Consider the following 115,343-nt stretch of genomic DNA (forward strand, 5'->3'; position numbering starts at 1 on the left):
GCCTGGAACAAGGCCGGTTCGGTGGCCACGGCCGCCGAGTTCGCGTCCGACGGAAAAAGCGTGACGATCACCCTGAGCGACCGCCACTGGAGCGACGGAAAGCCCGTCACCGCACGGGACGTCGAGTTCTGGTTCAACCTCATCAAGGCGAACAAGGCCCAGTGGGCGGGCTACAACCCCGGCAAGGCGCCCGACAACTGGACGTCCTTCAAGACCGTCGACGCCCGCCACCTCACGATCACCTTCGACCGCGCCTACAACTCCCAGTGGATGCTCGCCAACGAGCTGAGCAGCATCAACCCGCTCCCCCAGCACGCCTGGGACAAGACGGACGCCGCGGCGAAGGTGTCCGACGCCGACCGCACGACCGCGGGCGCCAAGCAGGTGTGGACGTACCTCAACTCGGCGGCGAAGAACATCTCCGGCTACGCCTCGGACCCGCTGTGGAAGACCACCAGCGGCCCCTACGCCGTCAAGTCCTTCTCGACCGCAGGCAAGGTCGTCCTCACCGCGAACAAGAAGTACGACGGCGGCGAGAAGCCGGGCATCCCGACCGTGAACCTGCTGCCCTTCACCACGGCGGACGCCGAGAAGAACGCGCTGCGCTCCGGCAGCGTCGACTACGGCTACATCGAGGCCACCGACCTCGACCAGAAGGACAGCTTCACCGCGCAGGGCTACACCGTGAAGCCGTGGTCGGGCTGGGCCATCACCTACATGCCCTACAACTTCAACAACCCGGCGATGGGCCCGGTGTTCAAGCAGCTGTACGCCCGGCAGGCGGTCCAGCGGTCGATCGACCAGACGAGTCTGGCGAAAGTCGTCCTCAACGGGACGGCGGTGCCCGGGTACGGACCGATCCCACAGGGCCAGGCCTCGGACTTCGTGTCCCCCGTACAGAAGGGCAACCCGTATCCGTTCTCCACGTCGGCCGCCCGAAAGCTGCTGACCGACCACGGCTGGAGCGAGCAGGGCGGGGTGATGACCTGCACGAGTCCGGGCAGCGGCGCGGCACAGTGCGGTACTGGGGTAGCCATGGGAACAAAGTTCCAGATGCGGGTGCTGTCGCAGTCCGGGTCGACCGTCACGGACAACATGATGAGCGCCATCCAGTCGGCGCTCGCGAAGACCGGGATCAAGTTCTCCATCAAGACCGCGCCCGTGAACTCGGTGCTCTCGCAGACCCCGCAGTGCACGTCCGGCCAGTCGATCTGCACGTGGCAGCTGTCGTTCTTCGGTACGGCGGGCAGCTGGTACTTCAACGCCTTCCCGACCGGTGACTCGCTGTTCCAGTCCAAGGGCGGCTCGAACTTCGGCAACTACTCCAACCCTGCGGTGGACAAGCTCATCTCCGCGTCCACGACGTCGAGTTCGAACCAGGCGATCCAGCAGTACAGCGCGGCCCTCGCCAAGGACCTGCCGGTGATCTGGCTGCCGGAGCCCGTCTACCAGGTCTCGGTCGTACGCGACGGCCTCGGTGGTTTCTCCCAGGACTCGCTCGCCAACTTCCATCCCGCGCAGTGGAAGTGGACCAGCTGAGGCATGGACACGCTCGCGTACCTCACCCGGCGGGTCCTCCAGGCCCTGGCCGTGATCCTGATCGTCACGATCGTGGTCTTCTGCCTGCTGCACGCGCTGCCCGGGGGTCCCGCGCGCGGGATCCTCGGCCCGCAGGCGACGGCCGAGCAGATCGCCGCGTTCAACCACGAGCAGGGCCTGGACCGCCCGTTGCCCGTCCAGTACGTCTACTACCTGAACACGCTCGTGCACGGTGACCTCGGCACTTCGTACACGCTCAACGAGGCCGTCTCCGGGCTCATCGAGCAACGGCTCCCGAAAACCCTGGTGTTGACCATGCTGTCGGCGCTCTTCGGGCTGCTGCTGGCGATCCCGCTCGGCATGTGGCAGGCGGTGCGCCGCAACAAGCCGACCGACTACGTCATCACCACGCTGAGCTTCGTCGCGTACTCGACGCCCGTGTACTTCCTGGGCCTGATCCTGGTGCTGCTGTTCACCCAGACCCTGCGCTGGTTCCCCTCTCAGGCACCTCAAGGGGACACCCTGGCCCAGGTGTTCGCGGACCCGGCGGCGCTGGTGCTGCCGGTCGTCACGGGCGCCGCGTCCATGATCGCCGTGTTCAGCCGGTACATGCGGGCGGCGACCCTGGAGAACCTCTCCGAGGACTACGTCCGCACCGCGCGGGCCGGTGGCGCACGGCCGGCGGCGATCCTGTGGCGGCATGTGTTCCGCAACTCCCTCACCCCCGTGGTCGCGATGCTCGGGTACTACGTGCCCGTGCTCTTCGGCGGCGCGCTCGTGGTCGAGCAGCTCTTCAACTACCCGGGAATGGGGCTGCTGTTCTGGTCCGCCGCGCAGTCCTCCGACTATCCGGTGCTGCTGGGCTGCGTCCTTGTCATCTCCGTCGCGACGGTGGTGGGCACGCTGCTCGCGGACGTCGTCCAGCGGATCGTCGATCCCCGAGTGAAAGCGGGCCACGCGTGAGTGCTTCGCGAGAAGGCCGTGTGCGAGCCGCGGGCCGGTGGGGGCGGATCGCGCCCGGCGGCGGAGCCGCGAATCGACACAGCCCCGCGCCCCTTGCGGGCTTCGCCCGCAACAGACTCGCCGTGGCAGGACTCCTGGTCGTCATCCTGTTCCTGTTGTTCTGCTTCGTCGGCCCGTTGCTGTACTCCACCGACCAGACCCACACCGACCTCACCCAGGTCAATCTGGCGCCGGGCGGGGCGCATTGGCTGGGGACGGACGCCGTCGGGCACGACGAGCTCGGGCGGCTCATGTACGGCGGGAAGGTGTCGCTGCTGGTCGGGCTCGCCGCCGGACTGCTGGCCACCGTGATCGGCACCCTGTGGGGCGCGGTGGCGGGGTACGCGGGCGGCTGGGTGGACGCGGTGATGATGCGGGTGGTGGACGCCGGGATCGCGATCCCGGCGCTGTTCATCCTGCTGGTCGTCTCCGCGATCACCACGCCGGGCGTGCCAGGTCTGATCGTGATCCTCGGCCTGGTGTCCTGGCTGGTCCCGTCCCGGCTGGTGCGGGCGGAGACGCTGACGCTCAAGAACCGCGACTACGTGCTGACGCTGCGCGCGACGGGCGGCACCCACGGCCGGGCGATCCTGCGGCACATCCTGCCGAACTCGGTGTCGACCATCGTCGTCGCGGCCACCTTCCAGGTCGCCGACGCGATCCTGCTGGTCGCGTACGTGTCGTATCTGGGCCTCGGCGTCCAGCCGCCGTCGACCGACTGGGGCGGCATGCTGTCGGCCGGTCTGACGGCGGCGTACTCCGGGCGCTGGTGGCTGATCGTGCCGCCCGGCCTCGCGATCATCCTCGTCGTGTGCGCGTTCAACGCGATCGGCGACGGGCTGCGCGACGCCTTCGACGTGAGGGGACGGGGATGAACAACTCCAGGACGGAGATCCTGCGGATCGAGGACCTCGGGGTCACGTTCGCGACGGACACCGGCGACGTGCCCGCCGTACGCGGTGTGTCGCTTCACGTCCGGCCCGGTGAGACGTTGGCGCTGGTCGGCGAGTCCGGGTCCGGCAAGTCGACGGTGGCGCTGGCCGCGATGGGGCTGCTGCCGGGCAACGCGCGGGCGTCCGGGCGGGTGACCGTCGACGGTACGGAGATCGCCGGCGCCGGTGAGGCGGAGCTGGCCCGGCTGCGCGGCCGTACCGCGTCGATGGTCTTCCAGGAGCCGGCCACCGCGCTGGATCCACTGACCCGGATCGGCCGGCAGACAGCGGAGGTCGTCCGCAATCACCGGCCCGTGTCGCGGGCGGAGGCCGCCCGTGCGGCGGTGGAGCTCCTGCGCCGGGTCGGCATTCCCGATCCGGAGCGGCGGGCGTCGGCGTTCCCGTTCCAGCTGTCGGGCGGTCAGCGGCAGCGGGTCGTCATCGCCATGGCGATCGCCAACTCGCCCGGTCTGCTGGTCGCGGACGAGCCGACCACCGCGCTCGACGTCACCGTGCAGGCCGAGATCCTCGATCTGCTCAGGGGGTTGGCGGCCGACTCCGACACCGGCGTGCTGCTGGTCACGCACAACATGGGCGTGGTCGCCGACTTCGCCGACCGGGTGGCCGTGATGCTGCGGGGCGAGGTGGTGGAGACCGGTTCGGTGGAGGAGGTGCTGTTGCGGCCCACGCACGAGTACACCCAGCGGCTGCTGGCCGCGGTGCCGCGGCTGCGGGTGAGCGATGCGGGCACGCATCCGGCGGACTCCGCCGAACAGGACCCACCGGTGACTCCGGTGCCTCCGGTGCCTCCGGTGCCTCCGGTGACTCCGGTGACTCCGGTGACTCCGGTGCCTCTGGTGACTCCGGTGGTCGAACTCCGGGATGTGACCGTGGACTTCGGCCGGGGCCGCGGTGCCGTGCGGGCTCTCGACGGGGTGTCGCTGGCGGTCCGGCCCGGCGAGACCGTGGGTCTGGTGGGCGAGTCCGGTTCGGGCAAGTCGACGGTGGCGCGGGTGGCGCTCGGGCTGGTCGCGCCGGCCGCCGGTTCGGTGTCGCTGTTCGGCGGCGACCTGGGGCGGGCCCGGGGACGGGCGCGCCGGGCCCTGCTGGCCGGTGTGGGTGTGGTGCTCCAGGACCCGGTGGCCTCGCTGGACGCGCGGATGAGCGTGGCGGAGTGTGTGGCCGAGCCGTTGCGGACACACCGGCGGGGCATGCCGGCGGCCGAGCGGCGGGAGCGGGTCGCGGAGGCGCTCGAACTCGTCCGGCTGTCACGGGAGTTGGCGGGTCGAGGACCGCGTGAGCTGTCGGGTGGTCAGCGGCAGCGGGTGAGTCTCGCGCGGGCGCTGGTGCTGCGGCCGCGGCTGCTGGTCGCGGACGAGCCGACGAGCGCGCTCGACGTGAGTGTGCAGCGGACGGTCCTGGAGGTAATCGCCGAGTTGCAGCGCGAGCTCGGGTTCGCCTGTCTGTTCGTGTCGCACGACCTGGCCGTGGTGCAGGAGTTCGCCCGGCGGGTCGTCGTCATGCGGGCGGGCCGGGTGGAGGAGGAGGGGCCGACCCTGTCCACCCTGTCGCGTCCGGAGACCGAGTACACGCGTCGGCTCATCGCCGCCGTGCCGGTGCCGGATCCGGTCGTCCAACGAGCTCGGCGGGCGGCGGGACGGACGGGGGCCACCGCGTGACGCACACGATCGCCGGAGTGGACATCGGCGGTACGACGACCCAGGTGGCGCTGTGCGGGGAGGACCTGGGTGTCCTCGACCGGGTGGAGGTACCGACCCCGGCGGCGGTGGGCGGGGCGGCGATGGTCGGGGCCGCCCTGGACGCCGTACGGCTGCTGCTCGGCCGGACGGGCGCGCGGCTGCTCGGGGTCGGGGTGGGCGCGGCCGGGGTGGTGGACGCCCGGGCCGGCCGGATCCTCGTGGCCAGCGACTCCTTCCGGGGCTGGGCGGGGTTCGAGGTGACGGCGGCGGTCGAGGAGGCGTTGGGCGTGCCCGCGTTCCTGGACAACGACGTCAACGCGTTCCTGCGCGGCGAGACGGCGGCCGGCGCGGTCGCGGGCGAGCCGGATGTGCTCGGGATGACGCTGGGCACGGGCGTGGGCGGGGCGCTGTGGCTGGACGGCGCGCTGTACGAAGGACCGCACGGCGCGGCGGGCGAGATCGGGCATGTGCCGGGCTTCGGGGACCTGCCGTGCACCTGCGGCGGCCGGGGGCATCTGGAGACGCTGGCGTCGGGACGGTCGATCGCCGCGCGCTACGGCGAGCGCACCGGGCGGACGCGCGGCGCGCGGGAGGTGGCCGAGGCGGCGGGCCGGGGCGATCCGGACGCGCTCGCCGTGTACGAGACGGCGGGTGCCGCCGTGGCCCGGGCCATGCTGGTCACGGCGGGTCTGCTGGATGTCACCACCTTCGTGGTCGGCGGGGGCGTCAGCCGGTCCTGGGCGCTCGTCGAGCCGTCGATCGGGCGGGCCCTGGCCGCGGAACCCCCGGTCAGCGGGCGCCCGGTGCGAGTCCTGCCCGCGCTGCTGGACGGGGACGCGGTGGCGGTCGGGGCGGCGGCGCGGGCGCGGGCCGAACTCGGGGCCGAACTCGGGACCGGGCTCGGGGGCCCAACTCGGGGCCGTGCGCGGCGGAGTATCGGAAATCCGCCAAGGCCGCCCGAGTGATTGACGCGTTCTCCGCACTCTCCTACCTTCTGGTCGGTTCACCGAACCCCATTCGATATATCGACCAGAAGCCTGCCCCCAGAAGGCCCGCACCCCCTGGAGAGTCGATGCCCCACTCCTCGGCCCACCCCTCCCGCAGACACGTCCTCGGCCTGGCCGCGACCGTCCCGCTCGCCGCGACCGGTGCCCTCACCCTCGGCGCGGGCACCGCTCACGCCGCCGACTCGGCGTACGTCATGGCGTACTTCACCGAGTCCACGACCATGCTGGAGGCCAACTACGGTCTGCACCTGGCCGTCAGCACCGACGGCCTGCGCTGGACGCCCCTGAACCAGAACAACCCGGTGGTCACCCCGACCGGCGGTGCCGGGGGTCTGCGCGACCCCTTCATCCTGCGCAAGCAGGACGGCACCTTCGTGGTGCTGGCGACGGACCTGAGCGGCACCGACTGGTCCCGCACCAGCGTGAACATCCATGTCTGGGACTCCGCCGACCTGCGCACCTTCACGGGCTACCGGCTGCTGAAGCTGCACGACATGACGAACACCCACAGCTGGGCACCGGAGGCCTTCTGGGACGCCGGGCGCGGCCAGTACGGCATCATCTACTCCTCGGTGAACAGCAGCGGCCACAACGTGATCATGGTCAGCTACACCACCGACTTCCGCACCACCCAGAGCCCCCAGGTCTTCTTCGACCCCGGCTACGACATCATCGACGGCAACCTCGCGGTGGGCGTGAACGGCGTCAACTACCTGTACTACAAGAAGGACCAGACCCTCGTCGGCGCACGCTCGACGTCCCTCGCCCCGGGCAGCTTCACACCGTTCAGCACACCCGTCGCGCACGGCGGCACCGAGGCTCCCACTGTGGTCAAGTCCCTGACGTCGGGCACCTATTACCTCTGGGGTGACACCTACACACCCAACGGCGTCTTCTACGTCTGGCAGAGCGGCAACCTCGCGGCCGGCACCTGGACCGCCCTCGACCAGCGTCTGTACACGCAGCCGCTGAACTCCAAGCACTGCGGCATCCAGCCGATCACCTCCGCCCAGTACGACAACCTCGTCGCGAAGTGGGGCGCCCCGGCCTGGAACCGCCTCAAGTCCTACAACTTCCCGGACCGTTACGTCCGGCACAGCAACTACGTGGGCCGGATCGACGCGTACCCCTTCGACCCGTACACCGACTCCCAGTGGAAGCTCGTCCCGGGCCTCGCCGACTCGTCCGGGGTGTCCTTCCAGTCGGTCAGCCTGCCGACCCGCTATCTGCGGCACTACAACTACCAGTTGCGGCTGGACGTGAACGACGGCACGTCGACCTTCGCCGGTGACGCGACCTTCTACCGGACCGCGGGGCTGGCCGACAGCTCCTGGTCGTCCTTCCGCTCGTACAACAACCCGACCCGCTACATCAGGCACGCGAACTACGTCCTGCGGATCGACCCGATCTCGACGAGTACGGAGCAGCAGGACGCCACGTTCCACGTCGGATACTGAGCGGCTCGGTATCGAGAGCGGCGCGGGTACGAAATCGGCGCGGGTGCCCCGTACCGCGGGGCCCCGCGCCGATCCGTCAGCCGTCAGCCGTCAGCCGTCAGCCGTCAGCCGTCAATCATGTCCGAGCAGCGGACGTCAGTTCAGGCCGACCGACTTCAGCCACGCCTGGGCGACGTCGAGCGGGTCCTTGTTCTCCAGCTGCACCTGGGAGTCCATGTCCAGCAGCGACTTCGTGTCCAGCTTGGCCGAGACCTCGTTGAGGGCGGCCACGCCCTCCTGGGAGAGCCCGGACTTGTAGACCAGCGGGGTCACGTTGGCGAAACCGAAGAGGTTCTTCGGGTCCTGCAGGACGATGAACTTCTCCTTGACGATGGTCGGGTCCGTGGTGAAGATGTCCGCGGCCTGCACGGTGTTCTTGGTGAGCGCCGCCTGGGTCAGCGGACCGCCCGCGTCCAGCGCCTTGAAGGACTTGAACTTCAGGCCGTACACGGACTCCAGGCCCACCAGACCCTGCTGCCGGGTCTGGAACTCCGGCGAACCGCCGATGGCCAGTTGCGGCGCGATGTCCTTGAGGTCCGCGAGCGTGGACTGCGAGGTCAGGCTGTGCTTCTTCGCGGTGTCCGCGTTGATGCTGACGGAGTCCTTGTCCTCCGCGGGCGCCGAGTCCAGCAGCGTCAGCTTCGAGTCGAGCTTGGCCTTCGCGGTGGCGTTCACGGCCGCGGCCGTCTTCTGCTCCGCCTTCGCGTCCAGGTAGGCGAGCAGCGAGCCGTTGTACTCCGGCAGGACCGTGATGGAGCCGTTCTTCAGCAGGCCGTAAGTGGTCTCCCGGCTGCCGATGTTCGGCTTGTAGGAGACCTTGACACCCTTGGCCTTGAGTGCCTCGCCGTAGATGTCGGCGATCAGGATGCTCTCGGCGAAGTTGTTGGAACCGACGACGACCGTGTCACCCTCCGCCTTCTCGGCCAACGGGTCGGAGGTGTCGTCCGAGGAGGAGCATCCCGCCAGCAGGGCGGTGGTGGCGGCGAGCGCGAGGGCGGCCACGCCCGGACGACTCCGGAGGGACCTGCTGTGTGCGGCGGTAAAAGTCACGATTTCCGTTCCGGACTCTGGGGGTTGCTCGGAAGCTCTTGCGCTGATCCAATCCAGCCGGTTATTGGTCAGTCAAGAGCAGTCTTATTACCAATTGGCTTCATTGCCCGTCTGGTACTGGTGACAGCTTGACCACAACCATCACCGAACCCGCCGACCTGTGGATGAGTCGTGATGGATTCTTGACGTAGGGGCACGCGATCCGGCCCCCGAAGAGGCTGTAGTCTCGCCGAAGTTGGCGCCGGTCACAGTGGCGTGCGGGGGCCGCATCGGTGTTGTCCTGTCACACCGAACCGTGTCGATCAGAATCGGTCACGTGTCAGTTCTTCGCACGCCGTAAGACACGCACGAAGGAGGGCCTGGTGTCCACGAGCGAGGTGGGCTCGGCTGCCCAGCCGACAACGCCGTCGGTCCCGGGTGACACGTCCGGTGTACGAGGTGCCCGGCGGCTACGGGGTTTCGCCGACCGCTGGCCGTTCCGTCGCAAGCTCAACGTCCTGGTCGGTGTCCCGCTGGCCGTGGTCGCCGCACTCCTCTTCTATCTCATCGCCGAACAGCTGAGCCAGGCCCAGGACGCGGACACCGCGGCTCAGCTGGTGCGGGACAGTTCCGAGGTCGCGGAGCTGGTGGACCAGGTGGAGACCGAGCACCAGCAGGCCATCCTGCTGTCCGTGCGGAACGAGGCCGCGTCCACGGGTACCCACCCCTCCGCCGCCGACTACCGCAAGGCGCAGGCCGCGGTCGACGCCCAGGTCAAGAAGGTGCGCGACACCTTCGGTGACCGGCTGCCGGACACCGAGGCGCAGGCCCTGCGGGAGATCAACGGCCTCAGCAGTCTGCGTGACACCATCGAGCAGGGCTATCTGCCCGCCGACAACATCGACCCGGCCTACACCAACGCCTCCAAAAACCTGATCGACGGTCTCGGCCTGGACCACAACGCGGCTCTCGCCGGTACCTTCACCGGCAACCTGCTGGACTCCCTGCTGCGCGCCGACGCCGCCCACAGCGCCTTCGAGACGGCCGTGTTCTCCGCGCGCACCGGTGACAGCAACGCCCTGATCGAGTTCATCGGCGCGGTCGGCTTCGAGAACGAGTACACCCACCAGGCCGACCGCTTCGCCCGGTTCTCGAGCGAGGCCCAGGCGGACGAGCTGGGCGGGATCGAGCACAACAGCTCACAGGCGACCATCGGCCGGCACTACGCCGAGCTGCAGATCGACCCCGGCAACCTGCAGGCGGGGACGCCCACGGAGATCCGCGAGGCCTTCACCGAGGCCCTCGGCTCCTACCCCGACTACCGTCTGCAGTCCGACAGCCGCCTGAAGATCACCGCGTCTCTCATCGGCCAGATCGCCGACCGGGCCGACAACGCGTCGAGCGAGGCCGCCTGGCGCGCGGGCCTGCTGCTGACCCTCGCGCTGTTCGGCTTCGCCGCGTGGATCGCCTTCGCGGTCCTCGTACGACGCTCCGTGGTGCGCCCCGTGCAGGCGCTCACCGGTGCCGCGCGGCAGGTCGCCGATGTCGCCGGACGCGAGCTGGCGCGGGTGGCGGACGACGACGCCGAGGACGACGCGCCGCCCCGGCTGCGCGAGGTGCCGGTCACCGCGAAGGACGAGATCGGCGATCTCGCCGAGGCCTTCAACCATGTGCAGACCACCGCGTCCGCGCTGCTGGAGCGCCAGGTGCTCAGCCGCCGCAACGTCGCCGAGATGTTCGGCAACGTCGGCCGTCGCGTCAGCAACCTGACCACCCGGCAGCTGGCCCTGATCGACGCGGTGGAGCGCGGCGAGACGGACCCCGCGCTGCTGGAGCGGCTCTACAGCATCGACCACATCGCGGTCCGGCTGCGCCGCAACGCGGACAGCCTGATGCTGCTCGCCGGCATCCGCGAGACGGTCCTGGACTCCGGGCCCCTCGCGCTCACCAACGTCGTGCGGGCCGCCCTCGGTCAGATCGAGGGATTCCAGCGGGTCCATCTGCTCGCCGGGACCGAGGTCATGGTGGAGCCCGACATCATCGGCGACCTCACCCTGATGGTGGCCGAACTGGTGGAGAACGCCGTGTCGTTCTCGCCCGCGGGCAGCCCCGTGGAGGTGACGGTCCGCAACAGCGCCGAGGGCGCGCTGTTGGTGGTCGCCGACCACGGCCTCGGCATGAGTGCGGAGCGGATCGCCGAGGAGAACGCCCGCCTGATCCGCCGCGAACGCCTCGACGTGGTCCCGACGAAGGTGCTCGGCCTGTTCGTGGTGGGCGCGCTGGCCCGCCGCTGGGACGTGGACGTGGCCCTGTCCCGTACCCCGGGAGGAGGCGTCACCGCGGAGGTGACCATCCCGTCGTCCCTTCTGCTGACGATGAGCCCGATGGTGGCGCCGGCTGCCTCCGGCGGCTCGGCGAAGAGCGTGGGGACGGGTTCGGCCGCGGCTCCTGGGCCCACCACCGCCGCGTCGGCTCCCGGTTCGACCTCCGCCGGTCACCCGGGCGTCGCCGACTCCCGGGCCGCCGCCTCCGACGCGCGGCCGATGCCCCGGGCGGGGACGGCAGCCGCCTCCCCCCGAAGAACCGCCCCCACCGACGACGAGCCCGCCCCGCTCCCCCGCCGGGTGCCGCAGCGGGCCACCCCCGCCAACGGCACGGCGGCCTCCCCCACTCCGGAGAGCACGCCGGCCAACGACCCGCACACCGACCCGGTCCCGTCCGGTACACCCGCCACGAGGGCCGTCCCCGCCCCGGACGACACCTCGGCCGCCCCCGACACACCCACCGCCCCCGCCACTTCGGCCGACCCCACCTCCGACGACACCCTCGCGCCCTACATCCCCCGGGCCCGGGACGGTGAGCCGGTGTCGTCCGTATCCGCCGCCCGAGGTGACGGGGCGGAGCCCGGTGACGGCGCCCGCCCGCTGCGCCGACGCGTCCGCGGAGCCACACTTCGTACGACCTTCGGTGCCGACCCCGACCAGCAGGCCACCCGCCGGTCCGCACCCCGCCCCGCCGACGCGGAGGCCGTCCGAGACTCGCTCGACGAGTTCGAGGCGGCCGTGGCGCGCGCCAACCGCGACAGCGAAGACGAGGGCGGCGACGATCGCCGCCCCGCCCGACACCACCTCGACACCGACGACACCGCTACCCCCTCGACCCCCGTGCCCCGCGCCAGCGGCCCCGCACCCAGTCCCTCGCACCAGCACCACCACTCCACGGAAGGAGCGGAGCAGTGAGCACGTCGACAGGTGGCACTCCGACGGGAGGCACCACCCCGGCCGAACTGCAGGCCGCCGCAGCCGATTTCACCTGGCTGTTGAATCGTTTCGCCACCGAGACGGCAGGCGTCGTCGATGCCATCGCCGTCTCCTCCGACGGCCTGCTCATCGCCGTGTCCGAGTTGCGTGAGCACGCCGACTCCGAGCGCCTCGCCGCGATCGTCTCCGGCATCACCAGCCTGGCCGCCGGGGCCTCCGGCAACTACGGTCTGGGCGGCCTCAACAAGGTCATCATCGACCTGGAGGGCGGCCATGTCCTGGTCTCCGCGATCGGCAGCGGCGCCGTCCTCGGCGTGGTCACCGACAAGGAGGCCAAGCTCGGCAACATCGCGTACGAGATGACGCTGTTCGCCAACCGTGCCGGTGCCGCGCTCAGCCCCCAGCTCGTACTCGAACTGAAGAACAGCGTCGGCGCCCCGTCGAAACGCTGACCGGGCGCCGCCCGGCCTAGGAGAAAGACACAGCCCATGTCGGACGGCCGCACTCCCAGAGGTGCCGGCGAGGACGGCACCGCGCCCCCCGGGGCGGCCGGTCCCGTTCCCGCCGTACGGCCGTTCCTGGTCACCGCCGGCCGGGTGGCCCCCAGCGCCAACGGCCGGACGATGCCCGTCGAGACCCAGGTGGTGGCCACCACCGAGGGACTCGACATCCTCGACCAACTCTCCTTCGAACAGCACGACATCATCGCCGCCTGCCGTCGGCCGCAGTCCATCGCGGAGATCGCGGCCAGGCTGCGGCTGCACCTCAACGTGGTCCGCATCCTCGCCGAGGACCTGCGCGCGGCGGGGCAGCTGACGGTGCACGTGCCCGACTCCGGCGTCATCCACGACGCATCCGTCCTGCGAAGGGTTATCGATGGCCTCCGTGCCATCCCCGACTCCCGAGGGGTTCTCCGTGACACCGACTGAACCCGCCACCCGGCCCGCGGCCGCGCAGGCCGCCGTAAGACCACCGCTGCCGGTCAAGATGGTGATCGCGGGCGGTTTCGGCGTGGGCAAGACCACCGCCGTCGGCTCGATCTCCGAGATCGAGCCGCTGACCACCGAGGCCGCGATCACCGAGGTGGCGGCCGGCGTGGACGACCTCAGCCACACCCCGCGCAAGACGACGACCACGGTCGCGATGGACTTCGGCTGCATCACCATCGACCCGACCCTGAAGCTGTACCTGTTCGGCACGCCCGGTCAGGAGCGGTTCGGGTTCATGTGGGACGACATCGTCGAGGGCGCGGTCGGCGGACTCGTCATCGTGGACACCCGCCGCCTCGACGACTGCTACGCGGCCGTCGACTACTTCGAGCACCAGCAGATCCCGTTCGCGGTGGCCGTCAACGCCTTCGACGGGGAGGTCCAGCACACCCTGGACGAGGTCCGCTGGGCGCTCGACGTCAACGACCGTGTCCCGCTGGTGGTGTTCGACGCCCGTGAGCGCGGCTCGGTGCGCGACGCCCTGCTCGTCGTACTGGAACAGGCACTGGCCCGCACCGAGGGCTGACCCGAGCGGTACACGCAGGCGGGCCCGGGCGACGATCACGTCACCCGGGCCCGCCTGCGTGTGGCTGGTGCCGCGGCGGGCAATGTCTGCCCGTGAAGGAGCGGCGTCGTGGGCCCCCGCTCGAGCGCAGCCGAGAGTGGGGGAGCGTGCTCTCGGCGTGCCGGGCGGAAGCCCTCGTGCTGGACGTACTTGGGCATTCGCGCGGTGCGGGGAGAGTGCGTGCCAGGCTTCGCGACGGGGCGAACATTGCCTGCCACGGCACTAACCGCTGCGGCGCACGCCGGGCGACACCGCGAGCCGGTGCACCGCCCAGAACAGTCCGAGCGTCACCAGCGCCATCACGGCGACCAGGGTGGCGCCGCCCACGACCTTCTCGTAGTTGCGCTGGTAGAGACCGTCGACGATGTACCGGCCGAGGCCGCCGAGGGAGACGTACGCGGCGATGGTGGCCGTGGAGACGATCTGGATGGCCGCCGAACGCAGGCCGCTGAGGATCAGCGGGAGCGCCACCGGCAGCTCCACCTGGAACAGGATGCGGGACTCCCGCATGCCCATCCCGCGGGCCGCGTCCACCGGGGACGGGTCGACGGACCGCACCGCCTCGTAGGTGGTGACCAGGATCGGCGGGATGGCGAGGACGACCAGCGGGATCATCACCGGCAGCAGTCCGAGGCCGAGGATGACGAACATCAGCACCAGCAGACCGAAGCTGGGCAGGGCGCGGCCGGCGGTGGCGATGAACGCGAGCGCGTTGCCGCCCCGGCCGGTGTGCCCGGTCAGCAGGCCGACGGGGAGGCCGATCGCGGCGGCGATGGCGAGCGCCAGGAGCGAGTACCCGACGTGCTCGCCGAGCCGGGTGGGGATGCCGTCGTAGCCCTGCCAGCGGGCGCCGTCGCTGAAGAACGCGTTGATGAAGTTCAGTACGTTCACTTGAGCGCGTCCTCCAGAGCGAGCGTGGCCGGTTCGGGCCGGGCCGCGGCCGCCTTCGGTTTCCTGCGGGCGGCACCCGGCATCCAGGGCGTGAGCAGCACCCTCAGCCCCACCAGCAGGGCGTCCAGGACGATCGCCAGGACGGCCGTGGTGACCACGGAGTTCACGGCCAGTTCGGGGCGGTGGTAGAACATCGCGTCGGCGAGCAGGTTGCCGAGCGCGCCCTGGTTGCCGATCAGGGTGCCGACGCTCACCAGCGAGACGCTCGACACGACCGCGATCCGCAGCCCCGCGATGATGGCGGGCACCGCGATCGGCAACTGCACCTGCACGTACCGGCGTACCGGCCCGAAGCCCATGGCGGTCGCGGCGGCCAGCGTCTCCTGCGGCACCGACCGCACACCGTCCACGATCGCCGGGACCAGCACCACCAGGCTGTAGACGCCCAGCGGGATCATCACGGTGAGCTCGGTCTGGCCGGTGTAGTCGATGAGGACGACGAAGAAGGCCAGCGAGGGGACGGCGTACAGCACGGTCGTCACCCACAGCACCGGCGGGTACAGCCAGCGGAACCGTATGCACAGCTGGGCCAGCGGCAACGCCAGCACCAGGCCGAACACCACCGGCAGCAGGGCCTCACGCACATGCAGGCCGATGAGACCGAGCCAACTGTGCTGGAGGTCGCTGGGGATGTCGAAGAAGCCGTTCATCGGGCGACCTTGGTGACCGGGGCGGCCGGGGTGTCCTGGCCGGTCTCGCGGCCCTCGGCGTGGGCACCGCGGATCGCCTCGCCGATGGTCTGCTGGGAGACCACCCCGGCGGCCCGGCCCTCGGCGTCCACGGCGACCGCCCAGCCGGTGGGCGAGAGCACCGCGCAGTCGAGCGCGGCCCGCAGCGACTCGGTCCCGGCCACGAACGGCCGCCCGTGCGACAGGAGTTGCTCCGGCCTGATGTCCCCGGCCCGCAGCCGGCCCGGCTCGCCCCAGCCAAGGGGCTTGCCCGCCAGGTCCGTTACGAGGAGGTAGGGGACGCCCGCGGTGTCGCGCGCGGCGATCTGCTCGGCCGTGGAGTCGATCGCGACGATCGGCGCGGTCAGCAACTCCAGCCCGGCGGACGGGAAGAAGGACAGCCGCCGGATGCCGCGGTCCGCGCCGAGGAAGTCCTCGACGAAGTCGTCCGCGGGGTGGGACAGCAGCTCGGCGGGCGGTGCGAACTGGGCGAGCTTGCCGCCGGTACGCATCACGGCGACCATGGTGCCGAGCTTGACAGCCTCGTCGATGTCATGGGTGACGAAGACGATCGTCTTGCCCAACTCGCCCTGGATACGCAGGAGTTCCTCCTGCAGCCCCTTGCGGACCACCGGGTCGACGGCGGAGAACGGCTCGTCCATGAGCAGGACCGGCGGATCGGCGGCGAGCGCCCGGGCCACTCCGACGCGCTGCTGCTGTCCGCCCGACAGCTGGTACGGGTACCGCTTGCCGAGCGCGGCGTCGAGCCCCACGCGCTCCATCAGCTCCCGGGCCCGCGACCGCGCCTTCTCCTTGCCCCAGCCGAGCATGCGGGGCACGGTGGCGATGTTGTCGACGATCGTGCGGTGCTGGAAGAGACCGGCGTTCTGGATGACGTACCCCATGGACCGCCGCAGCGTGTTCACGGGCTGCCGCGTGATGTCCTGGCCGTCGAGGAGGATGGTGCCCTCGCTCGGCTCGACCATCCGGTTGATCATGCGCAGGGTGGTCGTCTTCCCGCAGCCGGACGGCCCGACGAGAACGGTGATCGAGCGGTCGGGTATCTCCAACGAGAGCCGGTCGACCGCCACCGTGCCGTCCGGATACCGCTTGGTGACTGAATCTATCCGTATCAAAGCGCCGAATACCCTTCGGGTCTGGCAGAAGTTTCGCACTTTTGGCCAGTGCGGGCCATTGCGGGGAGAGTCTAGACGGCCCGCGTTGCGGACATTCGAACGGCTTCGCGGGGCCGCTCACGGCCGCGGCCCGCGCCGCTTGTCACGCCGTCCCGCTCCGCAGGGTCCGGCGGGCGGTGACGAGAGCCTGCCAGCGTGCGCGGGTGGTGTCCGGCCCGTCGAGCCAGCGCGTCCCGGACGGGCGGTCGGCGGGCAGCGGCCGACCGGCCATGAAGCACACGATGTCGCCGTAGTACGCGTAGGCGTCGCCGCGCACCAGGTCCCGCAGACGGGCGAGGGAGGCGTCCAGCCGGTCCCGGTCGGCCAGCACGGCGTGATGGAAGCCCAGAGCGAGCTCGACGGCCGGCCGGGCCGCGGTGATCCCGGCGACGTCGGCCTCGGCGCGCAGGACGCGCGCGCGGTCCTCGATCCCGGCTGCCGCCCCGCCGGCGTCGCGGACCAGGGCGGCGATGTGGGCGGTGAGCCGGGTGGCCCTCAGGTCGAGGCCGACGAGCAGCTGATGGGCGAGGTCGAGTTCGTCGTGGGCGACGGCGGGGTCGGTGAACGCGAGGGTGAAGGCACGGTGCGCCTGCGCGGTGGCGCGTTCCCCCGCGACCGCGTGCTGCTCGGCCTCGTCGCGGGCGGCCTCGTACGCCGCGGCGGCGCGCGCCATGTCGCCGTGCACCCACCACACGTCGCCGAGGATCCGGTGGTGGCGCCCAGCCCAGCCCAGGGTGTCGGCGGTCCGCAGGGCGGTGGGGAAGTCCCCGGCGAGCCGGGCGAGGTGCGCCAGTCCACGCCGGGCCGCCGGAGCGAGCCGCCCGCCGCCCTCGGCGACCAGGCGCATACCGCGCCGCGAGTCCGCCGAACGGCCGAGGTCGCGCTGGGCCTTGGCCCGGTAGTAGACGGCCATGTCCCGCAACTCGGGCGGCAGCAGACCCGATTCGACGACCGCCCCGAGCCGGGCGACGGTGCGCTCGCGGTGCTCGTGCTGTCGACGGGCGAGTGCGCTGAGGGTCTCCACCAGCGCGTCGGCCGCCGTCCGCAGCGCGGGCGGGCCGGGCTCGGCCGGCGCGGGCGGGTCGGGCTCGGCCGGCGCGGGCGGGTCGAGCGGCTCCCACACGGAGTCGCCGACATAGCTCCAGGCCGCCTCGGCGAGCCAGCCGAGCTCCAGGTCGAAGTCCCGTGCCAGGCGCAGTCCTTGACGCAGACAGGTGACGAGTCGGCTCCGGTGCCGGGCGGACGTGTCGGCCCAGCGTTCACCGATCGCCTCGAAGGCACGTGCCGCGGCGTGCGTCCAGTCCCGCGCGGACCACCGGTCGTCCGCCCGGTCACCGGCCGTACGGAGGGTGGAACGGATCACGCCGTGCAGGTGGTACGGCCATTCGGCGTGCGGGTCCGAGCGGACGAAGGGCCGCTCGACGAGCCGTAGGGCGGCGGACTCGTAGGTCATCCCCGCGGTCCTGGAGGCGAGGGCCACGTCGAAGTTGTCGAGGAGGGAGACGGAACGCAGGACGTGCCGTTCGTCGGGGGTGAGGTCCCTGAGGGTGCGGACGATGAGGGCGGGGAAGTCCAGGTCGAGGTCGGCCGGACGAGGGTGACGGCCGGTGCGTCGGACCGCCAGGAACCGCTGGACGGCCAGGTCCAGATGGAGCGGCAGGCCGTGCGAACGAGCGGTGATGACGGCCCGGACGTCCGGACCGATGACGGGTCGCCCGTCGCGGGTCAGGCGCCGGGCGAGGTAGTCGTCGCAGTCCTCCGCCGAGAAGTCCCCGACGAGGATCTGCCGTTCACCGTGCGGTCCCGGGCCCGCGTTGGCTGCCGGCGGACCGTCGGGAGCGGCCAGTCCGGGCCAGGCAGTCGGCCCTGTCCAGTCGAGCTGGCCGTGCAGGGCCTCGTCGGCCCACTGCAGTCGGCTGCGTCCGGTGATGACGAAGAACGCGTTGGGCATGAGCCATACGACGCGTTGCAGCAGCCGTTCCAGGTCGCGGTGGACACGGTCGCCGACGTCCTCGAACGTGTCCAGCAGGATCACCGGCACGACCGCCTTGGCCGTGGGCACCCGGGCGAGTTCCCAGGCCAGCAGGTGGGTGGAGTACGCGAGTGCGTCCAGATCGGGCTCGGCCTCCAGCAGATCGGCGAGCCGGGCGCATCCCGCGAGCGCGCGCACCGAGGCCCGGCGGTCCCGCAGGGCACGCACGAGCGCTCCGGTGACCTGTCCGACGACCGCTCCGACCGTGCCGGGCAGCAGCAGCGCCTGGGCGATGTCGGCCAGTGCCGACTGCATCTGCTGCGGCACGGCCTTGCCGAAGCGCCGGCCGAGACCGCCGCGGCGCAGGAACTCCTCCAGCGGCTCCCCCGGGTGGACGTGGTCCCAGTAGCGGCGCAGCGCCAGGTCGAAGGCGGGCAGTGGACGGCCGAGTTCGGCGAGAGCCAGTCGGAGGGTGAGGACCACCCGTTCGAAGTCGGTTCCGGCCGAACGGGCCAGGTCGATCCGGACCGGCAGGACCCGCGGGCCGGCCCATCCGGGCGCCCCCCACTGTGCGGGCCGGTGCTCGCTGTGGGCGAGCGCGGCCTCCACCTTCCGGGACAGCGTCGACTTGCCGATTCCGCCGACGCCGTGGAACACGAGCACGTTGTCGCGCGGCGCTTCGAGGTCCTCGACGTCGAAGTCGGGTGCGCGGACGGTGCTCAGATGGTCCAGGAGGGCGCCGGTGACGGCCTCCCACTGCTCCTGACGGTTGGTGAAGTGTTCCTCGACATGGATCCCCCGATCGTTGGAGCCGAACAGCGCCCGCAGATCCCGCCCACCCACGACACCCCCCAGTACCAAGGGCATGTTATCCGCGGGTGGCGATACGGTCCGACCTGAGATCCAGCCATTCACAGGAGCACTCCCAAGATCGAGCCGGCGCTGTGTCACCCGGTGTCCGGCTCATGAGTGCGGGTGCGTTGCCGGGCCCCTAAGCTGACCTCACGGAACGGGGGCACGACATATGCCTCTCCAAGCTCCACTCGTACGTCATCGGACATGGAGAGAAATTTGGTGTGGTTGATTGCCGGAGGCAAGAGCAAGAGTAAGAACGACAACGGCGGGAACGAAAGGACTTCTGCGCGCATCCGTAGCGTGTGGAACACTACCCGCAAGGTAATAAAAATGACCGCCGGACCGCTGGCGCCCGGGCCCGTTCAGGGCCATGCAGGTCCGGCTTTCGAGGTGGCCGTCGTGTCCGAGAAGGAGAACCGACAGCAACCGCCTGCCGCGTCGGGGAAAACCCGTGCCGACGACCGCGCCGGGTACGCGGCGGCGATGGAACGTGTGCGACTTGTGATCGCCTGGTACAACAAGGCCATTCATCATGAGAGGCGTTCGACGTCACCCGATCGGAGTCGACTCGAGACCCTGATCGCCGAGCGGCAGGCCTGTGTGGAGGACCAGAAAGCCCTCGAAACAGCGGACGCCGACGAAGTCGCACAGGTCGCGACGGCCTATGGTGCGCGCTTCCGGCATCTGGCACGAGCGGAGAACGGCTCCTAGGGCCTGTCGTTTGGATCAGGCCGCAGGAAAGCAGCGGTGCCTCCTGGCCGACCTGAGCGGGGTCTGGTGCGTGCAGCTGCAAGGCGGAGGAGGGCGTCGATGCGATGGGGGTCCCCCCGCGCGAGCGAAGCCGAGCGTGGGGGAATCGGCAACCGACGACAACGCGGCAGATGTGCGTGCCAGACCCCGCGTCTGCGGCGTGATCCAAACGACAGGCCCTAGGCCGAGGGAAGCAAGGGCCGGGCCAGTTCCGCGATCTCGTCCAGTTCGGCCCCGTGGCCGGGCAGCATCTCGCGCAGCCGTGCCAGGGTGTCGCGGAACCGCGCGGCCTCCGGGTCCGTGTATGAGCGGCTCCACTCGGCCCGTACCACGTCGAGCGCGCCGAGCCCGGTGAACTCGGGCGTACCGCGGTCGGCCTGATACAGCTCGGTGCCATCGCGACGCCGCACCGTCACCCGGTCGACCACCGCCTCCTGCTCGGCCGTCAGCACCGAGGCCTCGACCGCCGCGAAACAGTCGTCGTGCCCGGAAGCCGAGGTGAACCGGGCCGGCGATGCGCCCGCGCCGATCGCCTCGGCGTAGCGCGTGGCGGTACCCAGTCGGCTGTCCGACGGCCGCACCGCCAGCACGATCAGTTCCACGCGGTATCCCGCCTCCCGGAAGGCGGCGGCACCTTCCCGGAACTGCTTGGCCGAGCCCGGGGCGATCTCGATGACGGCATCGCCCCGTCGCTGTCGTACGAAGTCCTCGGCCCAGGCCTGCCATGCCCCGTAGTAAGGCCGGATCGCGGAGCCGGCGTTGCGGGGGTCGCCCTCCAGCAGCGTCAGGTAGGCGGGATGGAAGCCCTTGTAGTCGTCGCCCACGATGCGTACCGGCCGGCGGCCCGGCAGGAGAGGGGGCCACCGGTACAGGCTCTCGCTCTTGCCTCCGCCGGGCTGTGACATGACGTACACGACCACGGGATCCCCAGTTGACGCGACATCACTCAGGTAAGTCCCTTTGATGTCCTCGAAAATCTCCGCCATCTCCGTTTCGGAAAGACGGACACCTGGTTCTTCGTCTTGTTTCGCCACGGTCGTCGCGTCGCTGACGGCGAGGTTTCGCTGACACGGAGAGGGACCGACGCGACGCACGATCTTCAAGTGGACCTCGATCCTTGCGACTTCAGAAGCCGAAGCGGGTTGAGAAGCCAAGATGACAGTCGCACGGAACACGCCTCTCGCGTCAACCGGGGCTCAACCGCCCCAGAAGAATCTTCCGCCCTTGCCGCCCCGTGCGCAACGCACCTGATCGGGGGGTCCGCATGCTGGTACGGCACGGATCGTTCGCCTGACCGGGGAAAGTGGGCGGCTCTGCCGAAACGTGCCTCCATATGGTCACACCAATAGCTCGATCGAGTGGGTCGCCGGGGGGGCACGGGCAAACATCGCGCGCCCCTTGAATGGAGCGCGCGCCCGTGGTTTCGAGCTGCTTCGGAAATCTGTTCCCACGGGCAGAATTGCGCCCTCGTAGCGGCACGAATCGATTTTCCTGAGACACCCTCAATTGGCATACGGGGCGAATCCGCTGTGGGAAAGCTGTGAGTTCCCTGATTCTCATGCGCCCCTCAGCGAAGCCTCAGCGGCGCCCCAGACAGCCCCCGGATGGTCACTGACAACGCCGCGGCGACACCGCGACACCACCGCCCGGAGCACCTGGAGTACGTGTCATGACGACCCTCGCCCCACCGCCCGCGCCGACCTCCGAGGACGGCGGGGCGCAACGCCATCGCGCGGACCCGACGGCCGGCGGCCCTCTCGCCGTTCGTGCCCGGCGGCTGTTCACCGGCGCGCCCGAGGACCCGCGCTGGGTCCGTCCCGCCCTGTGGGCGGTCCTGGTCCTGGCGACGGTGCTGTACGCCTGGAACCTGACCTCCGTCACCGGCAACAGCTTCTACGACGCGGCCGTCTACAGCGGCACCAAGAGCTGGAAGGCGTTCTTCTTCGGGGCCCTGGACTCCGGCAGCTTCATCACGGTGGACAAACCGCCGTTCGCGCTGTGGGTGATGGGCCTGTCCGCGCGGCTCCTCGGCTACGGCACCTGGCAGTTGGCGCTGCCGATGGTGGCGGTCGGGGTGGGCTCCGTGGGCCTGCTGTACCGGATGGTGAAGCGGGACTTCGGTCCGGTCGCCGGCACGATCGCGGCCCTGGCGCTGACCCTCACCCCGATCACCGTCGCCATCACCCGGGACACCAACCCGGACCCGGTCCTGGTCTTCCTGATGCTGCTGGGCGCGGCCGCGCTGATGAAGGCCGTGCGCACCGGCCGGGCGATGCCGCTGGTGTGGTCGGGCGTCGCGATCGGCTTCGCGTTCAACACGAAGATGATGCAGGCGTACGTCGTCCTGCCCGCGTTCTTCCTCGTCTACCTGTGGGCCGCCCGCGCCTCCCTGGGCCGCCGGATCCGCAACCTCCTCGTGGCCACCGTGGCGCTGGTGGTCAGCAGCGCGTGGTGGATGGTGGTCGTCGACCTGATTCCGGCCTCCTCGCGCCCCTACATCGGCGGTTCGACCGACAACACGGTCTGGGACCTGGTCATCGGCTACAACGGCTTCGGCCGGATCTTCGGCGCCAGTGCGTCGGCGGGCTCACAGGGCAACGGGGCGAGCTTCGGCGGCGAGGCGGGCCTGTACCGGATGTTCAACGAGATCATGGGCGGCCAGATCTCCTGGCTGATCCCGTTCGCGCTGGTCGCCCTCGTCGGCGGGCTGGTGCTGCGCGGGCGCGCTCCCCATACGGACACCAGGCGGGCGGCCCTGCTGCTCTGGGGCGGCTGGTTCGTCCTGCACTACCTGACCTTCGCCCTCGCCGAGGGGACCTTCCACCCGTACTACGTCACCGCCATGGCCCCCGGTATCGCGGCCCTGGCCGGGATCGGCGCCGTGATGCTCCACCGGGCGTTCCGTGCGGGCTCGGCGGTGAAGTGGGGCTGGGTGTTGCCTTCGGCGGTCGCGGGCTCCACGGTGTGGTCGGTCGTCCTGCTCCAGCGGGTCTCCGGCTCCGGCACGGTGTACACGGTCGCACAGGTCGTCGCCGGGGTCGCCGGCGCGGCCGCGGTGATCGGGCTGCTGGTCGGGCGGTTCACCAGGCGGCAGCGGCTGATGGGGGTCGCCGCGCTGGCGGCGGTCGTCGCGCTGCTGGCGGGGCCCGCCGCGTACGCGGTCTCGGCGGCGAACTCCACGCCCAACGGCACGAATCCCACGGCGGGGCCGAACACCGGGGGCGGCATGGGCGGCGGCGGTGGCACGGGCGGCGGACAGCGGCCCGGCGGGACGTCCGGCGGGCCGGGCACCGGCAGCGAGAACGGGAGCGGGAGCGCCAGTGCGAGCGGGAGTGCGAGCGGCAGCGCGCCGAGCGGTTCCGGGGAGGGGCAGTCGGCGGGTCAGGCGCAGTCCGACTCCGCCCGGACCGACGGCGGGGGCGGCATGGGCGGCGGGACCCAGGTCTCGTCCGCGATGATCACGTATCTGAAGAAGCACCAGGACGGCGCCACCTGGCTGGTGGCCGTGGCCAACGACCAGACCGCGTCCTCGGTCATCCTGGAGTCCGGTGAGCCGGTGATCTCCATGGGCGGCTGGTCCGGCACCGACGACGCGATGACCCTGGCCAAGCTGAAGAGCCTGGTGGGGGCGGGCACGCTGCACTACATCGTGATCAGCGACAGCGGGCAGGGCTCCTCGAACGCCTCGAACTCCGAGATCTCGACCTGGGTCAAGAAGCACGGCACGGCGGTGTCCGACTACAGCGGTCTGTACCGGCTGGACACCTCCGACGCCGGCTGACACAGCCGTACACCGACAGGGCGGGCTGCCGGTCGCAGCCCGCCCGTCGGCGTGGCCGCCGTCCGAGGGCGGGGCGGCCGCAGGTCACGCCGCCGTGGGTCGCTCCGCCGCCGTCGGGAAGCCCGGTGTCCGCAGCACCGCGCGTTCCGCGGTCACCGCGAACACCTCGCAGCCGGGGAGCCCGGCCGCCCACTCGACGCCCTCGGCGCCCATCGCGAAGGCCGCCGTGGCGACCGAGTCCGCCTGAGTGAGCGTCGGGGCGAGGACCGTCAGGCTGAGCAGCCCGGTGGCCGGACGGCCGGTGCGGCCGTCGATGATGTGGTCGCCCCGCTCGTAGCGGGCGGAGGTGGCGACCGCGCCGTCGGTGAGCTCCAGGACGGTGCACAGCCGGTCGGCGTGCTCGGGGTGCCGTACGCCGACCCGCCAGGGTCCGCCGGCGGCGACCACGTCACCGCCGGCGTTGAGGCAGAAGCGCCGCGCGCCGGCCGCCCTGAGCAGCTCCGCCGCCCGCTGCACCGACCAGCCCTTGACCACCGCGCAGGGGTCGAGGCCGCGGCCGGGCAGCCGTACGTCGAAGGCGCCGCCGGTGGCGACACGGTAGTGCTCGCACAGGTCGAGGATCTCGGTGAGGTCGGCGCCGGGGGCCGACAGCTCGCCCCGGTCCAGCCGGGACACCTCGCTGTCGGGCTTGAACGGACTGAACCGGACGTCGACCTCGTTCAGCCACGCGAAGACCGCGTCCGCCGCCGACTCGGGGACGCCCTCGTCGTCGATCCGCAGCGAGACCGGGAAGCCCATGACGTGTTCGACGCGGTGCACGGTCAGGCGCCCTTCGCGTCGATCGCGGCTTGGAGGGACTCCTTGTAGCCCTCGGTGGTGATCGTCGCCCCGGACACCGTGTCGATGTCCGCGCTCTGCACCTCCAGCGTCTGCGCGATCAGCTTCGGCACGGCCGCCGTGGTCTGCGGGTGGTTCGGCTGCTGAAGCATGCGCACCGAGCCGATCCGGTCGCCCGCGAAGGTCACCTCGACCTGGACGGGACCCTTCTCCGTGTTCACCGTCGTACCGGAGACGACCTCGTTCGAGGAGGCCGCCGAGGCTGAGGCGGAGGCGGAGGGCGAGGCGGACGCGGCGGTCGCGTTCTTGTCGATCGCGGCTTGGAGGGACTCCTTGTAGCCCTCGGTGGTGATCGTCGCCCCGGACACCGTGTCGATGTCCGCGCTCTGCACCTCCAGCGTCTGCGCGATCAGCTTCGGCACGGCCGCCGTGGTCTGCGGGTGGTTCGGCTGCTGGAGCATCTTCACGGCGGTGATCTTCTCGCCGTCGAAGGTCACCTGGACCTCGACGGGCCCCTTCTCCGTGTTCACCGTCGTGCCCGTGACGACCTGGGAGGAGGAGCCGCCGGAGGAGGACGCGGACGGGGCCGGTGCGGCGACCTCGGTGGTGGACGAGGGGGCGGTCGAGGGTTCGTAGCGCCAGACCGGGATCAGGCCGGCGACGCTCAGGACCAGGATGGGTATCGCTCGTTTCACGGTCTCTTCCTCATCCCGCCAGGCTGAAGCGTTCGAAGTGGATCTGCGGCTTGGGCACGTCCAGCTCGCGCAGGCTGCCCAGCACCGCGTTCATCATGGGCGGCGGTCCGCACAGGAAGACGTCCCGGTCGGCGATGTCCGGCACCAGTCGCGCCAGCTCGTCCGGCGCCAGCCGGTCGGGGACCGGCGGCCCGGTCACCAGGTGGAGTTCCGCTCCCTTGGCGAGCGCGAGGTCGCGCAACTCGTCGTAGAGGACCGCGTCCCGGTCGGTGGCGACCCGGTAGATGACCACCGCGTGGCCCTCCAGCTCCTCCAGGAGGGCCCGGATGGGGGTGACGCCGACGCCGCCGGCGATGAGCACAGCCTCCGGCCGGGTGCGGTGCAGCGCGGTGAAGGCACCGTAGGGGCCCTCGGCGAAGACGCGGGTGCCGACCTTGACGTGCCGCAGGGCGGCGCTGCCGTCGCCCGCCGCCTTGGCGGTCAGCCGCAGGGTGCGGCCGTCCGGGGCGGCCGACAGGGAGAACGGGTTGGCCTGCCACCAGCGGTCGCGGGTCATGAAGCGCCACAGGAAGAACTGGCCGGCGCGGGCGGGCATCCGGTCGAGGTCGCGGCCGCTCATGTAGATCGAGACGACGTTGTCGGCCTCCGGGACGACGGCCGTGACCCGCAGCTGGTGGCGCCAGTTCCGCCACAGCGGCAGGACCAGCCGGCCCAGGGCCACCGAGCCGAGGGCGACGCCCCACACGCCGTACCAGTACGCGGTGGCGGCGTCCGACGCGGTGAAGGTCGTCCCGACCGCGACCTGGTGAGTGAAGGCGAGCACCACGGCGACGTACGTGTAGAGGTGGATGAAGTGCCACGTCTCGTAGGCCAGCCGGCGTCGGGCGTAACGGGCCGAGACGGCGCCCACGACGAGGATGATGGAGAACGCGACGACCGCGCGCAGCACGCCCTCGACGGTCTCGGCGAGGTCGACGATCTGCTCGACGGGGTCCATGGAGGACGACTCGGCGTAGCCGAAGGTGATGAAGACGGCGTGCGCGAGCAGCGTCCACAGGAGGCCGAAGCCGGTCCAGCGGTGCCAGGAGGTCAGCCGGTCCATGCCGATGCGGCGGTCGAGCCAGGGCAGCCGGGCCACCAGCAGCAGTTGGAAGGCCATCAGGAGAGCGCCGTACAGACCGGCCAGCCGGCCCAGCACGATGAGGGTGTTCGAGGCGAAGCCCGCCTGGGTGAAGAAGAAGGTCACCACGGCCAGGTTCGCGGCCAGGACGGCGTACAGGCCCGTGCGGGCCACCACCCTCGGGCGTATCGCCGTGGGGGGCGCGGGGGGTGATTGGACGGTCGTCACGGACAGAGCTCCTTGATCCGGGTCCGGGATACCGAGCTTCTCCGGCGGGAGCTGTCGAAATGCTGTCGTACAACTTTCAAGAGGTTATCGATGTGGCCACGGCGGGGGGCCAGCTCTGGCTTCGCCCGCCGAGTGAAGCACTATGAGCAGGTGGAAAAAGTACGACTCCTCGTCGTGGACGACGACCCGCCGATCGCCGATCTCGTCGCGACGGTCGCCCGCTACGAGGGCTGGGACGCGGTCACCGCGAACTCGGGTGAGGAAGCGCTGAACCGCGCCGCCGAGTTCCGTCCCGACATCGTGGTGCTCGACCTGATGCTGCCGGACATCGACGGCTTCGGCGTGCTGGACCGGCTGCGCCGCTCCGGCACCATGGTGCCAGTGGTGTTCCTCACCGCGCGCGATGCCGTCGCCGATCGGGTGGCGGGGCTGACCCGGGGCGGGGACGACTACCTGGTCAAGCCGTTCGCGGTGGAGGAGCTGATGGCCCGGCTGCGGACCGTGCTGCGGCGCAGCGCCGGGCCCGGGTTCCAGCGGTCCGTCCTCCAGGTGGCGGACCTGACGATGGACGAGGACACCCGCGAGGTGCGGCGCGGCGAACAGCTGCTCACGCTCACCCCGACGGAGTACGAGGTGCTGCGCTATCTGATGCGCAAGTCACCGACCGTGCTGACCAAGGCGCAGATCCTGGACCACGTGTGGGAGTACGGCTTCGGCGGCCGGTCCAATGTCGTGGAGCTGGTGGTCAGCCGGCTGCGCCGCAAGCTGGACGGGCCCGCCGACGGCCGGGCGCCGCTGATCCACACCGTCCGGGGCTTCGGCTACGTGGTCCGGCAGGCGGCGGAGTGAGGGGCGCTTTCCGGCGCTTCCGCCAGACCTACCGCAGGCTGCGCCTGGGCACCCGGCTGGCGCTGGGCCTGGGCGCGCTGTCCCTGCTGGTGTTCGCCGTCGTGGGCTCGGCGCTGACGATGTACATGCGCGACTACCTGGAGCACCAGCTGGGCTACCAGCTGAAGGTCGTCCAGACCGTGCAGACCAAGGACGCCGAGGCCAACGGGAGGGTGACGCAGAAGCCGTACTGGGGCTGGTTCACCGCGGTGTACGACGTGTCGGGCGACTCGGCCGCGCTGCGCCGGCCCGCCGACATCCCGCACGACATCCGCCCGTTGACCACGCTGGCCGAGAACATGGCGCACTCCGACACCGAGCTGATGCGCACCGTGCGGCTCGACGGGGAGGGCCTCTACCGGCTGCGGGCCTGCGAGGTGGAGCCCGGGGTGGTGCTGGTCAGCGCCGCTCCCATGGATGACATCGAGGACACCGTGGACCGGCTGGTCACCGTGCAGGTGATCGCGTTCGCGCTCGCGGTGCTGGCGCTGGTGGTGTTCGGCCGGAAGATGCTGCGGCGCGGCCTGCAACCGCTCAGCGACATGGCGCACACGGCCCACGGCATCGCCTCGCACGACCTGAGCGAGTCGGCGTCCCGGCTGCCGCTGCGCGCGGACGGCCGGGACGGCGGCCCGGAGGTGCACGAGCTGCGCACGGCGTTCAACACGATGCTGGAGCACATCGACGACTCCCTCGCGGTCCGCGCCGAGGCCGAGCAGCGGCTGCGCCGCTTCGTCGCGGACGCCTCGCACGAGCTGCGTACCCCCCTGATGTCGGTACGGGGCTACGCGGACCTCTTCCAGTACGCCGCCGCCAACGCCCCCGAGGAACGGGACCGGCACCTGGCCCGGCTGCGCGCCGAGGCGGCCCGGATGGGCGTGCTCCTGGACGATCTGCTGCTCCTCGCCCGGCTGGACGCGGCCGAGGTGGAGACACCGCTGCGCCCGGTGGAGGCGGACCTGGTGGAGCTGGTCGACCACGCGGCCGACGCGTTCCGCGCGAGTCACCCGGAGCATCCGCTGACCGTGACGCCCGGCCCCGGGGAACTGACGCTGCGTCTGGACCCGCAGCGCATCCGCCAGGTCCTGGACAACCTGCTGACCAACGCGGCCGTGCACACCCCGGCGGGCACGGAGGTGACCGTGGGGGTGTCCGTCGAGTCCGGCCGGGCGCTGGTGCGGGTCGCGGACGCGGGCCCCGGCATTCCGGCCGCCGACCGCGAGCGGGTCTTCGACCGCTTCTACCGCGTCGACAAGGCCCGCAGCCGCGACCGCGGCGGCAGCGGCCTGGGTCTCGCGGTGGCCAGCTCCCTGGTGCGGGCGCACGGCGGCTCGATCGAGCTGAGCGGCGAGAGCGGCTCGACGGTGTTCACGGTGACGCTGCCGCCGAGCCCGGCGAGTCTTACGAAGCCGTGACGTACCGGGCGCGGCCCCCTCGTCCGGGCCGCCCACACCCCTAGCGTGGCCGCATGCGAGTACTGGTCACCGGCGGTGCCGGGTTCATCGGGTCCCATGTCGTCGAGGCGCTGGCGGCCCACGGGCACGAGCCCGTCCCCTACGACGTCCGCGCCGACCCCGCGTCGGACGTACGGGACCCCTACGCGGTCGGCCGGGCCCTGGCGGGCGTCGACGCGGTGTGCCACCAGGCGGCGATGGTGGGTCTCGGGGCCGGATTCTCGGACGCGGCCGAGTACGTCTCCCGCAACGACCTCGGTACCGCCGTGCTGCTCACCGCTATGGCCGAGGCGGGCGTACGACGTCTCGTGCTGGCCGGGTCGATGGTCGTGTACGGCGAGGGCCGGTACGCCTGCGAACAGCACGGGGTGGTCCGGCCGGGACCACGTGCCGTCGCCGACCTGGACGGGGGACGCTTCGAGCCCGTCTGCCCCCGCTGCGAGGCGGAGCTGGCGCCCGGACTGGTCGCCGAGGACGCCCCGGTGGATCCGCGCAACGTCTACGCGACCACCAAGCTGACCCAGGAGCATCTGGCGGCGTCCTGGGCGCGGGCCACCGGCGGGTCGGTGGTGTCGCTGCGGTATCACAACGTGTACGGGCCGGGCATGCCGCGCGACACCCCCTACGCGGGGGTGGCCTCCTTCTTCCGCTCGGCGCTCGCCCGCGGTGAGGCCCCCCGGGTCTACGAGGACGGCCGTCAGCGCCGGGACTTCGTGCACGTGCGGGACGTGGCCGCTGCCAACGTGGCGGCGCTGGAGGCGAGTTCGCCCGCGGGCGCGCTCACCGCGTACAACACCGGCAGCGGTGAACCGCACACGGTCGGCGAGATGGCCCGGGCGCTGGCGGCCGCGTACGGCGGCCCCGAGCCGGTCGTCACCGGGGAGTACCGGCTGGGCGACGTACGGCACATCACGGCGGACTCGGCGCGGCTGCGGGCGGAGTTGGGGTGGAAGGCGGGGGTGGGGTTCGAGGAGGGGATGCGGGAGTTCGCGCGGGCATCGCTGGGCGGGGAGTGATCTCTCAGGCCCCGCCATACAGGGAGTCTCCCCTCAGGCCGCGCCGTACCGCACAGGCGGGGCCGCCCCTCAGCCCTCGCCATACCGCACAGGCGGGGCCGCCCCTCAGCCCTCGCCATACCGCACAGGCGGGGCCGCCCCTCAGCCCTCGCCATACCGCACAGGCGGGGCCGCCCCTCAGCCCTCGGCGGCCGGCAGCGTCACCTCGAACCGGCATCCACCGGTCACGTTGCGTACGGTGGCCCGCCCCTGGTGGGCCTCCACGATGCCGCGCACGATGGCGAGGCCGAGGCCCGCCCCGGCGGGCGGGGTCCGGGCGTGCGTGCCGCGCCACCCGGTGTCGAAGACCCGCGGCAGGTCCTCTTCGGGAATCCCGCCGCAGCTGTCGGTGACGGACAGGACGACCCCGTCCGGTCCGCGCTCGGCGGCGACCGCGACGGTGCCGTCAGCCGGGGTCCGGCGGATGGCGTTCACCAGCAGGTTGCCCAGCACCCGGCTCATCTCCTTACCGTCCACCTCGACCGGCAGCTGCTCGACCCGGTCGCCGACCAGCCGTACGCCGTGCTCGCGCGCCAGCGGGTCGGCGCCCGCCAGCGCGTCGCCGACGAGGTCGAACACGGAGATGCGGCTCGGGCTCAGCGCCAGCGCGCCCGCGTGGATGCGGGAGAGCTCGAAGAGGTCGCCGACCATGCCGTTGAGGCGCTCCACCTCGGTGCGGATCTGCCTGAGGTAGCGGTCGGGGTCGGCGGCGACGCCGTCCTCCAGCGCCTCGGACATCGCGCGCAGACCGGCGAGGGGGGTGCGCAGGTCGTGCGAGATCCAGGCGACGAGTTCACGCCGGGAGGTCTCCAGGGCGCGTTCGCGTTCCCGGGACTCGGCGAGCCGGGCGCTGGTGTCCTCCAACGCGCGGCCGAGTGCGGCGAGTTCGGCGGTGGCGGGGCCGTCGGGAGAGGTGAAGTCGCCGCCGTCGCCGAAGGAGCGGGCGGCGAGCGCGAAGGCCCGGTTGCGGCCGACGACCCAGCGGCCGAGCAGCAGGGCGGTGGCGAGGGACACCACGGCGGCCATGGCGACGACGGTGGTGACGACCTTCAGGTCGTGCGCGGACAGGAACATCGCCTGCGCGACGGCGAGGGTGCCCGCGAACATCGCGGTGACGGCGACGGCGGCGACCACGGCGAGATGCGTGACGACCGAGCGGCGCCGGATGAGCAGGACGACGCCCGCGCCGAGCACACCGACCGCGGCGGCGCCGAGGAAGGCGAACAGGAGGATGAGGAGGGTGTCACGCATGACTGTCATCCCTCGTGATCGGCGGTGTCGAAGCGGTATCCGACGCCCCACACGGTCTGGATCAGACGGGGCCGGGCCGGGTCGTCCTCGACCTTCCCGCGCAGCCGCCGGACATGGACGGTCACGGTCGACAGGTCGCCGAAGTCCCAGCCCCACACCTCGCGCATCAGGTCCTCGCGGCCGAAGACCCGGCCGGGATGCCGGAGAAGGAAGGCGAGGAGGTCGAACTCCCTTATGGTCAGGGCGAGTTCGGTGCCGTTCTTGGTGGCGCGACGGGCCGCCGGGTCCAGGGTGAGTCCGCCCGCGCGGAGGGTGGCCGAGGGCTCGGCGGGGAGCGTGCGGCGCAGTACGGACTCGACGCGCAGGACGAGTTCACGGGGGCTGAAGGGCTTGGTGACGTAGTCGTCGGCGCCGACCTCCAGGCCGAGGATGCGGTCGTCCTCGTCGCCGCGCGCGGTGAGCATGATGACCGGGACGGGCCCGCGCCCACGCATCCGGCGGCACACCTCCAGGCCGTCCATGCCGGGCAGCATCAGGTCGAGGACGATGAGGTCCGGCCAGTGCGCGGCGGCCCGGGCGAGCGCGTCCGGGCCGTCCCCGGCGCGGTCCACGACGTATCCGGCCCGGTCGAGGTACCCGGTGACGACCTCGGCGACGGTGGGGTCGTCGTCCACGACGAGGACCCGCGCCCCGGCCTGTGTGTTCGGCTGCTGCTGCTCCATGCCGCCAGCCTCGCACCGTATGCGCCGAAGTGCGGTCCGCGGCTCCCGACGTCCGCGTTCCGTAAGGAGCCGGAGTCCGATTTGCCGGTTTCACGCTCGTAGGGTGAGAGCCGTGACGACCTCTTGTGAACCTGTCCCGGACCCGGTGTCCGTGGATGTCGTACTCCCCTGTCTCGACGAGGCCGAGGCGCTGCCCCGGGTGCTGGAACGCATCCCGCCCGGCTGGCGCGCGCTGGTCGTGGACAACGGCTCCACGGACGGTTCCGCCGGCATCGCCCACGCCCTCGGCGCGACCGTCGTACGCGAGGAGCGCCGCGGTTTCGGCGCCGCCTGCCACGCGGGCCTGACCGCCGCCACCGCCGACATCGTCTGCTTCTGCGACTGCGACGCCTCGCTCGACCCGGCCGACCTGGTGCCGTTCGTGCGCGAGATCGTGGCCGGCGAGGCGGACCTCGTTCTCGGCCGGCGCCGCCCGCAGACCCGCGGGGCCTGGCCGCTGCACGCCCGCACCGGCAACCTCGCCCTCTCCCGGCTGCTGCGCCGCCGCACCGGACTGCGGCTGCGTGACCTCGGCCCGCTGCGCGCCGCCCGCCGTGAACCGCTGCTCGCACTCGAACTCACGGACCGGCGCAGCGGTTATCCGCTGCAGATGGTGGTGCGCGCCGCCGACGCGGGCTGGCGGATCGCCGAGCACGACGTGCCGTACCGCCCGCGCGCCGGCGTCTCCAAGGTGACGGGCACCTGGCGCGGCACCTGGCAGGCGGTGCGGGACATGAGCCGAGTGCTGGCCGAACCCGGGGCCGCCGCGGAGAAACCCGGGACCACCGCCGAGAAGGAAGTGCGCGCGTGACCTCCTCGACCACACTCCTCGTCATCGCCAAGGAGCCCCGCCCCGGCCGGGTGAAGACCAGGCTGACGCCGCCCTTCACTCCCGGGGAGGCCGCCGCGCTCGCGGCGGCCTCACTGGCGGACACCCTGGACACGGTGGCTCGAACGCCCGCGCGTCGCCGGATCCTGGTCCTGGAGGGCGAGCCCGGCCCCTGGCTGCCCGCCGGCTTCGAGGTCGTACAGCAGTGCGCGGGCGGCCTCGACGAACGGCTGGCCGCCGCCTTCGCGGGCTGCGACGGCCCCGCCCTCCTCATCGGCATGGACACACCCCAGGTCACCCCGGAGCTGCTCACCGTGGACTTCGCGGACTGCGACGCGTACTTCGGGCCCGCCGAGGACGGCGGCTTCTGGGCACTCGGCCTGGCCGCCCCCGACCCCGCGCTGCTGCGGGGCGTGCCGATGTCGACGCCCTCGACGGGGGCCCTGCAGCGGGCGCGGCTCACCGGACTGCGGGTGCGGGAGCTGCCGCGACTGCGGGACGTGGACACGGCGCACGACGCGGAGGTGGTCGCCCGGACCGCGCCCGGCGGCCGGTTCGCCGCGGCGCTGGCCCGGCTCGGCGCGGCCGGGGCCCGATGAGCACGGTACGGATAGGGCGGCAGCGGACGCCCGTCGCCGACGAGCACCCGCTCGTCGGCGACGGGGAACCCTGGTCGGCGGACCCCTACTCCGACGCCGTGCGCTCCGGTCGCGGCCCCCTCTTCCTGCGCCGCTCCGACGGCTGGCTGCTCCCGCTGGACGTGGAGCGCTGGTGCGCGGACGCCGACGCGGCCGACCTGGAGGTGCTGCGGCGCTGCGAGGGCGCGGTTCTCGACGTGGGCTGCGGGCCCGGGCGGCTGGTCGCGGCCCTGGGCGCGCGGGGGCGTCGGGTGCTCGGCATCGACGTCAGCGAGGCGGCTGTGACAAGGACGGGCGAGCTCGGCGGACCGGCGCTGCGGCGCTCGGTCTTCGAGCCACTGCCCGGCGAGGGCGGCTGGGGCACCGCGCTCCTGATCGACGGCAATGTGGGCATCGGCGGCGAGCCACCGGAACTCCTCGCCCGGATGTCCGAACTCCTGCTCCCCGGCGGCCTGTTGATCGTCGAGACCGTGCCGGAGCTGGACCTCGACGAACGTGTGCTGGTCCATGTCACCGACGCCCGGGGCACGATGGGCCGCCCGTTCCCCTGGGCGCGCCTCGGCACACCGGCCCTGCTGCGGCACGCGGACCGCGAGGGCTGGTGTGCCACGGGTCAGTGGGCGGCCGGCGGGCGCTGCTTCGTCGCCCTGCGCAGCCGCAGGACGAACAGCAGCGCCGAGCCGCCGAACAGCGCGGCCGTCAGCAGCAGCCAGCGGGCCAGGAAGCCGTCCGGGGACAGGCCGGTGGCGGAGGCGTAACGCCCCGCCACCCGCCCGCTGATGAGCGGGAACCAGACCAGCAGGAGCAGGGCGGAGAGGGCGGCCGGTACACGGACGTATCCGATCCGGTCCCTTCTCCTGCCCGCGGCCTTCACCAGGGCCCGGTCGAGCCCGGCGTACAGCGGCACCAGCACCAGGTCGTGGAGGAGGGCCGCGCCCACGAACCACAGCGCGACCCCGAACCAGTCCCCGTCGAGGAGCCGTACGCCCGCATATCCCGCGAGGGCGAACGAGCAGGCGAGCAGCAGGAGTTGAAGGGGGCTGCCGACGGGGATCCCGGGTCGCTTCACAGCTTTTCTCCGAACGTCAGCCGGGCCACCCACTTGGTGTTGAGCACACCGGGCGCCGCGGGCACGATGACCCGCGCCGGATGGCCGTGGTCGGGGGTCAGGTCCTCGCCGTTGACGAACAGGGCGAGCAGCGAGCGCGGGTCGGCGACCTGGTTCGCGCGCAGGGCGGCCCGCCGGAAGGCGCCGTGCCGTTGCAGCGACTCCACGAGGACGTCGGGCGGATCCTCGTACCCGACGAGGGCGGCGAGGTCCCGTAGCCGCACGCCGCGCCACCACTGGTCGGAGGTCGACCAGCCCTCCACGCAGGCGATGGGCAGGGCGGCGCTGTGCAGCGGGAGCCGGGCCAGTTCGGAGCGGCTGAGCCGGACGGTTCCGGTGCGTCCGGTGACGACCAGCCGCCACGCCTCCTCAGCGGTCTGAGCCGCGTCGATCCCGGCGTACGCGGCCGTCTTGTTGATCTGGAAGCCGCCGGGTCCGGTGCCCGGCTCGGCGCCGCCGTGCGGGGCGAGCAGCGCGGTCCGGCGCAACGGCCCGTCGACGTTCTGCCCGGCCGTGGTGGCGAAGAGCAGCAGCGACCCGCCGCCGACCAGCCCGAGGGCGCCGCGCCGGGACACGGTGGGCCGCGCGGGGTCCGGGGAGACCAACTCGCTCGGTGACCGCGACTCGGCTCGCTCTTCCCGCGGTCGGCGCAGATTGCGCAGGGCTGCCGGTGTCCTCAGCACGGCGTGCACGACGAACGCGGAGAAGAACACCCAGGCGCCGTAGAAGTGCAGCGGGTAGAAGGAGCCCGGGAATAGGTAGTCCAGCTGGACGTTGAGCACGCCGGTCACGAACTCGAACAGCGCGCCGCCGACCAGGAGCAGCAGCGAGACGCGTTCCAGGGCGTGCGCGAGGGAGCGCGCGGGCGGCAGCGTGAACAGCTTCGGCACGACCGACCACAGTTTGGCCAGCAGGACCGGGATCAGGGTGACGCCGAGGGTGACGTGGACGCCCTGGTTGAGCCGGTACAGCCAGTGCGGGTCGGTCGGCCACGAGAAGAGATAGAAACCGAGGATCCCCTTGTCCGGGGTCTTGTCGTTCACCGGCGACAGGTCCGGGTTGTAGGCGGCGTACGACAGCAGCCCGGTCAGGAACAGCACGGTGATCCCGACGAGCAGCACGACGCCGAGTACCGAGGTGAACCAGGGACCGCGCAACGGGCTGCGCCAGAACGAGGGCGAGAAGGGAGTGCGTGCCATGCCCCGAACGTAGGCCCGCCACGCCCCCGCGACCGGCTCGCGAACGATGACGAAACTCTGACGTCCGCGCCTGTCAGCCGTCCGGCGCAGGCCCGGCGACCTAGCGTTTGCGCGTGCACCGTGATCTGAGACGTGACCTGTACGCGGCCCTGGCCGCCGCCCTGCTGGTGGCGGCCGCCGCCGTCGTCGGCAACGCGATCCAGCATCGCGACGGCACCCTCCGCGTCGGCCGGCCGCCCCTGCTGGCGACCTGGGACCCGCATCTCGGCCCCGGCACCCCGGCCGCGCTCGCGGCGGCGGCCCTTGTGGTGGCGTACGGCCCCGCCCTGGCCGCCCGGCTGCCCTGGCGGGCGCTGCTGCTCGTCACCTGGGCGGCCGGCCTGGCCTGGACGTGGTCCCTGGCCCTCGTGGACGGCTGGCACCGGGGCGTCGCCGAGCAGTTGACCACCGGGAGCGAGTACCTCCGGGTCGTCGACCGCTTCCACGACATCCCGGCCACGCTGGCGGACTTCACCCGGCACATCCTGATCGACTCCCCCGACAACTGGCCCGCCCACGTGGCCGGACATCCCCCGGCGGCCACCGTCACGTTCGTGCTCCTCGACCGGGTCGGACTGGGCGGCGGGGGCTGGGCCGGCGCCTTCTGCATCACCGTCGGCACGACAGCGGCACTCGCGGTCCTGGTGACCGTGCGGGCCCTCACCGACGAGTCGCTGGCCCGCCGTGCCGCTCCCTTCCTGGTCCTGGCCCCGGCGGCGGTGTGGGTGGGCACGTCCGCCGACGGCTACTTCGCGGCGGTCGCGGCCTGGGCGGTCGCCTTCCTGGCACTGGCGGTGACGGGACACCGACCGGCGTGGACGGGCCTGGCCTCGGGACTGCTGTTCGGGCTGACCCTGTATCTGTCGTACGGCCTGACGCTCTACGCCGTCATCGCGGGCGCCGTGCTGCTGCTGGGCCGCCACCGCGTCCGCCCCCTGCCGTTCCTGCTGCTCGGACTGCTGGTCGTGCCGGTGGTGTTCACCGTCGCCGGGTTCGACTGGTGGGAGGCGTACCGGCTGCTGACGCGCCGCTACCACCAGGGGGCGGGCGGGGTCCGGCCCTACGGCTACTGGGTGTGGGCGAACCTGGCCTGCACGGCGCTCATCGTGGGGCCGGCGACGGTGGCGGGCCTGCGCCGCACGGGAGCGGCGCTCGCTCTCAGGGCCCTTCTGGTGGATCTCCGTGGGAGAAGGAGCGGCGTTCGGTGCGTGCGATCGGCGTGCGGCGTGGAGGGTCATGTGGCGGAGCCACCTGGCCCTTCGCGCCGTGCGGTTGAGGGTCCCCCCACGCCCTTGGGCAGTGGGGGAGGGCGTGCCGGGCGTCGCGACGCCGCGGAGATCCACCAGAAGGGCCCTGAGCGCTTCGGGCTCCCCGACGTCCGCCTCGGCGTGCTCGTGTCGTCCGCGCTGATCGCCCTGCTCGTCGCCGACCTGTCCGGCATGAGCAAGGCGGAGACGGAACGCATCTGGCTGCCGTTCGCGGTGTGGCTGCTGCCGGCGTGCGCGTGGCTGACGGGGGCGCGGGGGTGGCTGGTGGGGCAGGCGGTGCTGGCGCTGCTGCTCAACCATCTGCTGCTGACCGGGTGGTGACGGGGCGGACATCGCCTGCCACGGCACTGGCCGTCCCGCTCGTTCTGGCACCACCCGAGCGGGCCGCGCGGCGAGGTGGCCGGCCGTGCCGTGCGCCGCGCCGTGGGCCGTGCCGTGCGTCGGCGTCCGGTATTCGGCTGACATTGCGCTGACGCCGACCAGGGCCCCGTCGGCGAATTACGCTCCCATCCGCCCGCGCCGGCATCGACACGCACTGTTTACCAAGTCCGGCCGCGCAGTCGGTCGTGTTTCGCGAGCGTGATCAACGGGTGAATTCACCGGGTGCTTTGATGGGCTTGGACCGCTGTGGTCCGAATGGCGGGACCTCTGAAGGAAATTGGCCGGGTTTTCGGCTGTTTGGCCGGACCGGGCCGGGCTGGCCGAAACGGGCCCATGCCCCACCTCGGCGGGGAGGCGTTATTGACCGGCGGGTAACCAAGGGCTAGCTTTCAATCTCCTCTCCACGCGGGTTATTCGCGGCACACCCTGAATAAGGGTGTGCTTTTGCGAACCAATTCGCCGCTCTGTAGGCCGTGCCACCCCCCACCGTGCTGTTTCACCGTTTATTCGGAGAACCATGACGTCTGCCGTGCGCGCCGAAGACTTGATCATAGGAATCACCCCCTTCCGTGAACCGGACGCCAGGCTCGCCGCCGCCGTCAGCCGGGCCGGCGGACTCGGGGTGCTCGACCTCGGAGCGGGTGACCGAAGAGCCAGAGAGGCTCTGGAGCGCCTGCGCCGCTGGGCGCCGGGCCCGTTCGGGATACGGGTCGCGGCCCACTGCCGGATGGATCCCGAGGGCCTCACGGGAGCCGGGGCCACGGACGAGGAGGCGTCGCCCTCGCACCTCCACACCGTCGTCCTCGGCACCGACTCGCCCTGGCGGATCGGCGAAGTCCCTGCGGAATACCGCGTGTTGGCGGAGGTCACCCATCTTGGCGAGGCCCTGGACGCGGTCCGGGCCGGCGCGCGGGGGCTGATCGCCCGCGGCGGCGAGGGCGGTGGCCGGGTCGGTGAGCTGAGCACCTTCGTGCTGTTGCAACAGCTGCTCGCCGAGCCGGGGGTGGACGTGCCGGTGTGGGCCCGCGGCGGCATCGGTCCGCGCACGGCGGCCGCCGCGGTGGCGGGCGGGGCGGCCGGTGTCGTCCTGGACAGCCAGTTGGCGCTGCTGAAGGAGTCGGGGCTGCCGGAGGCGGCGGCCGCGGCGCTGCGTTCCATGGACGGCTCCGAGACCACGCTGGTGGCCGGTCACCGGGTGCTGCGCCGCCGGGGGCCGGACGCACCCCCGGTGACCTCCGACGACCCCGTGCACGTGGCCGGCCTGCTCGGTGCCCAGGATCCCCGCACCCAACTGCTGCCGGTGGGCCAGGACGGCTTCCTCGCCGCCCGCTTCGCCGAGCGGCACGGCGACACGGGCACCGTGGTGCGCGCGCTGACCGCCGCCATCAGGGACGCCGTACGGGACGACGGGCCCGCCGCCGCGCTGCGCCCCGGGTCCCCGATGAGCCGGGCGCTGGGCACCCGGCTCCCCGTCGCCCAGGGGCCGATGACCCGGGTCAGTGACCAGGCGCGGTTCGCCGCCGCCGTCGCCGCCGAGGGCGGACTGCCGTTCGTCGCGCTGGCCCTCGCGTCCGGGGGGCGGACACGTGCGGTGCTGGAGGAGACCCGGGCCGCCGTGCCCGACCGTCCGTGGGGTGTCGGCGTGCTGGGCTTCGCCCCCGAGGAGACCAGGAACGCCCAGCTCGACGCCGTACGGGAGCTGCGGCCCACGCACGCGATCATCGCGGGCGGGCGGCCCTCCCAGGCCGAGACGCTGGAGCGGGCCGGGATCAGCACCTTCCTGCACGTGCCCTCGCCGGGGCTGCTGCGGCAGTTCCTGGAGTCGGGGGTGCGCCGGTTCGTGTTCGAGGGCTCCGAGTGCGGCGGCCATGTCGGACCCCGGGCCAGTTTTCCGCTCTGGGAAGCTCAACTCGCCGTTTTGGACGACTACTTGGACAGCGTGGATCCCAGCGCGGCCGAGTCCGTCGAGGTGTTCTTCGCGGGCGGCGTCCACGACGAGCGGTCGGCGGCGATGGTGGCCGCGCTCGCCGCGCCGCTCACCGCACGGGGTGCGGCCGTCGGTGTGCTGATGGGCACCGCCTATCTGTTCACCGAGGAGGCGGTGTCCCGCGGCGCGGTCCGGCCGCTGTTCCAGCGGCAGGTCGTGAACGCCACCGGCACCGCCCTGCTGGAGACCGCCCCCGGCCACGCCACCCGCTGCGTGCCCAGCCCGTTCAGCGACGACTACCGACACTTCGAGGCCGGTCTGCGTGCGGAGGGTGTCCCCGACCGGCAGATCTGGGAGCGGCTGGAGCGGCTCAATGTCGGCCGGCTGCGGATCGCCAGCAAGGGCGTCCAGCGGGACGCCGAAGGAACGCTGGCCCCGGTCGACGAGGAACGCCAGCTCGCCGAGGGGATGTTCATGGCCGGGGAGGTGGCCGTCCTGCGGTCGGCGACCACCACCGTCGGCGCCCTGCACCGCTCGGTGACGGACGGGGCCGTCGGCTTCTTCACCGACCGCACGCGTGAACTCGTCGGTCTGCGCGAGGACTTGGCGCCCGACACCGCACCCGCGCCGCTCGACGTCGCGGTCGTCGGCATGGCCTGCATGTTCCCCGAGGCTCCCGACCTCGCCACCTTCTGGGCGAACGTCCTCGGTGGGCACGACGCGGTCGGCGAGGTCCCCGTCGACCGTTGGGACCCGGCCGTGCACTGGTCCGAGGACGGGACCGGCTCCACACCGTCGAAGTGGGGCGGCTTCCTGCCGCGCGTTCCCTTCGACCCGCTGCGCTACGGCATCCCGCCGGCCTCCCTCGGCAGCATCGAGCCGGTGCAGCTGCTGGCCCTCGAAGCCGCCCGGCGGGCGCTGGAGGACGCCGGATACGGCGACCGGGGGCGGGAGTTCGACCGCTCGCGCACCTCCGTGGTCTTCGGCGCCGAGGCGGGCAGCGACCTGTCCAACGCCGCCACCCTGAGGGCCGTACTGCCGTCGTACCACGGCAAGGTCCCCGACTCGCTCGCGGAGCAGCTGCCGCGGCTCACCGAGGACTCCTTCCCCGGCATGCTGGCCAACGTAATCTCCGGCCGGATCGCCAACCGTCTCGACCTGGGCGGTGCCAACTACACCGTCGACGCGGCCTGCGCGTCCTCGCTCGCCGCCGTCGACGTGGCCTGCAAGGAACTCGTCGGCGGCACCAGCGACGTGGTCCTGTGCGGCGGCGCCGACCTGCACAACGGCATCAACGACTACGTCCTGTTCTCCTCGGTGCACGCCCTCTCCCCCACCGGCCGCTCCCGGGCCTTCGACAGCTCCGCCGACGGCATCGCGCTGGGCGAGGGTGTCGCCTGTGTCGTCCTCAAGCGGCTCGCGGACGCCGAACGCGACGGTGATCGGATCTACGGCGTCATCAAGGGCGTCGGCAGTTCCAGCGACGGCCGCTCCCTGGGCCTGACCGCGCCCCGGCCCGAGGGGCAGCGGGCCGCACTGTCGCGGGCGTACCGCAACGCGGGTCTGTCGCCGGCCGAGGTCGGTCTGGTCGAGGCGCACGGCACCGGGACCGTCGTCGGCGACCGCACCGAACTGTCCGTTCTCAGCGAGGTGTTCACCGAGTCCGGGGCGGCGGCGGGCGGTTGTGCGCTCGGGTCGGTCAAGTCGCAGATCGGGCACACCAAGTGCGCGGCCGGGCTCGCCGGCCTGATCAAGACCGTGCTGTCCCTGTACACCGGGATCAAGCCGCCCACCCTGCACATGGAGCGGCCCAACTCCGCCTGGCAGGAGGACAGCAGCCCGTTCGTCTTCCACACCCGGGCCCGGCCGTGGGCGGCTCCGGCCGGCGAACGGATCGCGGGACTGAGCGCGTTCGGGTTCGGCGGCACCAACTTCCACGCGGTGCTCCGCGCCCACGGCGGCACCGCACCGCCCGCCCACGCCCTGGACGCCTGGCCCGCCGAGCTGTTCACGTTCCGGGGAGCGGACCTGGCGGCGGCCCGGCGTGCCGTCGAGGACGTGCTCACCGCCGCCGAGTCCGCCGGATCGGACGGCTCCCTGCCCTGGCGCCTGCGCGACCTCGCGCTCGCCGCGTCCCGCCGGTCGGACGCCCGACCGGAGCCGGTGCGGATCGCGGTCGTCGCCACGAGCGTGGCGGGACTGACCCGGCAGCTGCGGCAGGCGCTGGCGGGGGAGCACGATCCCCTCGCCGGGGTCCACCTGGCGACGCACCCTGAGGAGGGCAAGGTGGCCTTCCTCTTCCCCGGCCAGGGCAGTCAGCGGCCCGGAATGCTCGCGGAGGTGTTCGTCGCCTTCCCCGAGCTCCAGCACTATCTGCACCTCGGCCGCGAGCACGCCGCCGCGCTGTACCCGCCGACCGCGTTCGACGAGGCCGCGCGGGAGCGGCAGCGGGCCGGCCTCACGGACACCCGGGTCGCCCAGCCGGCGCTGGGCATCACCTCGCTGGCCGCGCACGCCCTGCTCACCGCGGCAGGCGTACGGCCCGACATGGCGGCCGGACACAGTTACGGCGAGTTGGCGGCCCTGTGCGCGGCGGGCGCAATCGGCCCCCGGACCCTACTGGAGCTGAGCACCGAACGTGCCCTCGCGATCCTCGCGGCCACCGGCGAGGACGACCCCGGAACCATGGCCGCGGTGTCGGCCCGCGGCGCGGACGTCGAGCGGGCCCTGCGTGAGGGCGACGCACCCGGCTCGGTGGTCCTCGCCAACCACAACGCGCCCGAGCAGACCGTGATCTCCGGGCCGACCGAGGCCGTCGACACCGCCGTACGCCTGCTGCGCGCCGCCGGGTTCGGCGCCCAGCGGATCCCCGTGGCCTGCGCGTTCCACAGCCCGCTGGTCGCGGGCGCGGGCGAGCGGTTCGCCGGGGCGCTCAAGGACAGGCCCGTGCGCCCACCGGAGTTCCCGGTGTTCGCCAACCGCACCGCCGCGCCCTACGGCGACGACGCCGACGCGGTCCGCGCGGAACTCGCCGCCCAGATCGGCGCGCCCGTCCGCTTCGTGGCGCAGATCGAGGCGATGTACGAGGCCGGCGCGAGGATCTTCGTCGAGGCGGGCCCGGGGAGCGTGCTGACCCGGCTGGTCGCGAAGATCCTCGGTGACCGCCCGCACCGGACCGTGGCCTGTGACCCGCGCCCGGACAGCGGGCTCGGCGGCTGGCTGGACGCCCTGGCCCAACTGGCCGTCGCGGGGCTGCCGGTCCGTACCGGATGGCTGTTCCAGGGGCGCGACGCCGTCGACGCGGTCCGCACCCCCGCGCCCCGGCGGCCCGGCTGGACGGTCGACGGCCAGCTCGTGCGGACCGCCACCGGCGAACTCCTCCCCGGTGCGCTCGCACCGGCCCGACGCGTTGTGGAGACGACTGTGACCACGAACCAGCCGGGCGGTGCGCCGGCCGACCGGGACGAACTGATCGCCGATTTCCTGCGCACCAGCCGGGAGATGGTGGCCGCGCAGCGGGACGTGTTGCTGACGTACCTCGGCGCGACGCCGGAACAGCAGTGGGCGCCGACCGCACCGGTGGCCGCCGTCCCGCTGGCGTCGGCTCCCGCCATCGCCGTCGAGGCTCCCGCGGCGGTCCCCCCACCGGTGTCAGAACCCTCGGTCGGCGCGGTCACGGAGGCGGACGTCCTCCAGGTCGTCCTGGAGATCATCAGCGAGCGCACCGGCTACCCCGTCGACATGATCGAACCCGATCTCGACCTGGAGGCGGACCTCAGCGTCGACTCCATCAAGCGGGCCGAGATCGCGGGCGAACTGGCGCGTCGGCTGGGCGCCCGCGGCGGGGTGGACATCGCCTCGCTGGGCGACGCGGAGCTGGAGGATCTGGCGAAGGCCCGTACGGCGGCGGCGGTCACCGGCTGGCTGACCGCGCGGCTGGGGGCGCCCGCGACCGCTCCCGAGCAGGTGAGCCGACAGGTGCCCTCGGACATGGCTGCGGCCTCGGACGTGACGCCGGCCCCCCTGGTGACCGGCGAGGCACCGAAGCGCTTCCAGTTGCGGACCGTGCTCCTGCCGCACCAGGACGGTGACGGGGCGACGGACCCGTCCGACGTCCTGACCGGCAGGCGGTTCGTCCTGCTCGGTGACGACGACGGCGCGGCGACGGCCCACGAGGTCACGGCCCGGCTCACCTCGTACGGCGCCGAGGCGGTGACCCGCCCCGCCGACCATCTGCTGACCGAGGCGGACGGCCCGGTGGACGGCGTGCTCTGGCTCGACCCCCTCGCCACCGCCCGGCCGCCGGTGCTGCCCGGGGCGTTCCCGGTCGTCCGGGCGGCCCTGGAGCGCGGCCCACGCCGGCTGCTCGCCGTCCGCCCCGCCGCCGACGGCAGCACGCACCCGCGCTCGGCCGGGCTGCACGGCCTGTTCCGGACGGTCGCCCGCGAGTACCCGGACACGGTGGCCCGGATCGTCGACCTCGATGACACCGCACCCGCCTCCATCGCCGACGCGCTGATCGCCGAACTGACCGTCCCCGACTCCGACTCCGCCCCGGTGGTGCTGCGTACGGCGTCCGGCCGCCATGGCCTCGGGATGACCGAGGCGCCGCTCGGGGCCCTCGCCACCAGCGGTGCAGGACCGGCCGGAGACGGAGCCGCCGAGGCCGAAGCCGTCGGTCTTGACCGGGACTCGGTGGTGCTGCTGGTCGGCGGTGCCCGGGGCATCACCGCGAGGTTCGCTCGCGTGCTGGCGTCGGCATCACGGTGCCGGATCGAACTGCTGGGCAGGACGCCCGCGCCGGCCGGCCCCGAAGATGCGACGACCGCCGCCGCCCGCACGGCGGCCGACCTGCGCGCGGTCCTCGCCGCGCAGGGCGGCCGCACGCCCGCCGAGGTGAACCGCGGCGCCGAACTCCTGCTGGCCCAGCGGGAGATCACCACGACCCTGGCGGAACTCGCCGCACTCGGCAGCCCGGCCCGCTACCGCGCCGTCGACTTCCGCGAACCCGACGGCGCGCTCCAGGCCGTGAAGGAGATCCACGCCGAGCACGGCCGCATCGACGGGGTGGTCTACGCGGCCGGGGTGATCGAGGACCGGCTGATCGGCGAGAAGAGCGCCGAGTCCTTCGAGCGGGTCTACGGCACGAAGACCGAGGGCGCCGAGACGCTGCTGGCCGCGCTGGAGGAACTTCCGGGCGGGCCGTCGTTCGCCGTCCTGTTCGGCAGCGTCTCCGCCGTCCTCGGCAACCGCGGCCAGGTGGACTACGCCGCCGCCAACGACGCCCTGGAGAGCCTCGGCACCGCCTGGAGCGCCCGCACCGGCCGCCGTGCGCTGACCGTGCACTGGGGGCCGTGGGCGCCCGCCGCGGGCGGGATGGTGACCCCCGAGCTCGGCCGCGAGTACGCCCGGCGCGGGATCGCCCTGATCGACCCGGAGGAGGGGACCGCGGCCCTGCTGCGCGAACTCGCCTGGGGCGACGAGTCGGACCGGGCCGTCGTCTACACCGCGTCGGGCTGGTGACATGAGACAGCCCCCGCACGCCACGGCGATCGTGGGGATGGCGGTGCTGTTGCCCGGCGCCGCCGACCTCGACGCCTACTGGCGCAATCTGCTGGACGGCAAGGACGCCATCACCGACGTACCCGAAGGGCGGTGGGACGCGGACTACTACCGGCCACAGTCCGCGGCCGGCCCGGCCACCGCCGCCCAGGTGTACTGCCGGCGCGGCGGGTTCGTGGACGCGCTGGCGGAGGTCGAGGTCACCCGGTTCGGCATCATGCCGACCTCGGTGGCCGGTACCGAGCCCGACCAGCTCATCGCCCTGGAGGTGGCCGCTCGGGCTCTCGCCGACGCGGGCGGCGAGGACCGCCTGCCCGACCGGCACCGCGTCGGAGTCGTCCTCGGCCGGGGCGGCTACCTCACCCCCGGTCTGGTCCGGCTCGACCAGCGCGTCCGTACGGCGGGACAACTCGTCCGCACACTGGGCGAGTTGCTGCCCGACCTCACCCCCGGCCAACTCGACCGCGTACGGACGGCGTTCACCGACCGGCTCGGCCCCGAGAGCCCCGAGTCGGCCATCGGACTGGTGCCGAACCTCGCGGCCTCCCGGATCGCCAACCGCCTCGACCTGCGCGGACCCGCGTACACCGTGGACGCGGCCTGCGCGTCCTCGCTGGTCGCCGTCGACCATGCGGTGTCCGAACTCGCCGCCGGCCGCTGTGACCTGATGCTCGCCGGGGGCGTACACCACTGCCACGACATCACGCTGTGGAGCGTCTTCTCCCAACTGCGCGCGCTCTCCCCGAGCCAGCGCATCCGCCCCTTCCACCGGGGCGCCGACGGCATCCTGATCGGCGAGGGCACCGGGGTGGTCGTCCTGAAGCGGCTCGCCGACGCCGAACGCGACGGCGACCGTGTCTACGCCGTCATCCGGGGCACCGGGGTGGCGAGCGACGGGCGCGCCGCGAGTCTCGTGAACCCCGACTCGGCCGGCCAGACCCACGCCGTACGCCAGGCCTGGCGCGCCGCGGGGCTGGATCCGACCGCGCCCGGTTCGATCGGGCTCCTGGAGGCGCACGGCACCGCGACGCCCGCCGGTGACGCCGCCGAACTGGCAACGCTGGCCGAGGTGTTCGGGCCCGCCGGGTCGGCTCCCGACGGGCCCGCGGTGATCGGCTCCGTGAAGTCGATGATCGGCCACACCATGCCGGCCGCCGGTGTGGCGGGCCTGGTCAAAGCCGCGCTCGCCGTCCACCACGGCATGCTCCTGCCGACCCTCCACTGCGACGACCCGCACCCCGCACTGACGGCCACCCGTTTCCGCCCACTGGGGAAGGCGACGGCGTGGGAGACCTCGGCCGGGCAGCCGGTGCGACGGGCGGCCGTCAACGCGTTCGGGTTCGGCGGTATCAACGCGCATGTGGTGCTGGAGGAGGCTCCGGACTCGCGGCGAGGGGCGGCGGCCTCGGCCTCCGCGCCGACGTCACGGTTGGAGGCGGCGATCTCGGCCTCTGTGCCCGACACGCGGACGCGGACGGCAGGTTCGGCTTCCGCGCCCGACTCAGGACCGGGGCCCGCGGCTTCGACTTCCGCACCCGACACACGACTGCGGCCGGCAGGTTCGGCTCCCGCACCCGACACAGGACCGGGACCCGCGATCTCGGCCTCCGCACCCGACACACGACTGCGGCCGGCAGGTTCGGCTCCCGCACCCGACACAGGACCGGGGCCCGCGGCTTCGACTTCCGCACCCGAGGCGCGGCCGGGACCGCGGACGGGGCCGCGACCGCGGCCGACAAGTCCGGCTTCCGCCCACCCGCGGGCGTCGGTACCGGTCACCGAGCCGGAACTCATGCCGGGATCGATGAGCGTCACCGAGCCGGAACGCATGCCCGGATCGGCAACCGTCACCGAGCCGGAACGCATGCCCGCGTCGGCAACCGTCACCGAGCCGGAACGGGTGTTCGCGTTGGCCGCGGACGGTCCCGAGGCTCTCGCCACGCTGCTGGACGCCGACGACTCCGCCGTCCTGGCCTCGGGCCTCGACACCAACCACCCGCACCCGTCGGCGGGCCGGTCCCGGCTCGGGATCGTCGCCCCGACCGCGAAGCGGCTCGCGCTGGCCCGCCGGGCCGTCGCCAAGGGGCGTGTCTGGCAGGGCCGCGGAGACGTGTGGTTCACACCCCGCCCCCTGACCGGTGCCGGTTCCGGAAGCGGTCCCCCGACCGACCCCGGTTCCGGAAAGCTGGCCTTCGTCTTCCCCGGTCTCGAAGGGGACTTCGCGCCCCGGGTCGACGACGTGGCCACGCACTTCGGTCTGACTCCGGTCGCCTCCGCTGCCGGCGGGCATGTCGGGGACGTGGGCCGGCACGGCTTCGACGTCGTCGCCGTCGGGCGGCTCCTCGACGCCGCGATGCGCCGCATGGGTGTCGTCCCGGACGCGGTCGCCGGGCACAGTGTCGGCGAGTGGACGGCGATGGCGGCGGCCGGGGTGTACGCGGGCGACGAAGTCAGCGCGTTCATGGAGGCGTTCGACCCCGACACGCTGACCGTCCCGGGCCTGGCGTTCGCCGCGATCGGCGCGCCCGCCGCACGGGTGCTGGCCGCGCTCGACGACGGATGGTCCGCGTCCGGGGTCGTGCTCTCCCACGACAACGCGCCGAACCAGTCCATGGTGTGCGGGCCGGACCAGGCCGTGGACGGGCTCGTCCGGTCCTTCCGGGCGGAGGGCGTGCTCAGTCAGGTACTGCCGTTCCGGTCCGGATTCCACACGCCGATGCTGAAGCCCTACCTCGCGCCCATCGAGGAGGCGGCGCGTACGTTCCGGCTGCGGCCCCCGACCGTCCCGCTGTGGTCCGGGACGACCGCGTCGCCGTTCCCGGCGGACGAACGCGCGGTACGTGACCTGTTCGTCCGCCATCTGCTGGAGCCGGTGCGCTTCCGGCAGCTCGTCGAGTCCCTGTACGCCGCCGGCCACCGCGTCTTCGTACAGGTGGGCACCGGCCAACTCGGCTCCCTGATCGGCGACACGCTGAGCGGCCGCGACCACCTGGTCGTGCCCGCCAACTCCCCCCACCGCACCGGCCTCGCCCAACTCCTGCGCGTGGCGACGGCCCTGTGGACGGCGGGCCGCTCGACAGCCCCTGCACTGCCACCGCCGGCCCGTCCCCCAGGCACCCCACCATCCCCACGGTCCCCACGGCCCCCGCGCGGGAGCCTGCCGCCGGTCCGACTCGACCTGGGCGGGGCGCTGGTGTCACTGGAGAACCGCGCGCTCACGGAACTGCGTGCCGAGCTACGGGCCGGGAGCGCGGCGGGGCGCACCCCGCACCCGGCCCCCTCTCCGGCTCCGGCCACGGCTCCGGCCACGGCCGGGAACCCCTCGCCGAGCGTCACCACGTCATTGGAGGCCCTCGCCGCCCGCTCCCCCATGGCCGCCGAACTGTCCGCTCTCCTGCGGGACACCGCCGACACGGCTGCCGCCCTGATCACCGCGGGCGGCCACCGAACCGTCCCTGCCCCCGCGCCCGCCGACCCCCCGCTCCCCGCGCCCGCCGACCTCCCGCTCCCCGCGTCCCCTCCCCGGCCGCTTCCCACCGCTCCCCAACGCCCGGCCCGCACCGGCCTGTTGCCCACCGTTCCCCAGGCCCCCGCCCGCCCGGCCGACCGCCCCCGCCCCACCCCGGCCTCCGCAACACCCCGCACCCCCCGGCGGGAACACCGCACCACCCTCCACGTCTCCCCCGACACCATGCCGTACCTCCTCGACCACTGCTTCTTCCCGCAGCGCCCGGGCTGGCCCGACGTGGCCGACCGGTGGCCGGTGGTCCCGGCGACCACGATCGTGCGGCACATGATGGACGCGGCCGAGCAGACGGCCCCCGGGATGCGCGCGGTCGCCGTCCACCACGCCCGCTTCGACCAGTGGCTGACCGCGACCCCGCCCAGCGACACGGTGGTCACCGTGACCCCCGACGACACCGGCCGCCTCACGGTCACCGTCGGCTCCGGCGCCCGCGGCTCCGTGGAACTCGCCCCGCACTACCCGGCCGCACCCCCGCTCCGCCCGCACACCGGTCCCGAACGCGCCCCCGACCACACCGCGGCCCAGCTCTACGCCGAGCGCTGGATGTTCCACGGCCCGGCGTTCCAGGGCGTCACCGCTCTCACCGCCCTCGGCGACCACCACGTACGCGGCACCATCACCACACCCCCCGCACCCGGCGCCCTGCTGGACAACGTGGGCCAGCTCCTCGGCTACTGGATCATGGCGACCCGTACCGAGCGGACCGTCGTCTTCCCCGTCCAGATGCGGCGGCTGCGGTTCTTCGGACCGCACCCGCTGCCCGGCACCGAGGTGGAGTGCCTGGTCCGGATCTCCTCCCTCACCGACACCGTGCTGGAAGCGGACGTCCAACTGGCCGTCGACGGCACGGTGTGGGCGGAGCTCACCGGCTGGCAGGACCGTCGCTTCGACAACGACCCGAAGACCCGCCCCGTAGAGCGTTTCCCCGAACGCAACACGCTCTCCGAGACCCGACCCGGCGGCTGGTCCCTGCTGCACGAGCGGTGGCCGGACCTCGCCTCGCGCGAGCTGATCATGCGCAACTCGCTGAGCGGCGCGGAACGTTCGCAGTACGCGGAGCACACCCCGCGAGGCCGTCGGCAGTGGCTGCTCGGCCGGATCGCCGCCAAGGACGCGGTACGGCAGTGGCTGTGGGACCACGGCGAGGGCCCGGTGTTCCCGGCGGAGATCCGGGTGCACAACGAGGAGTCGGGCCGCCCCTACGTCACCGGACTGCACGGCCGGACCCTGCCCCCGTTGGATCTCTCGCTGGCCCACCGGGCCGAGGCCGCGGTCGCGATCGTACGACCGCACACGCCGGGCCCCGGCCCCGGCATCGACATCGAAGAGGTCGTCGCGCGGGACACGGCCACTCTCGCCACCGCTCTCGGAGCCGACGAACTCCGCCTCCTGCGCGCCCGGATCGCGCGCTCCGGTGAGTCCGAGGCCCTGTGGTTCACCCGCTTCTGGGCCGCCAAGGAGGCCGTCGCCAAGGCGGAGGGCAGCGGGTTCGGGGGCCGGCCACGGGACTTCCGGGTCCTCGAAGCGACCGAGGACCTGCTGCTGGTCTCGGGCCGTCTGGAACGCGCCTACGCCGTGCACTGCGCACCTGCCGCCAATCCCGCCGCCCTTCCGGACCGCACCTACGTGGTGGCCTGGACGGCGGGCCCCACGCACGAAGAGGAGAGCCACGACCGATGAACGCCCCCCGCCCCACCACGGCCCCGGACGAGGAGGCGGTCCTCTCCGACATCGCGGGCATGCTCGCGCGCCTCCTGGAGGACGAGTACGGCCTCGACGACGTCGAGATCGGCATGACGACGACCTTCAACCGCGACCTGGAACTGGAGAGCATCGACCTGGTGACGTTGGCCGGTCTGCTGGAGGAGCGGTACGGCAAGCGGGTCAACCTCGCCGAGTTCCTGGCGGACATGGATTTCGACGAGATCATCGAGCTCACGGTCGGCCGACTCGTCGAGTATGTCGTGCACAGTCTCAAGGCAACCGCGGCGAAGACCACCGGGGTGAAGGCCACTGAGGCGAAGGCCACTGAGGCGGCGGGCTGACCGATGGCGATGGTCGACACCGGTGAACTCCGGCTGCACGTACAGAGGATGGGGCCGCGCGACGACCGTCCGGCGACCGCCACGGTGGTGCTCGTGCATGGTCTGCTCACCGACAGCCTGGCCAGCTACTACTTCACCGTCGCCCCGTCGTTCGCGGCGGCCGGCCTCGACGTCGTCATGTACGACCTGCGCGGTCACGGCCGCAGCGGGCGCCCGGCGAGCGGCTACACCCTCGACGACAGCGTCGACGACCTGGAGGCCCTGCTGGACCGGCTGGCAGTGACCGGCCCGGTCCATCTGGTCGGCAACTCCTACGGCGGCACGATCGCCTTCGGATACGCGGCCCGTCGTCCGGAGCGGGCGGCCAGTGTCTGCCTGGTCGAGTCGCAACCGGCGACCGCGGCCTGGGCTCGGACCATGGGCGGTGTGCTGCGCCAGGTGCTGCACGAGCTGGCCCACAACGAGACCGAGGCGCTCGCCTGGATCAGCAGCAACCGCAGCCGCAACACCGCTCGCCTGGCGAGGGGCGCGGCCCGCCTGGCCCGCGAGACGACCCTCGCCCAGGACATTCCGGCCAGCAGGGTGCTGACGGAGGACCAGATCCGGGCGGTGCGCTGCCCGGTGCTCGGGCTGTACGGCGGCGACTCGGAACTCGCGCTGCTGGTGCCGTGGCTCCAGGCGCTGCTGCCGGACTGCCGGACCGTGGTGCTGCCGGGTCATGAGCACTCCGTCCTGGTCGAGGCGGCGGCCGCGGTCGGCAGCAACGTCCTGACCCTCATCCAGCAGACGGCGACGGCGACAGCGACAGCCGAGGCCGACAGCGAGACCAAGACCGAGGCCGAGGTGGTTACCGGATGAGCGGATTCCTGTTCGTCGTGCCGCCGTTGGTCGGTCACATCAACCCGGCGGTGGGTGTCGCGGCCGAGCTGGCGGGGCGCGGGCACCGGGTGGCGTGGGCGTGCGCCGATCCGGCACTGGTGCGGCGGCTGGCGGGAGAGGGCGCCGAGGTCTTCCCGTGCGCCGGACCTGTCCTGGGCGCGGACGGCGCGCGGCGCCCCCCTGAGCTGCGCGGGCCTCAGGCGCTGAAGTTCCTCTGGGAGTGGTACTTGGTGCCGCTGGCCGAGGCGATGGCACCGGGCGTACGGACGGCGGTCGAGGAGTTTGGTCCGGACGTGGTGGTCGCCGACCAGCAGGCCTTCGCCGGCGGGCTGGTCGCCGAGTCGACGGGCGTGCGGTGGGCCACGTCGGCGACCACGACGGCTGAACTCGGCGGCGCGCTGGCCGGGTTGCCCGGGATCACCACCTGGATGGATACCTGCCTGGACGGTCTGCGGGCCCGCGTCGGCGGGAGCCCTCCGGTGACCGCCGACCCCCGGTTCTCCCCGCACCTGGTCCTCGCGTTCAGCACTCCGGAGCTGGTCGGTGCCCACGCCATGACGAACGGCCCCGTCCACTGGGTCGGCCCGTCGATCGCCCGCCGCCCCGCCGGGTCCGACTTCCCCTGGGACCGGCTGGACCCCGCGCGTGCCACGGTCCTGGTCACCCTCGGCACCGCCAACACGGATGTCGGCGTGCGCTTCCTCACCGAGTGCCTGACCGCGCTTCGCGCCCGGGCGGACCGCGTGCAGGCAGTCGTCGCCGACCCGGGGGGAATCCTCGCGGAACAGGTGGACGACGACGACAAGGACGTACTGGTTCGCCCCTCGGTCCCCCAACTCCCGCTTCTCGAACGGGCCGACGCGGTCGTCTGCCACGCCGGGCACAACACCGTCTGCGAGGCCCTGTGGCACGGCGTCCCGCTCGTCGTGGCGCCCATCCGCGACGACCAGCCGGTGGTCGCCGCCCAGGTGACCGACGCGGGAGCGGGCATCCGGGTCCGGTTCGGCCGGGTCACCGCGGCCAGGCTGGGAGCGGCGATCGACGCGGTACTCCACGAGCCCGGATACCGGGTCGCGGCCGACCGGATCCGTACGGCGTTCCGCGCGGCCGGCGGCACCGGGGCGGCAGCGACCCACCTGGAACGACTGGCCACCGGCGCGGCCCATAAGGAGTCCCCGTGAGCGACGTGAGCGACGCGCAGCAGCCCGAGTCCGAGCCCGCGCCCGGCACCCGCGACACCTCGGACCCCGTTCCCGCGCCCGCTCCGCCCAGCCGCGCCGACCAGGTCCTTGCCCTGCGGCCCGGGTACGCGGCCGACCTGGCCGAGGGACTGGACCGCTTCTTCGAGCCCCGGCGCACCACCTGCCCCTGGTGCGGCTCGGCGCGTATGGAGACGAGGCTGCGCACCACCGACCTCATTCAGCACAAGCCGGGCCGCTTCGTCCTGGACCGCTGCCAGGACTGCGAGCACATTTTCCAGAACCCCCGACTGAGCGCGGCGGGGCTGGAGTTCTACTACCGGGACTTCTACGACGGCCTGGGCGAGAAGCAGCTCGGCAGCACCTTCTCGGGCCGCACCCGTATGTACGAGGAGCGCGCCGAGTCCCTGCTCCCCTTCGCCCAGGCCCCGAAGAACTGGCTGGACGTCGGTACCGGCCACGGCCACTTCTGCGAGGCGGCCCGCGCGGTCTACGCCGACACCACGTTCGACGGCCTCGACTTCACCGACGGCGCCGAACTCGCCGAGCGCGCGGGCCGTGTGGAGCGCGGCTACCGAGGCAGCTTCCCCGAACTCGCCCCGGACCTCTCGGGCCACTACGACGTCGTCAGCATGTTCCACTACCTGGAGCACAGCACCCGGCCCGACCTCGAACTGCGGGCCGCGCACCGGGCGATCCGTCCCGGCGGTCACCTGCTGATCGAGGTCCCCGACCCCGACAGCCGCTACTCCCGCCTCCTCGGCCGCTGGTGGCTGCCCTGGCTCCAGCCGCAGCACCTGCACTTCGTCCCCGTCCAGAACCTGCGCGCCCGCCTCACGGACCTCGGGTTCACCGTGGTCGCGGAGCAGCACGCCGAACCCCACGACCCGGTCGACCTCCTGGCCGCGGTCTGGCTGGCCCTGGACACGGCGGCCCCCCGCGACGACCTCCCGTGGCTCGCGACCCCGCCGACCACTGTGCGTCGCATCCTGCGCGCGGCCGTCCTGATCGCCGGTATCCCGGTCTTCCTCCTCGGCACGGCCCTGGACCGCCTGGTCGTCAAGCGCCTCTCCCACCGGCTCGGACTCTCCAACGCCTATCGACTGGTCGCCCGCCGGGAGTCAACGGCCCGGGACTAAAGTCCCGGGCTTGCACAACGGGCGCCACTGGCTGTGGCGCTGCGTTTGCGTCCTGTCCCACGCCCGGGTTCGGGAAGTGGTCCTGGGGCGGTTGACTGCACCCCGCGTCGCCACAACTCCCGCGCTCTGGCGCGGATGTTGCGGGAGCCGTTCCGGTCCGCGTGATCAACGAATCCGCAGGACCGGCACGCGAACCAGGCCTGGGAGACCCGGTTCGCTCTGTCGATGTGCCCGCACTCGGCGCAGGCGCGGGTGGTGTACGCCGGATCGACGTGCACCACCGGCACTCCCGCCTTGCGGGCCTTGTACGCGATGAACTGGCCCAGCTGGGCGAACGACCAGCTGGAGTGGGTGGCCCGTTGGGGCTTTCGAAGCCGTACCCGTTCGCGGATGCCCGTCAGGTCCTCCAGGGCAATTCCGCGACCGGTGCGTTCAGCCTCGGCCACCACATGTTTCGCGATCTTGTGGTTGATGTCCCGTGCGCGCCGCGCTTCCTTGCGCCGCCGTTTCTTCAGCCGGCGCCTGGCGGAGGAGGTGTTCTTCTTCTGCAGCTTCGCGCGGAGCGTACGTTCCCGGGTGCGGATGCGGTTGAGTTCACGCCCGGCCATGAGCTCGCCGTCGCTGGTGGTGGCGAGGTTGACGACGCCCAGGTCGATGCCGAGGAAGTCCACCGGATCGGTGTTCAGTGGCGCTTCGGGAACCTCGCAGGTGGCGTTCAGGAACCACATGCCGTCCCGCCACAGCAGGTCGGACTCGCCCCTGCGGTACAGGGCCAGGGTGGCCATCTGCTCCTGCGAGGCGGTGAACGCCACATCCTTGACCCGGCCGGCAGTCGTCCAGATCGAGAACCGCCGCCGGTCGATCTGCCAGGACAGCATCCGGTCGTCATAGGGCTGCGCGCCCAGCGGACGGAAAGCGACCGGCTTGTCCACCGCTCTGCGGTAGCGCTTCGAGCCCGGCCCGCCCAGGTTCCCAGCCCTCAGGTTGGCCTTCAGCGTGGCGTACGCGTCGCAGGTCTTCTTGATGACGTGCTGGGCGGCCTGCGCACCCAGCCCCCAGCGGGCCTTGACCTGACGGTAGGTATGCTCACGCAGCGCGAAGTTGCTCTTCACATCCTTCTCGAACGCCACGCCGCTCACCCAGGTCGCTGCCTCATTGCAGGCGCGCAGAGTCGCCTCCAGCGCCGCCGCCTGCACAGGCGTCGGCAGCAACTTGACCTGCACCACCAGCTTCACGATCAACGAACCTACACACGCGTGCGACTGCCCACCGCACGTTCACCACGCCTCACCCGACCGAGTGAACCTGCCACAGCATGACGCAGCACCGGCTCCGCCGGACACGGCACCCGGCCGCTTCGCGGCCGATCAGGCACAAGTAGTACCGCGACGCTCCGCGCCGCAACCACGAGGATGCGATTCCTCCCAGGGCTGAAGCCCTGGGGTTTCTCCCAAGTACTGTCATGGACCAGTTCCTCTACCGCACGATGCTGGAGAACGCCCCGGACCCCCGTGTGGACGCCGCCTTCTCCCCGGCCTCCCTGTCGTTGCAGCCCGGGGCCTCCGAGACGGTCACCCTCGGCCTGTCCGACAAGCGGTCCACGGTCGCGAAGACCGTCACCTGGAAGCTGGACGTGCCCGACGGCGTCACCGCGTCTCCGGCCGAGGGGACCGCGACCGTCCCGGCAGGGGGCAGCGCCTCGGCCACCGTCACACTGACCGCGGGCACCACGGGCGTGCACTCCGTCGTGCTCTCCGGTGACGGTGTCCTCGACCGCGCGCTGCCGGTCCAGGTCACCGACAACGCCGGCACGTTCAGGGCCCTGACCGCCAACTTCAGCGGCGCGTCGGTCAGTTCGATAGACCTCTCCACGGGGCGGAGCACGGACATCGCCGTCGGGAACAACCCCGGCGAGGTCGTCGTGAGCGCCGACGGACGCACCGCCTACGCGGCCGACCAGGGCTCGAACACGGTCAGCGTGATCGACGTGGCCGAGCACACCGTCACCGCCACGGTCGCGGTCGGCCGCGTCCCCGCCGGTCTCGCCCTCACCCCGGACGGCGGGACCTCTGGGTCGCCAACTACACCGACGGCACGGTCCAGCCCGTGGACACGGTCACCGGGGCCCCGGGCACCAGCGTCGAGGTCGGCAGGTCCGCCTTCGACGTGGGTCTGGACTGGAGCGGCGGCACGGCGTACGTCACCACGGCCGACGGGAACACGCTGGTGCCGGTCGACACCGCGAAGGGCACCACGGGCGCGGCTCTGACGACCGGCGCCTATCCGCTCGCCGTCGCGCTGACCCCTGTACCGGTGGAGTAGACGCGGCGAGGAGCGCCTCAGCTCGCGGTACGTCGGATCCGGCCGGCGTACCGCTTCTCCAGCTCCAGATTGCCCTCGAAGCCGCCGGGCACGTTGGCCGAGACGTACACCGGAGGGTTTTCGCCGGCGGCGAGGAGCTGGGCGGAGGCTTCCGCGACCGCCATCTGGACCAGCATCACGCCGGTGAGGGTGGACAGGGCGGACACCGCGCCGCCGCCCGGGAGTTCGAGGAGGGCGTCGCCGCGCGGGGCCGCGTTGTCGAGGACGACGTCGGCGAGGTCGGCGAGCTTCTTGCCGCTCGGGTGGCCGGCGGGGACCGCCCGGGTGTGGGTGAGGGAGGTGATGGCCAGGATCCGGTGGCCCCGTTCCTTGGCGCGCAGGGCCATCTCGACGATCACGTTGTTGACGCCAGAGTTGGAGATGACGACGAAGAGGTCCTGGGGGTGCGGGGCGGCGAGGTCGTAGAGCCGCGCGGCCACGCCGGCCCGGCGTTCCAGCAGCGGGTCGTCGAGGACGGCGGGGGCGTCGCCGCCGTACAGGACGAGGTCGGCGATGCTCAGCCGGTTCGTGGGCACCAGCCCCCCGGCCCGGCCGGCGAGTTCGAGGACGATCGCCTGGGAATGGCCGGTGCCGAAGGCCTGGATGACGCCGTCCGCGCGGACGGTGTCGGCGATCAGTTCGGCGGCGCGTGCCACGTCCGCGCGGGCGGACTCGGTGATGTGCTGGAGGACGGCCAGGCTCTCGCGCGCGAACCCCTGGGCGCTGACGGACTCGACGGACACGCGACACTCCCCACTACTGATGGATTGAACCACCCTATACATCTCAAGAGGTGAATCAATAAATCACGTGCGGTCCTGGTATTCAATCCGCCCCCTGAACGGTGGCTGATACATTCTTCCCATGCCCCCGACGGACGTCACCACCCTCATCCGCACCGAGCTGCCCCGGCTGGCCGGCTCCCTGCGGAAGGTCGGCGAGCTGATCCTGGAGGATCCGGCCGCCGTCACGCACTGCTCGGCCGCCGAGCTGGGCCGCCGCACCGGCACCTCCCAGGCCACGGTGACCCGGTTCTGCCGCGCGATCGGTCTCGACTCCTATCAGCACCTGCTGATCGAGCTGGCCCAGGAGCGCGGCCGCGGCGAGGTCTCCGACTGGGGCACCGCCGAGATCGGCCCGGACATCTCCCCCGACGACGATCTCGAACGGGTCGTACAGGTCGTGGGCAGCGCCGATCTGCGCGCGGTCCAGCAGACCATCGACCGGATCGACCTCGACGCGATCGAGCGCGCCGCCCAGGCCACGGCCCGCGCCCGCCGGATCGACGTGTACGGCGTCGGCGGCAGCGGCGCGGTGGCGCAGGAGACCGAGACCCGGCTGTTCCGTATCGGCTGCGCGGTCCGCGGCTGGACCGAGGTGCACGCGGCCAGCACCTCCGCCGCCCTGCTCACCCCGGCGGACGTCGCCATCGCCATCTCGCACTCCGGGGCGACCCGCGAGACCATCGAGCCGTTCGAGCTCGCCAACGAGCGCGGCGCCACCACGGTCGCGATCACCGCCGACCCGCGCTCCCCGCTCGCCCGCGCCGCCGATATCCGGCTCATCTCCTCCACCTCGGAGACCAGCTTCCCCACCGGCATCATCGGCGCCCGGCACTCCGTCCTGGTCCTCGTCGACTGCCTCTACGTCCGGGTCGCCCAGCTCTCCTACCAGCGCGCGAGCGCCTCACTCGCGCTGACCGACCACATCGCGGGGCAGCACACGGTGAAGAACCGGCGCACCCGCTGAGCGCGGCCGACAATGTATGGATGAACCACCGGAATCGCGTGAACATGGTTGTTTGAATCATCGTTCCGGTGCCACGATGATGCTCCGCCGAGCATCCTCGTAGGAGCCCCATGCGTGTGTCCTGTGTCGAGTCGACCGAGCTGTTCGTCGGAACCACCGCGCAGCCGCGCCAGGTGGTGACCGTCGAACTGAGCCACACCCCCGGCCGGACCGTCCGGCTCACCGTCGAGGACCCCGGCGTGCACGGCACGCTGGAAGCCACGACGGCCGACGACGGCAGCCTGCGCGCCGAGATACCGGTGCTGACCGACCTGCCCGTCGGCGAGCGCCGCGAGATCACGGTCACCGCCGCCGACGGGGACGAACTCGCCCACCTCACGGGCCAGTTCACCGCGGCGGAGCCCGGCTGGACCATGTTCATGGTCAGCCACTTCCACTACGACCCCGTCTGGTGGAACACCCAGGCCGCCTACACGGAGACCTGGGACGTCGCCGACGACCCCGCGCGCACCGGCCTGCCCGCCCGCACCTTCGACTCGCGCGGCCAGTCCGGGATGAGCCTGGTGCGGGCCCACTGCGACCTGGCGCGGCGCGACCCGGCGTACACCTTCGTGCTCGCCGAGGTCGACTACCTCAAGCCGTACTGGGACGCCTTCCCGGAGGAGCGCGCCTTCCTGCGCGAGCTGATCCGCACCGGGCGGGTCGAGATCATGGGCGGCACCTACAACGAGCCGAACACCAACCTCACCGGCGCCGAGGCCACCGTACGCAACGCGCTGTACGGCGACGGTTTCCAGCGCGGCATCATCGGGGCGTCCCCTGAGACGGCCTGGCAGTTGGACGCGTTCGGGCACGATCCGCAGTTCCCGGGGCTGATGGCGGACGCGGGGGTCACCTCCAGCTCGTGGGCGCGCGGGCCCTTCCACCAGTGGGGTCCGACGCTGTCCGTGTTCGGCGAGGAGCCGAGGGACCCGCGCCGGATGCAGTTCCCGGCCGAGTTCGAGTGGATCTCCCCCTCGGGGCGCGGGCTGCTGACCGCGTACATGGTCAACCACTACGGCGCCGGCTGGGCGATCGACAACGCCCCGACCCTGCCGGAGGCGGAGGCGGCCGCCCTCAAGCTGTTCCGGGGACTCAAGAAGGTCGCGCTCACCCGCAACGTGCTGCTGCCCGTAGGCGGGGACTACGCGCCCCCGTGCCGCTGGGTCATGGGCATCCACCGCGACTGGAACGAGCGGTACGTCTGGCCCCGGTTCGTCAGCGGTATCCCGCGGGACTTCTTCGCCGCCGTCCGCGCGGAACTGGAGGCGGAAGGGCGCAGGGCCTCCCCGCAGACCCGGGACATGAACCCGGTCTACACCGGCAAGGACGTCTCCTACATCGACACCAAGCAGGCCCAGCGGCACGGCGAGACCCTGCTCGCCGACGCGGAGGCCTGGGCGACGCTCGCCTCGCTGGTCACCGGCCACCCCTACCCCGACGCGGCCCTCGACAAGGCGTGGCGGCAGCTGATCTACGGCGCCCACCACGACGCCATCACCGGCTCCGAGTCCGACCAGGTCTACATCGACCTGCTCACCGGCTGGCGGGAGTTGTACGACCTCGCCGAGACCGTGCACGCCGACGCGACCGGGGCCCTCGCCGACCGGGTCGCCCCGGGCAGCGGCCCCGACCTGGTGGTCTTCAACTCCGCGACCTGGCAGCGCCGGGACGTCCTCACGGTCGAGGACCCGGGCCTGGTCCCCCTGGACGACGCCCTGCGGCCACTGCCCGCCGTCCGCGAGGACGACGGCAGGCTCAGGGTCGTCGTACCGGAGGTGCCGGGCATGGGCCTCAGGGCCCTCCCGCTGGCCGAGGGGTCGGTGCCCGAGTGGACGCCCGGCGAGGGGACGACCATCCGCAACGAGTTCTACGAGGTGACGGTCGACCCCGGACGCGGCGGCGGCGTCAGCGGCCTGCGCGCGCTCGCCGAGGAGGGCGGCCGGGAACTGCTGCGCCCCGGCGACATCGGCAACGAACTCGTCGTCCAGGAGGAGTACCCGCGCCACCCGCGCTTCGGTGAGGGCCCCTGGCACCTCACGCCCACCGGCACGACCGCCGCCCGCAGCCGGGACGTGAGCGCAGAGGTCCGTATCGAGCACTCCCCCGCCGGGTCCCGGCTCACCGTCCACGCCGACCTCGGCCTCTTCCGGTACACCCAGCGGCTGACGCTGTGGACGGGCGTCGACCGCCTCGACGTCACCACGACCGTCGACGGCTACGACGGCGCCGACCGGCTGATCCGGGTCCGCTGGCCCTCCGACGTACGCGGCGGACTGCCGGTGCACGAGGTCGCGGACGCCGTCATCGGGCGCGGGTTCGGGTTCGTCGAGGTGGACAGCGAGCGGTTCCCGTGGACGCTGGACAACCCGGCCAACACCTGGTTCGGGCTGGGCTCCACGGCTCGGGTCGCGGTCCACGACGACTCCGGTACGTTCCTCGGTCACCGTTCGATCGGTGTCGCGGAGCTGGTGTACGCGGACTGGGACGCCGCCGGTGAGCTCGGTACTCCGCTCGCGGCGGCCCTGGTGCGCGCGGGTGTCACCGCGACCTCGACCATCGCGGGCGGCCCCCGCTACGGCGACCTGGAGGTCGACTCCAACCTCCCCGACATCCGGATCGCCGTCGGCGGCCCCGACCGCAACCCGGTGGTCGAGGAGGCCCTCGGCTGGGACCCGGCCGCCGGACGCGAACTCGGACGGCAGCTGGCCGAGTTGGGCGTGGCGGCCGTGTGGGTCGCGCCGCGCGCCTCGCTGCGCGAGGAGTGGGTGCCCGGGGCGGACCTGCGTGACCTGGAGCGGCTGCCGCTGCTCGTGGTGGCGGGGGCCCGGCCCGAGGACGACGCCAAGGCGGTCGACGCGCTGATCGCCGACCTGGACGACTTCAGCGTCACGGCCACCGCGGCGGGCGGCGGCGAGGCGCTGCCGCCGGGCGACGCCTGGGACGGGCGCGGCTTCGCCGTCCTCAACCGGGGCACGCCCGGCTGCGTGGTCACCGCGTCCGGCGACCTCTACCTGTCCCTGATGCGGTCCTGCACCGGCTGGCCGTCCGGCATCTGGGTCGACCCGCCGCGCCGCACGGCCCCCGACGGCTCCGCCTTCCAGCTCCAGCGCTGGTCCCACACCTTCGAGTACGCCGTCGTGGCGGGCGAGGGCGACTGGCGGGAGCAGCGACTGCCCGCGCGGGGACACGAGTTCAACCATCCGCTGACCGCCCGGCTGCGGGACGCGGCGGCGACCGCCGTGTTGCCCAGGACCATCTCCCTGCTCACGCTGGAGCCGGCCCGCGAGGTCCTCCTCGACGCCCTCAGACCGGCCGGCTCCCCGCTCGCCCGGGGCAGCGTGGCCCGCGCCGAACCGGGGGGCGGGGTCGTGGTCCGGATGCACGAGGTGAACGGGCGGCCGGTGCGGGCACGGCTGCGGGGGCCGGCGCGCTGGCTGGACGGCGCCCGGGCGGACGTACTGGAGCGGCCCGGGGAGCCGCTGGCGCCGGACGGGGAGGGCGTGCTGGATGTCGCTCTGACCGGCTTCGAGGTGGCGACGGTCATCGGCACGCCCGCGGTGGACACCGAACCGTCCTCGGATCCCGGAGTAGCGGCCCATGAGCCCGCCCAGCCCGTCCACACCCGTTACTGGCTGCACAACTCCGGGCCCGCGCCCCGCGGCAACCTGCCCGTGGCCGTCTACGTCTCCCCGGCCGCGCTGACCGCCTCCGGTCCCGTCACCGCGACCGTCCGGGTCGGCTCGGAGCTGACGGACGCGCCGGCGCGGGGCACGGTGACCTTCGAGGTGCCGCCCGGCTGGTCCGCCGAGCCCGCCGAGCTGCCGTACGCGCTGGGCCCGGGCGGGTTCACCCTCGCCGAGGTCACGGTGACCCCGCCGCCGGACGCCGAGCCGGGCCGGCACTGGCTGGCGGCCCGGTTGTCGTACGGCGGGCAGACGTATGAGGACGTCGTGGCGCTGGACGTGCCTGACGGGCACACCGGACCGACGCTGGTGTCCCGGCTGGGCGTGGAGCGGGTCACGGTGCGCCGGGGCGAGCGCGCCCGGGTGCCGGTGACCGTGCGGAACCCCACCCGGGGGCCGGTGAGCGGGCAGTTGTGGGCGCTGTCGTCGTGGGGCACCTGGGCGGGGGTCGGGCCGGGCTGCCAGGGGTTCACGGTGGACGGCGGGCAGGAACTGGAGTGCGTGATCGAGGTGGACGGGTCGGCGGTGCCGCCGGGGTCGTACTGGCTGCTGGCGAAGGTCGCCTGGCACGGGTCCGTCGCCTACACGGAGGCGGTCACGCTGGAGGTGACGCCATGAGCTCCGCGACCGGGCACGCCGCCGTGGTGGGCGGCGACGCGATCAGCAGGGACCGCGTGGACGCCCTGCTGCGGGCGGTCCCGCCCCGTGACCGCGAGACCCGTCCCGAAGCCCTCGCCCGCTCCGAACGGCAGCGGCGGCGCTGGGCCACCCAGGTCGTGGTCACCGACGAACTCGCCCGCCGCGCCTGCGCGGACCGGGGGCTCACACCCCCGGCGGAGGTGTCGCCGACGCGGGTACTCGCCGTGGCCGAGACCGATGTGGCCGATCTGGGCAGCATCGTCGCGGCGGCGCTCGCCCACTCCCCGGCGGCGCGGGAGCTGCTGGCCGAGCTGGAGGCCGAGCAGCACGTGCCCGAAGCGGCGGTACGGGACTACTACGACCGCAACCTCGACCGCTTCCTCACCGCGGAGGCGCTCAGGCGCGGGGCGGACCCCTTCGACGGGGCGGCCAAGGCGGACTTCCTGCCGTACCAGGAGGTCCGCGAGGGGGTCGTGCGCGAGCTGCGGCGGGCGGCGGGCCGCCGGGCCTTCTTCGACTGGCTGGACCGGGCGCGCGCGGATGTGGTGTACGCGCATGGGCACGAGCACCCGGGCGATCCGTCGCATCCGGACCACGAGCACCGGCACTGATCTCGTACGGAACCGAAAAGCAACACGGAAACCATTGACCTCCGATGAATTCTGGTCCACCTTTTCATCAATCAGAGTCGAAGTTGGTTCATTGAACCAGCACATCATCTGACTCGCCCGGTCGCAGGAGGGCCCACCACATGCGCGCAAGAAGACTGACCCGCACCCTGACCTGTATCGCCGCCCTGTCCCTTGCCGCCGCCGGCTGCGGTCTGTCCGGCAGTTCGGACAGCGGTGACTCCACCGCCGGCGGCTGCAAGGTCGACAAGGGAAACGTCGGGTCGGGGAAGCTCACCGGCGACGTCAAGGGAAAGATCACCTTCCAGACGACCAACCTGAAGAAAGACTTCGCGGACTTCTTCAACGGAGTGATCAAGGCGTTCGAGAAGGCGCACCCGGACGCCTCGGTCAAGTGGATCGACGACCCCGGCGACGCGACCTTCGGCCAGCGCACCGTCGCCGACGCCCAGGCCTGCACCCTGCCGGACGTGATCAACGTCGACTCCCCCACCGCGACCGCCCTCACCAAGGCCGGCTACCTGCTCAACCTGGGCGTCAAGGACCCGGACGCCGCCGCGCCGTTCGTCCCGGCGTTCTGGAAGTCCAGCACCATGAAGGACGCCACGGGCACCTCGGTGCACACCGTGCTGCCCTGGTACACCGGCGGTGTCCTGTTGACGTACAACACCGACCTGCTGAAGAAGGCCGGGGTCGACCCGCAGAAGCCGCCGACGTCCCTGTTCGGGCTGTTCGCCGACTACGAGAAGATCGCCAAGGCGGGCAAGGGCGACTACTACGCGACGATGGCCAACCCGGTGTGGCGGATACCCGCCGACTGGGACCAGATGAACATCAGGACGCTGTCCGCCGACGGCAAGTCCGCCACCTTCGCCGACGATCCGCGGACCGCTCAGTGGGTCGCCTGGATGGTGAAGCTGTACAAGGAGGGCGCGATGCCGAAGGACTCGCTGTCCTCCAGCAACGACCCCTCCACGCTCTACAGCCAGGGCAAGGTCGCCTACGGTTCGACGAACCCGAGCTTCGTGCGCTTCGTGAAGCAGAACAGCCCGTCGATCTACGCCAAGACCGGCGTCGGCCAGCAGCCCTTCGACGCGCTCGGCCACACCACGGGCGCCCCGCAGTACATCACTACCGCCGCGACCAGCAAGAACGCCGCCACGGCGCTGGCGTTCGCGAAGTTCCTCACCAACGCCCAGAACCAGACGGCCTGGTGCAAGGACCCGAGCGTGGTGATCTTCCCGACGACCACGACCTCGCTGGACGACCCGTTCTTCCAGAACGTCAGCGGTGACGACCCGTTCTCCGAGGCCCGCAAGCTCGTCGCGGAGCAGCTCAAGACGGCCACCGCCTACCAGACCAACCTCTCCTCGGCCGTGCAGAACGCCATCGTGGGCCAGGTGCAGCTGGCCATGCAGGGCAAGAAGAGCCCCGAACAGGCCGTCAAGGACGCCCAGGAGAAGGCCGACGAGCTGCTGAAGCAGGCAGGCTGACGGTGGCGACGCAGATCACGAAGCCGGTGTCCGTGCCCGGTGCGGATCGCACAGCGTCCGCGCCGGGCCCGGCCCCGTCCCCCGTCCGCCGGCTCTCCCGGGCCCTGCTGCCCGGCCCCGCTCCCGGTGCCAACGGAGCGGCGATGTACCGCCGTTGGTGGCTGCCCTGGCTGTGGACCGCTCCCGCGATCGGCTGCGCGGTGATCTTCGGGGTGTTCCCGTTCCTGAACACCCTCCTGCTGTCGTTCACCGACGCCAAGCCGCTCGGCGGCGCCGCGGGCTTCGTCGGCCTGGACAACTACACGCGGATGCTGGACGACTCCGACTTCTGGCTGGCGACCCGCAACAGCATCCTGTACGCGCTGATCGTCGTACCGCTGATGGTGCTGCTGCCGCTGCTGCTGGCCGTCCTGGTGGAGAGGAACCTGCCCGGCATCGGGTTCTTCCGGTCGGCGTTCTACACACCGGTCCTCGCCTCCAGCGTGGTCGTGGGTCTGAGCTGGCAGTGGCTGCTGTCCGACGACGGGCTGGTCAACACCTGGCTGGAGAAGGCCCATGTGATCAGGGACGCCATCCCGTTCCTGTCCGACCCGTGGCTGATCCTGCTGTCCGCGATGGGCCTGACGCTGTGGAAGGGCCTCGGCTGGTACATGATCTTCTACCTGGCCGCGCTCGGAAACGTGCCCAGAGAGCTGCACGAGGCGGCCTCCATGGACGGCGCCGGCGCCGCACGCCGCTTCTGGCACATCACCGTGCCCGGCGTCCGGCAGGCCATGATGCTCGTCGGCACGCTCACCGGCATCGGCTCGCTGCGGGTGTTCACGGAGATCTACATGCTCGGCAGCTCCACCGGCGGCCCCGGCGGCGCCGACCGCACCCTGCCGTTCTACATCCGGGACGTCGGCCTCGACCCGATCACCGGCAACGCCGGTTACGGCTCGGCCGTCAGCGTGGCCCTGTTCCTGCTGACGCTGGGGCTGACCCTGCTGGCGCAGCGCCTGACGAAGGAGGACGACGCATGACGACCGCCGCCGCGGCCAAGCGCCGCCGCCTGATGCCCCGTTGGCGGGACTACGGCCGCCCGCGCGAACTGGTCGTCCGCTACCTGCTGTTGTTCCTCGTGCTGGGCATCACCGTCGGCCCGCTGCTCTGGCAGTTGCTGGCCTCGCTGAAGAGCACCGGTGAGGACGTCTTCGGGGCGAACGCCTCCCTGCTGCCGCAGCACCCGACCCTGCGGGCCTACCGGACGGTCTTCGACCAGGTGCCGGTGGCCACGTACATCGGGAACAGCCTGATCGTGGTCGCCCTGTCGATCACCAGCCAGCTGGTGTTCTCCACCACGGCCGGCTACATGCTCTCCAAGCCCGGCTGGAAGGGCCGCAAGGCGGTCTGGGTGGTGCTGGTCGCCTCGATGATGTTCCCCTTCGAGTCGATCATGGTGTCGCTGTTCCTGAGCATCCGCGACCTGGGGCTGGTCGACAGCCTGGCGGGCGTGTGGCTGCCCGGGTTCGTCGGTGCCATCAACGTCCTGCTCATGCGCGGCGCGTTCCTGGCGGTGCCGCGCGAGATCGAGGACTCGGCCATGCTCGACGGCGCGAACGAGTGGCAGCGCTTCCGGTACCTGTATCTGCCGTCCGCGTGGGGCGCGATCATGGTGGTCGTCATCAACACCTTCATCAGTGCCTGGGACGACTTCCTCTGGCCGCTGATCGTGCTGCGCTCGGAGGGCAACATGACGCTCACACTGGGCCTGTCCCGGCTGCAGAGCTCGTCGTTCGGCTACGACCAGCGGATGGTCATGGCCGGGTCGGTGATCTCCGTGGTCCCGGTACTGGTGCTGTTCGTGATCACACAGCGGTGGTTCTACAAGGGTGTCTCGTCGGGGGCGGTCAAGCTCTGAGGTCGAGCACGACGGGCACGGCCCTCAGCGCGGCCCGGGCCGACTCCGCGACGCGGATCTCGACGGTGTCGGCCCGGTCCGATCGGTCTTCTTCGAGGGTCATGACGACCGTACGGCTCTCGCCCGGCGCGAGGCCGACACCCTCGAACGCGCACAGTTCGAGGGTGCGCGGCCAGACGGACGTGATCAGGCGTCTGAGATAGACCTGCACGACCGTACGCCCGTACCGCTCCCCGGTGTTGGTGACATCGACCTCGACCGTGCGCCCCGACAGGCGCGGCGGGCCGTACGCGAAGCTGGTGTACGACAGTCCGTGGCCGAAGGAGAAGCGCGGCTCGGCGCTCTCGTCCACGTAGGAGCCGTACTCGATGTCCTTGTGGTTGTAGTAGACGGGGAGTTGGGCCGCCGAGCGCGGGACGGAGACGGGGAGCCGGCCGGTCGGCTCCCCGATGCCCAGCAGCACCTCGGCGAGCGCCTCGCCGCCCCACGGGCCGGGGTACCACGCGGTGAGCAGCGCCGCCGCCGTGTCGGGTACGACGTGCGGGCGGCCCTGGATCAGCACGACCGCCGTCGGCGTGCCGGTCGCGACGACCGCGTCCATGAGCGCGTACTGGGCGGCACCGAGCCGCAGTCCGGCGAGGTCCACGCCCTCGCCGCAGGTCATCTCGGACACGGCTGCCCGTGCCGCCCCGTTGGCGGCGAACTCGGTGTCCGGGGTGCGGGCGCTGCTGCCGCCCAGCACGAGCACGGCCAGGTCGGAGGCGGCGGCCGCGGCGATCGCCTCGGGGATGCCGGAGAGGTCATCGCCGGTGAGCGCGCAGCCTTTGGCGTGCCGGATGTCGACGCCGGGCGGGGCGAGTCGCCGTAGTCCGTCGAGCACGCCGGCGCCCGTGCCGGGGCGTTGCGGGGCGGTGTAGTCGCCCGACTGGTGGGCGAAGGTGGCGGATTGGGGGCCGAGGACGGCGATACGGGAGATGCCCGGCGCGACGGGCAGGGCGCCCCCGTCGTTGTGGAGGAGGGTGATCGCGGCCCGGGCCAGGGCCGTGCTCACGTCCCTTCCCCCGGCCGGGAAGGACACTGTCGTGCCGGTCTGGTCGAACAGGCCCAGCCGGAACTTGAGGCCGAGTACCCGGGAGACGGCCGCGTCCAGGGCGTCCGCGCCCACCAGCCCACGCTCGACCGCCTCCGCCAGGTGTGTGAAGCCCTCGTCCCAAAGGCTCAGATCGACACCGGCGTTGAGCGCGAGGGCGCCCGCGGACACCTTGTCGCCGGTGATACGGGCCAGCCGGTCCACGGCGAGGCCGTCCGCCATGACGAGACCGTCGAAGCCCCAACTGTCGCGCAACAGCCCGGTGAGCATGGCCCGGTTGCCGGAGCAGGGCATCCCGTCGACCTCGTTGTAGGCGGCCATCACGGCGGCGGCCCCGGCGCGGACGCCGGCCCGGGCGGCGGGCAGGTGGATCTCGTGGAGTTCACGGGACCCGACCTCGGACTCGGCGGAGTTGCGACCGCCGACGGTGGCGCCCTGCGCCGCGAAGTGCTTGAGGACGACCGGGGCCTTGTCGGCGGCGAACCGCTCGGCGCGCTCTCCCTGCATGCCACGCACCAGCGCCTCGGTGAGCCGGGCCGCGAGGTACGGGTCCTCGCCGAAGCACTCCTCGGTGCGTCCCCAGCGCGGGTCGCGGGCGATGTCCAGGGCGGACACCAGGGCCACGTGGCCGCCGCGGGCGCGCAGTTCGGCGGCGGCGTGGGCGGCGGCACGCTCGTACAGGGCGGGGTCCCAGCCGGCGCCCACGGCCAGGTTGACGGGCAGGACGGTGCCGTCGAGGGCCATGTGACCGTGCGGTACCTCCTCCACGAACAGGGCGGGGATGCCGAGCCGGCTGTGCTCCACGACGTGCCGCTGCACCAGGTCGGCGAGCGCGGCGCCGTCCTCCGCGCCCGGACCGTTGTCGTGGTCGACGCCGGACCAGGCGTCGGCGCGCTGGAGTCCGTACAGGGCGCCCAGTCCGGCGAAGCGCTCCGTCTCTGCGTACAGGGCCTCGGTGAGTTCGAAGTGGCCGTCGGGGGTGCGGCGGTAGGCGTCCCAGCCGTACATCCGCTGGTTGAGCTGGCCGACCTTCTCGCGCAGGGTCATCCGGGAGAGCAGGTCGCTGACGCGGGCGTCGAGGGGTGCGGCGGGGTCGCGGTAGAGCGCGGTGGGTTCGTCGGACCGGTTGGTGGTGCTCAACGGGCACCGCCGTGGGCGAGCCGGGCGAGGGCCACGGCGCCCCGGGAGCCGTCGGCGACCCAGTCGAGGGTCAGGCCGAGTGCGTGCAGGCGTGCGGTCAGACGGGGCGTGAGCGGGCCGTCGGGGCCGAGGAGGCCACCGGTGGCGACGATCCGCTCACCGGGGCTGGGTTCCAACGCCCGCACGGTGTCGGTCAGTCGGTCGGCCGCCTCGTCCAGGAGGGCCTGGGCCACGGCGTCCTTCGCGGCGGCCGCCTCGGCCACCAGCGGGGCGAACCGGGCGAGCCGGATCGGGGGCTCGGCCATCACGGCGGGCAGCAGGTGCATGCGGTAGGCCTCGCGGGCGGCGCGGGTCCATCGACCGCTCGGCACCGCCTCGTCCGGAAGACCCAGCGCCCGCCCGACCGTCTCCGCCAGCACCGTCACCGGTCCCCGCCCGTCCGCCGCCCGCAACGCGGCCCGTACCGCCGCCCGTCCGATCCAGAAGCCGCTGCCGTCGTCGCCGAGCAGCCAGCCGTCGCCGTCCACGGTGGCCGTGCCGTGCCGGTCGGTGATGCGCATCGCGACCGCGCCGGTGCCGGCCACCAGCGCGAGACCGTCGGCCGGGGTGCCGGGCGCGGCGGCGAAGGCCGCCTCGATGTCGCTGCAGATGCCGACCGGCCCGGCCGGGACGCCCAGCCGTCGCAGCGCCGCGATGAGGGCGGACCGGGCGTTCACGTGCCCCGGGTCGTCCGGGGACGCGGCCGTGGCGCCGGCGAAACCGCCGACCACCGAGACGACGCTCCCCCGCAGCCGCTCCGGCACCGCGTCGGCGACGGCTTCGGTGAGGTGTTCGGTGAGCTGAGGCACCGGCACGGTCAGTGCGTTGCCCGGCCCGGCCGCCCCCTCCCCGAGGGGGCGGCCGTCGGCATCGGCGACCACATCGGCGACAGCGAGCACGACACGCGTGCGGGTGCCGCCCGCGTCGAGGCCCACGACGAGTTCCTCGCCCAACGTCTGGTTCAAATCATTGCCCATCAATGACTATGGTGGTTGATACATTCGTGCAGGACAAGCCCGGACCCGACAAACCCGGACCCGAGGAGGATCCCATCCACACGCTCCGCTTCGGCGTCAACTACACGCCCCGCCGCGGTTGGTTCCACTCCTGGCACGACTTCGACCCCGCGCACGCGCGCGAGGACCTGGAGCAGATAGCCGGGCTCGGCCTCGACCACGTCCGGGTCTTCCACCTCTGGCCGCTCCTCCAGCCCAACCGCACGTTCGTGCGTCCCGCCGCCGTGGACCAGGTGGTGCGGCTGGTCGACCTGGCGGGCGAGGCCGGTCTGGACGTCCTCGTGGACGGCGTGCAGGGCCACCTGTCGAGCTTCGACTTCTACCCGGAGTGGACCCGCGCCTGGCACCACCGCAACGTGTTCACGAACCCGGAGGCCATAGCGGCGCAGGCCGAGCTGTTGCGCACCCTGGGCCACGCCCTGGCCGACCGCCCCAACCTCCTCGGACTCCAGCTCGGCAACGAGCTCAACAACCTGGTCGAGCACAACCCGGCGACGGCCGGGGAGGTCGACCACTACCTCGACACCCTGCTGGCCGCCGCCCGCGAGGGCCTGCGCCCCGGCCAACTGGCCACGCACTCCGCGTACGACGCCGCCTGGTACGGCGACGACCACCCCTTCACCCCAGAGGCCTCGGCCCGCAAGGGCGACCTGACCACCGTGCACCCGTGGGTGTTCTCCGGCGACTGCGCCCGCCGCTACGGCCCTCGCTCCCCGCAGGTGCTGCACCTCGCCGAGTACGGCACGGAACTGGCGAAGGCGTACGCCGACGATCCGGCCCGGCCGGTCTGGGTCCAGGAGACGGGCGCGCCCGAGCCGCACATCCCGGCCGCCGACGCGCCCGGGTTCGCGGAGGCGACCGTGCGCAACGCGGCCGGGTGCGCGGATCTGTGGGGCGTGACCTGGTGGTGCTCCCACAACGTGGACCGCGCCCTGGCCGACTACCCGGAACTCGAGTACACCCTGGGCCTGTTCGACTCGGCGGGCCGCGCCAAGCCGATCGCCCATGCCCTCGCCGCCACCGTCGCCGACCTGCGCGCCGCCCCGCCCGCACCCCGGCCGCGCGAGACCGCCCTGGTCCTCGACTGCACCCCGTCCACCCGTTCGGTGTCCGGCCCGGGCGGCGCGTACTTCGAGGCCTGGATGCGGCTGCGCACGGAGGGCACCCGCCCGGCGGTGATCCTGGCGACCCGGGCGGACGACCCGGAGTACCTGGCGACGCGCGGGATCAAGGAGCTCGTACACCTGCCTTGAGCCCCGTCCACACTGAGCTGCCCCGCTCAACCACCCTGCCGGCTCAACTGACCGACCGCGCCGACGCCCGTCAGAACCTCCGCCGCCGCCCGCAGGTTCGCCCGCCCCCGGCCGTACGAGCACAGGGCGTCGCCGTCCGGCAGACCGGTGGCCACCCGTAGCGCGTCCGGTCGGCGGGCCAGCAGGGCGTCCCGCAGGTGCCGCTGCCAGGGGTGCAGGTCGGCGTCGCAGGTGGCGACGATCAGGGGTGCGCCCTCGGACACGCGGACCATCCCGTCGGCGAGGGAGGCCGGATCGGCGGCCTCGCCGGTGACGGTGGTTCCGGTGGCCGTGGGGTCGACGGCCCGCAGTTCGCTCAGCAGGTCCTCGCCGCCCCAGTTGAGCGCCGGATGCGGCGGCGGGAACAGGTCGACGACATGGGCGCCCCGCACCGGCCCGGAGCCGCCCTGGCCGCGAACGGCGCGGCGCGCGGCCTCCAGCCCGGCCTCCGGGTCCCACGGGGCGACGGCGACCACCGGGGTCGCGTACCGCTCGGCGAGCCCCCGCACCCGCCCCGCGGCCTCCAGTACGCGCTCCTCGGGCAGCAGCCCGGAGTGCAGCGCGTCCAGCACCGCGTCCCGGCAGGACAGGGTGACCTCCAGATCCGGTACGGCGACGATCACCTGGTCCGCTCCCGCGGCGAGCGCGATCCGCGCCCCGGCCGCCTCGCCGTACCGGTCGGCTATCGCCTTCATCTCCAGGGCGTCACTGACCAGCACGCCCTCGAAGCCGAGGTCGACGCGCAGCAGATCGCCCAGGATGCGGCGGCTGAGGGTGGCCGGCCGGTTGGCGTCCAGCTCCGGGAACACCACATGGGCGCTCATCAGCATCGGCACGCCCGCGGCGACGGCGGCCCGGAAGGGAGCGAGGTCGAGTTCGTCGTACGGGCGCGGGTCGACGGCCACATCGTGATGGCTGTCGGTGAGGGTGCCGCCGTGCCCGGGGAAGTGCTTGGCGCAGGAGGCGATGCCGCGCGCCTCGGTGGCCTCGATCCAGGCCCGCAGATGGCGGGAGACCAGCTCGGGTTCGGTGCCGAAGGCGCGGGTGCGCACGATCGGGTTGTCCGGCTGTCTCTGGACGTCGGCGACGGGGGCGTAGGAGGCGGTGATGCCGAGCGCGGCCAGATGCCCGGCGAGCGCGTCGGCGCAGCGGGCGGTGAGCCGGGGGTCGTCGACGACACCGAGGGCGAAGTTGCCGGGGACGTCCGGGGCGCCGGCGCCGACCAGGTGGCCGATGCCGCCGCCCTCGTTGTCGATGCCCACCAGCAGATCGGGGCGCATGGCCCGCAGGGTGTCGGTGAGGCGTCGCACCTGCTCGGCGTCCCGCACGTTCCGGGTGAACAGGATGACCCCGCCGAGACCGCGGTCGACGAGCCGCTTCAGCGTGTCGGGGACCACCGTGGTCCCCTCGAACCCGGCGACGAGACAGCGATGGGCGGCCTCGTCGAGGTCGACGGGGAGAGCGGCGCTCAGGGGCAGGTGCTCGAAATGGGTCATCCCGCACATACTCTGGCTCGGTCAGCCGAAAGTCAACAGCTTCACGATTCGTTGATTCACAAGGGCGGGGGTGGGTGATCGCGAGACGCATGTGCCGTGGAGGCAGGGGCGGGGACCGCCCCGCGGGCGACTTGGACACACCACCTCCTCACGCGACACCGGAGCCATTCCCGGCTCGCGCGGCTACCCTGAGGACGTATGGAGGGGGCTTCGGGTACGGGCGCGTCCAGTGGGGCTTCGAGCACGGACGGGTTCAGTGAACCGCCGTCCTCCGGCGGGTCGTTCGGGCCGCTGATCGTCACGCCGCCACCCTCTCCGCGGGCCGCGCAGGTGGAGCTTCCCGAGGAGAGTCCCGACCCGAGCCTGCTGCCCACGATCACGCTGGTGAATCGTGCGGCGTCCCGGGGCGCCGACCCGGACGGCCTGCCGCTGCCGGCGGGAGAGCTGCTGGCCGGGCAGTACCGGCTGATCCGCAAACTCGGCTACGGCGGGATGGGCGAGGTCCACCTCGCGCTCGACACCAAGGTCGACAACCGCGAGGTCGCCATCAAGATCCTGCACCCCGAGCGGGCGGCGGCCGCCCTGGTCCGGGAGCGGCGGGCGCTGGTCGATCTCAGCCACGACGACATCATCCGGGTCTTCAACTACGGGCATCATCCCGAGATCGGCGACTTCCTCGTGCTGCAGTACGTGGACGGGCTCACGCTGGAGGAGGTGCGGGCCCGGGCCCGGGCGAACCCGGACGAGTTCGGCGGCAGCCGCTTTCACGAGTTCGTGCTCGCCTACGGTGTGCGCATCCTCGCCGCGCTGGACTATCTGCACAGCGAGCGGGTCGGCAAGGTCTACGGCGACCTGAAGCCGGACAACGTCATGCACGACGGCACCACGACGAAGATCGTCGACGTGGGGAGCGTCCGCGGGGCCGGTCTGCGCGGCCTCACCACGGAGGGCTTCCGCGCCCCGACGGTCCGCCCGGACGGCGAATCCACCGGCCAGGACGACCTGTTCAGCCTGGGCGAGACACTGCGACGGCTCAGCGGCCTCGGCCAGTCGCCGCAGCACCTGGCGGAGCTGGGTTCCCTGGACATGCTCAGTGAGCTGGACGCGTCGGGCACGTTCCCGGAGGCCCACGGAATGACGGCACCCGCGCCCCGGGGACTGGGCCTCCTCTCGCTCGCCCGGGTACTGCACCGCGCGACCCGCAGCAAGGAGCTCGAGCGGTTCGCCACCGCGCACGAGATGGAACAGCAACTGCGGGGCGTGTTCCGGGAGTTACGCTCACTGCGGACCGGGACGGAGACCTTCGAGCCGTCGCCGCTCTTCCTCCAGTCGCAGTACGCCCTCGACGGTGAGCTCGGGTCCGCTCCGCCCCTGGCCCGCTGGGCCGCGCCGGACAGCTCCGTACCAAAAGCCCCCGGCGCGTACGCGCCGCCACCGCCCTACGTGGTCGCGCAGCGGCTGCCCGTCCCGCGGCCCGATCCGGACGACGCCCACCACGCGGAGCTGAGCAGACTCGCCGACGCGGCACCGGAGGCGCTGCTCCAGCACGTCGCGGACTGGCGGGAGTCTCCGGAGGTCCATCTGCTGCGCTGCCGGGTACAGCTGCGGGTTCCCGGCGGCGCGACCGAGGACGCCGAGCGTGAGCTGGAGGCCGCCAAGGCACTGATCGGGCCCGAGCGCGCCCCGTACGACTGGCGGCTCGACTGGCACCGCGGGCTGCTCGCGCTCGGCCGGGACCAGGTGGACGCGGCACGGTGGCACTTCGACCGGGTGTACGCGGCGATCCCGGGCGAGTACGCGCCCAAGCTCGCGCTCGGGCACTGCGCCGAGCGCCTCGGCCAACGGCACGAGGCGCTGACCTTCTACGAGGCGGTGCGGCTGCGCAACCCCTCGCTGGGCAGCGCGACGTTCGGCGCGGTGCGGGCCCGCCTCGCGCTCGGCGGCGAGCGGGCCCGGGACGACGCCGTACAGGCGCTGGACGCGGTGCCGCAGCACTCGCGGCACCGGACCGCCGCGCGGACCGCCGCCGTACGCGTCGGAGTGGAACACGTGCGGACCGCCGAACATCCCGACGAGGTGGCCAAGCGGCTCCAGGAGGTGCTGACGCGGCTGGCCCGGCTCTTCCACGCGCACGGACTGACGGACGAGGAGGCCAGGGCCCGGATGACGGCGGAGGTGTGGGAGGCCGTACGGGGCGCGCTCACCCGGGGCGTCCTCGACGCGCCGGGCCTGGTCGCGCTGGCCGCGGACGCCGACGTACGGCTCGGTCTGCCGTCCGACGACGCCGGCCTGCGCAGGGACCTGTCCCGTCTCTACCTCGCCCTCGCCCGGCAGGCGGCCCGGTCCGCCGCCCCCGCGGACGCGGCCGTCGCGGAGACCCTGCTGGACCGCGCCTACGAGGTACGCCCGCTCGCCTACCGGCACCACAGGGACAGCCCATGGCTCGGAAAGCGGGTCGGCGACTGGCTACGGACGGTCGCCCGTCCGCCGTCGTCGACACAGACCACGAAGAGCGTCCCGGAGGACGGCCGGTGAGCCGGCCCCGCGCGGGTTCCCGCGTCCAGCTGCCCGCGCGCCTGACCGGCGGGGCCCGGGCCGTCGGGGCGGTCGCCGTCCAGATCGCCCGCCGCGTGGGGCGCTATGTGTGGCCGTCCGCGGACGGTGTCCGCAACCGTGTGTTCCTGCGGGACCGGCTCGTCGCGCTGCCGCTGCTCGCCGTCGTGGGCTTCGGCGCGTTCGGCTGGGCCCACACGGAGGTACGCGACGACTCGGCGTTCGTGCGGGACCGGCTGGCGCCCGCGCTGGTCGGCCTCGCCGACGCCAGGGCCTCGCTGTTCATCGCCCAGGGTGCCGCGCAGGAGAACATCGGCGAGGGCCGGGCCGTGGGGATCGGCGGACTCGGCGACCGGTACCGGACCCGGGTGACGCGGGCCACGCAGAGCCTGAACCAGGTCATCAGCAGCGGAGCCCTGACCGTGGCCGAGGAGCAGGAGTTGCGGGTGGTGTCCGCGCTGCTGGTGGGCTACACGGGCTATATCGGCCAGGCCCAGGAGCACGCCGAGGACCAGGTGCTGCGGAAGGCCGCGCTGGCCTACGCACGCAGCATGCTCTGCTCGAAACCGCTCGTCCCCGCGGCCGACGACGGCCGCTATCCGTCGTGCCGGGCCACGACCGGTTCGACCGCGACCGCGATCGTGGACCGGGTGTCCGGTCTGGAGCGGGAACTGCGCGGCCGGCTCGCGGACCGGGCGGTCTGGGGCGGGCGCGTGATCGCCGCCGCGGTGGTCTCCGGACTCGCCCTCGCCCTGTTCGCTCTCGGGATCTGGCGGACCCTGGACTTCCTGCGCCACCGCTTCCGGATCCGGCTGAGCGTGCCGCTGGCGGCCGCCGCCCTGCCCCTGCTCGCCCTACCCCTCCTGACCGCCGACGCGCTGCTCGCCCAGCGGGCGCAGCACGACGCCCTCCCCGTGGCGGACACGCTCGCCGAGCGGACCTCGCCCGACACGGAGGCGGTCGCCGAGGAACACCCCTACGCCGCCCCCGACCCGCAGGCCGTCGATGTCCTGGCCGACCGGATCGACGACTCTCTCGCCGACGGACGGCTCGCCTTCCTCGACGGGGTGGGCCCGTATCTGATCCCGGCGGGCCTGGCCGCGGCCGGCCTCGTCGGCGGCGCCCTGCACACGTACCGCCGCGAGTACCTCGTGGTGGCCCGCCCGGGAGCCGCCGTATGAGAGCCGTCCCGAACCGTGTCCTGCGCACCCTGCTCGCCGCGCTCTGCCTGCTCACCGTGGCCCTCGTGCCCGGCTGCGCCACGAAGGCCCCCGTCCCCCTCGTCGTTCTGGGCCCGTGGACCGGCATCGAGGGCGAGGCCTTCGAGGCGGCCCTCAAGCAGCTCGACGACGGGACGGGCCGGACGTACACCTACGAGGGCACCCGATCGCTGCGCGAGACGCTGGTCTCACAACTGGCGGCCGACGACCCGCCGGACGTGGCGATCCTCAACAGCATCGGAGAACTCACCGAGTACGCCCGCCGCGGCCGGCTGAATCCCCTGCCCAAGAAGATGGCCTCCCCCGCGAACGCGCCGTGGGCGCCGGAACTCTTCGTGGACGGCAAGCCCGGTACCTACTGGGTGCCGCTGAAGGTCGACCTGAAGAGCCTCGTGTGGAGCGGGAAGGGCGCCTCGGACGCGGCCCCGGCCTGGTGCGTGGGCCTCGCCTCGCAGGCCACCTCGGGCTGGCCCGGCACCGACTGGATCGAGGACATCCTGCTCCACCAGGCGGGCCCTCAGCCCTACACGAAGTGGGCCACCGGCGGGCTCAGCTGGCAGGACCCGGCCGTCCGACGGGCCTGGACGACCTGGGCCCGGCTGCTCGGCAAACGCACGGCCCCGTCGATCGAACGCTCCCTCATCACCTCGTACGAGGGCACCCCGGGCCCGGACGGCCCGCGCGGCCTGCTGAACTCCCCCCGTTTCGACTGCACGCACGAGCACCAGAGCGCCTTCATCCGGTACGTGTACGCGGACGACGACGTCCGTGTGGAGCCGTCGGCCGACTTCCTGGGCGGCCCGGACGACTACCACGACGCCTACGAGGTGTCCGGCGACATGGCCGCGGTCTTCAGTACCGACCCGGCGGCCCAGGAGCTGGTGGAAGGGCTGTCGGACCAGGACGGGCGAGCCCTTTGGCGGGCGAAGGCGGCCCCGGAGGCGCGCCCGCTGTTCCCGGCCTACACCGGGCCGGCGTCCACGAACCCGATCGAGCGGAAGATCGACACCCTGCTCACGTCGGGCGCCAGCACCCTGTGCTTCGACGCCTCCGACGTCATGGCGCCCGAGCTGCGGGACGCCTTCCACCGTGCGGTCCTGGAGTTCTTCCGGAACCCCGCGGAGCAGCATCTCGACCTGCTGCTCCGGCAGTTGGATGCGGTAGGCGCTCAGGTGGCCGAGGAGTCGCCCGCCGACCCCTCGTTCCGCCCGCCGGAGGATCTGTGCGCGAGTCCCGACCGGTGAGCCGCGCCGCCACCGCCCAGTTGGTCCGCCAGGCAGGCGAGGTAGAGGGCCATGGTGGTCCGGTGTTCGCGCAGCGGGCGGCCGGTGAGCTGCTCGATCTTGTGCATCCGGTACACCACGGTGTTGCGGTGGATGTGCAGGGCCGCTGAGGCCCGGACCAGGTTGAAGCCGCTCTCGCACCAGGCCGTGATGGTGTCCCGGAGCGCCGACCAGTCCGCTGCCCCCGGCACACCCTGTACTTCGGGGAACGCCGGGCCGTCGCCTCACCGATCGGCGCGACCACGCGGATCGGCGGGACGATGGAACTCAGCGGCAACAACAACCGCCTCGACTGGCGTCGGGTGGTCGCCGTGGCCCTCGCCGGCCGGCACTACCTGGTCCCCTGGTTCGACGACCCGGACGACCTGGTCGGCCTGATCCGCGATCCCTGGGTCGGCGGCCGGCCCTTCCTCCCGGACGGGCTCCCGGTCATCGACCGGGTACCGGGCCACGACAACGCCTTCGCGGCGACCGGCCACGGCATGCTGGGCGTCACCCTGGGCCCGGTCACCGGCCACCGACTCGCCGAGTTCGTCCGCACCGGCCGCCGCCCCGAGGAACTGACCCCGTTCCGCTTCGACCGGCTGCGCGGCCGGCTCAGCCCTCGCCGGGGACCGGCCGCGGCAAGCGGGAGTCGACCCCCGCCGGGCTGCCCGGAAGTACCGGGGCCGGGCTCAGCCCTCGTCCGTCGTCAGCCGCAGCGAGATGCTGTTGATGCAGTACCGCTGGTCGGTCGGGGTCGCATAGCCCTCACCTTCGAACACGTGTCCGAGATGTGATCCGCAGCGCGCGCACCGCACCTCGGTCCGCGCCATCCCGTGGGACCGGTCCTGGATCAGCTCCACCGCGTCGGTGTCCTTCGGGTCGTAGAAGGACGGCCAGCCGCAGTGCGACTCGAACTTCGTGGTGGAGGTGAACAGTTCGGCACCGCAGGCGCGGCAGGAGTAGACGCCCTGGGTCTTGGTGTCGGTGTACTCACCGGTGAAGGCGGGCTCGGTCCCCGCCTGGCGCAGCACGGTGTACTCGGACGGGGTCAGCTCCGCGCGCCACTGCTCGTCCGGCTTCTCGACGTCGTACGACATGTCGGCCAACCCCTTTACTTCTGTGCGAGACGGTCCAGGATCCGCGGGCCGAGGTCCGTCACGTCACCCGCGCCCATGGTGAGAACGAGATCACCGGGCTTCGCCATTCCCGCGACGAGCTCCGGCACCTCACCTTTGTCGTGGACCGCGGTCACATCCGCGCCCGCGACCCTGGCCGCAGCCATGATCAGCTCGCTCGTCACCCCGGGGATCGGGTCCTCGCGGGCCGGGTAGATGTCGAGGACGACCGAGGCGTCGGCCAGGGCCAGGGCCTCGCCCATCTCCTTGCCGAGTTCCTGGGTGCGGGAGAACAGGTGCGGTTGGTAGACGACCAGGATGCGGGCGTCACCGGCCGCCGCGCGCATGGCCTCCAGGTCCGCCGTCATCTCGGTCGGGTGGTGTGCGTAGGAGTCGATGACCTGCACACCCGCCTCCTCGCCCTTCAGCTGGAGGCGCCGCTTGACGCCCGTGTACGCGGCCAGCGCCGGGGCCAGTTCGGCGGCCGGGACGCCCAGCGCCACACCGGCGGCCAGCGCGGCCACCGCGTTGTGCGCGTAGTGCCGGCCGGGCACGGAGACCGCGAAGGTGTACTCCGCGCCGTCCAGGAGGACGGTGACCTCGCTCTTCAGCCCCTGGGCCGTCACGGACAGGATCCGCACGTCCGCGTCCTCGGACTCGCCGTACGTCACCACCCTGAGGGCACCGGCCGCGACGCGACGCGTCAGCTCGCGCGCGCCGTCCTGGTCCGCCGCGATCACCAGCGTGCCGCCCTCGGTGACCCGGCCGGCGAACGTCTCGAAGGACTCGTAGATCTCGTCCATCGACGCGTAGTTCGCGTGGTGGTCGAGCTCGACGTTGAGGACGATCGCGACCTCGGGGGCGTACTTGTGGAAGCTGCGGTCCGATTCGTCCGCCTCGGCGACGAAGATCTCGCCGTCGCCGTGCAGGGCGTTGGAGCCGGGAACGTCCAGGTCGCCGCCGATCGCGTACGACGGCCGCAGGCCCAGCTCGCTCAGCGACACGGCGAGCATCGACGTGGTCGTGGTCTTGCCGTGGGTGCCGGCGACCGCGATCGGACGCAGGCCGTCCATCAGCCGGGCGAGGGCGTCCGCACGGTGGACCACCGGGATGCCCAGCTCGGCCGCACGGGCCAGCTCCGGGTTGTCGGCCCGGATCGCCGACGAGACGACGACACAGCTGGCGTCGTCCGCCAGATGCTCCGCCGCGTGCCCGATGTGCACGATCGCGCCCAGCGCCCGCAGCGCCTCGGCGGTCCCGGTCTCCTTGGCGTCGCTTCCCGCCACCCGGGCCCCGCGCTGCGCGAGAATCTTCGCGATCCCCGACATCCCGGCGCCGCCGATGCCGATGAAGTGCGGTCGGTCCATGGCGGTGGGGAGGCCGGGTGCCATGTGTGTTTCTCCCAGGGGTGCGATACGACGGTGAGAGCCCACCTTATTGCGCGGGGCCGTCGCGCCCGACCCAGGGGCGCGGGGATACCGCGCGACCAGCCGCGACGGACCCCGCACCCGGACGACTACGTCTTGCTGTGGGAGAACAGCTTCAGCACCGGCACCCCCACCTTGTGCCGCGCCCGCGACGCCCAGTCCCGGTGGAAGAACTCCTCGACGTAGTGGGGGTCGGTCAGCACGATGACCTCGTCCGCGCCGATCTCTTCCACGAGGGACTTCAACGCGTCCAGCGGGTGGGCCTCGATCAGCCGTCCGTCCGCCTCACTGCCGGACACCCGCAGGGCACGCAGGGACACGTCGAGCGCCTGCTCCGCGGTGCCCCTCGCCTCCTGGCCTTCCGGTGTCTCCCGCTCCCGGGCGGCGTCGTCGAGCTCGCCGAGCGCGACGTCGTCGATGGCCCGCAGCAGCCGGTCCGCCTGGTCGCCGCGCGGCTGCAGCAGCACATGGAAGGCGACCTGCTCGTCACCGTGCAAGGTGGTGACGAACTCCACATCGGCGGACGTCAGGGCCTTCTCGATCATCAAAACGCTTGTGAACACCAAACGCCCCTTCTCGTGATCGCACTGGGTACTGCCGGATTCAGTGTGCCCGTCGGTAACCAAGCAGAAATGAAAATTCCGCCAATTTCGGTGCGATAAGTATCGGTCAATGCCATTTCCGAACAAGCGGTACGTCCGGCCGGGCCGGGCTCAGGGCCGCCGGTACCGGCTGAACAGGAAACCCTCCTCCTCCAGCAGTGACACCAGGGCGAACCTCTGCGGCACCCCGACCGAGGGCCCCCCGGCGATGCGCTGCGCGTCTCCCGCGGTGAGCATCGGGGCCACGGTCAGACACAGCTCGTCGAGCACCCCGGCGGTCACCAGCTGACCGAGCAGCCGGGGGCCGCCCTCGGTGAGCAGCCGGGTGTGACCGAGCTCGGCCAGGGCCCGGACGGCGCGGGCGGGCTCGACCCCGACTCCGTCGCCGGCGGTCACCACCCGGGCGCCCGCCTTCTCGGCGGCGGCGATCCGGTCCGGGGCCGCGGCGGCGCCCGTGAGGATCAGGGTGGGCACCAGGGGCGAGGTGAACAGCGGGAGCGAGAAGTCCAGGTCCAGGCTCGCGCTGACCACCGCGATCGCCGGTACGGGGCCCTGTCCGGCGGCCTCCCGGGCCTGCGTGAACTCGGCACGCGTGCGTGCCGGACGGTATCCCTCCTGGCGTACCGTTTCCGCACCGACGACGACCACGTCCGCGAGGGCCCGCAGGGTGCCGAAGATCCGCATGTCGGCCGCGCTGGAGATGGGCTGCGAACGTCCGTCGTGCTGGGCGGCCCCGTCGAGCGTGGACACCATGTTGGCCCGCAGCCAGACCCCCGGCCCGCCGACCGCGGCCTCGGGTTCCGGCTCGGGGTAGGCATAGGCCTCGGCCAGCTCGGCGAGGCTCCACTCGTCCTCCCCGCGGGTCCGGGCCACTGTCTCGGCTGTCTCGTCGGTCACAGGGAACAGGCGTCGCATGCCGTGCAGTGTTCCACGCGAACGGGAAACCTCACTTCCCGAAATCCCCGCCGCCGGGCCGCCCCGGCGGGCACGGGGCCGGGCCGCGGGGGCGGCGCGCCGCCGCGCGGGCGCCGCGGGCGCCGCGGGAAACCACACCACCCGAAACCGTTCCTGTGGACTGAGCAGGAGTGAGTCCGCTCAGCCGCACGCCCCGAACGGTCTTGGGCGCACTGGTCCCCGGCGTACTCAACCCCGGGGCAGCGACACGGATCCTGTCCGTGGTCCGATCCCGGGAGGCCGGTTCCCTGCGCGACCTGGCCAGATGGTACGGCCAGAGGCGACGGGGAGGCCCCGAACCATCACTCCGGTGGAGCGGGGGCCCCGCACGCTGGCGCCGTACCCGGTGTCCCAGGTCGCACATCACCGTAGCCCGCACGGCCCAGGACGCCGCAAGCCAGGAAGCTGACCATCACCCAATCGAGCTAAACCGCCCTTGTGCACGCTCCCCGGCGAGCAGTTGGCAACCCCCGCCGTCCGCCCGCCCCAGCCGGCACGGGACCGGACCACCGAGGCAACCTGTCGCGTGGGCGTCACCGGCCCCGCCGGAAGCGACCATCCGGCCACGCTCCCGGCAGGGCCTAGCATGGGTGACCGTGTCTACCACCCCCGCCGCGTCCGGATTCGGCCCCATAGCCGACGCCGCCCCGCTGTCCCTGTGCGCCCGTGAGCCGCATGTCCCCGCGGATCGGCTGGTCGCCGAGATGGTGCCGCCGCCGCGGTTCGACTCGGTGCGTTTCAGCACGTACATCCCGGACCCGAACCAGCCGAGCCAGACGGAGGCGGTCGGGGTCCTGGAGTCCTTCGCCGCCGGACTCGGCGGCGCGCACGCCACCGGCGCCGGCCGGCGCGGCGGTTTCCTCGGCTTCGGCAGGGGCTTCGGGAGGGCCAAGGCGCCCAGCACCCCGGCCGGCCCCCGCGGTGTCTACCTCGACGGCGGATACGGCGTCGGCAAGACCCACCTGCTGGCCTCCCTCTGGCACGCCACCCCGGCCGAGCCCGCGCTCAAGGCGTTCGGCACGTTCGTCGAGCTCACCAACCTCGTCGGCGCCCTCGGCTTCCAGAAGACCGTCCAGACCCTCTCCGGGCACCGTCTGCTGTGCATCGACGAGTTCGAGCTGGACGACCCCGGCGACACCGTCCTCGTCTCGACCCTGCTCGGCAAGCTGGTCGACGCGGGCGTCGCGCTCGCCGCCACCTCCAACACCCTGCCGGGCAAGCTCGGCGAGGGCCGCTTCGCGGCGGCCGACTTCCTGCGTGAGATCCAGGGCCTGTCCGCGCGCTTCCGCCCGCTGCGCATCGACGGCGAGGACTACCGCCACCGCGGTCTGCCCGAGGCCCCGGCGCCCTACAGCGACGAGCAGGTCACCCAGGCCGCGCGGGCCACCCCGGGCGCCTCACTGGACGCCTTCCCGCAGCTGCTTGAGCACCTCGCCCGCGTCCACCCCAGTCGCTACGGCGCCCTGACCGACGACCTGAGCGCGGTCTGCCTCACCGACGTCCAGGCCGTGCCCGACCAGTCGACGGCCCTCAGGCTCGTCGTCCTCGCGGACCGGCTCTACGACCGTGAAGTCCCGGTCCTCGCCTCGGGCTCGCCCTTCGACCGGCTGTTCAGCGAGGAGATGCTGAACGGCGGCTACCGCAAGAAGTACTTCCGCGCGATCTCCCGGCTGACCGCCCTGGCCCGGGACGCCAAGGGACTCGTCGAGTCGAGCTGATCCCAGCCACTACCCGACCGACCCGCCAAGATCAAGAGCCCCTTCGCGCCAACCACACCGCACGCTTCAGCCGCTCTTCAGCTCGAAACGTTAAGTTAACCCTGCAAATGACTTTGCAGGGTTAATGTGTTTCTTGACCAGCCATTGACCAACCGTTGGTCCGGACTAGAGATGACCGGAGACGCGAATCACCTGGAGGGGGGCACATGTTCCGAGGTACACCGGTACGCGCCGCGTTGGCCCTCCTCGCCGCCACCCTCCTCGCTCTCCAGTTCTTCGCACCCAGCGCGTCCTTCGCAACCGCGCATACGGCCCGTCAGGCGGAGGCCAAAGCCCAGCCCGGAATCAAGCTCCCCGGGAAGGCGCTGCGCGACGAGACCGCCACGCACCGCCACTGCGATCCCGCGGGAGACCCGACCGGTCCCCTGCGCACCCGCGACCGGCATCGCGCCGTCGGCTTCACCCCCGAGGGGCCCGAGCGCCCCTTGCCGACCCAGGATCCGGCGAACACGCGCGAACCGGTGCCGGCCGACGTGTTCCACCTGTCGAGACCCGCGGCAGCGCACTCTGCGGCCACACTCCAGGTCTTCCGCTGCTGACAGCAGAGCGGTAGTTCCCCCCACCTCTGTCATGTAAGCCCGACGCGCCTTCGGCGCGCCAGGAGGAGTCACCACATATGCAGCCCCTCATCGACAACGCCCGCACGTTCGGACAGCGCCCTGAGGAGTTCGCCCAGCTGGCCGAAGGCCAGTCCCCGCAGGTCCTGTTCATCACCTGCTCCGATTCCCGGGTCGTCCCGGCACTGATCACGGGCGCCCGTCCCGGCGAACTCTTCGAGCTGCGCACCGCGGGCAACATCGTCCCCCCGTACGCCTCCGAGCACCCCACCAGCGAGGCGGCCACCATCGAGTACGCCGTGGAGGTGCTGGGCGTCCGCGACATCGTGGTCTGCGGCCACTCGCACTGCGGCGCCGTCGGCGCCCTGGTCCGCGGCGACGACCTGACCTCCGTACCGGCCGTGCGCGACTGGCTCACGCACGCCACACCGCGCCCGGCGGGCACGCCCGAGGACCCGACCGTGGCGGACGGCGTACAGAACCATGTCCTGGCGCAGGTACTGCGGCTGCGCTCGTACCCGTTCATCGACAAGAAGCTGGCGGAGGATCAACTCACCTTGCACGCCTGGTACTACGAGGTGCACACCGGGTCGGTGCTGACCCACGACGTTTCCTCCGACACCTACCGCGCACTGTGAGGCCCGCCGTGGAGAACCGAACCAAGTTCCCTTATCTGCGGCAGGACTTCGCCGCCTCCCTCGTCGTCTTCCTGGTCGCGCTGCCGCTGTGCGTGGGCGTGGCCGTCGCCTCCGGAGTACCGGCCGAGCTCGGGCTCGTCACCGGCATCGTCGGCGGTCTCGTCACCGGCTTGATGCGGGGCAGCAGCCTCCAGGTCTCGGGACCGGCGGCGGGTCTGACCGTGCTGGTCTTCGAGGCGGTGAACGAGTTCGGACTGCCCGCGCTCGGTGTGATCGTGCTGGCCGCCGGTCTGCTCCAGCTCACCATGGGCGCCCTGAAGCTGGGGCGCTGGTTCAGGGCCATATCCGTCTCGGTCGTCGAGGGCATGCTGGCCGGTATCGGCCTGGTACTCATCGCCGGTCAGCTGTACTCGGCGGCGGGCCTGAAGGCGCCCACCTCCGGCCTCGACAAGATCCTGGGGCTGCCCGGGGCCGCGGCCGACGCGCTCGGCAGCACCGAGGCGCTCGCCTCGCTCGCGGTCGGCGCCGGCGCGATCGCGGTGATGGTGCTGTGGAAGCGGCTGCCGAAGCAGGTGCGGACGGTGCCGGGCGCGCTCGCCGCGGTCGTCCTGGCCACGGTGGTCGCGCAGGCGTTCGGTCTGCCGATCGCCACGGTCGAGGTGAACGGCCTGCTGGACTCCATCCAGCCGCCCGGCACCGACGCCTTCGGCAAGCTGGCCGACCCGGCCATCTTCGGCACGATCATCGCCTTCACCCTGATCGCCTCCGCCGAGAGCCTGTTCAGCGCGGCCGCGGTGGACCGGCTGCACGACGGTCCGCGCACCGAGTACGACAAGGAGCTCATGGCCCAGGGCGCGGGCAACGCGGTGTGCGGCGCGCTCGGCGCGCTGCCGATGACCGCGGTCATCGTGCGCAGCTCCGCCAACGTCCAGGCGGGCGCCAAGACAAAGGCGTCCCGAGTGATGCACGGTGTGTGGCTGGTGCTGTTCGCGGTGGCGCTGCCGTCGACCCTGGCGCTGATCCCGCTGCCCGCGCTCGCCGGCATCCTGGTGCACGCGGGCTGGAAGCTGATCCCCTTCCGCGAGATCGTCTCGCTGTGGCGGGGCCACCGTGGCGAGGCACTGATCCTGGTGGTCACGGCCGTGTCCATCGTCGCGGTGAACATGTTCGAGGGCGTACTGATCGGTCTGGCGCTGTCCGTCGCCAAGACCGCCTGGGAGGCCTCGCACCTCAAGATGGAGGTCGTCGACAAGGGCGCCGGCCCCGTCCAGGCGTATCTGTCGGGCAACGCGACCTTCCTCCGGCTGCCGAAGATCCTCGACAGTCTGGAGGCGCTGCCCCAGGACCGCCCGATCGAGCTCAACCTGTCCGGGCTGCACCACCTGGACCACGCCTGCCGCACGGCACTGGAGAACTGGGCCGAACGGCACAGCGCGGTCGGCACGGAACCGGTCCGGGTCACCGAGCCGGAGCCGGTGACAGTCACCGCTCCGTAGTCGCACCGGTGCCTGGTCCGGGGCTTGTCGTGGCCCCGGACCAGGCACCAGGCATATCGTTACAGGAGCAGACATAGCGGGCCTCTCCCCGAGGAGGTCGGGATGCTCCAGGAGCTTGTGACGGCGGCCGTGGCCGCCGGTGCCGCCGGGATCGTGTACGTCGCCTCGGCGGCGCGCGTCGTCAAGCAGTACGAGCGCGGCGTGGTCTTCCGGCTCGGACGGCTCGCCGGTGGCGTACGGCCGCCGGGATTCACGACGGTGGTGCCGTTCGTCGAACACCTGCACAAAGTGAACATGCAGATCGTCACGATGCCGGTGCCGGGCCAGGAGGGCATCACCCGCGACAACGTGACCGTGCGGGTGGACGCCGTCGTGTACTTCAAGGTGGTCGACGCGGCGAACGCCCTCGTCCAGGTCGAGGACTACAAGTTCGCGGTCTCGCAGATGGCACAGACCTCGCTGCGTTCGATCATCGGCAAGAGCGATCTGGACGATCTGCTGTCCGACCGCGAGAAGCTCAACCAGGGCCTGGAGCTGATGATCGACAGTCCGGCCGTCGGCTGGGGCGTGCAGATCGACCGGGTGGAGATCAAGGACGTCTCGCTGCCGGACACGATGAAGCGTTCCATGGCCCGACAGGCCGAGGCGGACCGCGAGCGGCGGGCCCGGATCATCAACGCGGACGCCGAACTCCAGGCCTCCAAGAAGCTCGCCGAGGCCGCCCAGCAGATGGAGGACACCCCCTCGGCACTCCAGCTGCGGCTGTTGCAGACGATCGTGGCGGTCGCCGCCGAGAAGAACTCCACGCTGGTCCTGCCCTTCCCGGTGGAACTGTTGCGCTTCCTGGAGAGGGCGCAGGAACACCCCGCCGATCAGTGACACGCCACGCGCGTGGTTCCCGGAGCCCGACCCAGGTGGTAGACACAGCGGCGTCACAGTTCCTGTCCGCCAGCAGGAAGGTCGCACCGCCATGTCCGCAACACGACGTCAAGTCCTCGCCCGGTCAGGCGCCCTGGGAATGGGCATCGCCTTCACGGGAGCCCTCCCCGAACTCTTCGCGGGCACCGCCGCCGCACAGTCCCTCGGCCACACCGGTTACGGGCCCCTGGTCCCCGACCCGAAGGGCCTGCTCGATCTGCCGAAGGGCTTCCGCTACAAGGTCCTCTCCCGCGCGGGCGACCCGCTCCGCTCCGGCGAGGGCACGGTCCCCTCCAACCACGACGGCATGTCGGCCTTCCCCGGCAGACACGGTCGCGTCCACCTGGTCCGCAACCACGAGAACCGCAACACCGCCACGCTCGCCGTCCCGACGATCGAGGGCCTCACCTACGACCCGGCCGGCAAGGGCGGCTGTACGGCCCTCACGCTGGACCGCCGGGGCGACGTGCTGTCCGAGCGGGTCGCCATCGCCGGTACGGCCGTCAACTGCGCGGGCGGCCCCACCCCTTGGGGCACCTGGCTGACCTGCGAGGAGACCGAGGACAGGGCCGGCACCAACGGCTACACCAAGGACCACGGCTTCATCTTCGAGGTCGACCCGGTCGACCCGCACCGCTCGGGTGCCCTCCCGCTGACCGCGATGGGCCGCTTCCAGCACGAGGCGATCGCCGTCGACCCGAAGCGGGGCGTCGTCTACGAGACCGAGGACGCCTTCCTCAAGCCCTTCGGCCTCTTCTACCGCTTCCTGCCCGAGAAGCCGCTGGGCGGCCCCGGGTCGCTGCGCGCGGGCGGCCGGCTCCAGGCGATGCGGGTGCCCGGCGTACCCGATCTGTCCTCGATCCAGGAGACGGGCGCCTCTTTCGAGGGCATCGAGTGGGTCGACGTACCGGACCCGCTCGCCGCCGAAACCCCGGTCCGTCTCCAGGACTTCGGCCCGAAGGGCATCACGCACGCGCAGAAGCTGGAGGGCTGCTACTGGGGCGGGAAGAGCGTCTACTTCGTGTCGTCGTTCGCGCACAGCGCGGAGGGTTCGGCGGCCGATCACTTCGGCCAGATCTGGCGCTACGACCCGTCGGCGCGCCGCCTGACCCTGGTGATCGTCTTCGGCCCGGACACCGACGTCCAGCTCCCGGGCGAGTCCCCGGACAACATCTGTCTCGCCCCCAGCGGCGGCCTGATGGTCTGCGAGGACGGCAACGGCGCCCAGCACGTCTTCGGCGTCACCCGGCGCGGCGAGGTGTACGCCATGGCCCGCAACCGCCAGAACCTGGGCACTCCCGAGGAGCCGGAGTGGGGCGAGTTCGCCGGAGTCACCTTCTCCCCGGACGGCGAGACGATGTACGTGAACTGCTACACGCCCGGAACGACGTTCGCGGTGAGGGGACCGTGGCGCAGGTAGCCGGACAGGACAGCGGGGCGTGCCGCCGGCGACCGCTCGCGCAGTGAACCGATCCGGACGGGGTACCCGGTCCGCATGACCGAGAACCCCCACGTCAGCGGTTCGTACTGGCTCCAGACCGCGCCCGGTCCACAGCGCCCCGCGCTGATCGACGACCTCACGGTGGACGTGGCCGTCATCGGCGCCGGGGTCGCCGGACTGAGCACGGCGTGGGAGCTCGCGCGGGCCGGGCGGCAGGTGGCGGTGCTGGAGGCTGACCGGGTCGCGGCCGGCGTCACCGGGCACACCACCGCCAAGCTCACCGCCCTGCACACCCTGATCTACGACAGACTGCGGCACACCCGCGGCCCCGAGGGAGCCCGGCTGTACGCCCGCTCGCAGACCGAGGCGATCGAGCGGGCCGCGGAGACCGCGGACGAGCTCGGCGTGGACTGCGACTGGGAGCGCCGGAGCGCCTTCACGTACTCCCGTGACCCTGCCCGGGCGCAGGAGCTGCGGGCCGAGGCGAGGGCGGCGCACGAGGCGGGGTTGCCGGCGTCGTTCGTGACGGAGACCGGACTGCCGTTCCCGGTGGCGGGCGCGGTGAAGGTCACCGGGCAGGCGCAGTTCCATCCGCGCAAGTATCTGCTGGCCCTCGCCGAGGACCTGGTGGCGCGGGGCGCGTACGTGTACGAGCACACCACCGTGGTCGGGCTGAAGGAGGGCGAGCCGTGCCGGCTGACCACCGACACGGGGGCGACGGTCACCGCGCGGGACGTGGTGGTCGCCACGCACTACCCGGTCTTCGACCGGTCGCTGCTGTTCACCCGGCTCTCGCCGCGCCGTGAGCTGGTCGTCGCCGGGACGATCGCCGCCGACCGCGACCCGGAGGGCATGTACATCACGCCGGACGAGGGCACGCGTTCGGTCCGTACGGCACCGTCGGGCGGGGCCGGGGAGCGCCTCCTGGTGGTCACCGGGGAGCACTTCACGCCCGGCACCGGCGACACCCGCACACGCTTCCGGCACCTGTCCGACTGGGCGGGCGAGCACTTCACCGACGTCACCCTCACCCACGCCTGGGCCACCCAGGACAACGACCCCACGGACACCGTCCCGCTGGTCGGCCCGATGCACCCGGGCGCGCACCACACCTACGTGGCCACCGGCTTCGGCGGCTGGGGAATGAGCGGCGGGATGATGGCGGGCCGGCTGCTCACCGCGCTGATCTTGGGCGAGGAGTGCGCGTGGAGCGAGCTGTACGACCCGCGCCGACTGCGTTCGGCGGTGCGCGAGGCCCCCGCGTTCCTCAGGAACCAGGCGCAGGTCGCCCGCCACTTCGTCGGCGACCGGCTGCGGTCCGAGGAGTCGGTGGACGCCGTCGAGCCGGGCGAGGGGGCGGTGGTCCGGGTGGGCGGCGAACGGCTCGCGGTGTACCGGGACGAGGCCGGCCACCCGCACGCCCTCTCGGCGCGCTGCACCCACCTCGGCTGCCTGGTCGCGTTCAACGCCGCCGAGCGCGCCTGGGAGTGCCCCTGCCACGGCTCCCGCTTCGACACGGACGGCAAGGTGGTCCAGGGACCGGCGGTCCGGCCGCTGGAGCAGCGTTAGATCTGAGCGGGGCCCTGAGCGGGGCCCTGAGCGGGTGACATCCTCGCCGAGCCTGCGCCAAGAGAAGGCCGATCATCATACATTCATACGGTGATCACTCCGGTACGACGTGTCACCGCTGTCTGCGCCCTGAGCGCGGCCCTCGCCGCCTGCGGCACCGCGCAGCCACCCCGGACGCCGCGGCCCGGGGCACCCTCCGCGTCCTCGGTGGCGCCCTCCCGGCCCCCGACGCTCGCCCCCGGCCCCACCGGCCTCACCCCCGTCTTCGAACACGGCCCCCGGACGCACGGCAGGACCGTCGCGCTCACCTTCGACGCCGACATGACCGCCGACCAGGGCCCGCGGGCGGCGGCGGGCGAACGGTTCGACCATCCGCGGCTGATCGCGACCCTGAGGGCGCTGAAGGTGCCGGCCACCGTGTTCATGACGGGCCGATGGGCCGAGCAGTATCCGGCGCAGGCCCGGTCGATCGGCCGGGACCCGCTCTTCGAGGTGGCCAACCACTCCTACAGCCACTACGCCTTCACCGGCGACTGCTACGGGCTGCCGACCCTCTCCGGGGACCGGATGCGCGCGGACGTGGAGCGGGCGTACGCCGCCCTCCGCGGGGCCGGGGTGACGGAGCCGATGCCGTACTTCCGTTTCCCCGGCGGGTGCTACGACCGTCGGGCCCTGAAGGTGCTGGCCCCGGCCGGAGTGACCGCCGTGCAGTGGGACGTGGTGAGCGGGGACGCCTTCGCGACGGACGCGGACGCGGTGGCCCGGCAGGTCCTTGAGGGGGTGCGCCCCGGGTCGGTCGTGGTCATGCACTGCACGCGCAGTGCCGCCCCGACGACCGAGCGGGCCGTACGGACCGTCGTACCGCGGCTGCGCCACCGGGGCTACCGGTTCGTGAAGGTGTCCGAGCTGATCGGGGACGCGGGCGGCCGGGGCTGACCGTCCTACGCTGGAGACATGAGCGAGGACTACTGCACGATCAGCGACGGCGGGAAGCCGCCGCAGGCGGACGGGCCGCCGTACGCGGAGTGCGTGCTGTGCCGGAAGCCGACGGAGTACCCCGAGTCCGACAAGGGGATCACGCTGTGTCCGGTGTGCGAGTGGCAGGAAGCGCAACGCACGGCCTGTTCGGGGTGACCCCCGCGACCCGCGTGACCCGCGTGACCCGCGTGACCCCCGGCGCCCTCAGGGGGACCTGCGGGAGGTGAGCGCGCAGGCCGTCGCGAAGGCGGCGGCCGCGAGCAGGACGGCCCCGGCGAGCGGCAGCAGGGGCAGGTCGACCGTGCCGGAGCGGGAGCCGGTGACCAGGCCGCTGACCGCCGCCCGCGCCGGGGAGCCGGACACCACCAGCGCCAGCAGCGCCGCGAGCAGCAGCGCGGGGACCGCCCGGCCGGCCGAACGCAGCACGGGCCAACTGGTGAGTGCGCCGACGGCCGTGCCGAGCAGGGCACAGGCCAGCATGGCGATCAGCCCGGCCGCACCCGCCGGGAGCGGGGGCACCCGGGTCCGGTGGTCCGAGCTCGCCGGATCACTGATCCACGTCACGATCACGATCGTGACCGCGCCGAGCGTCGCCGACGCGCCCAGCGCCACCAGCAGCCGGCTCAGGTGTGCCCGCCCGGGCCCGGTCGCCGCGGCCACGCAGTGGCCGGCCGCCGCCGGCTCGCCCGTGACGCAGATCCGTACCAGCCAGGCGGCGACGGGCAGCAAGGCGGCGGCCGTGTACCCGAGCGAGTCGAGCACCGGCTGGCCGCCCTGCATCCCGATGCCCAGGAACACGGCGTACAGGATGAAGGGCGGCAGCCACCGCTGGGAGCGGACGAGGAGGGCGGCCTGGTAGCGGAGGAGGGCGGTCATCCGGGGTCTTCCTGGGCGTGAGGGGTGTCGGCGGGGGCGTCGGCGCGGGTCACGCCGTGCACGTGCCACGGCGGGCGGGCCGTGAGCAGTTCCCGGAGCAGTACGTCGGAGTGGGAGGCGGGAACGCTGAGGCGGTACGTGCCCGGGACGGTCTCCTCGGCGGACATGACCGTGACGGAGGGGAGCTGCCCGCCGGGCGGGCCCTGCGCCTCGACGACGACGTGCGGGCCGGTCGGCGAAGTCGCCTGTTCCGTAAGGCGTTCGAGAGTGCCGTCGTGGACGCGGTACGTGGCGTCGGACACGCCCGCCAGGCGGCGCGGGTCGTGGTCGACGAACACCACGGCACCGCCGGCGGCGGTGCGTTCGGCCACGGCCCGCTCCAGTTCGGCCCGGGCGTCGGTGTCCAGTCCCGTCCACGCCTCGTCGAGGACGAGCAGTTCGGGTTCGGCGAGCAGGGCCTGGGCGACGGCGACCTTCTGGCTGCTGCCCTTCGACAGCCGGGTCAGCGGGGTGTGGGCGTAGGCCGCCGCGCCGAAACGGTCGAGCCACTCGTCGGTGGCCCGTGCGGCGGCGGTGCGGGTCAGGCCGTGCACGGTGCCGAGGTGGGTGAGATATCCCGACGGGGTGAAGGGCAGGGCCGACGGGAAGCGTTCGGGAACGTAGGCCGTTCGCGGGCGGCCGGTGATACGGCCCGTGGTGGGGGCGTCGATCCCCGCCAGCAGGCGGAGGAGGGTGGACTTTCCGGTGCCGTTGGTTCCCTCGACCCGGACGAGTTCGCCGGGATCGAGGGTCAGGTCGATGTCGCGCAGGACCCAGGAACCGCGTAAGCCGTAGCGGCGGCCCACGTTCTCCAGCCGTAGAGCGTTCTGCATGGGGGACATCATGTCGTGCGCCCCCGGGTTGGCAGACTGGACCCGTGAACGAAGATTCGACGTCGAGCGACAACAGCCCTTTCCGGTCCGACCCCGGCGCACGGGACAACGCGCCGCAGTTCGTGCTGCCCCTGGTCGTCCGCATCGAGCGGGCCGCTCCCCCGGCCCGTACCGACGCCCTGGAGACCGCCGCCCGAGCCGTGCTCGTCATACTGTCCGACGAGCGGTCGGTCGGCGAGGGTGAGTGGGCGCGGGCGATGCGGGAGTGGCAGGACGCGCGGATCCGCAAGGTCGTGCGGCGGGCCCGCGGGGCCGAGTGGCGGCGGGCCGAGGCGTTGCCCGGGATCACCGTGGCCGGGAAGTCGGCGGAGGTGCGGGTCTTCCCGCCGGTGCCGTTGGACGGATGGCCCAAGGACCTGGCCCGGCTCCAGGTGTCGGGCACCGACCTCGACGATCCGGAGCCGCCGGTGGCCGCGGATCCGGCGGCGCCCGTGCTCTGGTTGAACCCGGAGCTGGACATGTCGGCCGGGAAGGCGATGGCGCAGGCCGGTCACGGGGCCCAACTCGCCTGGTGGGAACTGTCGCAGGAGGAGCGGGCCGGGTGGCGCGACGCGGGTTTCCCACTGGCCGTACGCTCCGCCGACCCCGGCCGCTGGGGTGAACTGACCACGAGCGGGCTGCCGTTGGTGCGGGACGCGGGGTTCACCGAGATCGCGCCCGGTCTGACGGTTGCGGTCGAGGGATATGACCGTGTGAGTGCCTTGCGGCACTGACACCCTTCGCATACGAGAACGTCGGCCTCCGGGACCACATTCGGGTCCCGGAGGCCGGCGTCACGCGGTCAGTCGTCTCAGGCAGCGATGAACCGGTCGACTCCGGCCTCGGCGAGTGACTCCAACGCATCGAGCTGCGAGGCCGCCGCGACGATGTGATCGCGTGGTGGTCGTGGTCCCCCCGTCGGCGTCGGTGTAGGAGATCTCCCGGCCCAGCTTGTCGTAGGCGCGGGTGAGGGTGCCGCCGGTCGACGACGCCGTCTTGTACGCGCGGCCCGAGTCGGGGTCGTAGCTCGTAGTGGTCGACGGGACGTCCGTTCCGATGCCGCCCGTGATCTGCACGGTGGTGGGGCGACCCGCCTCGTCGTGGCCGCGGGTTGGTGGCGATGTCGTAGATCTGGAAGGTGGTGATCTCCATCACCCACCCTGGCCGCACCCATCCGAGTTCAGATCGCCGCACGGCCAAGACCGGCGCCGAACCTCAAATGTTGCTCTGAAGGAGCGTGCGGAGGGGTTCGGGTCCGTGCCGGGGGGCCATACCCCCGTCACGCCCGAGAGGCGGCACCGCGGATCCGGAAAGCCGAGGAGGGGACCATGAAGCGACTGGGGACGGGTATCGGGTGGCGGCCCGAGATCGCAGACGCCGTGGAACATATGCCCGGCATCGACTGGGTCGAGGTCGTGGCGGAGAACACCTGCCCCGGACACCTTCCGCAGTCCCTGCTGCGGCTGCGTGAGCGCGGGGTCACCGTTGTCCCGCACGGTGTCTCACTCGGTCTCGGCGGCGCCGACCGGCCCGACGCGGAACGGCTGACCGCCCTCGCCGAGCGGGCCGAGGCACTGGGCTCGCCGCTGGTCACCGAGCACATCGCGTTCGTCCGGGCGGGCGGCCCGCTGACCGCTTCCCCGCGCCTGGAGGCGGGCCATCTGCTGCCGGTGCCGCGCACCCGCGACGCCCTTGACGTGCTGTGCGAGAACGTCCGCATCGCGCAGGACGCGCTGCCGGTACCGCTCGCTGTCGAGAACATCGCCGCGCTGATCTCGTGGCCCGGCGAGGAGCTGACCGAGGGGCAGTTCCTGTACGAGCTGGCCGACCGCACCGGCGTGCACCTGCTCATCGACGTGGCGAACCTGCACACCAACCACGTCAACCGCGGCGAGGACCCGGCCGAGGCGCTCGCCGACCTCCCCCTGGAGGCCATCGCGTACGTCCATGTCGCGGGCGGCTTCGAACGCGACGGCGTCTGGCACGACAGCCACGCCCACCCGGTCCCCCGCCCGGTCCTCGACATCCTGACCGACCTCGCGTCCCGGGTCTCCCCGCCGGGCGTCCTGCTGGAACGCGACGAGAACTTCCCCGAACCGGCCGAGCTGGAGGGCGAGTTGGGGGCGATACGGGAGGCCCTGGAGAAGGTCGGCGCGAGGCCCGCGGCGCCCTCCGGCCCCCGCGCCGACGACACCCGGCCTGCCGACGCGAGGACCACACCGACTCCGACTCCGACTCCGGCCCCAGCTCCGGACTCCGCCGACGACCTCGTCCGCCAGCGGCTCGCTCTCGCGCAGACGGCGCTGCTGTCCGCGCTGGTCGCCGGTACGCCCGTTCCGGAGGGGTTCGACCGGGTGCGCCTCGGTGTACAGGCCCGGGCGCTCGGCGGGAAGCGGGCGGACGTCGTGGCGAAGGTCGCCCCCGATCTTCTGGCCATCCTCGGCCCCGCCTACCGCCCGGCCTTCCTCGCCTACGCCCACGGCCACCCGATGACGGACGGCTACCGCCGCGACGCCCTGGACTTCGCCGAGCAGGTGTTGCTCGCCGGGCAGTTGGAGAACCCGACGGCACGGCGGCACCTACGGGAATGGTGGCTGGAGCGGTCGGGCCCGGCACCGCGTTCGCAGCGCCCGGCCGCACGGCTGGCTCGCGCCACTCGCCGAGTCCTGCTGCGCCGCTGACCACAACCCGCGCGACCGGCCGCTGCCCGACCGATGCTCGCCATACACGGCGGACCGGCAGACACCACCCACCCGCCGTCGGCCACCACCACGTCCAGCCACGTGGCCCGAGCGTCCTACGCCACCCCAGGCTCCCCCACTAGGCGCGTGCCACCCGCCGTCCACCCACAGGTGTGCCAGGGTTAACACCCCGGCCACCCAGCCCAGCCCGGACATCCGCTTCCATCCGGTTTGCCCCTATACAACCCCCGCCCACCTTCCCCCATTCGCCCCACCTCGCCCCTGATACAACCTTTGCCCCCCGTACGGCAGTTGGCGTAGACCCCGCAGTAACATGCCAACCCCGCACCCGAAACGCACTAGCGTGCGGTGCCGCAACAGGAGGCACCATGCGACCGCGACCCCCCACCAACAGCAGAGGCATCTTCACCGGCACCGGAATCATCATCGCCGGTCTGACCGCGACCCTCGTGGCGCTGGTCTTCCCGATCTGGTCGTACGCCGACCGGTCCGGCACCGGCCTGGACGTACTGAACGCCCAGACCGTGTCGACGAAGTACGGTCCGCTGTCCGGTCTCGACCGGGACTTCGTCACGAAGGTCCGGCTGGCCGGCCTGTGGGAGCTGCCCGCCGGTCAGCAGGCGCAGCAGAAGGGCACGACCGAGGCCGTACGAACGGCGGGCACGCACCTGGTCGAGGGTCATACGTTCCTGGACGAGCGGGTCCGGGACGTGGCCGCCAAGCTCGGCCTGGAGCTGCCCAACGAGCCCACCGAGCAGCAGAAGCAGTGGCTCGCGACCCTGAACACCACCCAAGGCGTCGAGTACGACCGCCAGTTCGCCAACATCCTGCGGCTGGCGCACGGCAGGGTGTTCTCGGTCGTCGCCCAGGTACGGGCAGCCACCCGCAACTCCCTCGTCCGCGCCCTCGCCGACGACGCCAACACGACCGTGCTGGACCACATCAAGGTCCTGGAGGCCACGGGGTACGTCGACTACGACGCCCTGGCCCGGGACCTGGTGGCCGGCAGCACTCCTCCGATCACCAACTCGCCGGCCCCGCCCGGCCCGACCACGGACCCGGACCCCGCGACCCCGATGACCCCGTCGCCGTCCCCGAGCTATCCGCTCCCGCCGCCCGCCTCCAACCCGCCTCCGTCGGCACCCGAGGCCTCCTGACCCCGGCACCCACCGGAACGTCACATACCGACAACACTCCGTCCGGGTTGTGAACCAGGCATGGCGCCACAGGGACCCGTCGCATAGAAAATTGCACATGTTCTGGGTCCTTCTCCTGCTGCTGGCCTGGGCCGCCGCCGGCACGGCGTGTACGCGGCTGTGCCTGGCCGCCGTACACGCGGCGGCCGTGGACGCGGAAGACGCGGCCGCGGGCCGGGCACACGATCTGACGCTGTACGAGGCCGCGTTCCTGTCCGGCGGCCCCCGGCGGGTCGCCGATCTGACCCTCGTCTCCATGGCGCGCCAGCGGCGGTTGCTGCTCGCGCGCACCGGCTGGGCGACCGTCGTCGACCCGCGCGGGCGGGACGACATGGAGCGGTCGGTGATAGGTGCCATCGGGCCGGAGGGACAGTCGCGCATCGCCCCGGTGCGGGCCGCCGCGGCCACCGCGGACGCCGTGCACGGGATCGCCGACCGGCTGGTCAGCGCGGGGCTCGCGGTGCCCGACGGCGCCCGGGCGTCCGTCGCCGCCGGGATCCGCCAGGTGTGGTTCGCGGCGCTGGCGGTGCTGGCACTGGGCGCGACCGCGCTGCTGACGCCGGCTCAGTCGGACATGCCGCGCAGCCTGGTCGCCCTCTGGTTCGGGCTGCCCTTCGCGCTCACCCTCAGCTGTCTCGCCGTCGCCCGGATCGAGGTCCACCCCTACTCCCGCTGGGCCTCCCCGGCCGGTCAGCGGCTGCTCGGCGCCCTGACCCGGCGCCCCGGCCGGGACGACCGTACGGATCTCACGTCGGTGGCCGTCCACGGCATCCGCGCGATCGGCGAACCGGACCTGCGTGCGGCGTTCGCCCACCGGGAGCAGCAGGACTGGCGCGCATAGCGGTCCCAGGGGGGCGCACGGGGGTATTGGGACCGACACCGGCCGGGCGGTGCTTGCCTTCGGCAACAGCCGGACGAAACATCCCTTTTGTTGCTGTCGTGCACCGAAGGGATACGCGATGAGAGCCACCGCCCTCTACTCGGCCGCCGGGACCCTGCTCCTGAGCACGCTCACCGCGGCCCCGGCCGACAGCACCCCCGGAGTTCCGGGCGCGGCCGAGCTGCACGGCACGGCGGTGGCCGCCGCACGCGCCGGGGAGAGGGGCATCGACTTCGGCACCTGCCCCGCCGCGGAGGACCTGCCGAGCACGGTGCGGTGCGGCACCGTGTCCGTGCCGCTCGACTACGCCCGGCCCGACGGCCGGCAGATCAAACTGACCGTGAGCCGGGTTCCGGCCAGCCACAAGGACCCGCACAACAGCAAGCGCCGGGTGCCCCGGCAGGGCTCCCTGGTCTACAACCCGGGCGGTCCGGGCGGCTCCGGCATGTACTTCCCGCTGATCGGCGTGCTCCCCGAGTGGAAACGGCTCGCGGCGGCGTACGACCTCGTGGGCTACGCCCCGCGCGGGGTGGGCCGGTCCGCGCCCCTGTCCTGCGAGGACCCCAAGACGTTCCTCGAAGCTCCCACCCAGGCACCGACGTATCCCTCGGAGTCGTACAAGAAGGAACGCGTCGCGCGGGCGAAGGCGTACGCGCGCGGCTGCGCGCGGCGCGCCGGCGACGCGCTGCGGCACTACACCTCCCTCAACAACGCCCGTGACCTGGACGTCCTGCGCGCCGCGCTCGGGGAGTCGAGGCTGACGTTCATGGGCGCGTCGTACGGCACCTACCTGGGGGCCCTGTACGCGGGCCTCTTCCCGTCGCACGTACGGCGGATGGTGTTCGACGCGGCGGTGAACCCGGACCCGGAGCAGGTCTGGTACGGCAACAACCTCGCCCAGTCGGCCGCGTTCGAGGGCCGTTGGCAGGACTTCCGGGAGTGGGCCGCCCGGCACGACGACGTGTACGGACTGGGCGGCACGGCCGACGAGGTGCTGCGCAGTTACGAGAAGGCCGCGGCGCGGCTGGCCGCGAAGCCGGCGGGCGGGAAGGTCGGCCCCGGGCAGTTGCAGGGGGCGTTCCTGTCGGCCGGGTACTACGACGACTACTGGCCGCACCGCGCGCAGGCGCTGTCGGCGTATCTGAAGGGCGACCCGCAGCCGCTGATCGAGCAGGCCGGCCCGCATCCGGAGGCTGCGGCCGAGGCGGAGAACTCGCACGCGGTCTACATGGCCGTCGAGTGCAACGACGCGCCCTGGCCCACCCAGTGGAAGGTGTGGGACCGGGACAACACCCGGCTCGCGCGCGTGGCGCCCTTCGAGACCTGGGACAACGTGTGGACGAACCTGCCCTGCGCGTACTGGCTCGCGCCGCGTCAGCAGGCCCTCGATGTGCGGACCGGTGCCGGTGAGGTGCCGGGGACGTTGATTCTTGCCGCTGAGCGGGATGCCGCCTCGCCTTACCAGGGGGCTCTTGAACTGCATCGGCGGTTGTCGGGGTCGGTGCTGGTGACGGAGCGGGATGCGGGTGCCCATGGCATTGGGGGCGGGCCCAACCCTTGTGTCAACGGGTACCTGGACTCGTACCTGTTGGAAGGGCGGCTTCCGGTGCGGCGCGCTGCGTGTGCGCCGCATCCGGAGCCGAAGCCTCGGGCTGCGCGATAGATGCCGTCTGCGGGTGCGTTGGGGCTGGTCGCGCCCACGCGGCGGAGCCGCAGATTGATACAGCCCCGCGCCCCTTAGGGCGCGGGTCTCAGCGGCATTGACTGGCTAAGCCAATCCAGCGACCAAGTCCGCCACCGACTTCCTGCGGCCCGTGTAGAACGGGACCTCTTCACGGACGTGCATCCGGGCCTCGGAGGCGCGCAGGTGGCGCATGAGGTCGACGATGCGGTACAGCTCGTCGGCCTCGAAGGCGAGGATCCACTCGTAGTCGCCGAGGGAGAACGAGGCGACGGTGTTGGCGCGCACGTCCGGGTAGCCGCGGGCCATCTTGCCGTGGTCGGCGAGCATGCGGCGGCGGTCCTCGTCGGGCAGCAGGTACCAGTCGTAGGAGCGCACGAAGGGGTAGACGCTGATGTAGTCGCGGGGCGTCTCGTCGGCGAGGAACGCCGGGATGTGCGCGCGGTTGAACTCGGCGGGGCGGTGCAGCGCCATGTTCGACCACACCGGTGTGAGAGCGCGGCCCAGCCTGGTGCGGCGGAAGAGGTTGTACGCCTCCTGGAGCTGGTCGCTGGTCTCCGCGTGCCACCAGATCATGAGGTCGGCGTCGGCGCGCAGACCGGACACGTCGTAGGTGCCGCGGATCGTCACGTCCTTGGCGGTGAGCTGGTCGAACAGCTCCTGGACCTCGTCGGCGTACCCCGCGCGGTCGTCGGGGAGCACGTCCTTCAGCTTGAAGACGGACCAGAGGGTGTAGCGGATGGTCTCGTTGAGGTCCTTGGCCAGCTTGCCCTTGTTCGGGACCCTGCCGGACTCGGTGGTGGGGGCGTCGTCACTCATGGTCCTTATTCTCCCGCTCCGCCGTGAAGGCTTTGCACCGGGTTGGCGGTGAGCTCCTGCACAGCGCTCAGGTCACCGTGGATCTGGTCCACCGCCGCGTAGGCGCTCGCGATGCAGGCCGGGATGCCGACGCCGTCGTACGGGGCGCCGCACACCGCGAGGCCCGGGATCTTGGCGACGTGTTCGCGAACGCGGGCCACGCGCGCGTGGTGGCCGACCGGGTACTGGGGCAGGCCGTCGGTCCAGCGGGTGACGCGGGTCTCCAGGGGAGCGGCGTCCAGGCCGGTCGCCTCGCGCAGGTCGTGCCGGGATACGGCGACGAGGTCGGCGTCCTCGCGCTGGAGGATCTCCGTCTCGCCGTAGCGCCCGACTGAGGTGCGCAGCACCAGCAGGTCCGGGTTCTCGTCGCCGATCCAGCCCCACTTCTGGGAGGCGAACGTCGACGCCTTGATGGTGCGTCCGTCGACGGGCGGGACGAGGAAGCCGCTGCCCTCGGGGAGCATGACGTCCGCGCGGCGGTAGGCGAGGGTGACCAGGGCCATGGAGGCGTACTCGACGGCGGTGAGCTCGGTGGCGGCCGCGGGTGCCTCGGTGCGCAGCAGACCGGCGGCGACGGGGGCGGGGGCGGCGACGATCACCGCGTCGGCGTGCCGGACCCGGCCTCCGGCGACGACTCGCCAGCCGCCGGACGCCTCGCGGCGCAGCTCCGTCACGGGCGCCCCGGTCACGATCTCGCCGCCGCGCTCCCGCACCGACTCGGCCACCGCGAGCGGCAGCGAGCCGACCCCGCCCGCGATGCCCATGAACACCGGCCCGGTCTGCTGGTTGGCCGCGGCCTTCGCCTGGATCTCGCGGACCGCCTCCGTCAGGGAGTCGTGCGTTCGTGCGGCCTGGAAGAGCTGCGGGACCGCCGAGCGCATCGAGATGCGGTACGCGTCGCCCGCGTAGACCCCGCCCAGCAGCGGCTCCACGAGGCGGTCGACGACCTCGCGGCCCAGGCGCGCCGCCACGTACTCCCCGACCGCCACATCGTCGCCGACCTCCGTGCGGGGCAGGTCGGCGTCCTGCCCGATGCGGGCGAGACCCTCGTCGGACAGCACGCCGGTCAGGGCGTCGGCGGTGCCGGGGACGCCCATCACATGACCCTTGGGCATCGGGCGCAGGACGCCGCGGATCCACAGTGAGGCGGTCGCGGTGGCGGGCGGCTGGAGGCGGTCGGTCAGGCCCACCTCGCGGGCGAGGGCGACGGCCTCGGGGCGGCGGGCGAGCATCGACTCGGCGCCGAAGTCGACGCGGGCGCCGGCGATCTCGCCGGGCAGCAGCTTGCCGCCGACACGGTCCGAGGCCTCCAGCACGGTCACCCGCGCCCCGCGCCCGAGCAGTCGGTGGGCGGCGGCCAGCCCCGCGATCCCGGCTCCGACGACGACGACCCGACCCGCACCCGTTGCGCTCATGCCCCCACTTTCTCAGACCCCACCGACACTCCCGCGCCGGCCCGGTGTCCTTCACGAGTCCCGACCGTGACCGCATCGGGACCGTTTTCCTCCAACGTCCCGGTCCGCTCCGGCGTCGAAGGAGCGTCAGTCGTCACAACCCGGGGGTAGCCCGCATGCGCGCACGACGTTCCGTACGACCCGTTCAGGCCCTGGCCGGTCTTCTGCTGGCCGCGGCCCTCGCGCTGACCGGCTGCAGTGCCGACGGCAGCGATTCCGCTGGCACGACGGCCGACGACAAGGCCGCCGCGCTGAGCGAGGCGAAGGGGGTCGCACCCGGCGCGGCCGACTCCGACGGCGCCGGCGAAGCGGACGGCGCCAAGGCGACCGCGCCGCCCAGGATCACCAGCCACATCATCCGTACCGCGTCCCTGACCGTGCAGGTCAAGGACGTACCGAAGGCCCTCGACGCGGCGCGCGGCACCATCGAGAACGCGGGCGGCTACGTCGGCAACGAGTCCACCAGCCGGGACGAGGACGGCCGCTCGCGCACCCGGGTGGTGCTGCGGGTGCCCGTCGACCAGTACGACACGGTCCTCGACGAGTTGCAGGGCGCCGGCAAGCTCCTCGAACGCACGGCGAAGGCGCAGGACGTCACCGATCAGGTCGTCGACGTGGACAGCCGCATCAAGTCGCAGCGCGCCAGCGTGGCGCGGGTGCGTGAGCTGATGGACCAGGCGACCAAGCTGAGCGATGTGGTGACGCTGGAGGGCGAGCTGAGCAGCCGGGAATCCGACCTGGAGTCGCTGCTGGCCCAGCAGTCGTCCCTGAAGGACCGCACCAGCCTGGCCACCATCACCCTGTCCCTGACCGAGACGCCGGTGAAGAAGGCGGTCAAGGAGGACGACGACCCCGGGTTCGTGGACGCGCTGGCGGGCGGCTGGGACGCGTTCGTGACGATGCTGCGCTGGCTCGCCGTGGCGATCGGGGCGGTGCTGCCGTTCGTGGCGGTGGCCGCGCTGATCGTCCTGGTGTGGCTGCGGATCGTCCGGCCCCGGCTGCCGCGCCGCCCCGCCACCGTGCCCGCGACGACCGAGCTCGGCCCGCTGCCGACGGCCCGGCAGGCGCCCGAGCCGACCCGCCCGCGGGAGGGCGGCGAGGAGAACTGAGCCGCTGCCGGTGCACTGGGCGGGACTGAAATGCCCTGCCCACGTAGCGTGTTCGTATGAACATGAGCCGTACGAAGCGTGGGGCGGAGCGTCTGGTCGTGATCGGCGGCGACGCCGCGGGGATGTCCGCGGCGTCGCAGGCCCGTCGGATGAAGGGCCCGGACGAGCTGGAGATCGTGGCGTTCGAGCGCGGCCACTTCACCTCCTACTCGGCGTGCGGGATCCCGTACTGGGTGGGCGGTGACGTCCCCGACCGGGACCAGTTGATCGCCCGGACGCCCGAGGAGCACCGGGCGCGCGACATCGACCTGCGGATGCGCACCGAGGTCACGGAGATCGACGTGGCCGGCGGGCGGGTACGCGCGCGTGACGTCGATTCCGGGGCCGAGTCCTGGACGTCGTACGACAAACTCGTGATCGCGACCGGTGCCCGCCCGGTCCGGCCGGATCTGCCGGGTGTGGACGCGCCCGGGGTGCACGGCGTGCAGACGCTCGACGACGGTCAGGCGCTCATCGACACGCTGGCAGACACACGTGGCCGTCGGGCGGTCGTGGTCGGCGCGGGGTACATCGGCGTGGAGATGGCCGAGGCGCTCATCAAACGCGGCTACGAGGTGACGGTCGTCAACCGGGGCCGGGAGCCGATGTCCACGCTCGACGCGGACATGGGCCGGCTGGTGCACGAGGCGATGACGGGCCTGGGCATCACCATGGTCGACGACGCCGAGGTCACCAAGGTGCTCACGGGCGACGACGGCCGGGTGCGGGCGGTGGTCACGCAGGACGCCGAGTATCCGGCGGACGTGGTGGTGCTGGGCATCGGTGTGCGCCCCGAGACGGGGCTCGCCGCGGCGGCGGGGCTGCCGCTGGGCGCCCACGGCGGCCTGCTGACCGACCTGGCGATGCGGGTGCGCGGGTACGAGAACATCTGGGCCGGCGGCGACTGCGTGGAGGTCCTCGACCTGGTCTCGGGCCAGCTACGGCATATCGCGCTGGGCACGCACGCCAACAAGCACGGGCAGGTCATCGGCACGAACGTGGGCGGCGGCTACGCCACGTTCCCGGGTGTGGTCGGCACGGCGGTCAGCAAGGTGTGCGACCTGGAGATCGCCCGCACGGGCCTGCGTGAGAAGGACGCCCGCCGGGTGGGCCTGCGGTTCGAGTCGGTCACCATCGAGTCGACCAGCCGTGCGGGCTACTACCCGGACGCCGCCCCCATGACGGTGAAGATGCTCGCCGAGCGCCGAACGGGACGGCTGCTCGGCGTGCAGATCGTGGGCCGGGAGGGCGCGGGCAAGCGAGTCGACATCGCCGCGGTGGCCCTGACGGCCGGTATGACGGTGGAACAGATGACAGCCCTGGACCTGGGCTACGCCCCTCCGTTCTCACCCGTCTGGGACCCGGTTCTGGTGGCGGCCCGCAAGGCAGCGCTGAAAGTGCGGGCCTCCTGAATCGACTTGGTGGGGGACTTCTACGCGGTCCCGTTGATCCTCTCGATCGCCTGCCGCGCCTGGTCGGCCGGCGGCCTCGGCGGCAGCGACGAGACGGACGCGCTGCTGGTCATGGGCGCAGGCTGCTCCCCCGCGGGCTTCGCGTGGGCCGCCGACCGGGCCGACCGGAGCCGGTTGCTCACCGCCTCGTCGAGGGTCACCGGCCGCTGCATCTGCGCGGCCAGCCGCCCCGCCTCCTGGCCCAGCCGTGCCACGTCCTCCCAGGGCAGTCGCAGCACCAGCGAGATCTCCGCCTCGCCGTCGGGCGTAGCGTGCATAGGAGGAGTAACTCGGTCGTTCATCGCCTGTTCCTCACGTCGTCCCCGCGACCCGCCTTCCCCGTGCCGCGGGCGGTTGAGGAGACATACGCACACGCGGACGGCGGCGTTCACCGGTTCGCCGCCCGCATCGGGGGCACTACTTCCTTGTGGTCATCCCCGTCCATGACGTGAACCCCGTGCGCCGCACCCCCTGGGTGACATACGCGCTGATCTCCGCGAACGTCCTCGTCTTCCTGTTCATGCCCGGACTCTCCGGTTCCGTGGCGGGTGACAGCAACCTGGCGCAGCTCTGCCACCTCCAGGCGTTCCTGGACCACTACGCCGCCGTGCCACAGGAGTTGATCCACCATCAGCTGCCGCGGCTCGTGCCCACCGGTGACGTCGGGGTGGGCGCGCGGGGCGCGGGCTGTGTGGTGGGCCCGCCGACGTACGACAAGTCGCCGCCCCTCAGCGTCCTCACGGCGATGTTCCTGCACGGCGGCTGGCTGCACCTGCTGGGCAACATGCTGTTCCTGCTGATCTTCGGCAACAACGTCGAGGACCGCATGGGCCATGTGCGGTACGCGCTCTTCTACGTCGTCTGCGGCTACGCGGCGTCGTACGGCTTCGCGCTGCTCAACGCCGACTCGACGGACCCGCTGATCGGCGCCTCGGGAGCCATCGCCGGGGTTCTGGGCGCCTACCTGGTGCTGTATCCGAAGGCCAGGGTGTGGGTGCTGGTCCCGTTCCTGGTCTTCCTGCCGCTGCGGCTGCCGGCCTGGCTGGTGCTGGGCTTCTGGTTCGGGCTGCAGGCGGTGTACTCGTCCGGCGAGGGCGTCTCCGACGTGGGCACCGTGGCGTACGCGGCGCACGTCGTCGGTTTCCTCGCGGGCATGCTGCTCGCCTGGCCGCTGAAGCCGGGTACGCCCCCGCCGCCGGAGCCGCGCGGCCTGCTGTTCGGCAGGCGGGCGAGGCCCCGGCACACGTGGTGAGCGCCCCTACCGAGCCGTCTGCGTGTGGACGTACTCGACGAGCCGGGTCAGCGCGTCCGGGTCGGTGGACGGCATGACGCCGTGGCCGAGGTTGAAGATGTGGCCCTCCAGGCCGGCGGCCGCGTCGAGGACCTCGCGGGTCTTGGTCTCGACGGCCTCGGTGCCGGCGAACAGGACGGTCGGGTCGAGGTTGCCCTGGAGCGTCTTCCCGGGGCCGACGCGGCGGGCGGCCTCGTCGAGCGGGACGCGCCAGTCGACGCCGACGATGTCCGCGCCGGCGTCGCTCATCGGCTTCAGCAGCTCACCGGTGCCGACGCCGAAGTGGATGCGCGGGACGCCGTACCCGGCGACGGCCTCGAAGACCTTGGCGGAGGCGGGCAGCACCGAGCGGCGGTAGTCCGCCGGAGCCAGCGCGCCGGCCCAGGAGTCGAACAGCTGGACCGCGCTCGCGCCCGCCTCGATCTGGACCTTCAGGAAGGCGGCCGTGATGTCCGCGAGACGGTCGAGCAGGTCGGCCCAGAGCTCGGGGTCGCCGTACATGATCGCCTTGGCGTTCTCGTACGTGCGCGACGGACCGCCCTCGACGAGGTAGCTCGCGAGGGTGAAAGGCGCGCCCGCGAAACCGATCAGCGGGGTGGAGCCGAGCTCGGCGGTCAGCATGCCGATGGCCTCGGTGACGTAGGAGACGTCCTCGGGGGTGAGGTCACGGAGCTGGGCGAGGTCGGCGCGGGTGCGGATCGGGCGCTCGACGACCGGGCCGACGCCGGGCTTGATGTCGAGGTCGATGCCGATCGCCTTGAGCGGGACGACGATGTCGCTGAAGTAGATCGCCGCGTCCACGTCGTGCCGGCGCACCGGCTGGAGGGTGATCTCGGTGACCAGCTCGGGCCGCATGCAGGACTCGAGCATCGGGATGCCCTCGCGGACCTTGCGGTACTCCGGCAGCGAGCGCCCGGCCTGCCGCATGAACCACACGGGCGTGTGCGGCACCGGCTCGCGCCTGCAGGCCCTGAGGAAGGCGGAATCCTTGACCGCGTCGGACGTGGCTGTCGGCTGCGCCGGGCGCGGGCTCGCGGGGCTCTCGTTGGCACTCACGGGGCAAGTCTCGCACGGCACCGAACCCGGCCCCGACGGCAACCCCGACGCCCGGCAACAGGGTGTTCCTCCCTGCACGAGGCTCCCGTTCCCCTTAACCTTCCCCGCATGGCTGCGGCTCAGGGACGACTGTCGGACGGCGCTGGCGGAATGGACGAGGCGAAGGACACCGAGGATGGTGGGGGACATACGGGCAGGTCGGTTCCGCCGCCCTTCCGGGCGGCGGTGGAAGCGCTGCGGACCGCGCGGCTGCGGCCGCAGATCGAGGTGGAGGCGACTCCGGCACCGCAGCGGCTCGCCCCGCACGCGTACGCGCTGGAGGCGGCGGTCGTCGACGGCGATGAGGACCTGGCCGACGGCCGGCTGGTGCTGTTGCACGATCCGGACGGGCACGACGCCTGGCAGGGCACCTTCCGGCTGGTGACGCTGGTGCGCGCGGAGCTGGAGCCCGAGATGGCCGCCGATCCGCTGCTGCCCGAGGTCTGCTGGTCCTGGCTGACCGGGGCGCTCACCGCGCGCGGTCTGGCGTGCGGCGAGCCGAGCGGCACGGTCACCCGGGCGAGCTCCCACTACTTCGGTGGCCTGTCCGAACGTCCGGCCGCCTCGCAGATCGAGATCCGGGCGTCCTGGACGCCTCGGGAGGGCCCGGGCGGGGTGCCGGACACGGCGGCGCACCTGGCGTCCTGGTGCGATCTGCTGGCTCAGGTGGCGGGGCTGCCGCCGGCCGGTCCGGGCGACGCGTCGGTGGTCACGCTGCCACAGCGACGGGACCCGCAGTCGCGCTGAGCCTCCTTTTGTCCTCACTGACCAAAGGTCGACCCTCGTCGGCCCTTTTTCCGATCTCTTTGTCGATACGGCCACTTTCGGCCGCGTATCGACGCAGAGTGAAACCGTTCGATCTTCGGATGATCGATCGCGTGTCCGAATTGCGCAGATTGTTACTCACTAGATCGTGATCATTCTCTAAAGGCGGACGGGTTTGCTGCCGAAGACGACTGTGACCTTGAAAGCACGGTTCGTCCCGGCTTCATCCCCACAAGCCGGCCCCGTCCCCCACCCCAGGAGGCCTGGTGTCCGTTCTCCTAGAGCAGCCCGCAAGCCTGGTCGCCTACCGCCCGAACAAGCCGACCGCCATGGTGGTCGTGGCCGACCCGCGCGTCCGCTCCACCGTCACCCGCCACCTGTGGGCGCTCGGTGTGCGCGACGTCATCGAGGCCTCGTCCGTCGCGGAGGCTCGTCCCCGCATCGGCAACCCCCGCGACATCTGCGTCGCCGACGTCCACCTGCCCGACGGCTCCGGCCTCACCCTCCTGTCCGAGACCCGCGCCGCGGGCTGGCCCAACGGGCTCGCCCTGTCCGCCGCCGACGACATCGGCGCCGTACGCAACGCGCTCGCCGGTGGGGTCAAGGGCTACGTCGTCACCGGCACCCGTACGAACCTCGGGCTCCCCACCCGACCGGGAGCCGCCCCCATCGGCGCCGCCGCCGCCCGTATGCACCGCCGCCCCCCGGGTGCCCCGAGTCACCCGGGTGGCTATCGCGAACTGTCCGGCCGGGAGGTCGAGGTGCTGCGGCTGGTCGCGGAGGGCCAGTCGAACAAGGCGATCGGCGTCTCGATGGGCCTGTCCGCCCTGACCGTCAAGAGCCACCTCGCCCGCATCGCCCGCAAGCTCGGCACGGGTGACCGCGCCGGGATGGTCGCGGTGGCCCTGCGCACCGGGATCATCCACTGACGCCCACCCCTTCACGGACGTGAACCGGATCGGCCGCCGATCTTCGTCCGCGTATCCACCCGTCGTAGACCGGATCTTTCACCGAGGTGACTGGTTTACGACCCTCAGGCGCCCGTCGACGGAACGTTCCGTCGACGGGCGCTGTCCATACATGGATACCCTTGACAGGTGACCGACGCCCAAGACACCGCAGCAGACGTTTCACTGCGAACCACCGGAGGCGCCCCTCCGGACGACGGCGGATCTTCTGTTACGGGGGCGCCGAACTCCGAGCCATGCCCTGAACCGATCCCTTTGCTGGAACCTCGCGAGGGCATTCCGCCGGTGATCGCCGACGACGAATCGCTCGCTGAGGTGATCGCCGCCTTCGCCGCCGGCTCCGGCCCCGTCGCCGTCGACGCCGAGCGCGCGTCCGGCTACCGCTACGGCCAGCGCGCCTATCTGGTGCAGCTGCGCCGTGAGGGCGCGGGGACGGCGCTGATCGACCCCGTGGCCTGCCCCGACCTCTCGGGCCTGGGCGAGGCGCTCTCCGACGCGGAGTGGGTGCTGCACGCCGCCACCCAGGACCTGCCGTGCCTGAGGGAAATAGGCATGGTCCCCACTCGTCTGTTCGACACCGAGCTGGCCGGCCGGCTCGCCGGGTTCCCCCGGGTGGGCCTCGGCGCGATGGTCGAGGGCGTGCTGGGCTTCGTACTGGAGAAGGGCCACTCGGCCGTCGACTGGTCGACCCGGCCGCTGCCCGAGCCGTGGCTGCGCTACGCGGCACTGGATGTGGAGCTGCTCGTCGACCTGCGGGACGCCCTGGAGAAGGAGCTGGACCGGCAGGGCAAGCTGGAGTGGGCGCAGCAGGAGTTCGACGCCATCGCCTCGGCGCCGCCGCCGGAGCCGCGCAAGGACCCCTGGCGGCGGACCTCCGGGATGCACAAGGTGCGGCGGCGTCGGCAGCTGGCGGTGGTGCGCGAGCTGTGGCAGACGCGGGACCACAACGCCCAGCGGCGGGACGTTTCGCCGGGCAAGGTGCTGTCCGACGCGGCCATCGTCGAGGCGGCGCTCGCCGTTCCGGCCAACGTGCACGCGCTCGCCGCGTTGAACGGGTTCGGGCATCGGATGGGCCGGCGGCAGCTGGAGCAGTGGCAGGCGGCCGTCGACCGGGCCAAGGCGTTGGCCGACGCGCAGCTGCCGCAGCCGGGGCAGCAGGTGACGGGGCCGCCGCCGCCGAGGGCCTGGGCCGACAAGGATCCCGCCGCCGCGGCTCGGTTGTCTGCGGCCCGGGCGGCTGTTTCGGCGCTGGCCGAGCAGCTCACCATGCCGCAGGAGAACCTGATCACTCCGGACACCGTGCGACGGGTCTGCTGGGAGCCGCCCGCCGTTGCCGACGCGGAGTCCGTGGCGGCCGCCCTGGCGGGGTTCGGGGCTCGGCCGTGGCAGGTGGAGCAGGTGACGCCGGTTCTTGTGGCCGCGTTGGCGGATGCGTAGCCGCCGCGGGCGCTCTCACCTCGTCGCTCCTCGCATGAAGCCGTTGTAGATGAAGCGTTGCAGGCTCAAAAAGACGATCAGAGTCGGCAGGATCACCAGGACGGCTCCTGCCGAGATCGTCTCCCAGTGGGCGGCGTAGGGGCCCTTGAAGCGGAACAGCGACGTCGAAATCACGCCAAGATCCTCCGAGGGCATGTAGAGGAAGGGGATGTAGAAGTCGTTGTAGACGGTGATCCCCTTCACGATCACGACCGTCGCGATCGCCGGCCTGAGCAGGGGGAAGATGACCTTGCGGTAGATCGTGAAGGCGCCCGCGCCGTCCAGGCGGGCCGCCTCGTCCAGGGAGATCGGGATGGACCGTACGAACTGCAGGAAGATGTAGATCGAGACGATGTCCGTGCCCATGTAGAGGACGATCGGCGCCCACAGCGAGTCGAACATCCCGAAGCTGTTCACGATCTGGAACGTCGCGACCTGGGTGGTGACGCCCGGGACCAGGGCCGCGACCAGGAAGAGCGCGACCACCACCTTCTTGAAGCGGAACGTGAAGCGGTCGATGGCGTACGCCGTCATCGAGCCGATGAGGACGGTGCCGCCGATGGAGAACAGCAGGATGACGGCGGTGTTGCCGAACGCCGACAGCATCTCGCCACCCTCGAACGCCGACACGTAGTTGTGGAAGTTGAGCGGGTCGTCCGGGAGCGACAGCGCCCCGCCGCCCTCCGCCATCTCCGTCTCGGACTTCAGGGACGTCAGCAGGACGACCCCCAGCGGGAGCAGGACCACCAGCGTGGCGGCGACCAGCGAGAGGTACACGAGCGTCCGGGCCACGGCACGACGTGTCATACGAGGTCCACCCTGTCGTCGGGGACGAGGCGCCGCTGTACCCAGGTCACCAGCAGGATGATCAGCAGCAGCACGATCGCGGCCGCCGAGGCGAGCCCTGTCTTGTTGAAGCGGAAGGCCAGGTTCAGCGTCTGGATCACGAAGGTCTCGGTGCCGGTCGCCCCGCCGGTCATGATGTACGGGATCTCGAAGGCCGACAGCGAGCCGGAGATCGACAGGATCACCGTGAGGGTGACCACGGGTTTGATGCCGGGCGCGATGATGTGGCGGAACTGGTGCCAGCGGTTCGCGCCGTCCAGTTCCGCGGCCTCGTACAACTCCCCCGGGATGGACTGGATCGCGCCGAGGAACAGGACGAAGTTCACGCCCATGTAGCGCCAGACCGAGACCCCGGCCAGTGAGGTGTTCGCCGAGACCGGGGTGCCGAGCCAGGCGTGGTCGGAGTGGTGACCGAACAGCCGGAGCACCGAGTCGAGGGTGCCGCCGTCCTGGAAGAAGTAGAGGAACACGAAGCCGATCGCGACCCCGTTGATCAGGTACGGGAAGAAGAGCACGCCCTTGAAGAAGTTCCGGAAACGGACGTCGAAGCTCAGGATCGTCGCGAAGTAGAGCGCGGCGACGATCTGCACGACGGAGGCGGCGAGGTAGTAGCCGCTGACGAAGAAGACCCGGAAGAGGTCTTCCCGGGTGAAGATCTCGGTGTAGTTCCCGACGCCCGTGTAGTGCAGTTCCGGGCTCACCCCGTCCCAGTCGGTGAGGCTGTACGCGGCCATGTTGGCGATCGGCGCGTAGGTGAAGGTGATCAGCAGGGCGAGCGGGACGATCAGGAAGAGCCAGGGGGTGACGCCCCGTCGCAGCCGCACCCGGCGCGGGGCGGGGGCCGGCGGCCGGGCCGGGGCTGTTGCCGCGCCCGGCACGGCCCGGAAGGCCGCCTTCTCGGTGACGTCCGCCATCAGGACCCCGAGGTCTTCTGTGCCTCGGTCCAGCGCTCGCTGAGGTCGGAGAAGAAGCCGTCGAGGCTGCCCTTGCGGGCGCCGCGGGCGAGGTCGACGAGGTTCTGCCGGTACTCGGGGGCGTAGATGCCGGTCTCCGACTCGTTGTCGATGCTCTTGACCTGGGCGCCCTTGCTGTCGTCCACCTCGATGAACTTCACGCCCGCGTCCTCGTACGGCTTCATCACGGCGGGCAGCGGGGCGTCCTTGAGCGGGGAGATGGCCAGGTTGTCCTGGCCGTAGGTCGACTTGTCGGTGAACCAGTCGATCCAGGCGCGGGCCGCGTCCTTGTGCTTCGAGTGGACGTTGACGGCCTGGTTGTAGTCGGGGCTGACGACCGCGCAGAACGTGCCGTCCACCTGGGACGGGAAGGGCATGAAGCCGATGTCGTCGGGGTTCACCCCGGCCTTCTTGGCGGCGTCCTGGAACTGGACGATCGCCCAGGTGCCGAGCCACTGGGTGGCGATCTCGCCCTTCGCCAGTCTGGGCTTGGACTCCTCCCAGTTGCTGGTCGTCGGGTCCTTCTCGATCAGCCCCGACTTCACGGTGTCGTACAGCAGGGTGTCGCCCACGCGCAGGTCGGCGTCCTTCGCCCATGGGTCGCCCTCGGCCAGCTTGTCGGTCGCCTCGGGGTCGCAGTGGACCGAGCCGTTGACGTAGGTCCAGGAGGTCAGCGTCCAGCCGGCCGCGAAGTTGGTGTAGTACGGGATGGCGTCGGTCTTGGACTTGATGGCCTTGAGGTCGGTGAGGAACTCGGCCGGGGTGGTGGGCCAGTCGGTGACTCCCGCCTCCTTCCAGACCCGCTTGTTGTAGACGAATCCGGGGCTCACCCCGACCGGGGTCTGGCCGTAGACCTTGCCGTCGACGGTCGTGAAGTCGGTGAAGCGGTACTTCTTGCCGCGCTCCTGCGCTGTCCCCAGCGAGGCGAAGAACTTGGGGTAGTCGCTCTTCTTGATCACCGCGGGGATCAGCAGCACATCGCCGTAGTTCTCCGTGTTCATACGGATCTTGACCTCGGCCTCGTAGTTCGTGAGGGCCTCGAACTCGACCTTGACCTTCGGATAGGTCTTGTTGAACTCCGCGGCGTACTTCTTCATCGTGCCGTCCTGCACGAGGTCGGTCCGCACGGTGAGGACCTTGATGGTTCCGGTGACCTTGGCCGGGTCGTCGGGCGCCTTGGCGTCGGCGCCCTTCGACGTGCCTCCGGTACCGGTGCAGCCGGGGATCAGCAGCGCGGCCCCGACGACCATGGCGAGGATGTGACGACGGTTCATGTGCATCAGCTCCGTTCACGGGACGGACGAGCACGTACGAGATGGCTGATTCGGCACTCTGACAGCGCTTTCTCAACCGGTAAAGTCCCATTCCCGCCAACGATGACGAAGTGGCGCTCAGTGCTGGGGTAGACCGGTTTAGGGAGTGCGCATGCTGGAGGCCACACCGCTCACCGAGGACTGGATCCTGAAGCATGAGGGGGCCGAGCTCGCGGCTTCCGTGCCGGGGTGTGTGCACACCGATCTGCTGGCGGCGGGGGTGATCCCGGACCCCTTTCTCGCACAGGGCGAGAGTGAGGTCGCGTGGGTGGGACGCCGGGAGTGGACCTACGAGACCGACCTCGCGGCGACGAACGGGCACGAGCAGACCGACCTGGTCTTCGACGGCCTCGACACCGTCGCCGAGGTTCTGCTCGACGGCCGGCTCCTCGGACGGACCCGGAACATGCACCGCTCGTACCGCTTCGACGTGACCGGCCTCGGCGGGCGGCTGTCGGTGCGGTTCGTGTCCGCGTACGCGGAGGCGGAGGCCGTGCGCGGGAAGCTGGGCGAGCGGCCCGCCGCCTATGCCGAGCCCTACCAGTACATCCGCAAGATGGCCTGCTCCTTCGGCTGGGACTGGGGGCCGACCCTGGTGACCGCCGGGATCTGGCGGCCGGTGCGGCTGGAGCGGTGGTCGACTGCCAGGATCGCGCGGGTGCGCCCACTGGTGACCGTCGAGGACGGTCTGGGGCGGGTCGAGTTACGGGTGGACGTGGAGAGGTCCCGGGTCGAGGCGGAGCTCGCGGTGGAGGCGACGGTCGGCGGCGTGCGGGCGCGCGCGGAGATCGACGGGACGACCGGGACCGTACGCCTCGAGGTGCCTGACGTACGGCTGTGGTGGCCGCGTGGATACGGCGAACAGCCGTTGTACAACGTCGAGTTGACGCTTCTGCACGAGGACGGCCCGCTGGACGTGTGGCGGCGCCGGATCGGTTTCCGGACCGTCGAGCTGGACCGCCGGCCCGACGCGCACGGCACCGGGTTCACCTTCGTCGTCAACGGTGAGCGGCTGTTCGCGCGGGGCGCGAACTGGATCCCGGACGACGTGTTCCCGTCCCGGATCGGCAGGGACCGCTACCGGGAGCGACTGCGGCAGGCGGCCGACGCCGGTGTGGACCTGGTGCGCGTGTGGGGTGGCGGGATCTACGAGAGCGAGGACTTCTACGACGCCTGCGACGAACTCGGGCTGCTGGTCTGGCAGGACTTCCCGTTCGCGTGCGCGGCCTACCCGGAGGAGCAGCCGCTGCGCGGCGAGGTGGAGGCGGAGGCCCGCGAGAACGTCGTACGGCTGATGCCGCATCCCTCGCTGGTGCTGTGGAACGGCAACAACGAGAACCTGTGGGGGTTCAGGGACTGGGGGTGGGAGGAGCGGCTGGCCGGGGACTCCTGGGGCGAGGGGTACTACCTGGGCGTACTGCCGCGGGTGGTGGCCGAGTTGGATCCGACGCGGCCGTACGCGGCGGGGAGTCCGTGGTCCGGGTCCTGGGAACACCACCCGAACGATCCGGCGCACGGCACGCACCACTCCTGGGATGTGTGGAACCGGGAGGACTACGCGGACTACCGCGCGAACGTGCCTCGTTTCGTGGCCGAGTTCGGCTGGCAGGCGCCGCCCGCGTACGCCACGCTGCGACGCGCGCTGCCGGGTGAGGAGCTCGCCCCCGGCTCCCCCGGGATGCTGCACCACCAGAAGGCCGACGACGGCAACGGCAAGCTGGAGCGCGGGCTGGCCCGTCATTTCGCCCTGCCCAAGGGGGACTTCGACCGCTGGCACTACCTCACGCAGATCAACCAGGCCCGTGCGGTCGCCGCCGGGATCGAGCACTGGCGGGCGCACTGGCCGGTGTGTGCGGGCACGGTGGTCTGGCAGCTCAACGACTGCTGGCCGGTGACGTCATGGGCGGCGATCGACGGGGACGGCCGTGAGAAGCCGCTCTACCACGAGCTGCGGCGGCTGTACGCGGACCGGCTGCTCACCCTTCGGGTGCGGGAGCGGGGGCTGGCTGCGGCCGCCGTGAACCAGTCGGCGCGGGTGTGGTCCGGCACGCTGGCCCTGCGGCGGATGTCCGTCGAGGGGCTGGTGATCGGCACGGCGAGCGTGAGCTTCACGGCCGGGGCGCGTTCGGTGGCCGACTTCGGGGTGCCGAGGGAGCTCGTGCCCGTGGGTCCGAAGGAGTTCCTGGTCGCGGACACGGCTGGACTGCGCGCCCTGCACTTCCCGGCCGCGGACCGCGATATCCCGTATCCCCGGCCGGAGTTCGAGGTCGCGCTGGTACCGGGCGGGATCGAGGTGACGGCGCGCACCCTGGTGCGGGATCTGCTGCTCCAGGCCGACCGGCTGGATCCGGCGGCGCGGGCCGACCGGGGGCGCCTCACGCTGCTGCCCGGGGAACGGGTGACCATCGGTGTGCGGGGCTGGAAGACTCGGGACGATCAGGACGCCGCCGCCGCCCGCGAAGCCCTGTACTGCATGGAGCCCCACCGATGACAGCCCAGCCGGCCTCTCGCGTCACCATCAAGGACGTCGCCGCGCGCGCCGGCGTGTCCAAGGGGGCCGTGTCCCTCGCCTTCAACCACAAGCCGGGCTTGTCGGAGTCGACCCGGGACCGGATCTTCGAGGCGGCGCGGGAACTGGGCTGGGCGCCGAGCCCGACCGCCCGGACGCTGGCCGGGTCGCGGGTGGACGTGGTGGGG

At 72.2% G+C, this 115,343-nt stretch carries 89 protein-coding genes and 2 pseudogenes (2 of these 91 cut by a window edge); 59 read left to right on the top strand and 32 right to left on the bottom strand.

Translation table 11 applies throughout. The features are described 5' to 3' along the window. The 6 genes and pseudogenes from AB0H86_RS01755 to AB0H86_RS01780 form a co-directional block, all read left to right on the top strand. Nucleotides 1-1,539, top strand: partial view of a peptide ABC transporter substrate-binding protein gene (locus AB0H86_RS01755; RefSeq protein WP_362431637.1) — the 3' portion only. The gene continues 255 nt to the left of window position 1, outside the view; the window shows 1,539 of its 1,794 coding nt (coding positions 256-1,794); its start codon lies off the left edge, out of view; the stop codon is at nt 1,537-1,539. Nucleotides 1,540-1,542: 3 nt separating this feature from the next. Then, complete coding sequence (locus AB0H86_RS01760; protein WP_362431640.1) at nt 1,543-2,502, top strand: ABC transporter permease; 960 nt, start codon at nt 1,543-1,545, stop codon at nt 2,500-2,502. 101 nt (nt 2,503-2,603) lie between these two features. Continuing rightward, nucleotides 2,604-3,416, top strand: a pseudogene (locus tag AB0H86_RS01765) (ABC transporter permease); the annotation flags it as partial. Further along, complete coding sequence (locus AB0H86_RS01770; RefSeq protein WP_362431642.1) at nt 3,413-5,152, top strand: ABC transporter ATP-binding protein; 1,740 nt, start codon at nt 3,413-3,415, stop codon at nt 5,150-5,152. The pseudogene AB0H86_RS01765 and the gene AB0H86_RS01770, both read left to right, overlap by 4 nt. Next, entirely contained in the window at nt 5,149-6,138 is a 990-nt protein-coding gene (locus AB0H86_RS01775) for an ROK family protein (RefSeq protein ID WP_362431645.1), read from the top strand. The genes AB0H86_RS01770 and AB0H86_RS01775 overlap by 4 nt, the downstream gene beginning before the upstream one ends. A gap of 107 nt (nt 6,139-6,245) precedes the next feature. After that, complete coding sequence (locus tag AB0H86_RS01780; RefSeq protein ID WP_362431647.1) at nt 6,246-7,637, top strand: glycoside hydrolase family 43 protein; 1,392 nt, start codon at nt 6,246-6,248, stop codon at nt 7,635-7,637. 135 nt (nt 7,638-7,772) lie between these two features. On the opposite strand, the gene AB0H86_RS01785 is transcribed toward AB0H86_RS01780, so the two are convergent. Continuing rightward, nucleotides 7,773-8,726 (bottom strand): ABC transporter substrate-binding protein, encoded by a 954-nt coding sequence (locus AB0H86_RS01785; RefSeq protein ID WP_362431650.1) that lies wholly within the window; start codon nt 8,724-8,726, stop codon nt 7,773-7,775. Nucleotides 8,727-9,088: 362 nt separating this feature from the next. Between AB0H86_RS01785 and AB0H86_RS01790 the strand changes: the two genes are divergently transcribed. The 4 genes from AB0H86_RS01790 to AB0H86_RS01805 are packed head-to-tail and all read left to right on the top strand — an operon-like array spanning nt 9,089 to nt 13,480. After that, a complete protein-coding gene (locus tag AB0H86_RS01790) occupies nt 9,089-11,944 on the top strand; it encodes an ATP-binding protein (RefSeq protein WP_362431652.1) in 2,856 nt (951 codons plus the stop codon). After that, the gene (locus AB0H86_RS01795) at nt 11,941-12,417 is read left to right on the top strand and encodes a roadblock/LC7 domain-containing protein (RefSeq protein WP_362431654.1); all 477 of its coding nucleotides are present in this window, start codon (nt 11,941-11,943) and stop codon (nt 12,415-12,417) included. The genes AB0H86_RS01790 and AB0H86_RS01795 overlap by 4 nt, the downstream gene beginning before the upstream one ends. A 36-nt stretch (nt 12,418-12,453) precedes the next feature. After that, nucleotides 12,454-12,894 (top strand): DUF742 domain-containing protein, encoded by a 441-nt coding sequence (locus tag AB0H86_RS01800; protein ID WP_362431656.1) that lies wholly within the window; start codon nt 12,454-12,456, stop codon nt 12,892-12,894. Then, nucleotides 12,881-13,480 carry an ATP/GTP-binding protein gene (locus tag AB0H86_RS01805; RefSeq protein WP_362431659.1) on the top strand — a complete coding sequence of 200 codons (600 nt, stop codon included), beginning with the start codon at nt 12,881-12,883 and terminating at the stop codon, nt 13,478-13,480. Before AB0H86_RS01800 ends, AB0H86_RS01805 begins: the two co-directional genes overlap by 14 nt. A 261-nt stretch (nt 13,481-13,741) precedes the next feature. Here AB0H86_RS01805 and AB0H86_RS01810 read toward each other — a convergent pair whose 3' ends face one another. From AB0H86_RS01810 to AB0H86_RS01825, 4 genes are all read right to left on the bottom strand, one after another. Beyond that, nucleotides 13,742-14,410, bottom strand: a complete 669-nt coding sequence (locus AB0H86_RS01810) for an ABC transporter permease (protein WP_362431662.1) — start codon at nt 14,408-14,410, stop codon at nt 13,742-13,744. Next, on the bottom strand, nt 14,407-15,120 hold the full coding sequence (locus tag AB0H86_RS01815) for an ABC transporter permease subunit (protein ID WP_362431664.1): 714 nt from the start codon (nt 15,118-15,120) through the stop codon (nt 14,407-14,409). Before AB0H86_RS01815 ends, AB0H86_RS01810 begins: the two co-directional genes overlap by 4 nt. Further along, nucleotides 15,117-16,274 carry an ABC transporter ATP-binding protein gene (locus AB0H86_RS01820; RefSeq protein WP_362431666.1) on the bottom strand — a complete coding sequence of 386 codons (1,158 nt, stop codon included), beginning with the start codon at nt 16,272-16,274 and terminating at the stop codon, nt 15,117-15,119. The genes AB0H86_RS01815 and AB0H86_RS01820 overlap by 4 nt, the downstream gene beginning before the upstream one ends. Nucleotides 16,275-16,416: 142 nt before the next feature. Next, nucleotides 16,417-19,152, bottom strand: coding sequence for an ATP/GTP-binding protein (locus tag AB0H86_RS01825; protein WP_362431668.1), 2,736 nt, complete (start codon nt 19,150-19,152; stop codon nt 16,417-16,419). Between the two features lie 318 nt (nt 19,153-19,470). Between AB0H86_RS01825 and AB0H86_RS01830 the strand changes: the two genes are divergently transcribed. Next, complete coding sequence (locus AB0H86_RS01830) at nt 19,471-19,851, top strand: hypothetical protein (protein ID WP_362431670.1); 381 nt, start codon at nt 19,471-19,473, stop codon at nt 19,849-19,851. Between the two features lie 218 nt (nt 19,852-20,069). Here AB0H86_RS01830 and AB0H86_RS01835 read toward each other — a convergent pair whose 3' ends face one another. Continuing rightward, on the bottom strand, nt 20,070-20,876 hold the full coding sequence (locus tag AB0H86_RS01835; RefSeq protein WP_362431672.1) for a zeta toxin family protein: 807 nt from the start codon (nt 20,874-20,876) through the stop codon (nt 20,070-20,072). Between the two features lie 683 nt (nt 20,877-21,559). On the opposite strand from AB0H86_RS01835, the gene AB0H86_RS01840 reads away from it, so the two are divergent. Beyond that, nucleotides 21,560-23,671, top strand: a complete 2,112-nt coding sequence (locus tag AB0H86_RS01840; protein ID WP_362431674.1) for a glycosyltransferase family 39 protein — start codon at nt 21,560-21,562, stop codon at nt 23,669-23,671. Between the two features lie 84 nt (nt 23,672-23,755). Here the strand turns inward: AB0H86_RS01840 and AB0H86_RS01845 are convergent, their stop codons facing one another. The 3 genes from AB0H86_RS01845 to AB0H86_RS01855 are packed head-to-tail and all read right to left on the bottom strand — an operon-like array spanning nt 23,756 to nt 26,551. After that, nucleotides 23,756-24,490, bottom strand: a complete 735-nt coding sequence (locus tag AB0H86_RS01845; protein WP_362431676.1) for an FAD:protein FMN transferase — start codon at nt 24,488-24,490, stop codon at nt 23,756-23,758. A gap of 2 nt (nt 24,491-24,492) precedes the next feature. Next, nucleotides 24,493-25,203 carry an FMN-binding protein gene (locus AB0H86_RS01850; RefSeq protein WP_362431678.1) on the bottom strand — a complete coding sequence of 237 codons (711 nt, stop codon included), beginning with the start codon at nt 25,201-25,203 and terminating at the stop codon, nt 24,493-24,495. 10 nt (nt 25,204-25,213) lie between these two features. Continuing rightward, a complete protein-coding gene (locus AB0H86_RS01855; RefSeq protein ID WP_362431681.1) occupies nt 25,214-26,551 on the bottom strand; it encodes a ferredoxin reductase family protein in 1,338 nt (445 codons plus the stop codon). A gap of 174 nt (nt 26,552-26,725) precedes the next feature. Here AB0H86_RS01855 and AB0H86_RS01860 point away from each other — a divergent pair, with 174 nt between their 5' ends. From AB0H86_RS01860 to AB0H86_RS01870, 3 genes are read left to right on the top strand one after another with little or no spacing between them, the layout of a single operon-like run. Further along, a complete protein-coding gene (locus AB0H86_RS01860; RefSeq protein ID WP_362432244.1) occupies nt 26,726-27,400 on the top strand; it encodes a response regulator transcription factor in 675 nt (224 codons plus the stop codon). Then, a complete protein-coding gene (locus tag AB0H86_RS01865) occupies nt 27,397-28,854 on the top strand; it encodes a HAMP domain-containing sensor histidine kinase (protein WP_362431684.1) in 1,458 nt (485 codons plus the stop codon). Before AB0H86_RS01860 ends, AB0H86_RS01865 begins: the two co-directional genes overlap by 4 nt. Before the next feature lie 53 nt (nt 28,855-28,907). After that, on the top strand, nt 28,908-29,909 hold the full coding sequence (locus AB0H86_RS01870; protein WP_362431686.1) for an NAD-dependent epimerase/dehydratase family protein: 1,002 nt from the start codon (nt 28,908-28,910) through the stop codon (nt 29,907-29,909). Nucleotides 29,910-30,086: 177 nt separating this feature from the next. Here AB0H86_RS01870 and AB0H86_RS01875 read toward each other — a convergent pair whose 3' ends face one another. Next, entirely contained in the window at nt 30,087-31,199 is a 1,113-nt protein-coding gene (locus tag AB0H86_RS01875) for a HAMP domain-containing sensor histidine kinase (protein WP_362431689.1), read from the bottom strand. A gap of 5 nt (nt 31,200-31,204) precedes the next feature. Then, nucleotides 31,205-31,921 carry a response regulator transcription factor gene (locus AB0H86_RS01880; RefSeq protein ID WP_362431692.1) on the bottom strand — a complete coding sequence of 239 codons (717 nt, stop codon included), beginning with the start codon at nt 31,919-31,921 and terminating at the stop codon, nt 31,205-31,207. Nucleotides 31,922-32,024: 103 nt separating this feature from the next. Between AB0H86_RS01880 and AB0H86_RS01885 the strand changes: the two genes are divergently transcribed. The 3 genes and pseudogenes from AB0H86_RS01885 to AB0H86_RS01895 all read left to right on the top strand — a co-directional run. Beyond that, complete coding sequence (locus AB0H86_RS01885; protein ID WP_362431695.1) at nt 32,025-32,771, top strand: glycosyltransferase family 2 protein; 747 nt, start codon at nt 32,025-32,027, stop codon at nt 32,769-32,771. Further along, nucleotides 32,768-33,388, top strand: coding sequence for a DUF2064 domain-containing protein (locus AB0H86_RS01890; protein WP_362431697.1), 621 nt, complete (start codon nt 32,768-32,770; stop codon nt 33,386-33,388). The genes AB0H86_RS01885 and AB0H86_RS01890 overlap by 4 nt, the downstream gene beginning before the upstream one ends. Next, nucleotides 33,385-33,903: pseudogene (locus AB0H86_RS01895) on the top strand (methyltransferase domain-containing protein); the annotation flags it as partial. The gene AB0H86_RS01890 and the pseudogene AB0H86_RS01895, both read left to right, overlap by 4 nt. Nucleotides 33,904-34,040: 137 nt before the next feature. Here AB0H86_RS01895 and AB0H86_RS01900 read toward each other — a convergent pair. Together AB0H86_RS01900 and AB0H86_RS01905 are read right to left on the bottom strand one after the other, a co-directional pair. After that, nucleotides 34,041-34,496 carry a hypothetical protein gene (locus AB0H86_RS01900; protein ID WP_362431700.1) on the bottom strand — a complete coding sequence of 152 codons (456 nt, stop codon included), beginning with the start codon at nt 34,494-34,496 and terminating at the stop codon, nt 34,041-34,043. After that, the gene (locus tag AB0H86_RS01905; RefSeq protein ID WP_362431702.1) at nt 34,493-35,734 is read right to left on the bottom strand and encodes a molybdopterin-dependent oxidoreductase; all 1,242 of its coding nucleotides are present in this window, start codon (nt 35,732-35,734) and stop codon (nt 34,493-34,495) included. Before AB0H86_RS01905 ends, AB0H86_RS01900 begins: the two co-directional genes overlap by 4 nt. A gap of 113 nt (nt 35,735-35,847) precedes the next feature. Between AB0H86_RS01905 and AB0H86_RS01910 the strand changes: the two genes are divergently transcribed. The 7 genes from AB0H86_RS01910 to AB0H86_RS01940 all read left to right on the top strand — a co-directional run bounded on the left by AB0H86_RS01910 (nt 35,848) and on the right by AB0H86_RS01940 (nt 53,699). Continuing rightward, nucleotides 35,848-37,362 carry a hypothetical protein gene (locus tag AB0H86_RS01910; RefSeq protein WP_362431705.1) on the top strand — a complete coding sequence of 505 codons (1,515 nt, stop codon included), beginning with the start codon at nt 35,848-35,850 and terminating at the stop codon, nt 37,360-37,362. 577 nt (nt 37,363-37,939) lie between these two features. Continuing rightward, entirely contained in the window at nt 37,940-44,872 is a 6,933-nt protein-coding gene (locus tag AB0H86_RS01915; protein WP_362431708.1) for an SDR family NAD(P)-dependent oxidoreductase, read from the top strand. Between the two features lies 1 nt (nt 44,873). Continuing rightward, nucleotides 44,874-50,117: a beta-ketoacyl synthase N-terminal-like domain-containing protein gene (locus AB0H86_RS01920; RefSeq protein WP_362431711.1), complete on the top strand. Its 5,244-nt coding sequence runs from the start codon at nt 44,874-44,876 to the stop codon at nt 50,115-50,117. Then, nucleotides 50,114-50,482, top strand: coding sequence for an acyl carrier protein (locus tag AB0H86_RS01925; protein ID WP_362431713.1), 369 nt, complete (start codon nt 50,114-50,116; stop codon nt 50,480-50,482). The genes AB0H86_RS01920 and AB0H86_RS01925 overlap by 4 nt, the downstream gene beginning before the upstream one ends. Nucleotides 50,483-50,485: 3 nt before the next feature. Beyond that, nucleotides 50,486-51,340 carry an alpha/beta hydrolase gene (locus tag AB0H86_RS01930; RefSeq protein WP_362431716.1) on the top strand — a complete coding sequence of 285 codons (855 nt, stop codon included), beginning with the start codon at nt 50,486-50,488 and terminating at the stop codon, nt 51,338-51,340. Continuing rightward, entirely contained in the window at nt 51,337-52,542 is a 1,206-nt protein-coding gene (locus AB0H86_RS01935; protein ID WP_362431719.1) for a nucleotide disphospho-sugar-binding domain-containing protein, read from the top strand. Before AB0H86_RS01930 ends, AB0H86_RS01935 begins: the two co-directional genes overlap by 4 nt. Nucleotides 52,543-52,655: 113 nt before the next feature. Next, nucleotides 52,656-53,699: a class I SAM-dependent methyltransferase gene (locus AB0H86_RS01940; RefSeq protein ID WP_362432247.1), complete on the top strand. Its 1,044-nt coding sequence runs from the start codon at nt 52,656-52,658 to the stop codon at nt 53,697-53,699. On the opposite strand, the gene AB0H86_RS01945 is transcribed toward AB0H86_RS01940, so the two are convergent. Continuing rightward, nucleotides 53,696-54,934, bottom strand: a complete 1,239-nt coding sequence (locus AB0H86_RS01945) for a transposase (RefSeq protein WP_362431722.1) — start codon at nt 54,932-54,934, stop codon at nt 53,696-53,698. The two genes, AB0H86_RS01940 and AB0H86_RS01945, sit on opposite strands and share 4 nt — an antisense overlap. A 227-nt stretch (nt 54,935-55,161) precedes the next feature. Here AB0H86_RS01945 and AB0H86_RS01950 point away from each other — a divergent pair, with 227 nt between their 5' ends. Continuing rightward, complete coding sequence (locus AB0H86_RS01950; protein WP_362431725.1) at nt 55,162-55,968, top strand: YncE family protein; 807 nt, start codon at nt 55,162-55,164, stop codon at nt 55,966-55,968. Between the two features lie 70 nt (nt 55,969-56,038). On the opposite strand, the gene AB0H86_RS01955 is transcribed toward AB0H86_RS01950, so the two are convergent. Then, nucleotides 56,039-56,803, bottom strand: coding sequence for an SIS domain-containing protein (locus AB0H86_RS01955; protein ID WP_362431727.1), 765 nt, complete (start codon nt 56,801-56,803; stop codon nt 56,039-56,041). A 121-nt stretch (nt 56,804-56,924) separates the two neighbouring features. On the opposite strand from AB0H86_RS01955, the gene AB0H86_RS01960 reads away from it, so the two are divergent. The 6 genes from AB0H86_RS01960 to AB0H86_RS01985 all read left to right on the top strand — a co-directional run bounded on the left by AB0H86_RS01960 (nt 56,925) and on the right by AB0H86_RS01985 (nt 66,195). After that, nucleotides 56,925-57,809, top strand: a complete 885-nt coding sequence (locus AB0H86_RS01960; protein WP_362431729.1) for a MurR/RpiR family transcriptional regulator — start codon at nt 56,925-56,927, stop codon at nt 57,807-57,809. Nucleotides 57,810-57,919: 110 nt separating this feature from the next. Beyond that, entirely contained in the window at nt 57,920-62,152 is a 4,233-nt protein-coding gene (locus tag AB0H86_RS01965; protein ID WP_362431732.1) for an NEW3 domain-containing protein, read from the top strand. Continuing rightward, a complete protein-coding gene (locus AB0H86_RS01970) occupies nt 62,149-62,784 on the top strand; it encodes a peptidyl-prolyl cis-trans isomerase (RefSeq protein WP_362431735.1) in 636 nt (211 codons plus the stop codon). Before AB0H86_RS01965 ends, AB0H86_RS01970 begins: the two co-directional genes overlap by 4 nt. A gap of 140 nt (nt 62,785-62,924) precedes the next feature. Continuing rightward, entirely contained in the window at nt 62,925-64,295 is a 1,371-nt protein-coding gene (locus tag AB0H86_RS01975) for an extracellular solute-binding protein (protein WP_362431737.1), read from the top strand. Nucleotides 64,296-64,297: 2 nt separating this feature from the next. Further along, a complete protein-coding gene (locus AB0H86_RS01980) occupies nt 64,298-65,317 on the top strand; it encodes a sugar ABC transporter permease (protein ID WP_362431739.1) in 1,020 nt (339 codons plus the stop codon). Then, nucleotides 65,314-66,195 carry a carbohydrate ABC transporter permease gene (locus AB0H86_RS01985; protein WP_362431742.1) on the top strand — a complete coding sequence of 294 codons (882 nt, stop codon included), beginning with the start codon at nt 65,314-65,316 and terminating at the stop codon, nt 66,193-66,195. Before AB0H86_RS01980 ends, AB0H86_RS01985 begins: the two co-directional genes overlap by 4 nt. On the opposite strand, the gene AB0H86_RS01990 is transcribed toward AB0H86_RS01985, so the two are convergent. Together AB0H86_RS01990 and AB0H86_RS01995 are read right to left on the bottom strand one after the other, a co-directional pair. After that, nucleotides 66,185-68,425: a glycoside hydrolase family 3 N-terminal domain-containing protein gene (locus AB0H86_RS01990; protein ID WP_362431745.1), complete on the bottom strand. Its 2,241-nt coding sequence runs from the start codon at nt 68,423-68,425 to the stop codon at nt 66,185-66,187. The two genes, AB0H86_RS01985 and AB0H86_RS01990, sit on opposite strands and share 11 nt — an antisense overlap. Continuing rightward, complete coding sequence (locus tag AB0H86_RS01995) at nt 68,422-69,441, bottom strand: BadF/BadG/BcrA/BcrD ATPase family protein (RefSeq protein WP_362431747.1); 1,020 nt, start codon at nt 69,439-69,441, stop codon at nt 68,422-68,424. The genes AB0H86_RS01990 and AB0H86_RS01995 overlap by 4 nt, the downstream gene beginning before the upstream one ends. 8 nt (nt 69,442-69,449) lie before the next feature. On the opposite strand from AB0H86_RS01995, the gene AB0H86_RS02000 reads away from it, so the two are divergent. Beyond that, entirely contained in the window at nt 69,450-70,733 is a 1,284-nt protein-coding gene (locus AB0H86_RS02000; RefSeq protein ID WP_362431749.1) for a glycosyl hydrolase, read from the top strand. Nucleotides 70,734-70,759: 26 nt separating this feature from the next. Here the strand turns inward: AB0H86_RS02000 and AB0H86_RS02005 are convergent, their stop codons facing one another. Then, a complete protein-coding gene (locus AB0H86_RS02005) occupies nt 70,760-72,268 on the bottom strand; it encodes a glycoside hydrolase family 3 N-terminal domain-containing protein (RefSeq protein WP_362431751.1) in 1,509 nt (502 codons plus the stop codon). A 198-nt stretch (nt 72,269-72,466) separates the two neighbouring features. On the opposite strand from AB0H86_RS02005, the gene AB0H86_RS02010 reads away from it, so the two are divergent. Genes AB0H86_RS02010 through AB0H86_RS02020 form a run of 3 tightly spaced genes read left to right on the top strand, consistent with a single transcriptional unit; the run spans nt 72,467 to nt 77,285 of the window. Beyond that, a complete protein-coding gene (locus tag AB0H86_RS02010; RefSeq protein WP_362431753.1) occupies nt 72,467-74,803 on the top strand; it encodes a tetratricopeptide repeat protein in 2,337 nt (778 codons plus the stop codon). After that, complete coding sequence (locus AB0H86_RS02015) at nt 74,800-76,002, top strand: hypothetical protein (RefSeq protein WP_362431756.1); 1,203 nt, start codon at nt 74,800-74,802, stop codon at nt 76,000-76,002. Before AB0H86_RS02010 ends, AB0H86_RS02015 begins: the two co-directional genes overlap by 4 nt. Continuing rightward, nucleotides 75,999-77,285 (top strand): alpha-glucoside ABC transporter substrate-binding protein, encoded by a 1,287-nt coding sequence (locus tag AB0H86_RS02020; RefSeq protein WP_362431758.1) that lies wholly within the window; start codon nt 75,999-76,001, stop codon nt 77,283-77,285. The genes AB0H86_RS02015 and AB0H86_RS02020 overlap by 4 nt, the downstream gene beginning before the upstream one ends. Here the strand turns inward: AB0H86_RS02020 and AB0H86_RS02025 are convergent. After that, on the bottom strand, nt 77,210-77,515 hold the full coding sequence (locus tag AB0H86_RS02025; protein WP_362431761.1) for a helix-turn-helix domain-containing protein: 306 nt from the start codon (nt 77,513-77,515) through the stop codon (nt 77,210-77,212). The genes AB0H86_RS02020 and AB0H86_RS02025 overlap by 76 nt on opposite strands. A 57-nt stretch (nt 77,516-77,572) precedes the next feature. On the opposite strand from AB0H86_RS02025, the gene AB0H86_RS02030 reads away from it, so the two are divergent. Further along, nucleotides 77,573-78,103 (top strand): FAD-binding oxidoreductase, encoded by a 531-nt coding sequence (locus tag AB0H86_RS02030; protein WP_362432249.1) that lies wholly within the window; start codon nt 77,573-77,575, stop codon nt 78,101-78,103. Here the strand turns inward: AB0H86_RS02030 and msrB are convergent. From msrB to AB0H86_RS02050, 4 genes are all read right to left on the bottom strand, one after another. After that, entirely contained in the window at nt 77,999-78,406 is a 408-nt protein-coding gene (gene msrB / locus AB0H86_RS02035) for a peptide-methionine (R)-S-oxide reductase MsrB (RefSeq protein WP_362431764.1), read from the bottom strand. The genes AB0H86_RS02030 and msrB overlap by 105 nt on opposite strands. 14 nt (nt 78,407-78,420) lie before the next feature. Then, the gene (gene murC / locus AB0H86_RS02040; RefSeq protein WP_362431766.1) at nt 78,421-79,815 is read right to left on the bottom strand and encodes a UDP-N-acetylmuramate--L-alanine ligase; all 1,395 of its coding nucleotides are present in this window, start codon (nt 79,813-79,815) and stop codon (nt 78,421-78,423) included. A gap of 125 nt (nt 79,816-79,940) precedes the next feature. After that, nucleotides 79,941-80,414 (bottom strand): indole-3-glycerol phosphate synthase, encoded by a 474-nt coding sequence (locus tag AB0H86_RS02045; RefSeq protein WP_362431768.1) that lies wholly within the window; start codon nt 80,412-80,414, stop codon nt 79,941-79,943. 150 nt (nt 80,415-80,564) lie between these two features. Next, complete coding sequence (locus tag AB0H86_RS02050) at nt 80,565-81,368, bottom strand: pyrimidine reductase family protein (RefSeq protein WP_362431771.1); 804 nt, start codon at nt 81,366-81,368, stop codon at nt 80,565-80,567. A 635-nt stretch (nt 81,369-82,003) separates the two neighbouring features. Between AB0H86_RS02050 and zapE the strand changes: the two genes are divergently transcribed. The 9 genes from zapE to AB0H86_RS02095 all read left to right on the top strand — a co-directional run bounded on the left by zapE (nt 82,004) and on the right by AB0H86_RS02095 (nt 90,938). Beyond that, a complete protein-coding gene (zapE, locus tag AB0H86_RS02055) occupies nt 82,004-83,125 on the top strand; it encodes a cell division protein ZapE (RefSeq protein ID WP_362431774.1) in 1,122 nt (373 codons plus the stop codon). Nucleotides 83,126-83,331: 206 nt separating this feature from the next. Beyond that, the gene (locus tag AB0H86_RS02060; RefSeq protein ID WP_362431777.1) at nt 83,332-83,724 is read left to right on the top strand and encodes a hypothetical protein; all 393 of its coding nucleotides are present in this window, start codon (nt 83,332-83,334) and stop codon (nt 83,722-83,724) included. A 77-nt stretch (nt 83,725-83,801) separates the two neighbouring features. After that, nucleotides 83,802-84,380, top strand: coding sequence for a carbonic anhydrase (locus tag AB0H86_RS02065; protein ID WP_362431780.1), 579 nt, complete (start codon nt 83,802-83,804; stop codon nt 84,378-84,380). A gap of 8 nt (nt 84,381-84,388) precedes the next feature. Then, on the top strand, nt 84,389-85,876 hold the full coding sequence (locus AB0H86_RS02070; protein WP_362431783.1) for a SulP family inorganic anion transporter: 1,488 nt from the start codon (nt 84,389-84,391) through the stop codon (nt 85,874-85,876). Between the two features lie 102 nt (nt 85,877-85,978). Further along, the gene (locus tag AB0H86_RS02075) at nt 85,979-86,755 is read left to right on the top strand and encodes a slipin family protein (RefSeq protein WP_362431786.1); all 777 of its coding nucleotides are present in this window, start codon (nt 85,979-85,981) and stop codon (nt 86,753-86,755) included. A gap of 91 nt (nt 86,756-86,846) precedes the next feature. Further along, nucleotides 86,847-88,214, top strand: a complete 1,368-nt coding sequence (locus AB0H86_RS02080) for a PhoX family protein (protein WP_362431789.1) — start codon at nt 86,847-86,849, stop codon at nt 88,212-88,214. Between the two features lie 75 nt (nt 88,215-88,289). Continuing rightward, nucleotides 88,290-89,804 (top strand): FAD-dependent oxidoreductase, encoded by a 1,515-nt coding sequence (locus tag AB0H86_RS02085; protein WP_362431792.1) that lies wholly within the window; start codon nt 88,290-88,292, stop codon nt 89,802-89,804. Nucleotides 89,805-89,894: 90 nt separating this feature from the next. Next, on the top strand, nt 89,895-90,740 hold the full coding sequence (locus tag AB0H86_RS02090) for a polysaccharide deacetylase family protein (protein WP_362431795.1): 846 nt from the start codon (nt 89,895-89,897) through the stop codon (nt 90,738-90,740). Nucleotides 90,741-90,758: 18 nt separating this feature from the next. Next, on the top strand, nt 90,759-90,938 hold the full coding sequence (locus AB0H86_RS02095; RefSeq protein ID WP_362431798.1) for a hypothetical protein: 180 nt from the start codon (nt 90,759-90,761) through the stop codon (nt 90,936-90,938). Nucleotides 90,939-90,986: 48 nt separating this feature from the next. On the opposite strand, the gene AB0H86_RS02100 is transcribed toward AB0H86_RS02095, so the two are convergent. Then, complete coding sequence (locus AB0H86_RS02100) at nt 90,987-91,658, bottom strand: ABC transporter (RefSeq protein WP_362431801.1); 672 nt, start codon at nt 91,656-91,658, stop codon at nt 90,987-90,989. After that, complete coding sequence (locus tag AB0H86_RS02105; RefSeq protein WP_362431804.1) at nt 91,655-92,530, bottom strand: ABC transporter ATP-binding protein; 876 nt, start codon at nt 92,528-92,530, stop codon at nt 91,655-91,657. Before AB0H86_RS02105 ends, AB0H86_RS02100 begins: the two co-directional genes overlap by 4 nt. 44 nt (nt 92,531-92,574) lie before the next feature. On the opposite strand from AB0H86_RS02105, the gene AB0H86_RS02110 reads away from it, so the two are divergent. The 5 genes from AB0H86_RS02110 (at nt 92,575) to AB0H86_RS02130 (ending at nt 99,010) form a co-directional block, all read left to right on the top strand. Further along, nucleotides 92,575-93,303 (top strand): peptidyl-tRNA hydrolase, encoded by a 729-nt coding sequence (locus AB0H86_RS02110; protein WP_362431807.1) that lies wholly within the window; start codon nt 92,575-92,577, stop codon nt 93,301-93,303. A 594-nt stretch (nt 93,304-93,897) separates the two neighbouring features. Beyond that, nucleotides 93,898-95,250, top strand: coding sequence for a DUF692 domain-containing protein (locus AB0H86_RS02115; protein ID WP_362431808.1), 1,353 nt, complete (start codon nt 93,898-93,900; stop codon nt 95,248-95,250). 389 nt (nt 95,251-95,639) lie between these two features. After that, on the top strand, nt 95,640-96,428 hold the full coding sequence (locus tag AB0H86_RS02120; protein WP_362431811.1) for a DUF4142 domain-containing protein: 789 nt from the start codon (nt 95,640-95,642) through the stop codon (nt 96,426-96,428). 97 nt (nt 96,429-96,525) lie between these two features. After that, nucleotides 96,526-97,308, top strand: coding sequence for a TIGR04222 domain-containing membrane protein (locus tag AB0H86_RS02125; protein WP_362431813.1), 783 nt, complete (start codon nt 96,526-96,528; stop codon nt 97,306-97,308). 118 nt (nt 97,309-97,426) lie between these two features. After that, nucleotides 97,427-99,010, top strand: coding sequence for an alpha/beta hydrolase (locus tag AB0H86_RS02130; RefSeq protein WP_362431816.1), 1,584 nt, complete (start codon nt 97,427-97,429; stop codon nt 99,008-99,010). 105 nt (nt 99,011-99,115) lie between these two features. On the opposite strand, the gene hemQ is transcribed toward AB0H86_RS02130, so the two are convergent. Together hemQ and hemG are read right to left on the bottom strand one after the other, a co-directional pair. Next, the gene (gene hemQ / locus AB0H86_RS02135) at nt 99,116-99,847 is read right to left on the bottom strand and encodes a hydrogen peroxide-dependent heme synthase (protein ID WP_362431818.1); all 732 of its coding nucleotides are present in this window, start codon (nt 99,845-99,847) and stop codon (nt 99,116-99,118) included. 5 nt (nt 99,848-99,852) lie between these two features. Continuing rightward, nucleotides 99,853-101,301: a protoporphyrinogen oxidase gene (hemG, locus tag AB0H86_RS02140; protein WP_362431821.1), complete on the bottom strand. Its 1,449-nt coding sequence runs from the start codon at nt 101,299-101,301 to the stop codon at nt 99,853-99,855. A gap of 155 nt (nt 101,302-101,456) precedes the next feature. On the opposite strand from hemG, the gene AB0H86_RS02145 reads away from it, so the two are divergent. Together AB0H86_RS02145 and AB0H86_RS02150 are read left to right on the top strand one after the other, a co-directional pair. After that, entirely contained in the window at nt 101,457-102,449 is a 993-nt protein-coding gene (locus tag AB0H86_RS02145; RefSeq protein ID WP_362431823.1) for a DUF4349 domain-containing protein, read from the top strand. A 56-nt stretch (nt 102,450-102,505) separates the two neighbouring features. Continuing rightward, complete coding sequence (locus AB0H86_RS02150; RefSeq protein WP_362431826.1) at nt 102,506-103,900, top strand: FAD-dependent oxidoreductase; 1,395 nt, start codon at nt 102,506-102,508, stop codon at nt 103,898-103,900. Between the two features lie 20 nt (nt 103,901-103,920). On the opposite strand, the gene AB0H86_RS02155 is transcribed toward AB0H86_RS02150, so the two are convergent. Next, nucleotides 103,921-104,241 carry a hypothetical protein gene (locus AB0H86_RS02155; RefSeq protein WP_362431828.1) on the bottom strand — a complete coding sequence of 107 codons (321 nt, stop codon included), beginning with the start codon at nt 104,239-104,241 and terminating at the stop codon, nt 103,921-103,923. A 125-nt stretch (nt 104,242-104,366) separates the two neighbouring features. Here AB0H86_RS02155 and AB0H86_RS02160 point away from each other — a divergent pair, with 125 nt between their 5' ends. Further along, nucleotides 104,367-105,191: a rhomboid family intramembrane serine protease gene (locus tag AB0H86_RS02160; protein WP_362431831.1), complete on the top strand. Its 825-nt coding sequence runs from the start codon at nt 104,367-104,369 to the stop codon at nt 105,189-105,191. A gap of 6 nt (nt 105,192-105,197) precedes the next feature. Here AB0H86_RS02160 and hemE read toward each other — a convergent pair whose 3' ends face one another. Beyond that, nucleotides 105,198-106,286: a uroporphyrinogen decarboxylase gene (gene hemE, locus AB0H86_RS02165; RefSeq protein ID WP_362431833.1), complete on the bottom strand. Its 1,089-nt coding sequence runs from the start codon at nt 106,284-106,286 to the stop codon at nt 105,198-105,200. A gap of 108 nt (nt 106,287-106,394) precedes the next feature. Between hemE and AB0H86_RS02170 the strand changes: the two genes are divergently transcribed. From AB0H86_RS02170 to AB0H86_RS02180, 3 genes are all read left to right on the top strand, one after another. Next, a complete protein-coding gene (locus AB0H86_RS02170; protein ID WP_362431836.1) occupies nt 106,395-107,072 on the top strand; it encodes a DUF3000 domain-containing protein in 678 nt (225 codons plus the stop codon). A gap of 284 nt (nt 107,073-107,356) precedes the next feature. After that, entirely contained in the window at nt 107,357-108,019 is a 663-nt protein-coding gene (locus AB0H86_RS02175; protein WP_123992183.1) for a response regulator transcription factor, read from the top strand. A gap of 168 nt (nt 108,020-108,187) precedes the next feature. Then, a complete protein-coding gene (locus AB0H86_RS02180) occupies nt 108,188-109,495 on the top strand; it encodes a ribonuclease D (RefSeq protein ID WP_362431839.1) in 1,308 nt (435 codons plus the stop codon). A 15-nt stretch (nt 109,496-109,510) separates the two neighbouring features. Here AB0H86_RS02180 and AB0H86_RS02185 read toward each other — a convergent pair whose 3' ends face one another. Genes AB0H86_RS02185 through AB0H86_RS02195 form a run of 3 tightly spaced genes read right to left on the bottom strand, consistent with a single transcriptional unit; the run spans nt 109,511 to nt 112,607 of the window. Further along, nucleotides 109,511-110,341 carry a carbohydrate ABC transporter permease gene (locus tag AB0H86_RS02185; RefSeq protein ID WP_362431841.1) on the bottom strand — a complete coding sequence of 277 codons (831 nt, stop codon included), beginning with the start codon at nt 110,339-110,341 and terminating at the stop codon, nt 109,511-109,513. Then, nucleotides 110,338-111,294: a sugar ABC transporter permease gene (locus AB0H86_RS02190; protein ID WP_362431843.1), complete on the bottom strand. Its 957-nt coding sequence runs from the start codon at nt 111,292-111,294 to the stop codon at nt 110,338-110,340. The genes AB0H86_RS02185 and AB0H86_RS02190 overlap by 4 nt, the downstream gene beginning before the upstream one ends. Beyond that, the gene (locus AB0H86_RS02195; protein WP_362431845.1) at nt 111,294-112,607 is read right to left on the bottom strand and encodes an ABC transporter substrate-binding protein; all 1,314 of its coding nucleotides are present in this window, start codon (nt 112,605-112,607) and stop codon (nt 111,294-111,296) included. The genes AB0H86_RS02190 and AB0H86_RS02195 overlap by 1 nt, the downstream gene beginning before the upstream one ends. A gap of 151 nt (nt 112,608-112,758) precedes the next feature. Here AB0H86_RS02195 and AB0H86_RS02200 point away from each other — a divergent pair, with 151 nt between their 5' ends. Continuing rightward, a complete protein-coding gene (locus tag AB0H86_RS02200; protein WP_362431847.1) occupies nt 112,759-115,137 on the top strand; it encodes a glycoside hydrolase family 2 protein in 2,379 nt (792 codons plus the stop codon). Further along, nucleotides 115,134-115,343 carry the beginning of a LacI family DNA-binding transcriptional regulator gene (locus tag AB0H86_RS02205; RefSeq protein WP_362431850.1) on the top strand. 828 nt of this gene lie beyond the right edge of the window, so 210 of the gene's 1,038 nt are visible here — the first part of the coding sequence; its start codon is at nt 115,134-115,136; its stop codon lies beyond the right edge, outside the window. The genes AB0H86_RS02200 and AB0H86_RS02205 overlap by 4 nt, the downstream gene beginning before the upstream one ends.

Origin of the sequence: Streptomyces sp. NPDC050997, from assembly GCF_040660135.1 — a bacterium.
Taxonomy (GTDB): Bacteria; Actinomycetota; Actinomycetes; order Streptomycetales; family Streptomycetaceae; genus Streptomyces.

Excerpts from the sequence above, each read along its gene's own strand:
- AB0H86_RS01970 (WP_362431735.1), top strand. The coding sequence starts at position 62,149 with ATGAGCTCCGCGACCGGGCACGCCGCCGTGGTGGGCGGCGACGCGATC.
- AB0H86_RS01835 (WP_362431672.1), bottom strand. The coding sequence starts at position 20,876 with ATGGCGGAGATTTTCGAGGACATCAAAGGGACTTACCTGAGTGATGTC.
- AB0H86_RS01880 (WP_362431692.1), bottom strand. The coding sequence starts at position 31,921 with ATGGAGCAGCAGCAGCCGAACACACAGGCCGGGGCGCGGGTCCTCGTC.
- AB0H86_RS02065 (WP_362431780.1), top strand. The coding sequence starts at position 83,802 with ATGCAGCCCCTCATCGACAACGCCCGCACGTTCGGACAGCGCCCTGAG.
- AB0H86_RS01815 (WP_362431664.1), bottom strand. The coding sequence starts at position 15,120 with ATGAACGGCTTCTTCGACATCCCCAGCGACCTCCAGCACAGTTGGCTC.
- AB0H86_RS02005 (WP_362431751.1), bottom strand. The coding sequence starts at position 72,268 with ATGACCCATTTCGAGCACCTGCCCCTGAGCGCCGCTCTCCCCGTCGAC.
- AB0H86_RS02115 (WP_362431808.1), top strand. The coding sequence starts at position 93,898 with ATGAAGCGACTGGGGACGGGTATCGGGTGGCGGCCCGAGATCGCAGAC.
- AB0H86_RS02190 (WP_362431843.1), bottom strand. The coding sequence starts at position 111,294 with ATGGCGGACGTCACCGAGAAGGCGGCCTTCCGGGCCGTGCCGGGCGCG.
- AB0H86_RS02075 (WP_362431786.1), top strand. The coding sequence starts at position 85,979 with ATGCTCCAGGAGCTTGTGACGGCGGCCGTGGCCGCCGGTGCCGCCGGG.
- AB0H86_RS01975 (WP_362431737.1), top strand. The coding sequence starts at position 62,925 with ATGCGCGCAAGAAGACTGACCCGCACCCTGACCTGTATCGCCGCCCTG.
- AB0H86_RS02145 (WP_362431823.1), top strand. The coding sequence starts at position 101,457 with ATGCGCGCACGACGTTCCGTACGACCCGTTCAGGCCCTGGCCGGTCTT.
- AB0H86_RS01905 (WP_362431702.1), bottom strand. The coding sequence starts at position 35,734 with ATGGCACGCACTCCCTTCTCGCCCTCGTTCTGGCGCAGCCCGTTGCGC.
- AB0H86_RS02130 (WP_362431816.1), top strand. The coding sequence starts at position 97,427 with ATGAGAGCCACCGCCCTCTACTCGGCCGCCGGGACCCTGCTCCTGAGC.
- AB0H86_RS02105 (WP_362431804.1), bottom strand. The coding sequence starts at position 92,530 with ATGCAGAACGCTCTACGGCTGGAGAACGTGGGCCGCCGCTACGGCTTA.
- msrB (WP_362431764.1), bottom strand. The coding sequence starts at position 78,406 with ATGTCGTACGACGTCGAGAAGCCGGACGAGCAGTGGCGCGCGGAGCTG.
- AB0H86_RS02150 (WP_362431826.1), top strand. The coding sequence starts at position 102,506 with ATGAACATGAGCCGTACGAAGCGTGGGGCGGAGCGTCTGGTCGTGATC.
- AB0H86_RS02000 (WP_362431749.1), top strand. The coding sequence starts at position 69,450 with ATGGTGGTTGATACATTCGTGCAGGACAAGCCCGGACCCGACAAACCC.
- AB0H86_RS01780 (WP_362431647.1), top strand. The coding sequence starts at position 6,246 with ATGCCCCACTCCTCGGCCCACCCCTCCCGCAGACACGTCCTCGGCCTG.
- AB0H86_RS01915 (WP_362431708.1), top strand. The coding sequence starts at position 37,940 with ATGACGTCTGCCGTGCGCGCCGAAGACTTGATCATAGGAATCACCCCC.
- AB0H86_RS02050 (WP_362431771.1), bottom strand. The coding sequence starts at position 81,368 with ATGCGACGCCTGTTCCCTGTGACCGACGAGACAGCCGAGACAGTGGCC.
- AB0H86_RS01840 (WP_362431674.1), top strand. The coding sequence starts at position 21,560 with ATGACGACCCTCGCCCCACCGCCCGCGCCGACCTCCGAGGACGGCGGG.
- AB0H86_RS02170 (WP_362431836.1), top strand. The coding sequence starts at position 106,395 with ATGGCTGCGGCTCAGGGACGACTGTCGGACGGCGCTGGCGGAATGGAC.
- AB0H86_RS01800 (WP_362431656.1), top strand. The coding sequence starts at position 12,454 with ATGTCGGACGGCCGCACTCCCAGAGGTGCCGGCGAGGACGGCACCGCG.
- AB0H86_RS02060 (WP_362431777.1), top strand. The coding sequence starts at position 83,332 with ATGTTCCGAGGTACACCGGTACGCGCCGCGTTGGCCCTCCTCGCCGCC.
- AB0H86_RS01965 (WP_362431732.1), top strand. The coding sequence starts at position 57,920 with ATGCGTGTGTCCTGTGTCGAGTCGACCGAGCTGTTCGTCGGAACCACC.
- AB0H86_RS01995 (WP_362431747.1), bottom strand. The coding sequence starts at position 69,441 with ATGGGCAATGATTTGAACCAGACGTTGGGCGAGGAACTCGTCGTGGGC.
- AB0H86_RS02125 (WP_362431813.1), top strand. The coding sequence starts at position 96,526 with ATGTTCTGGGTCCTTCTCCTGCTGCTGGCCTGGGCCGCCGCCGGCACG.
- AB0H86_RS01875 (WP_362431689.1), bottom strand. The coding sequence starts at position 31,199 with ATGCGTGACACCCTCCTCATCCTCCTGTTCGCCTTCCTCGGCGCCGCC.
- AB0H86_RS01930 (WP_362431716.1), top strand. The coding sequence starts at position 50,486 with ATGGCGATGGTCGACACCGGTGAACTCCGGCTGCACGTACAGAGGATG.
- murC (WP_362431766.1), bottom strand. The coding sequence starts at position 79,815 with ATGGCACCCGGCCTCCCCACCGCCATGGACCGACCGCACTTCATCGGC.
- AB0H86_RS01935 (WP_362431719.1), top strand. The coding sequence starts at position 51,337 with ATGAGCGGATTCCTGTTCGTCGTGCCGCCGTTGGTCGGTCACATCAAC.
- AB0H86_RS02080 (WP_362431789.1), top strand. The coding sequence starts at position 86,847 with ATGTCCGCAACACGACGTCAAGTCCTCGCCCGGTCAGGCGCCCTGGGA.
- AB0H86_RS01760 (WP_362431640.1), top strand. The coding sequence starts at position 1,543 with ATGGACACGCTCGCGTACCTCACCCGGCGGGTCCTCCAGGCCCTGGCC.
- AB0H86_RS02155 (WP_362431828.1), bottom strand. The coding sequence starts at position 104,241 with ATGAACGACCGAGTTACTCCTCCTATGCACGCTACGCCCGACGGCGAG.
- AB0H86_RS01830 (WP_362431670.1), top strand. The coding sequence starts at position 19,471 with ATGACCGCCGGACCGCTGGCGCCCGGGCCCGTTCAGGGCCATGCAGGT.
- AB0H86_RS02100 (WP_362431801.1), bottom strand. The coding sequence starts at position 91,658 with ATGACCGCCCTCCTCCGCTACCAGGCCGCCCTCCTCGTCCGCTCCCAG.
- AB0H86_RS01870 (WP_362431686.1), top strand. The coding sequence starts at position 28,908 with ATGCGAGTACTGGTCACCGGCGGTGCCGGGTTCATCGGGTCCCATGTC.
- AB0H86_RS02010 (WP_362431753.1), top strand. The coding sequence starts at position 72,467 with ATGGAGGGGGCTTCGGGTACGGGCGCGTCCAGTGGGGCTTCGAGCACG.
- AB0H86_RS01825 (WP_362431668.1), bottom strand. The coding sequence starts at position 19,152 with ATGCCCTTGGTACTGGGGGGTGTCGTGGGTGGGCGGGATCTGCGGGCG.
- AB0H86_RS01960 (WP_362431729.1), top strand. The coding sequence starts at position 56,925 with ATGCCCCCGACGGACGTCACCACCCTCATCCGCACCGAGCTGCCCCGG.
- hemQ (WP_362431818.1), bottom strand. The coding sequence starts at position 99,847 with ATGAGTGACGACGCCCCCACCACCGAGTCCGGCAGGGTCCCGAACAAG.
- AB0H86_RS02020 (WP_362431758.1), top strand. The coding sequence starts at position 75,999 with ATGAGAGCCGTCCCGAACCGTGTCCTGCGCACCCTGCTCGCCGCGCTC.
- AB0H86_RS01770 (WP_362431642.1), top strand. The coding sequence starts at position 3,413 with ATGAACAACTCCAGGACGGAGATCCTGCGGATCGAGGACCTCGGGGTC.
- AB0H86_RS01920 (WP_362431711.1), top strand. The coding sequence starts at position 44,874 with ATGAGACAGCCCCCGCACGCCACGGCGATCGTGGGGATGGCGGTGCTG.
- AB0H86_RS02085 (WP_362431792.1), top strand. The coding sequence starts at position 88,290 with ATGACCGAGAACCCCCACGTCAGCGGTTCGTACTGGCTCCAGACCGCG.
- AB0H86_RS01985 (WP_362431742.1), top strand. The coding sequence starts at position 65,314 with ATGACGACCGCCGCCGCGGCCAAGCGCCGCCGCCTGATGCCCCGTTGG.
- AB0H86_RS01925 (WP_362431713.1), top strand. The coding sequence starts at position 50,114 with ATGAACGCCCCCCGCCCCACCACGGCCCCGGACGAGGAGGCGGTCCTC.
- AB0H86_RS02200 (WP_362431847.1), top strand. The coding sequence starts at position 112,759 with ATGCTGGAGGCCACACCGCTCACCGAGGACTGGATCCTGAAGCATGAG.
- AB0H86_RS02120 (WP_362431811.1), top strand. The coding sequence starts at position 95,640 with ATGCGACCGCGACCCCCCACCAACAGCAGAGGCATCTTCACCGGCACC.
- AB0H86_RS01950 (WP_362431725.1), top strand. The coding sequence starts at position 55,162 with ATGGACCAGTTCCTCTACCGCACGATGCTGGAGAACGCCCCGGACCCC.
- AB0H86_RS02185 (WP_362431841.1), bottom strand. The coding sequence starts at position 110,341 with ATGACACGTCGTGCCGTGGCCCGGACGCTCGTGTACCTCTCGCTGGTC.
- hemG (WP_362431821.1), bottom strand. The coding sequence starts at position 101,301 with ATGAGCGCAACGGGTGCGGGTCGGGTCGTCGTCGTCGGAGCCGGGATC.
- AB0H86_RS02095 (WP_362431798.1), top strand. The coding sequence starts at position 90,759 with ATGAGCGAGGACTACTGCACGATCAGCGACGGCGGGAAGCCGCCGCAG.
- AB0H86_RS02195 (WP_362431845.1), bottom strand. The coding sequence starts at position 112,607 with ATGAACCGTCGTCACATCCTCGCCATGGTCGTCGGGGCCGCGCTGCTG.